The organism is Streptomyces sp. AC512_CC834 (assembly GCF_019049325.1).
Taxonomy (GTDB): Bacteria; Actinomycetota; Actinomycetes; order Streptomycetales; family Streptomycetaceae; genus Streptomyces.
The window spans coordinates 158256-268839 of record NZ_JAGMUO010000128.1; the positions used below are offsets into that span (position 1 = coordinate 158256).

The 110584-nt window shown below is 70.3% G+C and carries 113 protein-coding genes, 2 pseudogenes and 1 riboswitch; of the genes and pseudogenes, 53 read left to right on the plus strand and 62 right to left on the minus strand.

Annotated features, from left to right (window positions below):
• Both KUM40_RS39030 and KUM40_RS39035 read left to right on the plus strand, forming a co-directional pair.
• The coding region (locus tag KUM40_RS39030) for a methylmalonyl-CoA mutase (protein WP_254396329.1) at nucleotides 1–1284 on the plus strand (1284 nt) is incomplete at its 5' end.
• 45 nt (nucleotides 1285–1329) lie between these two features.
• Complete coding sequence (locus tag KUM40_RS39035; protein WP_217171125.1) at nucleotides 1330–1758, plus strand: cobalamin B12-binding domain-containing protein; 429 nt, start codon at nucleotides 1330–1332, stop codon at nucleotides 1756–1758.
• Nucleotides 1759–1894: 136 nt separating this feature from the next.
• Here the strand turns inward: KUM40_RS39035 and trxA are convergent, their stop codons facing one another.
• The 3 genes from trxA to KUM40_RS39050 are packed head-to-tail and all read right to left on the minus strand — an operon-like array spanning nucleotide 1895 to nucleotide 3648.
• Nucleotides 1895–2221 (minus strand): thioredoxin, encoded by a 327-nt coding sequence (gene trxA, locus KUM40_RS39040; RefSeq protein WP_217171126.1) that lies wholly within the window; start codon nucleotides 2219–2221, stop codon nucleotides 1895–1897.
• A 24-nt stretch (nucleotides 2222–2245) separates the two neighbouring features.
• Nucleotides 2246–3229 (minus strand): thioredoxin-disulfide reductase, encoded by a 984-nt coding sequence (gene trxB / locus KUM40_RS39045; RefSeq protein WP_217171127.1) that lies wholly within the window; start codon nucleotides 3227–3229, stop codon nucleotides 2246–2248.
• Nucleotides 3226–3648: an arsenate reductase ArsC gene (locus KUM40_RS39050; RefSeq protein ID WP_217171128.1), complete on the minus strand. Its 423-nt coding sequence runs from the start codon at nucleotides 3646–3648 to the stop codon at nucleotides 3226–3228. The genes trxB and KUM40_RS39050 overlap by 4 nt, the downstream gene beginning before the upstream one ends.
• Nucleotides 3649–3741: 93 nt before the next feature.
• Between KUM40_RS39050 and KUM40_RS39055 the strand changes: the two genes are divergently transcribed.
• The 4 genes from KUM40_RS39055 to KUM40_RS39070 are packed head-to-tail and all read left to right on the plus strand — an operon-like array spanning nucleotide 3742 to nucleotide 6459.
• Nucleotides 3742–4050, plus strand: coding sequence for a helix-turn-helix transcriptional regulator (locus KUM40_RS39055; protein WP_217171129.1), 309 nt, complete (start codon nucleotides 3742–3744; stop codon nucleotides 4048–4050).
• Nucleotides 4047–5171 carry an ACR3 family arsenite efflux transporter gene (gene arsB, locus KUM40_RS39060; RefSeq protein ID WP_217171130.1) on the plus strand — a complete coding sequence of 375 codons (1125 nt, stop codon included), beginning with the start codon at nucleotides 4047–4049 and terminating at the stop codon, nucleotides 5169–5171. Before KUM40_RS39055 ends, arsB begins: the two co-directional genes overlap by 4 nt.
• On the plus strand, nucleotides 5171–5398 hold the full coding sequence (locus KUM40_RS42790) for a DUF2180 family protein (protein ID WP_217171131.1): 228 nt from the start codon (nucleotides 5171–5173) through the stop codon (nucleotides 5396–5398). The genes arsB and KUM40_RS42790 overlap by 1 nt, the downstream gene beginning before the upstream one ends.
• Complete coding sequence (locus tag KUM40_RS39070; RefSeq protein WP_217171132.1) at nucleotides 5395–6459, plus strand: ArsO family NAD(P)H-dependent flavin-containing monooxygenase; 1065 nt, start codon at nucleotides 5395–5397, stop codon at nucleotides 6457–6459. Before KUM40_RS42790 ends, KUM40_RS39070 begins: the two co-directional genes overlap by 4 nt.
• A 263-nt stretch (nucleotides 6460–6722) precedes the next feature.
• Here the strand turns inward: KUM40_RS39070 and KUM40_RS39075 are convergent, their stop codons facing one another.
• From KUM40_RS39075 to KUM40_RS39115, 9 genes are all read right to left on the minus strand, one after another.
• The gene (locus KUM40_RS39075) at nucleotides 6723–7127 is read right to left on the minus strand and encodes a hypothetical protein (protein WP_217171133.1); all 405 of its coding nucleotides are present in this window, start codon (nucleotides 7125–7127) and stop codon (nucleotides 6723–6725) included.
• A 106-nt stretch (nucleotides 7128–7233) separates the two neighbouring features.
• Entirely contained in the window at nucleotides 7234–9000 is a 1767-nt protein-coding gene (locus KUM40_RS39080; protein ID WP_217171134.1) for a relaxase/mobilization nuclease domain-containing protein, read from the minus strand.
• Nucleotides 9000–9665, minus strand: coding sequence for a plasmid mobilization relaxosome protein MobC (gene mobC / locus KUM40_RS42545; RefSeq protein ID WP_217171135.1), 666 nt, complete (start codon nucleotides 9663–9665; stop codon nucleotides 9000–9002). Before mobC ends, KUM40_RS39080 begins: the two co-directional genes overlap by 1 nt.
• Entirely contained in the window at nucleotides 9662–9886 is a 225-nt protein-coding gene (locus tag KUM40_RS39090) for a hypothetical protein (protein WP_217171136.1), read from the minus strand. The genes mobC and KUM40_RS39090 overlap by 4 nt, the downstream gene beginning before the upstream one ends.
• A gap of 101 nt (nucleotides 9887–9987) precedes the next feature.
• The gene (locus KUM40_RS39095) at nucleotides 9988–11037 is read right to left on the minus strand and encodes a DUF2637 domain-containing protein (RefSeq protein WP_217171137.1); all 1050 of its coding nucleotides are present in this window, start codon (nucleotides 11035–11037) and stop codon (nucleotides 9988–9990) included.
• Nucleotides 11034–11600 carry a WhiB family transcriptional regulator gene (locus KUM40_RS39100; RefSeq protein WP_217171138.1) on the minus strand — a complete coding sequence of 189 codons (567 nt, stop codon included), beginning with the start codon at nucleotides 11598–11600 and terminating at the stop codon, nucleotides 11034–11036. The genes KUM40_RS39095 and KUM40_RS39100 overlap by 4 nt, the downstream gene beginning before the upstream one ends.
• A gap of 117 nt (nucleotides 11601–11717) precedes the next feature.
• Nucleotides 11718–12425 carry an ATP-binding protein gene (locus KUM40_RS39105; RefSeq protein ID WP_217171139.1) on the minus strand — a complete coding sequence of 236 codons (708 nt, stop codon included), beginning with the start codon at nucleotides 12423–12425 and terminating at the stop codon, nucleotides 11718–11720.
• Entirely contained in the window at nucleotides 12425–13444 is a 1020-nt protein-coding gene (locus tag KUM40_RS39110; protein WP_217171140.1) for a hypothetical protein, read from the minus strand. The genes KUM40_RS39105 and KUM40_RS39110 overlap by 1 nt, the downstream gene beginning before the upstream one ends.
• A 1-nt stretch (nucleotide 13445) precedes the next feature.
• Nucleotides 13446–13691, minus strand: a complete 246-nt coding sequence (locus KUM40_RS39115; protein WP_308401336.1) for a transcriptional regulator — start codon at nucleotides 13689–13691, stop codon at nucleotides 13446–13448.
• 494 nt (nucleotides 13692–14185) lie between these two features.
• Here KUM40_RS39115 and KUM40_RS39120 point away from each other — a divergent pair, with 494 nt between their 5' ends.
• On the plus strand, nucleotides 14186–14632 hold the full coding sequence (locus KUM40_RS39120) for a helix-turn-helix domain-containing protein (protein ID WP_217171142.1): 447 nt from the start codon (nucleotides 14186–14188) through the stop codon (nucleotides 14630–14632).
• A gap of 39 nt (nucleotides 14633–14671) precedes the next feature.
• Here the strand turns inward: KUM40_RS39120 and KUM40_RS39125 are convergent, their stop codons facing one another.
• Entirely contained in the window at nucleotides 14672–15514 is an 843-nt protein-coding gene (locus KUM40_RS39125) for a helix-turn-helix transcriptional regulator (RefSeq protein ID WP_217171143.1), read from the minus strand.
• A gap of 347 nt (nucleotides 15515–15861) precedes the next feature.
• On the opposite strand from KUM40_RS39125, the gene KUM40_RS39130 reads away from it, so the two are divergent.
• From KUM40_RS39130 to KUM40_RS39140, 3 genes are read left to right on the plus strand one after another with little or no spacing between them, the layout of a single operon-like run.
• Nucleotides 15862–16401 carry a regulator component gene (locus KUM40_RS39130; RefSeq protein ID WP_254396330.1) on the plus strand — a complete coding sequence of 180 codons (540 nt, stop codon included), beginning with the start codon at nucleotides 15862–15864 and terminating at the stop codon, nucleotides 16399–16401.
• Nucleotides 16398–17585 carry an MAB_1171c family putative transporter gene (locus tag KUM40_RS39135; RefSeq protein ID WP_217171144.1) on the plus strand — a complete coding sequence of 396 codons (1188 nt, stop codon included), beginning with the start codon at nucleotides 16398–16400 and terminating at the stop codon, nucleotides 17583–17585. The genes KUM40_RS39130 and KUM40_RS39135 overlap by 4 nt, the downstream gene beginning before the upstream one ends.
• A gap of 4 nt (nucleotides 17586–17589) precedes the next feature.
• The gene (locus tag KUM40_RS39140; protein ID WP_217171145.1) at nucleotides 17590–18777 is read left to right on the plus strand and encodes a cytochrome P450; all 1188 of its coding nucleotides are present in this window, start codon (nucleotides 17590–17592) and stop codon (nucleotides 18775–18777) included.
• 95 nt (nucleotides 18778–18872) lie between these two features.
• Here the strand turns inward: KUM40_RS39140 and KUM40_RS39145 are convergent, their stop codons facing one another.
• The 17 genes from KUM40_RS39145 to KUM40_RS39225 form a co-directional block, all read right to left on the minus strand.
• Nucleotides 18873–19682 carry a 3-deoxy-manno-octulosonate cytidylyltransferase gene (locus tag KUM40_RS39145; protein WP_217171146.1) on the minus strand — a complete coding sequence of 270 codons (810 nt, stop codon included), beginning with the start codon at nucleotides 19680–19682 and terminating at the stop codon, nucleotides 18873–18875.
• A 31-nt stretch (nucleotides 19683–19713) separates the two neighbouring features.
• A complete protein-coding gene (locus KUM40_RS39150) occupies nucleotides 19714–20265 on the minus strand; it encodes an NUDIX hydrolase (protein WP_281907700.1) in 552 nt (183 codons plus the stop codon).
• A gap of 5 nt (nucleotides 20266–20270) precedes the next feature.
• Complete coding sequence (locus tag KUM40_RS39155) at nucleotides 20271–21392, minus strand: adenosylhomocysteinase (protein ID WP_217171148.1); 1122 nt, start codon at nucleotides 21390–21392, stop codon at nucleotides 20271–20273.
• Between the two features lie 31 nt (nucleotides 21393–21423).
• Nucleotides 21424–22422, minus strand: coding sequence for an NAD(P)-dependent oxidoreductase (locus tag KUM40_RS39160; RefSeq protein ID WP_281907702.1), 999 nt, complete (start codon nucleotides 22420–22422; stop codon nucleotides 21424–21426).
• Between the two features lie 34 nt (nucleotides 22423–22456).
• Nucleotides 22457–23293, minus strand: a complete 837-nt coding sequence (locus tag KUM40_RS39165; protein ID WP_217171149.1) for an aminoglycoside phosphotransferase family protein — start codon at nucleotides 23291–23293, stop codon at nucleotides 22457–22459.
• A complete protein-coding gene (locus KUM40_RS39170; RefSeq protein ID WP_217171150.1) occupies nucleotides 23290–23946 on the minus strand; it encodes a histidine phosphatase family protein in 657 nt (218 codons plus the stop codon). The genes KUM40_RS39165 and KUM40_RS39170 overlap by 4 nt, the downstream gene beginning before the upstream one ends.
• Nucleotides 23943–24704 (minus strand): phosphotransferase, encoded by a 762-nt coding sequence (locus tag KUM40_RS39175; RefSeq protein ID WP_217171151.1) that lies wholly within the window; start codon nucleotides 24702–24704, stop codon nucleotides 23943–23945. The genes KUM40_RS39170 and KUM40_RS39175 overlap by 4 nt, the downstream gene beginning before the upstream one ends.
• Nucleotides 24701–25549: a class I SAM-dependent methyltransferase gene (locus KUM40_RS39180; protein ID WP_217171152.1), complete on the minus strand. Its 849-nt coding sequence runs from the start codon at nucleotides 25547–25549 to the stop codon at nucleotides 24701–24703. The genes KUM40_RS39175 and KUM40_RS39180 overlap by 4 nt, the downstream gene beginning before the upstream one ends.
• A gap of 31 nt (nucleotides 25550–25580) precedes the next feature.
• Nucleotides 25581–26090, minus strand: a complete 510-nt coding sequence (locus tag KUM40_RS39185; RefSeq protein WP_217171153.1) for a topology modulation protein — start codon at nucleotides 26088–26090, stop codon at nucleotides 25581–25583.
• 96 nt (nucleotides 26091–26186) lie between these two features.
• Nucleotides 26187–27239 (minus strand): hypothetical protein, encoded by a 1053-nt coding sequence (locus KUM40_RS39190; protein WP_281907710.1) that lies wholly within the window; start codon nucleotides 27237–27239, stop codon nucleotides 26187–26189.
• Nucleotides 27236–28954 carry a carbamoyltransferase C-terminal domain-containing protein gene (locus tag KUM40_RS39195; RefSeq protein WP_217171155.1) on the minus strand — a complete coding sequence of 573 codons (1719 nt, stop codon included), beginning with the start codon at nucleotides 28952–28954 and terminating at the stop codon, nucleotides 27236–27238. The genes KUM40_RS39190 and KUM40_RS39195 overlap by 4 nt, the downstream gene beginning before the upstream one ends.
• 8 nt (nucleotides 28955–28962) lie before the next feature.
• The gene (locus KUM40_RS39200; RefSeq protein WP_217171156.1) at nucleotides 28963–29913 is read right to left on the minus strand and encodes a thymidylate synthase; all 951 of its coding nucleotides are present in this window, start codon (nucleotides 29911–29913) and stop codon (nucleotides 28963–28965) included.
• Nucleotides 29910–31577 (minus strand): hypothetical protein, encoded by a 1668-nt coding sequence (locus tag KUM40_RS39205; protein ID WP_254396331.1) that lies wholly within the window; start codon nucleotides 31575–31577, stop codon nucleotides 29910–29912. Before KUM40_RS39205 ends, KUM40_RS39200 begins: the two co-directional genes overlap by 4 nt.
• A 182-nt stretch (nucleotides 31578–31759) precedes the next feature.
• On the minus strand, nucleotides 31760–32455 hold the full coding sequence (locus KUM40_RS39210) for an HAD family hydrolase (protein WP_217171158.1): 696 nt from the start codon (nucleotides 32453–32455) through the stop codon (nucleotides 31760–31762).
• Nucleotides 32456–32581: 126 nt separating this feature from the next.
• Entirely contained in the window at nucleotides 32582–32836 is a 255-nt protein-coding gene (locus tag KUM40_RS39215) for a hypothetical protein (protein ID WP_217171159.1), read from the minus strand.
• Nucleotides 32837–32967: 131 nt separating this feature from the next.
• Nucleotides 32968–33591 (minus strand): hypothetical protein, encoded by a 624-nt coding sequence (locus KUM40_RS39220; protein WP_217171160.1) that lies wholly within the window; start codon nucleotides 33589–33591, stop codon nucleotides 32968–32970.
• Nucleotides 33549–34064 (minus strand): ATP-binding protein, encoded by a 516-nt coding sequence (locus tag KUM40_RS39225; RefSeq protein ID WP_217171161.1) that lies wholly within the window; start codon nucleotides 34062–34064, stop codon nucleotides 33549–33551. Before KUM40_RS39225 ends, KUM40_RS39220 begins: the two co-directional genes overlap by 43 nt.
• A 131-nt stretch (nucleotides 34065–34195) precedes the next feature.
• Here KUM40_RS39225 and KUM40_RS39230 point away from each other — a divergent pair, with 131 nt between their 5' ends.
• Entirely contained in the window at nucleotides 34196–35443 is a 1248-nt protein-coding gene (locus KUM40_RS39230) for a helix-turn-helix domain-containing protein (RefSeq protein ID WP_217171162.1), read from the plus strand.
• Between the two features lie 50 nt (nucleotides 35444–35493).
• Here the strand turns inward: KUM40_RS39230 and cutA are convergent, their stop codons facing one another.
• Nucleotides 35494–35820, minus strand: coding sequence for a divalent-cation tolerance protein CutA (gene cutA, locus KUM40_RS39235; RefSeq protein WP_217171163.1), 327 nt, complete (start codon nucleotides 35818–35820; stop codon nucleotides 35494–35496).
• A gap of 230 nt (nucleotides 35821–36050) precedes the next feature.
• Between cutA and KUM40_RS39240 the strand changes: the two are divergent.
• Nucleotides 36051–36194 (plus strand): annotated as a pseudogene (locus KUM40_RS39240) (cation transporter); the annotation flags it as partial.
• Between the two features lie 212 nt (nucleotides 36195–36406).
• Here KUM40_RS39240 and KUM40_RS39245 read toward each other — a convergent pair.
• Together KUM40_RS39245 and KUM40_RS39250 are read right to left on the minus strand one after the other, a co-directional pair.
• The gene (locus KUM40_RS39245) at nucleotides 36407–37072 is read right to left on the minus strand and encodes a class I SAM-dependent methyltransferase (protein ID WP_217171164.1); all 666 of its coding nucleotides are present in this window, start codon (nucleotides 37070–37072) and stop codon (nucleotides 36407–36409) included.
• A 50-nt stretch (nucleotides 37073–37122) separates the two neighbouring features.
• On the minus strand, nucleotides 37123–37431 hold the full coding sequence (locus KUM40_RS39250) for a hypothetical protein (protein WP_217171165.1): 309 nt from the start codon (nucleotides 37429–37431) through the stop codon (nucleotides 37123–37125).
• 202 nt (nucleotides 37432–37633) lie between these two features.
• On the opposite strand from KUM40_RS39250, the gene KUM40_RS39255 reads away from it, so the two are divergent.
• Entirely contained in the window at nucleotides 37634–37969 is a 336-nt protein-coding gene (locus KUM40_RS39255; RefSeq protein ID WP_217171166.1) for a helix-turn-helix transcriptional regulator, read from the plus strand.
• Nucleotides 37969–38682, plus strand: a complete 714-nt coding sequence (locus tag KUM40_RS39260) for a cation transporter (RefSeq protein WP_217171167.1) — start codon at nucleotides 37969–37971, stop codon at nucleotides 38680–38682. Before KUM40_RS39255 ends, KUM40_RS39260 begins: the two co-directional genes overlap by 1 nt.
• Nucleotides 38683–38807: 125 nt before the next feature.
• Here KUM40_RS39260 and KUM40_RS39265 read toward each other — a convergent pair.
• Nucleotides 38808–40208, minus strand: a pseudogene (locus tag KUM40_RS39265) (MFS transporter); the annotation flags it as partial.
• Nucleotides 40209–40435: 227 nt separating this feature from the next.
• Between KUM40_RS39265 and KUM40_RS39270 the strand changes: the two are divergent.
• On the plus strand, nucleotides 40436–41710 hold the full coding sequence (locus tag KUM40_RS39270; RefSeq protein WP_217171240.1) for an APC family permease: 1275 nt from the start codon (nucleotides 40436–40438) through the stop codon (nucleotides 41708–41710).
• Nucleotides 41711–41771: 61 nt separating this feature from the next.
• Here the strand turns inward: KUM40_RS39270 and KUM40_RS39275 are convergent, their stop codons facing one another.
• Nucleotides 41772–42434, minus strand: a complete 663-nt coding sequence (locus KUM40_RS39275) for a response regulator transcription factor (protein WP_217171168.1) — start codon at nucleotides 42432–42434, stop codon at nucleotides 41772–41774.
• A complete protein-coding gene (locus KUM40_RS39280) occupies nucleotides 42431–43555 on the minus strand; it encodes a sensor histidine kinase (protein ID WP_217171169.1) in 1125 nt (374 codons plus the stop codon). The genes KUM40_RS39275 and KUM40_RS39280 overlap by 4 nt, the downstream gene beginning before the upstream one ends.
• Before the next feature lie 222 nt (nucleotides 43556–43777).
• On the opposite strand from KUM40_RS39280, the gene KUM40_RS39285 reads away from it, so the two are divergent.
• Complete coding sequence (locus tag KUM40_RS39285) at nucleotides 43778–44245, plus strand: DUF6223 family protein (protein ID WP_254396332.1); 468 nt, start codon at nucleotides 43778–43780, stop codon at nucleotides 44243–44245.
• A 259-nt stretch (nucleotides 44246–44504) separates the two neighbouring features.
• Here KUM40_RS39285 and KUM40_RS39290 read toward each other — a convergent pair whose 3' ends face one another.
• From KUM40_RS39290 to KUM40_RS39310, 5 genes are all read right to left on the minus strand, one after another.
• Complete coding sequence (locus KUM40_RS39290) at nucleotides 44505–44810, minus strand: PadR family transcriptional regulator (protein ID WP_217171170.1); 306 nt, start codon at nucleotides 44808–44810, stop codon at nucleotides 44505–44507.
• A gap of 186 nt (nucleotides 44811–44996) precedes the next feature.
• Nucleotides 44997–45521, minus strand: a complete 525-nt coding sequence (locus KUM40_RS39295) for a DUF4396 domain-containing protein (protein ID WP_374227466.1) — start codon at nucleotides 45519–45521, stop codon at nucleotides 44997–44999.
• A gap of 86 nt (nucleotides 45522–45607) precedes the next feature.
• Nucleotides 45608–46510, minus strand: a complete 903-nt coding sequence (locus KUM40_RS39300) for a F510_1955 family glycosylhydrolase (protein WP_217171172.1) — start codon at nucleotides 46508–46510, stop codon at nucleotides 45608–45610.
• Nucleotides 46511–46604: 94 nt separating this feature from the next.
• Nucleotides 46605–47246: a DUF305 domain-containing protein gene (locus KUM40_RS39305; protein ID WP_217171173.1), complete on the minus strand. Its 642-nt coding sequence runs from the start codon at nucleotides 47244–47246 to the stop codon at nucleotides 46605–46607.
• 122 nt (nucleotides 47247–47368) lie between these two features.
• Nucleotides 47369–47770: a DUF6153 family protein gene (locus KUM40_RS39310; RefSeq protein ID WP_217171174.1), complete on the minus strand. Its 402-nt coding sequence runs from the start codon at nucleotides 47768–47770 to the stop codon at nucleotides 47369–47371.
• Nucleotides 47771–48602: 832 nt separating this feature from the next.
• Here KUM40_RS39310 and KUM40_RS39315 point away from each other — a divergent pair.
• From KUM40_RS39315 to KUM40_RS39365, 11 genes are all read left to right on the plus strand, one after another.
• Nucleotides 48603–49754: a PLP-dependent cysteine synthase family protein gene (locus tag KUM40_RS39315; protein ID WP_217171175.1), complete on the plus strand. Its 1152-nt coding sequence runs from the start codon at nucleotides 48603–48605 to the stop codon at nucleotides 49752–49754.
• On the plus strand, nucleotides 49751–51004 hold the full coding sequence (locus tag KUM40_RS39320; protein WP_217171176.1) for an MFS transporter: 1254 nt from the start codon (nucleotides 49751–49753) through the stop codon (nucleotides 51002–51004). Before KUM40_RS39315 ends, KUM40_RS39320 begins: the two co-directional genes overlap by 4 nt.
• A gap of 314 nt (nucleotides 51005–51318) precedes the next feature.
• A complete protein-coding gene (locus KUM40_RS39325; RefSeq protein ID WP_217171177.1) occupies nucleotides 51319–51669 on the plus strand; it encodes an NADH-quinone oxidoreductase subunit A in 351 nt (116 codons plus the stop codon).
• Nucleotides 51660–52919 carry a hypothetical protein gene (locus tag KUM40_RS39330; protein WP_217171178.1) on the plus strand — a complete coding sequence of 420 codons (1260 nt, stop codon included), beginning with the start codon at nucleotides 51660–51662 and terminating at the stop codon, nucleotides 52917–52919. The genes KUM40_RS39325 and KUM40_RS39330 overlap by 10 nt, the downstream gene beginning before the upstream one ends.
• Nucleotides 52912–53841 (plus strand): NADH-quinone oxidoreductase subunit H, encoded by a 930-nt coding sequence (locus KUM40_RS39335; RefSeq protein ID WP_281907743.1) that lies wholly within the window; start codon nucleotides 52912–52914, stop codon nucleotides 53839–53841. The genes KUM40_RS39330 and KUM40_RS39335 overlap by 8 nt, the downstream gene beginning before the upstream one ends.
• 14 nt (nucleotides 53842–53855) lie before the next feature.
• Complete coding sequence (locus KUM40_RS39340; RefSeq protein ID WP_217171179.1) at nucleotides 53856–54425, plus strand: NADH-quinone oxidoreductase subunit J; 570 nt, start codon at nucleotides 53856–53858, stop codon at nucleotides 54423–54425.
• Entirely contained in the window at nucleotides 54422–54727 is a 306-nt protein-coding gene (locus KUM40_RS39345) for an NADH-quinone oxidoreductase subunit K (protein WP_217171180.1), read from the plus strand. The genes KUM40_RS39340 and KUM40_RS39345 overlap by 4 nt, the downstream gene beginning before the upstream one ends.
• The gene (locus KUM40_RS39350; RefSeq protein ID WP_217171181.1) at nucleotides 54724–56595 is read left to right on the plus strand and encodes a proton-conducting transporter membrane subunit; all 1872 of its coding nucleotides are present in this window, start codon (nucleotides 54724–54726) and stop codon (nucleotides 56593–56595) included. Before KUM40_RS39345 ends, KUM40_RS39350 begins: the two co-directional genes overlap by 4 nt.
• A 5-nt stretch (nucleotides 56596–56600) precedes the next feature.
• Nucleotides 56601–58106 (plus strand): NuoM family protein, encoded by a 1506-nt coding sequence (locus KUM40_RS39355; RefSeq protein ID WP_217171182.1) that lies wholly within the window; start codon nucleotides 56601–56603, stop codon nucleotides 58104–58106.
• Entirely contained in the window at nucleotides 58103–59524 is a 1422-nt protein-coding gene (locus KUM40_RS39360) for an NADH-quinone oxidoreductase subunit N (RefSeq protein ID WP_217171183.1), read from the plus strand. The genes KUM40_RS39355 and KUM40_RS39360 overlap by 4 nt, the downstream gene beginning before the upstream one ends.
• A gap of 527 nt (nucleotides 59525–60051) precedes the next feature.
• Nucleotides 60052–60858, plus strand: coding sequence for an IS5 family transposase (locus KUM40_RS39365; RefSeq protein ID WP_217171184.1), 807 nt, complete (start codon nucleotides 60052–60054; stop codon nucleotides 60856–60858).
• A gap of 135 nt (nucleotides 60859–60993) precedes the next feature.
• On the opposite strand, the gene KUM40_RS39370 is transcribed toward KUM40_RS39365, so the two are convergent.
• A complete protein-coding gene (locus KUM40_RS39370; RefSeq protein WP_217171185.1) occupies nucleotides 60994–61227 on the minus strand; it encodes an AlpA family transcriptional regulator in 234 nt (77 codons plus the stop codon).
• Nucleotides 61228–61961: 734 nt separating this feature from the next.
• On the opposite strand from KUM40_RS39370, the gene KUM40_RS39375 reads away from it, so the two are divergent.
• The gene (locus KUM40_RS39375) at nucleotides 61962–62876 is read left to right on the plus strand and encodes a tyrosine-type recombinase/integrase (RefSeq protein WP_254396334.1); all 915 of its coding nucleotides are present in this window, start codon (nucleotides 61962–61964) and stop codon (nucleotides 62874–62876) included.
• Between the two features lie 219 nt (nucleotides 62877–63095).
• Here KUM40_RS39375 and KUM40_RS42550 read toward each other — a convergent pair whose 3' ends face one another.
• Nucleotides 63096–63725 carry a TetR family transcriptional regulator gene (locus tag KUM40_RS42550; protein ID WP_217171187.1) on the minus strand — a complete coding sequence of 210 codons (630 nt, stop codon included), beginning with the start codon at nucleotides 63723–63725 and terminating at the stop codon, nucleotides 63096–63098.
• Between the two features lie 87 nt (nucleotides 63726–63812).
• Between KUM40_RS42550 and KUM40_RS39385 the strand changes: the two genes are divergently transcribed.
• From KUM40_RS39385 to KUM40_RS39420, 8 genes are all read left to right on the plus strand, one after another.
• Nucleotides 63813–64682, plus strand: coding sequence for a ketopantoate reductase family protein (locus KUM40_RS39385; RefSeq protein ID WP_217171188.1), 870 nt, complete (start codon nucleotides 63813–63815; stop codon nucleotides 64680–64682).
• A gap of 108 nt (nucleotides 64683–64790) precedes the next feature.
• Nucleotides 64791–65378 carry a hypothetical protein gene (locus KUM40_RS39390; RefSeq protein WP_254396335.1) on the plus strand — a complete coding sequence of 196 codons (588 nt, stop codon included), beginning with the start codon at nucleotides 64791–64793 and terminating at the stop codon, nucleotides 65376–65378.
• A 256-nt stretch (nucleotides 65379–65634) separates the two neighbouring features.
• On the plus strand, nucleotides 65635–65940 hold the full coding sequence (locus KUM40_RS39395) for a hypothetical protein (RefSeq protein WP_217171189.1): 306 nt from the start codon (nucleotides 65635–65637) through the stop codon (nucleotides 65938–65940).
• Nucleotides 65941–66163: 223 nt separating this feature from the next.
• Nucleotides 66164–66703 carry a winged helix-turn-helix domain-containing protein gene (locus tag KUM40_RS39400; RefSeq protein ID WP_217171190.1) on the plus strand — a complete coding sequence of 180 codons (540 nt, stop codon included), beginning with the start codon at nucleotides 66164–66166 and terminating at the stop codon, nucleotides 66701–66703.
• Complete coding sequence (locus KUM40_RS39405; protein ID WP_217171191.1) at nucleotides 66700–67281, plus strand: transposase; 582 nt, start codon at nucleotides 66700–66702, stop codon at nucleotides 67279–67281. Before KUM40_RS39400 ends, KUM40_RS39405 begins: the two co-directional genes overlap by 4 nt.
• 254 nt (nucleotides 67282–67535) lie before the next feature.
• Complete coding sequence (locus tag KUM40_RS39410; RefSeq protein WP_217171192.1) at nucleotides 67536–67751, plus strand: hypothetical protein; 216 nt, start codon at nucleotides 67536–67538, stop codon at nucleotides 67749–67751.
• 131 nt (nucleotides 67752–67882) lie between these two features.
• A complete protein-coding gene (locus KUM40_RS39415) occupies nucleotides 67883–68245 on the plus strand; it encodes a hypothetical protein (RefSeq protein WP_217171193.1) in 363 nt (120 codons plus the stop codon).
• A gap of 326 nt (nucleotides 68246–68571) precedes the next feature.
• A complete protein-coding gene (locus KUM40_RS39420; RefSeq protein ID WP_217171194.1) occupies nucleotides 68572–70290 on the plus strand; it encodes an RICIN domain-containing protein in 1719 nt (572 codons plus the stop codon).
• A gap of 498 nt (nucleotides 70291–70788) precedes the next feature.
• Here the strand turns inward: KUM40_RS39420 and KUM40_RS39425 are convergent, their stop codons facing one another.
• Both KUM40_RS39425 and KUM40_RS39430 read right to left on the minus strand, forming a co-directional pair.
• The gene (locus KUM40_RS39425) at nucleotides 70789–70983 is read right to left on the minus strand and encodes a DUF397 domain-containing protein (protein ID WP_217171195.1); all 195 of its coding nucleotides are present in this window, start codon (nucleotides 70981–70983) and stop codon (nucleotides 70789–70791) included.
• On the minus strand, nucleotides 70980–71834 hold the full coding sequence (locus tag KUM40_RS39430) for a helix-turn-helix transcriptional regulator (protein WP_217171196.1): 855 nt from the start codon (nucleotides 71832–71834) through the stop codon (nucleotides 70980–70982). The genes KUM40_RS39425 and KUM40_RS39430 overlap by 4 nt, the downstream gene beginning before the upstream one ends.
• A gap of 449 nt (nucleotides 71835–72283) precedes the next feature.
• Here KUM40_RS39430 and KUM40_RS39435 point away from each other — a divergent pair, with 449 nt between their 5' ends.
• From KUM40_RS39435 to KUM40_RS39450, 3 genes are all read left to right on the plus strand, one after another.
• Nucleotides 72284–73213: a 5-dehydro-4-deoxyglucarate dehydratase gene (locus KUM40_RS39435; RefSeq protein WP_217171197.1), complete on the plus strand. Its 930-nt coding sequence runs from the start codon at nucleotides 72284–72286 to the stop codon at nucleotides 73211–73213.
• 80 nt (nucleotides 73214–73293) lie between these two features.
• Nucleotides 73294–74817 carry a sodium:solute symporter family protein gene (locus tag KUM40_RS39440; RefSeq protein ID WP_217171198.1) on the plus strand — a complete coding sequence of 508 codons (1524 nt, stop codon included), beginning with the start codon at nucleotides 73294–73296 and terminating at the stop codon, nucleotides 74815–74817.
• Between the two features lie 450 nt (nucleotides 74818–75267).
• Nucleotides 75268–76122 (plus strand): hypothetical protein, encoded by an 855-nt coding sequence (locus tag KUM40_RS39450; RefSeq protein WP_217171200.1) that lies wholly within the window; start codon nucleotides 75268–75270, stop codon nucleotides 76120–76122.
• Between the two features lie 156 nt (nucleotides 76123–76278).
• On the opposite strand, the gene KUM40_RS39455 is transcribed toward KUM40_RS39450, so the two are convergent.
• Nucleotides 76279–76728 carry a DUF6299 family protein gene (locus KUM40_RS39455; protein WP_217171201.1) on the minus strand — a complete coding sequence of 150 codons (450 nt, stop codon included), beginning with the start codon at nucleotides 76726–76728 and terminating at the stop codon, nucleotides 76279–76281.
• A 239-nt stretch (nucleotides 76729–76967) separates the two neighbouring features.
• Between KUM40_RS39455 and KUM40_RS39460 the strand changes: the two genes are divergently transcribed.
• The gene (locus tag KUM40_RS39460; protein WP_217171202.1) at nucleotides 76968–77192 is read left to right on the plus strand and encodes a DUF5999 family protein; all 225 of its coding nucleotides are present in this window, start codon (nucleotides 76968–76970) and stop codon (nucleotides 77190–77192) included.
• 95 nt (nucleotides 77193–77287) lie between these two features.
• On the opposite strand, the gene KUM40_RS39465 is transcribed toward KUM40_RS39460, so the two are convergent.
• Complete coding sequence (locus KUM40_RS39465; RefSeq protein ID WP_217171203.1) at nucleotides 77288–77686, minus strand: RidA family protein; 399 nt, start codon at nucleotides 77684–77686, stop codon at nucleotides 77288–77290.
• Entirely contained in the window at nucleotides 77683–78924 is a 1242-nt protein-coding gene (locus tag KUM40_RS39470) for an acyl-CoA dehydrogenase family protein (protein ID WP_217171204.1), read from the minus strand. The genes KUM40_RS39465 and KUM40_RS39470 overlap by 4 nt, the downstream gene beginning before the upstream one ends.
• A gap of 127 nt (nucleotides 78925–79051) precedes the next feature.
• Between KUM40_RS39470 and KUM40_RS39475 the strand changes: the two genes are divergently transcribed.
• The 3 genes from KUM40_RS39475 to KUM40_RS39485 all read left to right on the plus strand — a co-directional run bounded on the left by KUM40_RS39475 (nucleotide 79052) and on the right by KUM40_RS39485 (nucleotide 82638).
• Entirely contained in the window at nucleotides 79052–80791 is a 1740-nt protein-coding gene (locus tag KUM40_RS39475) for an AMP-binding protein (RefSeq protein WP_254396337.1), read from the plus strand.
• 15 nt (nucleotides 80792–80806) lie between these two features.
• On the plus strand, nucleotides 80807–81652 hold the full coding sequence (locus KUM40_RS39480; RefSeq protein WP_217171205.1) for a PaaX family transcriptional regulator C-terminal domain-containing protein: 846 nt from the start codon (nucleotides 80807–80809) through the stop codon (nucleotides 81650–81652).
• Nucleotides 81653–81735: 83 nt separating this feature from the next.
• On the plus strand, nucleotides 81736–82638 hold the full coding sequence (locus KUM40_RS39485) for a sulfotransferase (protein WP_217171206.1): 903 nt from the start codon (nucleotides 81736–81738) through the stop codon (nucleotides 82636–82638).
• Here KUM40_RS39485 and KUM40_RS39490 read toward each other — a convergent pair.
• Nucleotides 82626–85037, minus strand: coding sequence for a bifunctional salicylyl-CoA 5-hydroxylase/oxidoreductase (locus KUM40_RS39490; RefSeq protein ID WP_217171207.1), 2412 nt, complete (start codon nucleotides 85035–85037; stop codon nucleotides 82626–82628). The two genes, KUM40_RS39485 and KUM40_RS39490, sit on opposite strands and share 13 nt — an antisense overlap.
• 4 nt (nucleotides 85038–85041) lie before the next feature.
• Complete coding sequence (locus tag KUM40_RS39495) at nucleotides 85042–85869, minus strand: enoyl-CoA hydratase family protein (protein ID WP_217171208.1); 828 nt, start codon at nucleotides 85867–85869, stop codon at nucleotides 85042–85044.
• Nucleotides 85870–86044: 175 nt separating this feature from the next.
• Here KUM40_RS39495 and KUM40_RS39500 point away from each other — a divergent pair, with 175 nt between their 5' ends.
• The gene (locus KUM40_RS39500) at nucleotides 86045–86482 is read left to right on the plus strand and encodes an ATP-binding protein (protein WP_217171209.1); all 438 of its coding nucleotides are present in this window, start codon (nucleotides 86045–86047) and stop codon (nucleotides 86480–86482) included.
• A 23-nt stretch (nucleotides 86483–86505) separates the two neighbouring features.
• Here the strand turns inward: KUM40_RS39500 and argF are convergent, their stop codons facing one another.
• On the minus strand, nucleotides 86506–87513 hold the full coding sequence (gene argF, locus KUM40_RS39505; protein ID WP_217171210.1) for an ornithine carbamoyltransferase: 1008 nt from the start codon (nucleotides 87511–87513) through the stop codon (nucleotides 86506–86508).
• 102 nt (nucleotides 87514–87615) lie between these two features.
• Nucleotides 87616–88839, minus strand: coding sequence for an arginine deiminase (locus KUM40_RS39510; protein ID WP_217171211.1), 1224 nt, complete (start codon nucleotides 88837–88839; stop codon nucleotides 87616–87618).
• 165 nt (nucleotides 88840–89004) lie between these two features.
• Here KUM40_RS39510 and KUM40_RS39515 point away from each other — a divergent pair, with 165 nt between their 5' ends.
• A complete protein-coding gene (locus KUM40_RS39515; protein WP_217171212.1) occupies nucleotides 89005–90294 on the plus strand; it encodes a cation:proton antiporter in 1290 nt (429 codons plus the stop codon).
• A 51-nt stretch (nucleotides 90295–90345) separates the two neighbouring features.
• On the opposite strand, the gene KUM40_RS39520 is transcribed toward KUM40_RS39515, so the two are convergent.
• The 7 genes from KUM40_RS39520 to KUM40_RS39550 all read right to left on the minus strand — a co-directional run bounded on the left by KUM40_RS39520 (nucleotide 90346) and on the right by KUM40_RS39550 (nucleotide 98294).
• The gene (locus KUM40_RS39520; protein ID WP_254396338.1) at nucleotides 90346–92928 is read right to left on the minus strand and encodes a polynucleotide kinase-phosphatase; all 2583 of its coding nucleotides are present in this window, start codon (nucleotides 92926–92928) and stop codon (nucleotides 90346–90348) included.
• Entirely contained in the window at nucleotides 92925–94424 is a 1500-nt protein-coding gene (locus KUM40_RS39525) for a 3' terminal RNA ribose 2'-O-methyltransferase Hen1 (protein ID WP_217171213.1), read from the minus strand. The genes KUM40_RS39520 and KUM40_RS39525 overlap by 4 nt, the downstream gene beginning before the upstream one ends.
• 156 nt (nucleotides 94425–94580) lie before the next feature.
• Nucleotides 94581–95504, minus strand: coding sequence for an LLM class F420-dependent oxidoreductase (locus KUM40_RS39530; protein ID WP_217171214.1), 924 nt, complete (start codon nucleotides 95502–95504; stop codon nucleotides 94581–94583).
• 92 nt (nucleotides 95505–95596) lie between these two features.
• Complete coding sequence (locus tag KUM40_RS39535) at nucleotides 95597–96067, minus strand: DUF6099 family protein (RefSeq protein WP_217171215.1); 471 nt, start codon at nucleotides 96065–96067, stop codon at nucleotides 95597–95599.
• Between the two features lie 201 nt (nucleotides 96068–96268).
• Nucleotides 96269–96628: a nucleotide pyrophosphohydrolase gene (locus KUM40_RS39540; RefSeq protein WP_217171216.1), complete on the minus strand. Its 360-nt coding sequence runs from the start codon at nucleotides 96626–96628 to the stop codon at nucleotides 96269–96271.
• A complete protein-coding gene (locus tag KUM40_RS39545) occupies nucleotides 96625–97806 on the minus strand; it encodes an ATP-binding protein (RefSeq protein ID WP_217171217.1) in 1182 nt (393 codons plus the stop codon). Before KUM40_RS39545 ends, KUM40_RS39540 begins: the two co-directional genes overlap by 4 nt.
• Nucleotides 97807–97901: 95 nt before the next feature.
• Complete coding sequence (locus KUM40_RS39550; protein WP_217171218.1) at nucleotides 97902–98294, minus strand: cell division protein SepF; 393 nt, start codon at nucleotides 98292–98294, stop codon at nucleotides 97902–97904.
• A gap of 231 nt (nucleotides 98295–98525) precedes the next feature.
• Here KUM40_RS39550 and KUM40_RS39555 point away from each other — a divergent pair, with 231 nt between their 5' ends.
• The gene (locus KUM40_RS39555; protein ID WP_217171219.1) at nucleotides 98526–101705 is read left to right on the plus strand and encodes an FAD-binding and (Fe-S)-binding domain-containing protein; all 3180 of its coding nucleotides are present in this window, start codon (nucleotides 98526–98528) and stop codon (nucleotides 101703–101705) included.
• Nucleotides 101706–101786: 81 nt separating this feature from the next.
• Here KUM40_RS39555 and KUM40_RS39560 read toward each other — a convergent pair whose 3' ends face one another.
• Entirely contained in the window at nucleotides 101787–102251 is a 465-nt protein-coding gene (locus KUM40_RS39560) for a hypothetical protein (RefSeq protein WP_217171220.1), read from the minus strand.
• Nucleotides 102252–102495: 244 nt separating this feature from the next.
• Between KUM40_RS39560 and KUM40_RS39565 the strand changes: the two genes are divergently transcribed.
• The 7 genes from KUM40_RS39565 (at nucleotide 102496) to KUM40_RS39595 (ending at nucleotide 108102) form a co-directional block, all read left to right on the plus strand.
• Nucleotides 102496–103842 carry a chloride channel protein gene (locus KUM40_RS39565; protein ID WP_217171221.1) on the plus strand — a complete coding sequence of 449 codons (1347 nt, stop codon included), beginning with the start codon at nucleotides 102496–102498 and terminating at the stop codon, nucleotides 103840–103842.
• Nucleotides 103839–104432: a potassium channel family protein gene (locus KUM40_RS42555; RefSeq protein ID WP_374227467.1), complete on the plus strand. Its 594-nt coding sequence runs from the start codon at nucleotides 103839–103841 to the stop codon at nucleotides 104430–104432. Before KUM40_RS39565 ends, KUM40_RS42555 begins: the two co-directional genes overlap by 4 nt.
• 75 nt (nucleotides 104433–104507) lie before the next feature.
• On the plus strand, nucleotides 104508–105110 hold the full coding sequence (locus KUM40_RS39575; protein WP_217171222.1) for a MerR family transcriptional regulator: 603 nt from the start codon (nucleotides 104508–104510) through the stop codon (nucleotides 105108–105110).
• A gap of 70 nt (nucleotides 105111–105180) precedes the next feature.
• Nucleotides 105181–105366, plus strand: a riboswitch (cobalamin riboswitch).
• 29 nt (nucleotides 105367–105395) lie between these two features.
• Nucleotides 105396–106103: an energy-coupling factor ABC transporter permease gene (locus KUM40_RS39580; RefSeq protein WP_217171223.1), complete on the plus strand. Its 708-nt coding sequence runs from the start codon at nucleotides 105396–105398 to the stop codon at nucleotides 106101–106103.
• Nucleotides 106100–106489 (plus strand): energy-coupling factor ABC transporter substrate-binding protein, encoded by a 390-nt coding sequence (locus tag KUM40_RS39585; protein ID WP_308401337.1) that lies wholly within the window; start codon nucleotides 106100–106102, stop codon nucleotides 106487–106489. The genes KUM40_RS39580 and KUM40_RS39585 overlap by 4 nt, the downstream gene beginning before the upstream one ends.
• Nucleotides 106490–107239 (plus strand): cobalt ECF transporter T component CbiQ, encoded by a 750-nt coding sequence (gene cbiQ / locus KUM40_RS39590; RefSeq protein WP_217171224.1) that lies wholly within the window; start codon nucleotides 106490–106492, stop codon nucleotides 107237–107239. It abuts the gene before it with no gap.
• A complete protein-coding gene (locus KUM40_RS39595; RefSeq protein ID WP_217171225.1) occupies nucleotides 107236–108102 on the plus strand; it encodes an ATP-binding cassette domain-containing protein in 867 nt (288 codons plus the stop codon). The genes cbiQ and KUM40_RS39595 overlap by 4 nt, the downstream gene beginning before the upstream one ends.
• Before the next feature lie 4 nt (nucleotides 108103–108106).
• On the opposite strand, the gene KUM40_RS39600 is transcribed toward KUM40_RS39595, so the two are convergent.
• The gene (locus KUM40_RS39600) at nucleotides 108107–109723 is read right to left on the minus strand and encodes an MFS transporter (protein ID WP_217171226.1); all 1617 of its coding nucleotides are present in this window, start codon (nucleotides 109721–109723) and stop codon (nucleotides 108107–108109) included.
• A gap of 179 nt (nucleotides 109724–109902) precedes the next feature.
• Nucleotides 109903–110550, minus strand: coding sequence for a TetR/AcrR family transcriptional regulator (locus KUM40_RS39605; RefSeq protein ID WP_217171227.1), 648 nt, complete (start codon nucleotides 110548–110550; stop codon nucleotides 109903–109905).
• Between the last annotated feature and the right edge of the window lie 34 nt (nucleotides 110551–110584).

The window sequence follows — 110584 nt, forward strand, 5'->3', positions numbered from 1 at the left end:
GCCGGCGGCGAGGTCGGCAAGGTCGGCGTGGCCATCGACTCCGTCGACGACATGCGCGTGCTGTTCGGCGGGATCCCGCTGGACAAGGTCTCCACGTCGATGACGATCAACGCCCCGGCCTCGCTGCTGCTCCTGCTGTACCAACTGGTCGCGGAGGAGCAGGGCGTGAGCGCCGACCAGCTCACCGGCACGATCCAGAACGACGTGCTGAAGGAGTACATCGCGCGCGGGACGTACATCTTCCCGCCCAAGCCGTCGCTGCGGCTGATCGCGGACATCTTCAAGTACTGCCGGGCCGAGATCCCGAAGTGGAACACCATCTCGATCTCCGGCTACCACATGGCCGAGGCGGGCGCGTCTCCCGCGCAGGAGATCGCGTTCACGCTCGCGGACGGCATCGAGTACGTGCGCACCGCGGTCGCGGCCGGCATGGACGTCGACGACTTCGCACCGCGTCTCTCCTTCTTCTTCGTGGCCCGTACGACGATCCTGGAGGAGATCGCCAAGTTCCGCGCGGCCCGCAGGATCTGGGCGCGGGTGATGCGCGAGGAGTTCGGCGCGAAGAACCCCAAGTCGCTGATGCTGCGCTTCCACACCCAGACCGCCGGCGTGCAGCTCACCGCCCAGCAGCCCGAGGTCAACCTCGTCCGCGTCGCCGTCCAGGGCCTGGGCGCGGTCCTCGGCGGCACGCAGTCGCTGCACACCAACTCCTTCGACGAGGCCATCGCGCTGCCCACCGACAAGAGCGCGCGCCTCGCCCTGCGCACCCAGCAGGTCCTCGCCTACGAGACGGACGTGACGGCGACCGTCGACCCCTTCGCCGGCTCCTATGTCGTCGAGAAGATGACCGACGACGTCGAGGCGGCGGCGCTGGATCTGATGCGGAAGGTCGAGGACCTCGGCGGCGCGGTCAACGCCATCGAGCACGGCTTCCAGAAGAACGAGATCGAGCGCAGCGCCTACCGCATCGCCCAGGAGACCGACTCCGGCGAGCGCGTCGTGGTCGGCGTCAACCGCTACCAGCTCGACGCTGAGGAGCCCTACGAACCGCTGCGCGTCGACCCGGCCATCGAGGCCCAGCAGGCCGAGCGGCTGGCCACGCTCCGCGCGGAGCGCGACCAGCCCGCGGTCGACGCCGCGCTGGCGGCCCTGAAGAAGGCCGCCGAGGGCGAGGACAACGTCCTGTACCCGATGAAAGACGCCCTGCGCGCCCGCGCGACGGTGGGCGAGGTCTGCAACGCCCTGCGGGAGGTCTGGGGAGCCTACGTCCCGTTGGACGTCTAGAGATGGCCCAATGTCGTACTTGCGAACACGAGGAGTCGAGCGTTTATGCAATCGTCCCCCCTGCGCGTCGTCGTGGCCAAGCCCGGCCTCGACGGCCATGATCGTGGCGCGAAGGTTGTCGCACGAGCACTGCGAGACGCTGGCGTGGAAGTCATCTACACGGGGCTGCACCAGACACCGGCGCAGATCGTTGCCACTGCTGTCCAAGAAGATGCTGATGGCATCGGACTTTCTGTGCTGTCCGGCGCTCATATGACCGCCTTCGCGGAAGTCATGAAGCTACTGCGGCACGAGGAAGCGTCCAACATTGTCGTGTTCGGGGGCGGCATCATTCCCTTGGACGACGTCGAAAACCTCCTGGAAGAGGGAGTCGCCGCACTGTTCACACCAGGGACCTCGATGGCAACGGTCGTGGACTGGGTGACGACTCATGTGGGCTCGAGCAAGGAATCCCTCGGGTCCGTGCCTTCGTAGTGCCCCCGCGCGACGAGACTGTGGACGCCGGCCGCAGCCGACATCCAAGGCAGCCCATTCGACACTGGTTGGCAGACCGCATCGGCTCCCGGCGCAATAGGCGCTGTCTGCGCTCTGCAGCACCTCTCTGCGACCATCACGCGTCGAGGTATGCACCAAGTTCGCGTTCGAGCGCCGCCTTCGGCTTGGCGCCGACGATGGTCTGGGCGACTTCGCCGCCGACGTAGAGGTTCATCGTTGGAATGGACATCACGCCGTACTTGGCGGCGGTGTCCGGGTTCTCGTCGATGTTGAGCTTGACGATCTCGATTTTGTCTCCGTGTTCGGCCGCGATCGCCTCCAGGGAGGGAGTCAGATGTCGGCAGGGGCCACACCAGGCGGCCCAGAAGTCGACGAGGACGGGCTTGTCGCCGGTCAGGACGTCTTGGTCGAAGGTGGCGTCTGTGGTGCTTTTCAGTGCCATTGCGGCTTCCCTTAAGTCAGAGAGTCAGGCGGTGACGGCCGCGGACGCCTTGTCCGGTTCGGCCTGCTCGCCGTGTCCTTGAGCAGCGAGGTAGCGCTCGGCGTCCAGAGCTGCAGCGCAGCCGGAGCCGGCGGCGGTGATGGCCTGTCGGTAGGTGTGGTCGACCACGTCGCCCGCGCCGAACACGCCGGGGATGTTCGTCTTCGTGGAGGAGGCGGCGACCTTGAGGTAGCCCTCGCTGTCGAGGTCGAGCTGGCCGGCGAAGATCTCGGTGCGCGGGTCGTGGCCGATGGCGATGAACAGCCCGGTCACGTCCAGGTCGCGCGTGTCGCCGGTGAAGGTGTCTCGCAGGACGACACCGGAGAGCATGCCGTCCTTCTCCTTGATCTCGGCGATCTCGCTGTCGAACGCGAAGGAGATCTTGTCATCGGAAAAGGCCCGGTTCTGCATCACCTGGGAAGCCCGCAGGGCCGAGCGCCGGTGGATGACGGTGACCGAGCGAGCGAAGCGCGTCAAGAAGGTGGCCTCCTCCATTGCGGTGTCGCCGCCGCCGACCACGACGATGTCGCGGTCGCGGAAGAAGAAGCCGTCGCAGGTGGCGCACCAGGACACACCCCGCCCGGACAGCCTTTCCTCGTTCGGCTGGCCCAGCTTTCGATAGCCGGAGCCGGTGGCCACGATCACGGCGCGGGCCCGGTGGACGGTGCCGGCGGAGTCGGTGACTTCCTTGATACGGCCGAACAGGTCGACGGAGACGATGTCGTCCTCGATGATGTCGGCGCCAAACCGCGCGGCCTGGGCCCGCATGTTCTCCATCAGGACCGGCCCGTCGATACCCTCGGGGAAGCCGGGAAAGTTCTCGACCTCGGTCGTGGTGGTCAGGGAGCCGCCGACGAAGACGGCCCCGCCGAAGACGAGCGGCTTGAGCTGGGCGCGGGCTGCGTAGAGGGCGGCGGTGTACCCGGCCGGGCCGGAGCCGATGACGATGACGTCGCGTATCTCGCTCATGCGGTCTTCTCCGGCGCGATCTCGGCGATCAGACCCTCGACGAGCTTCTTGATCTCGTCCCGGATGGGCCGGACGGCCTCGACGCCCTGTCCGGCCGGGTCCTCCAGCTTCCAGTCCAGGTAGCGCTTGCCGGGGAAGACCGGGCAGGCGTCGCCGCAGCCCATCGTGATGCACACGTCCGACTCCTTGACCGCGTCCACGGTCAGGACCTTCGGCGTCTCGGCGGAGATGTCGATGCCGACCTCGGCCATCGCCTCGACCGCGGCCGGGTTCACGGCGTTGCCGGGGTTGGAGCCGGCGGAGCGGACTTCTACGCGGTCGCCGGCCAGGTGAGTCAGCCACGCGGCGGCCATCTGGGAGCGGCCGGCGTTGTGGACGCAGACGAACAGGACGGACGGCTTGCCGGAAGACTCGGCCATGGTGATCGTTCTCTCTCGTCGCATGACGGACCAGCCGCCAATGACTTCAGCCTCCGCTGGTATCAGCGGTCATCGATGTGAGAGTATCAGTGCATGCTGACTTCAGTCGAACCTGATGTGATCCGGGTGCTGGGCGATCCACTCCGCCTAAAAATTGTGACCCTGCTGGCCAGCGAGACGCTCTGCACGACACACCTGGTCGAGGAGACCGGAGCCAAGCAGACCAACCTCTCCAACCACATGAAGGTGCTGCGCGAGGCCGGGATCGTGGAGACCGAGCCCTGCGGCCGCTACACCTACTACAAGCTCAAGCCCGAGGTCCTGACCGGACTCTCCGAGCAGTTCGCCGCGCTCGCCGACTCCGCCCGTATTGCCGCCGAGAACAAGAGGGCCTGCCCGTGACCTCCACCGAACGCGCTGCCGCCCCCGCCACGCCGGGAGCCGGCGGTGACGACTCGATCGTCAGGAAGCTCTCCACCCTTGACCGCTTCCTCGCGGTCTGGATCCTTCTCGCCATGGCCGTCGGCCTCGGCCTGGGACGTCTCATTCCGGGCATGAACGACGCGCTCGCGAAGATCGAGGTCGGCGGGGTCTCCCTGCCGATCGCGCTCGGCCTTCTGGTCATGATGTACCCGGTGCTCGCCAAGGTCCGCTACGACCGGCTCGACACCGTCACCGGCGACAAGAAGCTGATGGTTTCCTCGCTGGTCATCAACTGGATCGTCGGCCCGGCGGTGATGTTCGCGCTGGCCTGGATCTTCCTGCCCGACCTGCCCGAGTACCGCACCGGACTGATCATCGTCGGCCTCGCCCGCTGCATCGCCATGGTCATCATCTGGAACGACCTGGCCTGCGGCGACCGGGAAGCCGCCGCCGTCCTCGTAGCGCTCAACTCCGTCTTCCAGGTCATCGCGTTCGGCGTCCTGGGCTGGTTCTACCTCGACCTACTGCCGCAATGGCTCGGCCTCGGCGACGGCCAGGGCCTGGACGTACCCGTCTGGCACATCGCCCTCAACGTCATCGTCTTCCTCGGCATCCCCCTGCTCGCCGGGTTCCTCACCCGCCGCATCGGCGAGAAGAAGATGGGCCGCGAACCCTACGAGCAGCGCTTCCTGCCGAAGATCGGCCCCTGGGCCCTGTACGGACTGCTGTTCACCATCGTCATCCTCTTCGCCCTGCAGGGAAAGACGATCACCTCGCAGCCGCTGGACGTCGTCCGTATCGCGCTGCCGCTACTGGTCTACTTCGCGATCATGTTCTTCGGCACCTTCCTCCTAGGCAAGGCCCTCGGTCTCGCCTACGACCGCACCAGCACGCTCGCCTTCACCGCCGCGGGCAACAACTTCGAACTGGCCATCGCCGTCGCCATCGCCACCTTCGGCGTCACCTCCGGCCAGGCCCTCTCCGGCGTCGTCGGTCCGCTCATCGAAGTACCAGTGCTGATCGGCCTGGTCTACGTCGCGCTCGCCTGGCGCAAGAAGTTCGCGCCCGCCGCCCTCACCACACCGGGAAGGGACATCTGATGCACTGCCTCGACTGCCGGGCCGCAGGAAGCAACAGCCCATGCGTCGGCGTCTGCCGGCGCTGCGGCGCCGGAGTATGCGCCCAGCACGCCCGGATCGCGGCCCATAGCGTGCGCCTGGGTCCTGTGCTCGGAACACCTGCCGGGGCCGAGGCCCGCACGGTGCTGTGCCCTCTCTGCGCGACAGCCTGGGCGCCCACCGCAGCAGCCCCGACTCCAGCTCCGTGACCCGCACCACGGATGTCGTCGTGGTCGGCGGCGGCCAGGCAGGGCTCGCCGCCGGCTACCACCTGCGCCGCCAGGGCCTGGACTTCGTCATCCTGGACGCCGAACCCGGCCCGGGCGGGGCCTGGCAGCACATGTGGGACTCCCTGCACCTGTTCTCCCCGGCCGACCACTCCTCCCTGCCGGGCCGCCTCATGCCCACCCAGCCCGGTAACACCTACCCGGACGCCGGCCACGTCGTGGAATACCTCGCGGACTACGAGAAGCGCTACGACCTGCCTGTCCAGCGCGGAACCCGGGCGGAAGCCGTCCACCGCGACGGCGACCGGCTCCTGGTCGAGGCGGATTCCGGCACCTGGCGGGCGAAGGCGGTCGTCAGCGCGACCGGCACCTGGTCGCGTCCCTTCGTTCCCACCATTCCCGGCCGCGGCATCTTCGCCGGGCGGCAGTTGCACACGGTGAACTACCGCAGTCCGGTCGACTTCGCCGGGCAGCGCGTGATCGTGGTCGGCGGCGGGAACTCCGGCGCGCAGATCGCCGCCGACCTTGCCCTGGACGGTGACGTCGACGTCACGTGGACGACTCAGCGCACGCCGCGCTTCCTGGCCGACGACATCGACGGCCGTGCCCTGTTCGACGCGGCCACGGCCCGCCGCCGCGCCCTGGACGCCGGCCGCGGTGACACCGGCGGGGTGGCCTCGCTCGGTGACATCGTCGCGGTGCCACCGATCCGCACCGCGCGCGACGCTGGACTCCTGCAAGCCCGCCTGATGTTCAGCCGGCACACCGCCACCGGCGTCCAGTGGGCCGACGACAGCCGGTCGGACGTGGACGCGATCATCTGGTGCACCGGCTTCCGGCCGGCCCTGGCGTACCTCGCCCCGCTCGGGCTGCGCGGCCCGCGAGGCCACGTCGCTACCTCCGGTACTCAGGCCGTCGGTGAAGCCCGCCTGCACCTGCTCGGTTACGGCGACTGGACCGGCCCGGCTTCCGCCACCCTGATCGGCGTGGGCCGCCCTGCCCGGGAGGCCGCCCACCAGATTGCGCGCCGGGTGAGCCGCTGACCCGCGACCGACCGTACGGTGCGCCAGGGGCCGACTGCTGAGCGTGCTGCCGCCGGCAGTGACGGCCAATGATTCCGTCCCTTCTGTTCCCCTCGTCCCACAACGCTGTGCTCGGGACGATCGTCGCCAACTCCTCGAGTGCCTTGGGTGGGACCTCCGAGGCGCATTGCCGACGAACAGCAAGCGCGGCTGACCACACCTGCAACGCCGAGGAGCGCCACCGACTCGTCGGTGGCGCTCCTCGGCGTTTGGTCCTTACTCGCCTACTCCAGGTAGATGCCGGCGAAGGCGCCGTCGAAGCCGAGCGCGACGAGACACTGCTCGACGCCGGGGTAGGTCGTGACGTCCGGGCTGTCGATCAGGGCGTCGAAGTAGGCGCGGCTGATCTCGGGTTCGAGCCACTGGTTGCTGCACCGGCAGCGGATCCAGACACGGCGGCCGTGGTTGATGAGCAGCCAGTCGCGCCGGGCCCGGCAGGCCGAGCACGTCGTGGGGATGCCGCCGAAGGCCAGCTCGTGTGGGTGGCTGAGGCAGCGGGTCGCGCCGGGACCGGTGGCGGGCTGCGTCTCGTACTGAAGTTGCAGCAGAGGATCGGTGCCGGCGGGGAGGACGGGCAGCACCGGTGTCGGCTCTGCGGTGCGGTCGGTGGTTCTGAGCACGAGCGTCATCTCCCGATCGTGGGCTTTCTGTTTCCATCCGTAACAGCCGGTGGAATCAGCTGTCCAGGCAATTCGTGGAGGCCGGCCGGTCGGTGGGCGGCCTTCTGGACTCTGCTCAGCGGCGTGGTGGGCGGCTACGCGGTTCCGAGGCGGCAGGGCGAACCGCCGCCGTGAGGGCGTTGCGTTCGCTGACGCGGTTGGCTGAGGTCTTGGTCGGACGGGCGCCAGCCTGCGGGCGACGGAGAGCTTCGCCGGGGTGGGCGGAGAGCTGGGCGATCCGGCGCAGGCGCCAGACAAGGACGTCATTCACGTCCGCGGCTGTGTCGAGTTCCCGCATGTCGATGGCATGCTGCAGGAGTGTGTCGGGGTCGTGGCCCGCCTGCTCGGCCTGAGCAAGGGTGGCGATCAAGGCGTCGTTCTTAGTGGACGGGCTGTCTGCTCGCGGTCCCTGCTCCGGCAGAACTGCGCGGATGGTGGCCTCGTGTGTCCGGCGTTCGGCGTCGGGGAGGGCACGGCCTTGGTCATGCAGCACTCGCATCGGCGTGGCGGCGACCTGCCGGTAGGCAGCTCGCAGGTGCTCGGCGGCCTGACGGGAGGCGTGGGCCTGCTGGGCGTGGCCGCGGGCGGAGTGCCAGCGGGCGGCGGCGAGGGTGACCAGGACCAGTGTGGAGACGAGCATGGCGGTGGTGCCGCCGTCCTCGCCACGGCCGAGAGCGCCGCCGGCCTGGACGATTCCCCGTGCGGCCGAGCGGAGAGCCCGGGTGTCGGCACGTTCTGCTCGGACATGGCTGCGGGTCGCCCGCTCGAAGGCTCGGGCGGCTGCCCCCAGCTCGGCGCGGGTGGTGGCCGGGGAGGTCTGGGCGACCGCGTCGAGGAGTTCTCCGACTCCGACGAGCTGGGCGGCGGCTTCGTCGTCGCTGTCGAGGAGGACGGCAGCACGCTCGGCGACCCCGGTGGCGCTCCGTCGCTCTCGGGCGGGCGGGGACCAATCCGCCCGGCCACCGGCGGCCGGAGGCGTTGCCCGCTCGGCAACGCCTCCGGCCAGCCGGAGACGGATCTTCGGAAGGGACAGGTCGGGGGCCAGCTTGGAGCCGGGATACCAGATCGGCTCGCCGTGGCGGTTGCGGTCACCGGGGAGCGCGATGTTGTAGCCGATGGCGTCGCCGGACGGGGCGGTCCGCATCTTGACGCGGAGGCCCGCCTCGCGCAGCCGGGTGAAGAACTCCTCTTCGGTGGCCGCTCCGGCGAGGGCCTGGCGGACGGCTTCGCGGAGCGTCTCGCGTGGGGCTTCGGGTCGGCCGGTGCGCTCGGCCTTGAAGCGTTCGGCGCTGGTGGGGGTCTTGGCTCCGGTGCCGTCGCCGGGCTTGAGCCGACGCAGGCCCATCTCCTTTTCGATGCGCCGGCATTCGGCCTGGGCCTTCTTGAAGTCGTAGTTCATCCGGGGACGGCGCAGGTCGCCTCGGACCATAGTGGCCAGGATGTGGATGTGGTCGTCGGCGTGGCGCACGGCGATCCAGCGGCAACCGTCCGGGTCGCCTTCGGGGGCGAGGTTGACTGCGTGGAGCAGGCGGCGGGCGACCGTGTTCCACTCGGCGTCGGTCAGGGTCCGGTCGCCGGGATCGGTGCGGACCGAGCAGTGCCAGACGTGCTCGGCCGGTGCCTTGGTGCCGGCTTGCTTGACGCGCAGGTCCAGCGCGGCAGCGAGTCGAGCGAGGGTGACCTTCGGATCAGGGCCCGGGCTGGTGTCGCGTCCGGGGTCGGGGGCGAAGCCGTCCCAGCTCCCGACGAGATGGGGGTCGATGTGCTCGTCGCGCTTGCCGGGGCCGTACAGGTAGGCGAGCAGGCCGTGGGTTCGGGAGCCGCGCCGGATCTTGGGGACCATCAAAGCCGCTTCTTCACCAGAGCGTCAGCGGTGTCGTCGACGCGGGCCAGGAGCCGCGTCAGGACCGTGAGCACGCGGTCGAGTTCGCCGGGGCGGGGCTGTCCGCCGGCGTTGAGGACGTAGGCGATCTGGTTGATGTTGTTGCCGATCCGGGCCAGGGCGGTGCGCAGGGCGGCCAGCTCGTCGATGGCGGCGTCGAGTCGTTCGTTGGTGTGCAGGGTGGTCGAACCGCGGGCGGCTGCGAGGCCGACGGCGGCGAGGAAGCGTGCGACGGTGATGCCGCGCTGCGCGGCGGCGGCGACGATCTCGGCCTTCTCGGTGTCGGAGAGGCGGGTGGTCGTCTTGCGGGTGCGCTCGTTCGGGTTGCGGCTGCGGCGGCGCGGTTTGCGGTCGGGGAAGGCGGGCGTGCTCGGGCTCGGCTGCTCGCGGTGGTCGTCGCGGTCGGCTTCTCCCCCAGTGACCGGCGCCCCCTGGTGCCGGTCGCCCGGCTGGCCCCCGAGCGCCCTCGCTCGGGGACCAGCCGGGCTTCCTCCGCCCTCCTGGGCGGGGGCAAGTGCGTACGACGGGCCGTAGGACCGTCGTACGCGACAACTTGCTCCGCCAGGAGCCGTCGTGGGGTCACGCTGCTGTCCGGCGGTGGTCGCCGCCGGGTCGTCGGTGGTCACCGGCTTGTCTCCGGATCCTGCTGCTGGATTTCGCGGACGAGTTCCTCGATCCAGTCCATGGCCAGGATCGGGTGGTGCAGGGTCCAGGGGCGACTGTGCTGCTCTCGTTGCACGATCCAGGTGTTGTCGGGGCCGGACTGCGCGCGATGGAGGTGGCCGCGCCGGTACAGAACGGTCAGCCAGGAGTCGACTTCGGCAGGAGTGGCCGGGCGGGTGCGCATCGGGTGTTCTCCGCTTCTGCTCTGGAGGGTTGTGTGGCGGGTGCCCGGAGCGGGTGACCGGCCGAGGTGACCGGCTCGGTCACCCGCTCCGTGGTGTCCGGTCAGCTCCGGACGGAGGTGACCGGCTGTCCGTGCTGGGCGCGGAGCTGGGCCATCAGGGCGGTCAGGGTGTCGCTGGACAGCGGGATCTGCTGACCGCGGATCGCCTGGGCAACCACCTTGCGGGTCAGCTTGTCCTCGGCCCTGACCGCTGACCGGGCGATCTTCAGCAGTTCCTCGGTGTCCGGGTCGGGCCGCCGGTCACCGGGTGTCCGGACACCCCGGTCAGTGACCGGCGGAGGAGCGACCGGCCGGCCGGTGACCGGCGCCGGGCTGTCCTGGTCGCCGGTGTCCGGGGCGGTGTTGTCGGGGCGGACAGTGACCGGCCGCGTTGCGTCCGACTGTCCGGGCAGGTGAGTGACCTCGTGCGGCTGACCCAGGCCACCGTTGACCGGCCTGCTGTTGTCCGCTGGGGCACTGTTCCGGGTCAGTGACCGGGGGGCGGGGGTCGCCTTGTCCGGGGACAGCGGCGGCCGGTCGGACAGGGCGGTGACCGGCTGACCGGCCTCCGGCTGCTGACCGACCTGGTCGGCCCGGGTACCCTCGACACCGTCGCGCCGTTCGGTCTGACCGAGGTGACCGGCCTGACCGAGGGCCTCACGGTCACTGCTCTTGACCGGCCCCCGGGCGATGAGGATGTAGAGGTGGACCGCTCCGGCCAGGGCGAGCGGGGCGATGGTGGACAGCACCGCGACCACCGTGTCCCCGAGCCGGAGGCCGGTGCCTGCGACCGCGTCCTCGTTGAGTCGTACCGCGTGGAGCGCGTTGGCCCAGATGCTGGCGGCGGTGGCGGTTCCGAAGAGCGTCCAGACGTAGAGCCGGCCGCGCAGGGGCGCGTGGCGGAGGACCAGGAGTGCCCGGATGCCGTAAGCGATGAACCCGTCGATCACCAGGGGGAAGAGGTAGGTGAGGAAGCCTCGGACGTGGATGGCGACGGCCATCTGCTGGAGGGCGTCGTACGACAGCGCGCATCCCGCACCGCCCAGGGCGACGACGACCGCGCGGTCCCAGCCGGAGACGTGCGCCGTCTTCGGAGCGCTCGTGGTGGTCATGCCGCCGTTCCGAAGTCGTCGCGACCCAGGCGTCCTCCGCCGGCCTCGGGTGGCGCGGTGGTCGTCGCGGGCTGGTTCAGGTCGCGGTTGCGCAGGGCGCGGCGGGTCTCGCGGTACAGCTTCTGGGCGTGCTCCTCGGTGACCTTCAACAGCCAGGCCAGACGCTGCTCGGTCACCCCGTGGCGGAAGGCGGCGTAGACAACCGCGCGGCGCTCGGCCTTGGTGAGGTGGACGTCGCGTCCCGCGATCGTGTCGTTGACGCGGCTGTAGTCGAGACGGTGGGCGATCTTCTCGTGCAGCGGCCCGCGCTCCTCCTCGGTCAGTCCCCCGCGGATGCCGTCGGTGTCACCGCCTTCCAGCGCGGCGTCCAGGCAGGCTCGGCGGACCGGGCACTGGCCGCAACGCGACTTTGCGGCGGCGATCTTCCCTGTCTCGTCGGGCTCCGGGAAGAAGGTCTCGGGGTCCACCGGGTTGTACTGGGTGCTCTGACAGACGGCATCGTCCTGCCAGGTCTGGTCGCCGAGCGACCGGTGACGGGCAGGGTTGATCGTCGTGTGGGTCATGCGGGTTGCTCCGATCGCCCTCCGCGCGCAGAGGCGTCGGCGGAGGGGTGCGGTGGGTCGGGAAGGTATGGGGCAGCGCTGCGGCCGCGCGGCCATGGGGTGCCGGCGTGCCGGGCGTCAGGCAGCGGCCCGATGGCGTCTGCGGTCCACCGGCTCGAACTCGACCCGGTCGGTCATCTGGGCGAGCCTGCTGGTGACACGGTCACCGAGGCAGGCCCGGAGGTCCTTGATCGCCAGGTTGGTGGTCACCAGGGTCGGCAGCATGAGGTTGTAGCGGCGGTTGATCAGCCGGTACGTCACTTCCTCGACCCACTCGGACGTCTTGGCCGCCCCGAGGTCGTCGATGAGCAGCACCGGGCAGCGGCTGACGGCCGCCAGCTCGCGCTCGCTGTCGACGCCGGGCCGGGGGCGCAGGTCCGCGTACAGGTCAGCGGCGGTGGTCGCGCGCCAGCGGACCCCGAGGCCCATCCGGACGAGCAGCCGGATCGCGCCGTACGCCTGGTGCGTCTTGCCCGCGCCGACCACCCCGGCCATCAGCAGGCTCGGACCGGTCGTGACCTGCCTGCGCGCTCCGAGGCTGGGGGCGACGGCCAGCGCGGCTACGTCCCGGGCCCAGGCCAGGACTTGCGGGTGGTCGGCCAGGGCCTCCCTGTAACGCGGGGGCATCCCGGCGGACAGGGCTTCCAGTGGCGAGAACGGCTCGGGCTCGTCGGCCAGGTCTTCGAGGGAGGCCGGGTTGATGTTGCGAGCGGCCAGGATGCGGGCCATCCGGTCGAGGGTTCCTGCGCTGCCGAGGGTCTGGAGGTCGCGGGTACGGGCGGTCATCACAGCTCCTCGGCGTAGGCGGCGGCAGCATCGACCGGGTTGGTCCACGCCTGGTGAGCGGGCACGTTAGGGCCGGATCCCGGCCCCGCCAAACCGCCGGGTCGTGCGTTCATGGCCTCGTTGACCATGCTGGTCAGCACGCTCGGGTGCTTGGGGTTAGCGGCGAACCTCGCCAGCCCGGCCCGGATGTCCTGCGGGTCGATGCCCTCGGCCAGGAGCTTCTTGGTGATCCGCCCGAGGTGTCCGATCACGTCGCCCGGCGGGCGCTTCTCGCAGGCGCTGACGTACTCGCCGACGAGTTGGTTGGCCGAGACCTGGGCGGCGGGCGCAACGCGCCCCGTAGGGAAGGGAGATCCAGGATCCAAGATCCTAGATCCAGGCGCCGAGCCCTCTCCGAGGTTTCGGGGAGGCTTCGGGCAGTCTTCGGCGAGTGTCGCTTGACCTGCGGCTTTCGCCTCTCCCTTGTCAGGTTCGGCGTCGGGGTCGACGAGGGTGCCCTGCTGGACGGTCGGGGCCGTGCCTCGATGCACGGCGGCGGTCGGTGAGGGCGATGCGAGTCCATCGAGGTCTCGGGAAGGGTTCGGCGAAGCCTCGGCGAGCCCTCGGACATGGGTGGGCGACGCCTCGGTCCTGCCGTTGCAAGTCCCCTTGCAGGGGCCGCACCGGTCCGCCGCATGGTGCTGCGGGCAGGCGGGCAGCCGGGACTGGCTCGGCTTGTCGATCTTCTGGTGGTCGGACCAGGTGACGATGTGCAGGTACCGTCTGCCGTCGCAGCCGGAGTAGCGGCAGACGAGGCCCGCGTTGGCGAGTTGCTGGAGGTCGTCCTCGACGTGGACGCTGGTGTGCTCGGCGCGCAGGGGCCAGAGAAGTCCCGCGATGATCGCGGCGTTGTCCCGGTGACGACCGTGGTCGTCGGCCTGGGTGAGGAGGCCGAAGAAAGTACGCTCGGCCGCGACGGTCACCTCGGCGAGGGACTCGGAGGTGAAAGCCTCCGGCTTGATGGTTCGGATCCGCGCCATGTCAGCGGCGCCGAGCTGCGGCGAGGTCGCTGCGGGTGAGCGCCGCCGTGTCGAGGTTGAAGATGTGGGCTCGGTTCCAGTCCAGGGCGGGCCAGACCCGCAGGATCCAGCGGGCCGCCACCCTGCTCGTGGTCCGGTTCAGGTCGATCGTCTTCCCAGCCGCGTCCCTCGCGATGAGGTGCGGGTGTGGCCAGGACTGCCTCGGGTCGTTGAGGCTGACGCGGATGGTGGCCGCGCCAGGGATCATGTCAGCGAGCTGAGCCGCGAGACGCTGTTGCCGGGCCGTATCCAGGCAGGCCAAGCTTCCGCCGTCGGCGGTGTGCATGCGATACTCCGTTGCTCGTAGGAGCGCGTGCGGCGTTCTCGTGCGAAGAAGCGCGCCGCCCGCGAGATGTGAATCGGTGCCCCCTCGGGGCGCCGGCCCGGCGCTTGGGAGTTGATAGCTCCCGGGCGCCGGTTTTGCGCCCCCTGGGATTCACGGGCCCCGCGTCTGCATCGCTTCTCCTCCTTGCCTCGCGGTCCGTGCTCCGCTTACGCGGGGACCAGGACCATATGGCGACCCCGGACACAAGTCCATCGCTTACCCCGCCTGAGCAGGTGCGGAACATCGCAATGTGGTCGAGCGGGAGTCAACGTACACTGCAGTGACGCTCATTCGTCAACTGCAATGGCGAAGCTCAGCTCACCAAAGTTCGCAATCACCACTGGAGTGGATAGCATGGGGGTAACGGAGGGCTGGAGATGACCAACGAGACCGAGCGAACCTTCGCGGAGCTGCTCGACTACCTGTTCCGCGCGGTACACCCAAAGAGCCGGGGCCCTTACACGTACGCCGAGGTGTCGAACGGGATCCGGGAGAAGTCCGGGGTAGCCATCTCGGCAAGCGCCATCCAGCAGCTACGGACGGGCACCAACACCAACCCGAAGATGCAGACCATCGCAGCACTCGCCGGGTTCTTCGGGGTGTCGCCCGCGTACTTCTTCGAGGAGGAAGCAGCCGAACGGACGCTGGCCGAAATCGGTGTGGTCGCCGCGATGCGCGATACGAACGTGCGCAGAGTCGCGCTGCGTGCGAACGGACTGAGCACCAGCAGTCTCCAAATGGTGACCGCCGTGATCGACCAGGCCCGGCGGCTGGAAGGGATCCCGGAAGACTCAGCCGACTCCGGCCTGCTCGACGACGACTGAGCAGGTTGCCATGCAGCCTGCTGCTGCCGCCAGTTCAGATCAACGACCGATCGCCTCTTGGCCGTCTTCCATGAGCACCGTAACGCGAAGCATGTCGCTACGCGCGGGCCGGAGAGCGACAGTACGGACGGCGACCTCCCCGCCTCGGTGGTACCGGACTCTCAGCCTGCGGAGAGCCCCGTCGCCGTGATCAACCATTTCCCGTCGGTCCCAGATCCTCCGCGCAGCCGGCGAGCCCTCGAGGATGTCGTGCTCCAGACGCTGCAGGGCCTCGTCCTTCGGGTGATTGGCTCGCTCGTACCGGATCTGTCCCAGATAGGGACGCGCCCAGTCCCGTTCCCAGCACACCAGCTGCTCACGCGCCTCGGAGCTGAGGAACGTCCATCGCATCTGATTGCCCATCTGCACCGCTCCGGGGAGCCATAGCTCGGCTGCCTTGTTGTGCCCGACCATGTTCCACGCCAGGTCCGTGACCACGGCTGGATCCGGCGCCTGGTTGTCGATGAAGTGCTGGAGCGTCGCGTCCATCTCCGCAGCCGCGTCCGCCGCCGGCACAGCGGCAAGCGCCGGCGGACGCCCCACGGCTTTCAGGTACAGCGCTTGACGCTCCGCGCGGCTCAGCCGCAGCGCGGCCGAGACACGGTCCAGGAAGTCCCCGGAGTAGCCGGCCTCCCGGCCCTGCTCCAGCGCGCCGTACCACCGCGCGCTAACGCCGGCCAAACGAGCTACATCACTGTGCGTCAGACCTTTGCTGCGCCGACCGTGCACCGGCAGGCCCGGGATCGCGCGGGGATCCGCGCGTCTGCGCCAGGACCGCAGCAGCTCAGACAGGGACTCCCCGAAGGGATCGCCGACGTCATCCTGCCCGTCCCGGAAGTCCATAGCGCCAAACCCTAGGTCTCGCTGTCGGGTGATCTGAGACACGAAACGCGCCGAGGCTTCCCGAAATCGTCATTCAGAGTAGTCGGCTCTCACGTGCGCCATTCATTCGGCCGACCGGTTGCGGCGACCTCAACTCCAAGGAACAGAGCCGAACCCACCGCCCAACTCGGCGGTAGGCCGCTCAGAGTACTCACCCAGCCCTGGCGCTTACACCAGCGATTGATCACTGCATGTAGTCGGAACCGGCCCTTCCTGGAACCACGGGTTCCAGCTAGGTTCTGCCATTCTCCCGTCATCGCCGCGACAAGTCGGCGCACAACCCAGGCTGTGGGGGGATTGGTTTGCCCATGCCGAAGACCGACGGGAGTCGGCGGCGCGAATGGTGTGAGGAGCAGGTCGACCGTCTGCGCCTTCCCTACCGCTTCAGCACACGCGATTTGCGAGAATCCATATCAGCGCTTCGCGGTAAAGCCATTGTGCTGAAACCTCTGAAAACGCTCGGCACTGCCGATGCTCCATGCGGCATCAGACTGGAGACGCCGACGGCAGACCTTCTGTTCTACGAGGAGGGCACCTCAGTCCATCACCAGCGCCACATCCTCACTCATGAGCTGTGCCACGTCTTCTTCGACCACCCCGGCAGTCTCACAGTCGACACGGACACCGCGCACGTGCTCGAGGTCAACCCCACGCTGGTGATGCGAATGTCCGGACGGACTAGCTATTCGACCGCCGATGAGCGCGAAGCGGAGACGATGGCGAGCGTAATTCGCCAGCGCATCTACCGCGAAAGGGAGCGCCCACCATTGGCCCCTGAAAAGGGCACAGACAGCTGGGACGCACTGTTTTCCCAACCAGCCCTGAAAGGTCGGTTTCGCTTCCGATGAATACAGTCTTCCTCGGCATGGCTTGCATTCTCGCGACGGCTGCCGGCTACTGGGTCTTCGGCCGGGGCACGCCCAGGCCCGCTGGCACCTGGGCCATGGGGGCGCTCTTGGCATCGTTCGCCGCCGCTTTCGCCTCGTACTCTCCACCGGTTGAGGACGCGGTCGAGGCGGTCATCCCGCATGTGGCTCGTCTCCTGAGTAACAGCGCCTCTCTAGCCGCAGCCACTGCGGTCCTGGCCGTTTCCCACCAGGTGAACCTTGCGCGCGAGGAGGCCCGCCGCCGCACGAAATCCCGCGCCAGCCTTCTGACCGTCGTCGTGTTCGGCATGACGCTGCTATTCGGCGTGGAGCAGATGACGCACAGGTCCCCGCAGGCCCATGCCCTGTATCTGCTCCTGTTCATCTCATACCTCGGCTTCGCCGTCATCGACTTCCTGGTGCAGGCCGTACGCCAGTCGAACGCGACACGGCGAGGCAGCGTCCGGGCCGGGCTTCGGACAGCAGCGGCGGGCTGTGTCCTCGCTCTGGTCTACGTCGCCTACAAACTGATCCGACTCGTCGACCTGGGCCTGGGTCTGGGTCTCATCAACGGCGATTCGGAGTGCTCCTCGCTCGGCGGCAGGTGTGCCTTCAGCGTGACGGCGCCTGCGCTCGCCGTCCTGCTGATCTGCGCCGGCCTGACCTTCCCCGCCGTGGCCTACCCGATCAGCCAGGCCCACCGCCGACGCTGGGAGGTGCGGTCCTTCGAGGCGCTCGGCCCACTGTGGCAGGACCTGTCATCCGCGATGCCGTATATCGTCCTCTCGTCCGTGGACGCCGAGAGCCCGTTGACCGAGGAATCCGACTTCCTTCTGCAACGACGAGTGATCGAGATCAGCGACGGGATACTCGCACTCCGCCCGTACCGCTCACAGCAGGTGGAGGACGCCGCGAGGATGGCTTCGCCCGACCACGGCGTGAAGGGCGCGGCCTTCGTGGAGGCGGCCATAGACAAGGCCGCCTTGGCAGCGATACGAGCAGGCAGGCTCCCCGAGGTCGTTGCTGCCCCGGCGACGACGGACGCCTCCGTCAGGAAGAACCTCCGAGACGACACGGAGTGGTTCCTTCTGGTGGCCGACGCCTACTCCCGTTACGGGCCCGTGCGTGTCGCCGACGATGTCCCGCCCGAGCCGATTGGAGCCTGATGGCATGAGCGAACCGACGGCAGACCCTGCCTTTCTGCATGACCCCTACCCCACCTACGCCGCGCTGCGATTGCAGTGCCCGGTGCAGCATGTGCCGACGGGCTCGGGCGGGCACAGCAACTACCTCGTCACCGGATTCGAGGAGGCCCGACAAGCCCTCGCGGACCCGCGGCTCTCGAAGAACACCGCGGCGTTCTTCGCGGGCAAGGAGTCGCGTCGTCGTCTCCATCCGGCTGTCGCGCACAACATGCTGGCCACCGATCCCCCGGAGCACACCCGCCTGCGCAGGTTGGTGACGGGCTCGTTCACCACGGGCGCGGTGGAAGATCTTCGGCCGTTCATTGCCCGGACCGCAGACGCGCTGCTGGACCGGTGGCCGACCGACAGCCCCGTCGACCTCGTCGCCGAGCTGGCGGTGCCACTCCCCGTCATCGTGATCTGCGAGTTGCTCGGTGTCCCGGAGCCGGACCGCGCAGACGTCCGGCGTTGGTCCGGTGAGTTGTTCACCTCCGGGGCACCCGCCGTCATCGACGCCGCCTCGCACTCCTTGGCGGACTACATGACGGGGTTGATCGCCGAGAAGCGTACTCAGCCAGGGCAGGCGCTGCTCGACCGCCTCATCTCGGCCCGCGACGGGGACGACCGGCTCTCCGAGGAAGAGATGGTGTCCCTGGGTGTACTGCTGCTGGTCGCCGGCCACGAGACGACGACCAACCTTCTTGGAAACGCGGTCCTGGCCCTTCTCCAACATCCCTCGGAGCTTCACCGCCTCCGCCGGCGCCCCGCCGAGATCACTTCGTCGCTCGACGAGTTGCTCCGGTACGACTCGCCCATCAGCACCGCGACGTTTCGGTTCACCACCGAGGCGGTCACCCTGGGCGGCGTCGAAATCCCGGCGGGCAATCCGGTACTCGTTGCCATCGGCGCCGCCAACCGCGACCCGGCGCGCTGGCCGGAGCCGGACGACCTCGATCTCAGCAGAGGCGCTGCCGGTCACCTGACCTTCGGACACGGGATCCACAGGTGCGTCGGAGCACCCCTGGCAAAAGCCGAGGCGGACATCGCGCTTCGGAAGCTGCTCACACGGTTCCCCGACATGAAGCTCGCGGTACCGGCTGAACAGCTCACTTGGCGAAGGACACGCCTGGTCCGAGGCCTTACGACGCTGCCGGTGTCTGTTTCGCCTGCATAGTGGGACCAGTGACTTGGTCACGTGCATTCCGCCGCACCATGATCCGAGCGACGACCAACGGGCGGGACAAAGTAGCGGCTCCTCCAACCGCTGCTTCACTGGTCGGCGGGCCGCTCTGCCGCGCCATGCGTAGCGCATGCTTCTGCTCGCTTGGGGAGCAGGCTCTCGGCTCGAGCGAGATCCTCCGGGGTGTCGACCGCCACACCGCCGTCCACGACAGGGATCATCTGCACCGCGTGCCCGTGCTCGACGAAGCGCAGCATCTCCACTCCCTCGGCGCGCTCCAAGGGGCCCTGCCGGAGCTGTCGGAAGCGCCGCAAGGCCGTGCCGGTGAAGCCGTAGAGACCCAGTTGGCGCAGGTACCTGGGCCGGTCACCCTTCGGGTAGGGGATGGGCTGGCGCGAGAACATCAGGGCATCGCCTCGGGCCGCGACGACGACCTTGACGACGTTGTGGTCCAGGACCGCGCCGACGTCGGCCAGTTCGGTATACGCGTTGACGGCGACCGTTCCCGACGGCAGGTGCTCCAGGGCCTCGGAGATGTCGTCGATGGCGGTCGGCGAGATGAACGGCTCGTCACCCTGAACGTTGATGTATGCATCAGCCGGCAGTCGCTCGGCGACCTCTGCGACCCGGTCGGTGCCGGTGAGGTGTTCTCCGGTGCGGATGCACTCGATACCCAGTTCGTGGCATGCCGCTTCGATGCGTTCGTCGTCGGTCGCCACGACGGCTCCGTCGAGGCGTTTGGCCTCCAGGCAGCGCTGGTGGACGTGCCAGAGCAGCGGCTGATCGCCGAGTCGGGCCAACGGTTTGCCAGGGAAGCGTGAGGCGCCCCAGCGGCAGGGTATGACGGCGATGTGCCGTCGCGGTTTGGTGCCGGTCGTTGCGGCTGTGGTGGCGGCCACGGCGTTCTCCTGATGGTCGGGGGCGGTGCGCTCAGGGCAGCAGGGCGAGCTTGGAGCGGACGGTGGGCGAAGCAGCGCTGGTGAACGGCCGCCATTCGTAGCCGTCGACCTCTTCTTCCTGGAGCGTCACCGGGTGCTCGGCGGTGAGATGGAAACCCCATCGGAAGTCCACGTGATGGTGGGCCGACTCGTCCTTCCAGGGGTTCGCGTCGATGGGGTGCACGTCTATGTCGAGGGGCACGTCCTCGTGGCCCGGGAGGGGAACGACTGCGCTGGGCGGGACACCCGCCTCCTCGTGCAGTTCACGTAGGGCAGCGGCCCGAAGGTCGCGGTCCTCCGGTTCGTTGTGCCCGCCGGGTGCCAGCAGTTTCCCGGACGCCCTGTGCACGATGTGGAGCACGCGCCGGTCGGTGGCGATGACGATGGCGCTGCACGTCACGTGGGCGGGGAACGTCTTCCGGTGCGTGGGATCGTCCGAGGTGGCCAGCGCTGAGAACAGCGGTGCGAGAGAGTCGCGTTCGTGTGGATGGCGGGCGAGGTACGCCTCGGTGACGGAACGGATGTGGTCGGCGGAGGGCGGCACGGGGTTCACCTTTCGAAGTGGTTGAGCCAGGTTCTAGCGATGGCGTCGCGGTCGGCCGCCGGCATCTCGTGCAGTCCGGGCCGGAAGCGGGTGTGGCTGAGTGCTGCCGTGGCGGCGAGTATCTCGGCCTGCACGAGGTGGATGTACGCGCCGACGGCTGCGCCGTGCACGAAATTGACGGCGCCGCCGTCGGCGAGCACGTAGAAGTAGTGGCCGGTGACCTCGTATCGCGTCAGCTGAGCGCCGACTGATGTGCGTTCGTATAGGTCGTGAAGGCTGCTGAGTTCGAGTTCGTCCTCGGAAGAGGTCACTGATCCGAGATACGCGCCGTTCCGCAGGGCGGCGAAGTCCTCATACCGAAGGGCGAGATTGCCGGTGGCGCACAGGACCAGTTCCGCGTCGCACACGGCCTCGGTGGTGGACACGCTGGTGCGGAAGCCGAGGGAGTGCGCCTGTACCCGCTTGACCGGATTGCTGTCGTACACGGTGACGCGCAGGTCCTGGGCCCGCAGGGCCTGGGCGATGGCGCGGCCGATCTTGCCGAAGCCGATGACGCAGGCGTTGCGGCTGGTCAGGATGTCCCCGCGGGCCCGGACGAGGGCGTCGGTGGAGAACACGATCGACCGGCCGACGAGGTGGTCCTCGCAGTCCTTGAGCGGGGAGCGGGCCACGGACACAACCGGGCACGGCAGGGAGTCGATGGCCGCGTACCGCTGGTGACCGTTCTCGGTGTCCTCGACGACGCCGAGGATGCGGCCGGAGAATTTACTCACGAGCGTGTCGAGGCTCGCCGCGAAGTACCCGCCGATGTCCACCAGGACGACGTCCTGGCCGCCGGCCGTGTCCTCCAGGTAGTCCAGCGCTTGAGTCTCGTCGGTGAACCGCTCCCGGGTCAGGTCGTGGACCGGCAGGGTGCGGCGGACGGCGTCGAGGGTCGGCTGGTGGATCGACCGGGGCTTGGGGAGCACGGCGCCGATCGTGGACACCGCGGTCATGGCACGCAGGAACGCCGGCCTTTCCGGGAGCACGTGCGTGATGACCAGCGTCGTGATCGTCCCGCCGGCGGGGAACTGCGCGGTGATCCGTCGGAAGAAGGCGTCCAGCCGCGCTCGCTCGCGAGTTTCCATTACCACTCCTCTCGGGCTCCGAGGCGTAGGGCTACGCGGCCCGGCTGTAGTCCGGAACCTGCGCAGCCAGCGCCTGCATGTGGGCGCGCAGTCCGCTGTGGAGGTCGACTCGCGGCTGCCAGCCGAGGAGTTCTCGGGCGCGTCTGGGGTCGGCACGGGTGAGGAGGACGTCACCATTGCGCGCGTGGTCGTGGTGGAGCTGGATGTCGCGACCGGTGAGGCTGGTGGCGACGTTGATCACGTCCAGCAGCGATGCGTTCGATCCGCCGCCGACGTTGATGGCGCCGTGAGCGGTCGGGACGACGGCGGCGGCGATCGTGGCGGCGACCACGTCGTCGATGTAGGTGAAGTCGCGGCGCTGGTGGCCGTCTCCGTACAGACACAGGGGCTGTCCGGTCAGGGCGGCGAAGAGGGCGCGGTGGGTGAACATGTCGGCGCGCTGCCGGGGGCCGTAGACGGTGAAGTACCGCAGGGCGACAACGCTGGGACCGATGGCGCGCTCGGCGTAGGCGAGGCAGAGCTGCTCCTCGGCCAACTTGGTCACGGCGTACGGGGAGGCGGGATTCGGGCGGTCGGCCTCGAGGCTCGCGCCACCGTCGGTCGGACCGTAGACGCTGGAGGAGGAGGCGACGACCAATCGGAGGACACCGATGCGGGTGGAGGCTTCCAGGACGCGGTGGGTGGCCAGCACGTTGGACGCGAGGTAGTCGCCGAACTGCGGTCCCCAGGAGGGCCGTACACCGGGAATCCCGGCGAGGTGGAACACCGCGTCCGCGTCGATGAGGAGAGGGTCGATCGCGCAGTGGAGGAGGTCGGCCGTGACGTGGTGGTATCCCGTGACCCCCCGCAGTGCAGCGAGGTTGGCGGCGGCCGTGGGGTCGGTGGACGGGTCCCGGCAGTCCACGCCGATCACGGTGGTACCGGCCTGGACGAGGGCGTGTGCGAGGTGGGAGCCGATGAATCCGGCGGAGCCGGTCACCACGGCCCGTCGGGGGGCAGCGATGGTCGGTGGCTGCTCGTGCTGCGGCACGGGAAACTCCAGAGAGGTTCGTCGAAGAGGAAGGTCAGGTGAGCCGGGACAGGACGGTTCGGCCGTGCGCGCTCAGGGCGAGATCGTTCTCCTGGTGGCCCTTGACCAGGGCCGTGGCCGCCTCGATGGCGCCGAAGGACTCCAGAAGGCGACGCTCGGAGTCGTTCGGCGGACGCCCGTATCCGTCGAAGAAGGCCGTGCGGAGGTGGGGCGCGGCTTGCCAGCGTCGGAATTCGAGCCGTGCGAAGTCGCGGACCCGGGCGTCGTGTCGCATGTGCTCGAAGTCGCAGATACCGAAGGTGTCGCCGATCAGCCAGTTGCGCGGCTGGTAGTCGAGATGGCAGACGGCGCTGTCCATGCGGCTGGCGCCCAGGATCGCCGCGTGGTGCTTCAGCAGGTTCTCCTCGGCCGGGTCGATCAGGTCGGTGTGGACGGCCCGGTCGATCCAGCTCTGGAAGCGCTCGGCGAGCGCTGCCCCGACGGCGCCGCCCTGCGGCATGGAGGTGGCCCGGTGAAGCTTGCCGAGGACATGGCCGGCCTCGTGATGGGCCAGTTCCTCCTCGGGTGAGCCCGGGGCCGCAGTGTCCGCCCGATCGCCTGTGAGCGCGGTCAACAGCAGGGTGAGGGTGGCGTCGTCGTGGCCGACCAGCTTCGGCGCGTGGCTGGTCAGGTGGGTGCCCCATGCACCGTAGGCGTGGAGTTCCCCGGCGTACCGGTCGCGCTCTGCGTGCTGCTTGGCGATGAAGTGACGCCCGTCGCCGGCGACCAGACGCACGATCCGGGGCGGAAGCACGGGCTCGCGTGCGATCTCGACTGCGCCGAGGAAGTGATACGCCAGTCGGATCCGGGGATCGTCCGATGTCGTGATCACGGGGTCGGCTCCGGCGTGAGGAGACTGAGGTGCTCGGTGTCGTTGTGCCGATCGAGCATCCAGCGGGTCTGGCCCAGGCGGTTGCGGTGGTGCTGCCAGCGGGTGATGGAGGCGTGGTTGTGGGTGAAGCCGGCCGGCGAGTCGATCGGGATACCGAGCAGCAGAGTGTGTGCGGTGATCACCGTCTCCCCATGGGCCGCGAAGACGATGCGCTTCCCCTGGTTCTCCTCGATGAGCTGGCTCAGGTTCCCGCTGGCACGCTTCAGGAACCCGTTCCAGGTGTCGGAGCCAGCGGCCCAGGGGGTGTCGGGATGCGCATGCGGTCCGCCGTCGGCGGCCGTCTTCACCGCATCCCAAGCTTTGCCGTCAGCGTCGCCGTGGACCGGGCCGTCGAGACGATCGTCGTGGTGCAGTGGGATCTGCAGCGTCTGGGCGATGATCTCGCCGGTCTGGACGAGACGGATCCGCGGGCCCGCGTAGACCACGTCGAAGGGCTTCTTCAGGTGTTCGGTAGCCAGGCGGCGGGCTGCCTGCTCGGCCTGGGCGTATCCGAGGTTGGTCAGGCCGGTGCAGGTGCGCGGTCCCCCGACGAGGCCGTCGGCGTTGCACTGAGCCTGACCGTGCCGTACGAAGACGAGTTCGGTGGTGATCACGAGGCTCCTCGGTGGTGGAAACGGAGGGACAGGGCGTAGCGGTAGCCGTTACGGCCGACGTACGGGGCGGTGAGCACTGCGTGCAGGCCCAGGAAGCTGTCGAGCCGTCCTCGGTCCGTCGTGCCCAGCCGGGCGTCGTGACTTCGGGCTGCCGTGTTGTACGCGAGCAGGGCGGCGTTGACGGCCTGGTCCCTGAGCGGTCCGTACGTCAGATGGAGTGTCGCGATGAGCTTGGCGAGGTCGTAACCCATCGGGGCAAGCGACAGGTCGTCGGTGTCGACGGCGACGATGTCCTGCGTGCTGGTGATGATGAAGTTCCGCGGGTTGCTGTCCTTGTAGAAGGCGCATGGTCCCTGGGCGGTCGCTTCCAGCAGGCCGAGCATCGCGTACAGGGCCGCCTTGTTCGGCAGGTAGCCCTGTTCGTGGCGTCGCCGTAGGGCTTTCTCCCGAAGACCGAGGTAGTCGCCGAACGCCGTGCCGTCCTGGAAACGGTGCGGGGTGTCCAGCGACGCGGACCGCAGGTCGCTGGCCCAGGCGGCACCGTGGGCGTGGCCCAGCAGTTCCGCCATGCGCGGGAGGTCCCCGGGGCGCACGGAGCGGCCCTCGATCCGTTCGAACGTCAGACTGTCAGGTCCGATGGTGCGGAGGGCCGGCTGCCGCAGCGGCTTTGCGTGCTCGTTGATCCACCGGTAGTGGCGCACAGCCCCCGCCGCGCGTTCCGGTGTCGGGTAGTGCTTGGTGAACGGCGCGAGGTTCATGCCGGCCGCCCCTCGTTCGCCTGCGCGACGACGAAGGTGACGCGGGACCGGGTGATGAGCGGCCGGTCGGGAAGGAACTCGTGCAGGGTCGCGGCCAGGGCCCCGGGGTTGCCGTACAGGCCGGGCGCGAGATCGTACTTGGGGTTGGTGGCCAGGTACTGCGCCGTGTGGTCGTGGCCGTCGAAGGTGAAGACGTGCTCCTCGTCCAGGAGGGCGATCACGTCCAGCGAGGAAGCGGCCAGGTCGGCGAGGTTGCCGCTGTGGGCTGCGGTGTAGAGGCTCTCGTGCTGGTGGGCCCGCGGGTCAAGGCCCGCGGAGGCGACCAGGTGATCCATCTCTTGGTAGCTGTCGACGCCCTTGGTGACGAGTACGGCCAGACCCTCGGGGGCGAGCACCCTGGCGATCTGCGCGATGACGTCCTTGGGGCTCGGCGAGTGGTAGAGGCAGAACGCGGCGATGGCGACGTCGCACGATCCGGCTGGCATCGGGACGTCATGGAAGTCGCCTTCGACGAAGTCCACTGTGGTGTCGTGCAGTTCCTTGGCGCGCTCGCGGGCCCGGGCGAGCAGGGAGGGAGCGGCGTCCAGGCCGACGACGCGCTGCGGCCGGAGTTGCTCGGCGATGACGAGGCTGCTTGTGCCGCGACCGCAGCCGATGTCGAGCACCACGCCAAGTCGGTCCGGCTGCCCGTGGTGGGTCTGCACCAGGCTGACGATCGTCTCGGGTACGGGGCGGCCGGAGGTCTTCGCACGCATCAGGGCGCTGGTCCGCCCGGCCAGCCGCGAGGCACGGCCGTACAGCTCCTGCTGCCTGGCGGGGTCCAGGAACGGGTTGGGCTCGTTCATGCCGCACCCCCTGCCCGGGAGCGCGGGCCGTTCAGGACTGCTCGGCGGCCACCTTCCGCAGCCAGCGGCGCGTCTGGCGCCGGTTGGCCAGCAGCACCACATCGGCGCCGGAGCCGAACTCCTCGATCTTCGCCATCACCCGCGGCCGCATCTTGCGCCGGTACGTGGCGACGTACTTGATCACGCCCCAGTGGATGCGGTTGTGCACCCCGTTGCCCTTGTGCCCGGCCCCGTGTCGGATCTGCCGGGAGAAGATCCCGTACAGCGCCGCCACGGTCGACACGTCCATCAAGACCACCGTGTCGCAGGCCTCGAGCCGCACCTGCATCGTCGAGTTGTAGTTGCCGTCGATCACCCACCGCGGCTGCGCGACCAGCTCGCGCTGCACGTCGGTGAACTTGTCCATGGCCAGCGCGTTCCACTCGTCGTCGTAGAACGCGGCGTCCAGGTGCGTCACCGGGGCGCCGAGGATCGTGCCCAGTTCGCGGGCCACGTGGGATTTGCCGCTGCCTGCGCAGCCGACGATGGCGACCTTCTTCATGGTGCTCCAGCGTAGAGAGGTTCGGGCGTCCGGCGGACCCACCTGCCGGGACGCGATCGGATGATCCAGATGCCTTGGCCTGTCGAGCGGTCTGCATCAGGCAGCTCCCCGCTCGGTCGCAGAAGTCCCGGCGAGCGCGTGCAGGGCCGATTCCATGGTGTCGACCTGCCTGCTCAGGCCGAACAGGTGCAGGCGGTCCACACACGCGGCGATCAGGTCGGCGTGCTGCTGGGTGCCGGCGATCTCGCGGAGGTAGGAGAGGCGTTCCAGTACGTCTCGACCGGAGCGCACGACCAGCTCCTGCGGAACGAAGCGGTCGGCGAAGCGGATGTCCGCCGGGGCCAGCGGCAGGCACCCGGCGAGCACGGCCTCGAAAATGCGCTGGGTCATCTGCCCGACGCGGGCATACCGCTCGGGCAGCATGAGCACCGTGGCCAGGGCCCGGCCGTAGACGCCTGCAGCGGCCTCGAACGGGATCCGGCCCACGAAGCGGACGTGCGGCCAGCGGTCGGTCTTCGTCCATTTTCCGGCGACCAGGTGATCGACGCGGGCGGCAGCCGGAGCGAAGAAGCGGTCGAAGGGTTCGTCGCGGTCGTACTGGTTGCCCACGTAGCCGAGCACGAGGTCCCGCCGCCGTGCCGCGAGGGCCACGGGGTCCGCCTGAGCGATGAGGTCCTTGGCAACGGGGAAGAGCAGGGAGCGCGCGCCGTGGGTCGGCGCGAGCGCGGCCTCGAAGACGAGGGTGTGGGCCGTACGTCGCCACACGCTCTCGGCCCGCAGGGTGCGGTCCTTGTCCCAGATCACGGTGGGCGTACGGTGCCGGACCGTGTAGTGGTTGATGAGCTGGGCCTGACGGTGCAGGTCGCAGGTGTGTCCCTCGCTCCCGCATACGGTGGTGTTGCGGCCGGTGATCGCCCAGCGCCATTCCAGGAACAGGACGTCGAGGCCCGGCAGGCTGTGATCGAAGGTGTACGCGCCACCGAGGTCGTCGCCGGCCTCGAGGCGGTCGCGGTCGGTCTGTAGGAAGACGATGTCGTGACCGCGGGCGAGGAGGGCGTCGATGAAGGGGCGGCGGTGGCTGCGGCCCCCGTCCGGGGTGTCGGTGACGCCGTTGCCGAGGAAGCCCCAGAAGCTATATCCGATCTTCACTTGGTGATCCACCGCCCTTCGAGGAGCAGGGCGTCGAGTCCGGAGTTGGCCAGGCAGTCCAGTGCCATCTCGGGTGTCCCGCAGATCGGCTTGCCCTTGATGTTGAGGGAGGTGTTGATCAGCACGGGTACGCCGGTCCTGCGGCCGAAGGCGGTCAGGACCGCGTGCATGAACGGGTTTTGCGACCGGGTCACGGTCTGCAGGCGCGAGGTGCCGTTCTCGTGCACGATTGCGGGCACGCGCTCGCGCGTCTGGTCGGTCACGCCGGAGGCCATGGACATGTACGGCGCCGGCTGGCCGAGCGTGAAGAACTCGTCAGCGCGCTCGCCCGGGACCATCGGGGCGAAGGGCCGAAATGGTTCGCGAAACTTCACGGTGGCGTTCAGGCGCTCCACGACGCCGGGTTCCAGCGGGGAGGCGAGGATCGAGCGGTTGCCCAGGGCGCGCGGCCCGGCTTCGACGGCGCCCTGGAACAGTCCGGCGATCGTGCCGTGGGCCAGTTGGTCGGCGAGGAACTCGGCGGTCTCGACGCCCAGGGTTTTCTGGCGGAGGCCGGGCCAGGGGGTCAGGTCGAGGGACTGGTCCTCGTAGGAGGGGCCGAGGTAGCAGGTGCGGGCGATGCCGGCGACCGGGCAAGGGTTGTGCCGGTCGACGTGCACGGCGAGGGCGGCTCCGATCGCGGTTCCGGCGTCACCCGGCGCCGGCGGCACGAACACCTCGTCGAAGATGCCGGACTCGATGATCTTCCCGATGCTCACACAGTTCGTGGCGACACCGCCTCCCACGCACAGGCGCCGGGAGCCAGTGAGCACACGGGTGCGGCGGGCGAGGTGCACCATCACCTGCTCGGTCCGCTCCTGGAGGGCAGCCGCCAGATCTCGGTGGACGTCCGTGAGCGGCTCGCTAGGGTGCCGCTCGGAGCATGTCTCGGCGACGAACCGCCGCGATGTCCTCGGGTATCCCGATGTGAGGGTGCGCGTGGGGAAGTAGCCGGGGTCGATGTGGAAGCCCGTAGCGGTCGTGCGGACAGCCCTCGCGAACAGGTGGCGGAAGCGGGAAGGGTCGCCGAGGGCGGCCAGCGCCATGACGGTGCCTTCCTCGTCGCCCCGTCGCCAGCCCAGGTGCTCGGTGACAGCGCCGTACACGTATCCCAGGGAGGCCGGGTCGTTGATCACTTCCAGTGTTCGGGCGCGGGGGTGATGAGTGCCCTGGCCGCGGGCGATGGTGGTGGTCTGCCGCTCGCCGAGGCTGTCGACCACGAGCACGGCGGCTTCCTGCCAGCCCGAGGCCGCGAAGGCGGTGAGCTGATGGGCGCGGTGGTGCAGGACCGGCGTGACATGGGCAGAGGGGAACTGGCTGCCGAGGACACCCAGCCGCCGCTGGGTGCGCACGGCCACCTTGGCGAACCCGTGGGCACGCGCCAGGCTCCGGTCGCGCGTCGTCGGCGAGAGCGCCATGCGCAGGGCGGCGGGCGACTCGGCGAGGTAGCGAGCGGGCTGGAAGTTGTAGGCGACGGCGTCCACGTCGGCGGCGCTCAGCTTGGCCTGGTCGAGCAGCCACCCGATGGCGTGGGCCGGGTAAAGCTTGGTGTGCTTCTGCTCGGAGAGGCGCTCCTCCTCGACGAAGCCGACGAGTTCACCGTCTACGAGAAGGGCGGCCGACGAGTCGTGGGTGTACGAGCACAGGCCGAGGACGACGGAAGGTGTGCGCTTCATGGCCGCGATCACCTTGCCTCGGCCGTTGTCGCGCGCCTGGCCGAGCGGCGCTTCAGCTCTCCGTACCAGGCGATGAGGGCCTGGCCGAGGGGTCCGTCGATCATGTCGGCTGCCCGCCATGCCCGTTCGTGCTTGCCGTCCTTCCACAGCCGGTAGCTGCGCAGCGTCTCGGCCATCGCGTCCCAGCCGGGGTGGCCGGTCGCGACGCGGGCCTCGACCTGGTCGAGCAGGCCGGTGAAGCCCGTCCAGGGCGTTCGCAAATCGGGCATGTGCGGGCTCGCCGAAAGCGAGGTCAGCGCGTCGGCCTGCTCCGCGTGTTCGTCGTAGATGTGCAGCGAGCCGACGTGCAGATGGAACTCGCCCAGTTCCTCGTCGAGCCACCCGGCGACCAGTTCGTGCAGCACGGTGTAGAAGAACACGTCGTACGGCATGCCGATCCACACGTCCTGGCCGCGCATCATGGTCGCCATGTGCAGGCGGCCGTCGCGCAGGTGGAACCGGAAGCCGAGGGTGCAAGGCACGTCCTTGTGGCCGGCGGCGTCCTGGGCCGGGTCGTAGAGCTGGATCAGGGCCCGCCGGGAGTCGGGGTCCTCCTTGAGGACCTCCACGACACGGGCCAGCTGGTCCACCTTGCCGGCCCAGTTCCGCATCCTGGGCCCGTACGCACCGAGGAGGACGCCGTCGTCGGCGTACTGCCGCAGCCGTTCGTTGTAGTCGAAGATCCACGAAGCGTCGGATCCGGACAGGTGCCAGACCGTCTCGGCGACCGCGAAGGCCGGGTTGACGATCCGGGCCGGCGGTGCGTAGAGCATGCGGGCGCGCGGCTGGGTGAGCAACAGGTGCACGTCACGGACTTCGCGGGTGGCCATGCCCCGGGGGCTGACCTTCTCGCCGGACTTCGCCAGCGTGACGGCGCCGGAGAACAGCTCGGCCATGCTGTCGGCGGTGAGGCGTGTCATCGGACGGATGCTCCTTCGTCCTGGGGCGACGCAGAGTCGCCCGCATCTTGGCGGATGGAACTGCGCGGCCCGGTGGCGGATGCGGCGCGATCGGTGATGAGGCGAGCGATCCGAGAGGCGCTGTCGCCGCGCCACCGGCACACCGTGTCCAGGGCCGTCTGCGGGATGGGCGTGAGCGGCTCGCGCAGTGCGGAAAGCGCTTCGGTGACGCCACCGGCGTCGTGGCACCGGGTTGCGAGACCTTGACCGGCCAGGTCCAGCGTGCGTTCACCCGGCGGGCCGATTTCGAGGACCGGGACCGCGAGCAGCGCGGCTTCGATCCCGCACGTCGAGTACGCGCTCGCCAGGGCGTCAGCGCCGGCGAGGCAGCCTCGCGCACCGACCCGGGGATCGGCCACGGCAACGAGCGGTCCGCCAGCCCGTTTCAAAAGAGAGGTGAAGGCATCGTCGCCCTGCGCCGGGTGTGGAGCGATGACGAGACCCCAGTCGCCCTCCGCCTTACCGAGTCCGTCCAGGAGAAGGTCCGCATGGGACTTGAGGTGATCGGGGCTGAACGGCTGGCAGGCCCACACCGCTATCCGGGCGGGCGCGCGGCGGCCATCCGTAGCCAGCAACTTCTCCAGGTACCGCCGCTGCGCCTCGCGGCCCAGGTCGGCAAGTGCGTCGAAGCGGGGCTGTCCGAGTACGTGTACCTCAGCGTCGGGGTGGCGCACCCACGCTCGTCCCAGAGCGAGGTCCCGTTCGCCCATGACGATGATGTCGCGGCTGTGCAGGGCCGGCCAGGCGGCCGATTCCGCCGTCCACGCCCCGTGCTGGACGTGGACCGAATTCGCGCCGTGTCGCTCGGCGGCGTGCGCGGCCAGCACGCCGAGAGGGCTGGTGTCGTTGCTCAGGAGGACGGTGTGCGGCCTGGTCGTCGACAGCATGTCGTCGAGCCAGCACTCCGCCCGCACCAGGGTCCGCCACGACGGCTGCGTGCAGCCCCCGCTGGTTTCCAGCAGCACGGACAAGAGCCGTACCAACCTCGCGAGTTGAACACCGTGGCCTGCAACGTGGACGACGTACTCGTCGTCGGGCAGGTGTAGGCCCTCGGCGGTGCCGGAGAGGGTGAAGAGGTCACTCGGCGCCGAGCGCAGTTCGATGCCTGTGACCGATCCCGCGGTGCACCGCTCTGCGGGATCGGTCGCGAGATCTAGCAGAAGACTCATCTGTCCGTCGCGCGCCAGTTCGGTGAGAACCGGCCTCAGCGTGGCAGCGTGGCGGGAGGTCCAGGACAGCGCCAGGACGTCCTGCCGTCCGAGGTCTGCGGGGAGTAGGCTCGGCTCCTTGTTCACCGTGCCTGTCCGGGCTTGGTTGCGTAGCTGGGCGGAGCGGGTCGGGTTGTGCGGTGCCGCAGCCCCGAGCAGGTACGCGATGCCGGACCAGGTCACGGTGTAGGCCAGGTACTCTCGCGAGCTGCTCGAACGCAGTCCCACGAGTCCCTCGTACGGGGCCAGAGCGAGGGGTCCCGGCGCCGAAGCGAACGGCTCCCAGGCGTTCAGCGCCAGGAGCTTGCGCACGATCTCGGCAACGAAGCGCCGCACGGGAACATGCTGGACGTGGAGCCAGCCGGCTCCGCCCGGAGTGGAGGCGAGCGAGGCGCCATAGCGGTCGAGGGAGGCCATGGCGCCTTCAACGCAGGCGCGCAGCTCCTGCCGGTCGACGGCCGTGGCTTCCAGCTCCGTGGTGTGGACGTGGTCGGTTCTCGCGTGCGCCAGGGCGCCGCTACCGACGAGAGCCCATGCCGGCTTCCCGGCGAAGGCGGAGGCGGAGCGGACCAGGCCCAGACCACCGGTCGTGCGGGGACTCACACCATGCTCCCCTCGACGAGCTGCTCGGCGGGGCGGAGAAGGCGCAGCAGTTCCTTGGGCGAGGCGACCGTCTCGGGTTCGGGGGCGGTGGGCTGCCCGTATCCCCACCCAGCGTGGATGTAGGCGACCCCTGCCCGTGCGGCCGATTCCTGATCGACCGCCATGTCCCCCACATACACGGCTGCGGCGGGATCAACTTCCAGATCGACCAGGGCGAGGAGGAGCGGGTCTGGGGCCGGCTTCGTCCGGCCCGCTCCCGCCGGGGTGCGGACGGTCGCGAAGGGACATCCGAGACGCGCGAGGAGAGGGGCCGCGCGGTCGACGTGCTTGGACGTCACCACACCCAGCCGCCAGCCGGCGGCCACGAAGGCGTGGAGCATCTCGACGATGCCGGTGAAGTCCTGCGCGAGATGCGCGGCGCCAACGGACTCCGCTTCGTACGTCCGGCGGACTGCCTCGGCGTCGGCCACGCCTAGTCGCTGCATGATGTCGCCGAATTCGCGCCCCAGGTGGCGCTCGTAGGCGTGGAACGGAAGGGTGACGCCATGCAGCTCTTGGACCCTCCGCCACGCCGTCCGCATCACCGGACGGGTGTCGAGCAGGACGCCGTCGAGGTCAAGGAGAAGAGCGTGCGACGTGTTGTCGCTCGGCGTGGGCGGAGCTGATGGCGATTCCGGCGCGGGAACGGTCATGGTCGTCCTTCTCGTCAGGGGTGGCTGTCGCGCTTCAGAGAGCCGAAGCCGTTTTGAGTTCGCACTCGGGGTCCTGATCCGGGCCGTCGGCCTCCGCGAAGGCCGCGTTCCAGTGCGACAGGGTCTCTACGCCGCGTCCGGCGGTCCGTCACTCGACGACGAGGGCGACCCGTTCTCCGAGGCCGGCAGGCGGGAGAGCCGTTGGAAACGAGAGAGGTCGAAGCCGCTCCCCTGCACCTCGCCGGCCGGAACAGCGAAGAGGTCGACCCCAACCTCGCTGGGCGGCCTCGGGACGGCCTCCTGGATGGAGAGGAGCGCTTCGCCCTGCGCACGGTGCGGCAGGAGCTGCGGCGCCCGGTCGGTGTGTCCCTCGAATGTCATGGTGAGCCCCCTGGTCAGGTGTATGTGAAGGTGATGGCGAGCACGGCACCCACGGTGGTGACGAGGAGGATCTGGGCGCTGATCTGCCTCCAGCCCCAGCCCTTCTTGTCCATCCAGCGCAGCGGACGCCTTCAAGTCGGGGCGCTGGGCTCCTCGGAGATCACGAGGTGCACCAAAGCCTGGTACCGCTCGCCCAGGTGCTTGATCACGGCGTGGTATTCGTCGTCATCGGAACTGATGTTGTGCCGGTCGAGGACGATCACGCCCTCCGCAAACCCGTCGCGGATCTGTCGCTCGACTTCCCTCCAGCCAGGGCGCTGCCAAGGGGGCGTGTAGACGCTCCGGCCCGTACGGGAGCCAGGGAAGTACGTCGCGGGCACGGGGACCGCAACGTCGTGGAGCCGTGCGCCTATCGCGTAACCGTGCTGCTCGGCCTCGGCCTGTAGGGTGCCCCAGTCCTCGTCCGGGTGGGCGCCCGGGCTCGGCACCAGGCTGTACGCCAGCAAGCGCAGCGGCTGGTCGGCGTTCCGACGAGTCCGCGTGCCGACGACCTCGCGATAGAAGTGCTGGCGGATCTTGTGAAGCTGGCCGTGGTGGGACTGGCGCTTCGAGCGGTGTGGGGCGCGGGGCCGCCTCGGGCGGCCCTTAGTGGCAACCAGCCAGTCGCCGTCCGCCTGCGTCTCCCGATCCAGGCCGCGGGCAGCCACGGGGCTCAACACGTCGGGGCCGAGCTTGGGGGCGTCGTGCGACGACATGGGGATGCCTCCGTAAGAGTGGGAATCACCGCATATGTGGTCCGGCCGCCGTCCGCCACGCCCCACCGAAGCGACACACGAGCGACGAGATGCAGCCCTCGTCCACCGTGGTCGTCGGCACCTGTGCGTCGTCGCCTGGCCGGGACGATGCTGTAGTCGGTGACCGAGATACGCAGCTCGTGGTTGTCGTGCCGCAGTCGCAGCCGGACGTCCCCAGAGCCGTGGGTGATCGCGTTGGTCACCAACTCCGAGACAACGAGCCGGGCGTCTTCTGCCGGGGCGTCCGGCAACGACCACTGCCTCAGCACGGTGGTCGTGGTTCGTCTGGCTTGAGCAACGTGAACACCCGCCGGCTCCATGACCATCTCGAAGACACGAGACGTCAGCGGGCACGCAGCAGGCGTGGGGCCGGCGGTGGTCCCGGCGTCATCACTCCTGGATCGGGGTGGCGTTGCTGCCCGGTGCGTGGTCATGTGCCCATCGCACCGCGCCTCCGTGATCCGGAACAGGGGAAACCCGAGGGGGAAAACCTTTGTCAAGGGGGGAAAATCAGAGGGAAGTTGGGGCCAGGATTGGATGACCCCCACCGATAGAGGTCAGACTCATGGCAGTAGATCCGTTTGCCGAGCTGCTCCGTCGCCTGCGGCTTGACGCGAACCGGACGCAGGACGAGCAGGCACATGCGATCAACGCCGCCTCCGGCCGGGCAACGATGACTCGCCGAGAGGTCGGTCGGTACGAAAGAGGTGACAATGTCCCCACGGACCACACACTGGGGAACATCGCTTTGGCCTGCGGCGTCCCGCTGGATCCGCTGCTGCGCGAGGCGAAAGCCGCCCGAGCCAGGCGGCGGGAGAAGCACAGGGCTGAAGGGGAGGATCTGGACGACGTGAAGCGCCGAACGCTGCTGGGAGGCGCCGTCGTCGGCGCAGCTACGGCCGCTGAGCCGTGGGGCCGACTCGCCTACGCACTCAGCAGGGGTGCCAAGATCGACCCTGAGTCGGCGGGCGTCCTCATTGATCATGCGGCCCGGTTGCATGTGGACGAACTGAGTGAAAGCGCACGCAGTCTGCAGGCTCGGGTCGAGTCACACCTGGACGCAATCACCGCGGCCCTCCCCCGTGCCGGCACCCATGAGCGAGCACTGACCATCGCGGCGGGAGAAACCGCAGCTCTTGCCGGGTGGGTTGCCTGGGATCTTGGGGAGCACGACAAGGCAGCCGCCTATTACGGGGTGACCTCGGAGTGCGCGAAGAAGGCCGGGCACCCCCCTCTGCGCGCCCTGGCACTGGGCTACGCGAGCTACGGCGCCCCCAGCCCTGCGAAGGCGCTGGAGATGCTGTCACAGGCAGCTCAGGATGTGCGCGGGCGTGGCAACGCAACCGCTGCAGCGTGGGCCCTGGGGCGGTACGCGGAGGAAGCGGCCCAGTCAGGGGATGACGCCGGCGCTCTCCGAGCCCTGGAGCAGGCGATATTCGCTTACGACTTCGCCGACCACAGGAGTGAGCAGGCGTGGGTCCGTTTCGTGACGCCGTACCGGATGGACTCACTGGCGCTCTCGGTATACGGCGAACTCAAGCGCCAAGAGCTGACGGCCACAGCCGACTCCGCGGTCGAGCGCCTCGGTGAAGAACTGCCCGACTCCGGAGTGGTGGTCCTCGGGGACCTGGCGTCGGCACTTCTACGGGGCGGCGACGTAGACCGCGGAGCCTACGTCGCGCACCAGTTCGCAGCAGCAGCGGAGTCCAAGCCCAACACCATGGGACGTCAGCGGGCGCAGGCCATCGCTGCCGGGCTCCCTGACACGGAGCACGATCTGGCCGGCCACCTGCTGACATTCGCGTCGTCGTGAACCGCAGCAGTGTGGGGCTCGCTTGACGGCGAGGCATTGGGTGGCGCGCCCTACTGCGGGCGCGTCTCGTCGACCACCCAGGTCAGGTACGCCTCCGACCCTCCGGTCACGGGCAGCGTGACCCACTGGGGGACGTCATACGGGTGTTGCTCGTGCAGCCACGCCTCCAGTGCGGGGAGGCGGTCAGACGACGTCATGTACGAGATGCGCCACTCCTGAGCCGCTTCGACCTTCCCCTTCCACCAGTAGAAGGCGGTGATGGGCGCATCGATGTGAACGCCCGCCGCCAGTTTGCTCTCAACCGCGCCTCGGGCGAGAGCCTTCGCCTGACCTTCGTCGTCACTGGTCGTCTGCGCGATCACGATCTCGTGGTCCATGCGGCTACCTCTCCAGCTCGGGTACGGCGACCCTATCCAGACGTCCGAGGCAGACCGGCGGTGGTAGTCGCCGGGAGAGCTGGGCGAAATCATCGTCCGCACCGGTCATCTCTACAGCGCTCCGTGATCGCGTGAGAGGAGCGCCGTTTTGGCATGACGGTGAAGGTGCGCTCGCCCAACGGCTTCGTGTGCTGCGTAGGCCTGAACCGGTCCCTCGCGGAGGAGTAGTGATGGCCACCACGGTCCCCGACACAGCCGAGGTGGAACTCGCCATCGGCGGCATGACCTGCGCCTCGTGCGCCGCCCGGATCGAGAAGAAGCTCAACCGGATGGACGGGGTCACCGCGACCGTCAACTACGCCACGGAGAAGGCCTCGTCGTCGGCAAATCCCTGCGACTGCGAGGCTTCAAGGCCGCGAGCTGAGCACACCGCCGAAGAGGGTGGGGCGGGCCTGACGGCCCGCACCACGTCCCGCACGAGGTGCCGGATGATGGCCTGGCCGCCAACTGAGCGATGCCCTTCACTGCCATACGAACTTCCATACCCCCGTCCCGTATACTCAGTCGCCGTGGCAGCCGTCCTTGGTCATCGGGGCAGGGTCTGTGTGACGCGCCAAAGACGGCGGGGCAAGCCGCCCTCGTCGAAGGCGTGGACCTCGTCCAGCACCCAGCCGTCGGCGAGAGCGTCGACCAGATCGCGGTCGAAGAAGTGCACGGCGAAGCCGCTGTGCTCGAAAATGTCGTCGCCGTGCGCGGTGCCGTCGCCGTAGTGGGCGTCGCCGGCGTGCCGGACGGTGTAGACGAAGGCTCCGCCCGGTCGCAGGACGCGGCGGATCTCGCCGACCAAGGCGTGGATCTCCTTGGTGGACAGCGCCATGCACAGCAGCATGTGCGCGAAGACGGCGTCCATGGAGGCGTCCGGCAGGGACAGTGGATCGCGGACATCGTGCACGGCGGTGGCGACCCGCTCGGCGACGCCCTGCGCTCGAGCCGACTCGTGCAGCTGCTCAAGGCCGGCGGCGGAGAAGTCGGCGGCCTGGACCGTGAACCCTTCGCGAGCGAAGTACAGGGCATCGCGGCCGTGCCCGGCGCCGAGTTCCAGCACGTCCCTGGCTCCGGCCGTACGGAACACCGAGGCGGCGTGGACGGCCGGGTTGGAGGCCTGCTCGCCGTACATGCCGGGGTGGGCGGTGTAGGTGCTCTGCCAGTGCCGTCGTTGCGCGTCCGCCAGTTCCTGTTCGCTACTCGCCATGGTGCTCCGCTCCCCTCATCCGGCGCCGGTGTCGTAACACCCCGCTCAGCTTAGGGAGTGCCGGTCAGGGCCTGGCGCAGCTGGTCGGTGGTGGGGAGACCGGCCGGCCCGGCCGGGGTGCAGTACACCCGGCAGGTCAGGCCGGCCGGGCGGTCGGGTTCGGCGAAGGGGTCTCGGCCGTCGATGAGGATGCTCGGGGATCCGGTGAAGCCGGTCCGCTCGGCCTCCGCCTGGTCTGCGACGGTCCGGATCGTGAACGTCGTGTCGTACAGCCCGAGGTCGTCGAGCACGGCCCTGAGCCGCTCGGCGGCGGGAGTCTCATGGGGGCAGTCGGGCACGACCGCGATCTCAATCTCCATGACTCCAGGGTCACGCGTCCCGCCGCAGCCCCGCAACGCTTGGCCCGGGGCTCTCCCCCGCCAGGGCTGGGACACGATGTGTGGCCGCTCCGCGGCCCGCCAACGGGCTGCGGCCTGACCCGGGCAGCGCGCGGTGGCCATCGTATAGCCCATAGATAGTTCAGACTTCTGTGAATTCAAGAATATGTGTATCGTCGAGCGCATGCTGACCCTCGCGACCGACCTCGACGCCCTGACCCGCTTCGGCAGGGCACTGGCCGACCCGATCCGCTGTCGCCTGCTGCTCGCGCTGCGCGAGGCGCCGGCCTATCCCTCCGACCTCGCCGAGGCCCTCGGCATCTCCCGCACCCGGCTGTCCAACCAGTTGGCCTGCCTGCGCGACTGTGGCCTTGTCGTCGCCGTTCCCGAAGGCCGCCGCAGCCGCTACGAACTCGCCGACCCCCGCCTCGGCCACGCACTGGACGACCTGCGCACCGCCGTGCTCGCCGTGGAGAGCGACCGCACGTGCCCGGACGCCGACGACGAGGGCTGCTGCTGATGACCGCGATAGCCCTCGGCCCCTCCCCGGCCCGCCGCGACGCCCTCGCCAGGCGCATACGCCTGCTGGTCGCCGCCACGATCACCTACAACGTCATCGAGGCGATCGTCGCCATCACCGCAGGCACCCTCGCCTCCTCCACCGCCCTGATCGGCTTCGGCCTCGACTCCGTCATCGAGGTCTCCTCCGCAGCGGCGGTCGCCTGGCAGTTCTCCGCCCGCGACCACACCGTCCGGGAGGCCCGCGAGCAGCGCACCCTGCGGATCATCGCCATCTCCTTCTTCGCGCTCGCCGCCTACGTCGCCATCGACGCCGTCCGCGCCCTGCTCGGCACGGGCGAGGCCGAACGCTCCATCCCCGGCATCGTCATCGCCGCGCTCTCCCTCGCGATCATGCCGTTCCTGTCGGCCGCCCAGCGCAAGGCCGGCCGCGAACTCGGCTCCGCCTCCGCGGTCGCCGACTCCAAGCAGACGCTCCTGTGCACATACCTGTCGGCCGTCCTCCTGGTCGGTCTCGTCCTCAACGCCACCCTCGGCTGGTCCTGGGCCGATCCGATCGCCGCCCTCGTCATCGCCGCCATCGCCGTCAAGGAGGGCCGCGACGCCTGGCAGGGCAAGGGCTGCTGCGCGCCGTCCGCGAGCCTGTCGGCCCCGGCCGCTGACGCCGAGGCCGATGCCTGCGGCTGCCGCCCCGGCTGCGACTGCTGCAACTGACCGCCCACGAGCGGCGAGCGGGAGTACAGGACGGGACCGTTTCGCACCGGCATCGTCAGTGCGAAACGGTCCCGTCGGCTGCTACGGCACACCCAGCAGTCCATGGGGCAGGCGTTGACGGATTCGCTGCCGGCGACCGCTGAGGGCTGCTCGGTGCCGGGCGCCGGGCGGCCGCGCATCAGCACGGCCGTCAGCAGGCCACCCGCGGCGGCGATGGCCGCGGCGCCGATGAAGGCGGAGCTGAAGCCGTCGGTCAGCGCGGGCAGGTTGCCGATCTGATCCGCTCCCTGGGAGGTGGCCAGGGCGGTCAGTGCGGCGAGTCCGAGCGCCGAACCGACCTGGTACGTGGTGTTGACGATGCCGGAGGCCAGGCCGGCCTGCTCCTGCGGTACCCCCGAGATCGCCGACATCATGGCGGGGATGTAGGCCAGTGACATGCCGGTCGCGGCGACCAGTGAGGCCGGCAGGACATCGACGACGAAGGTGCCGGTCGGCTCGACCGCCGCCAGCCAGACCAGGCCCGCCGCCAGGACGAACAGGCCGCCCGAGATCAGCGGCTTGGCGCCGAAGCGGCCCAGCAGGCGGGCGGTGATGAGGGTCATGAAGAGCATGAGCAGGCCGGTCATCGGCAGCAGGGCGGCGCCGCTGGCGAAGGCGCCGTAGCCCAGGACCTGCTGCAGGTAGAGGTTGAGGAAGTACCACATGGGGATCCAGGCGGCGCCCAGCAGCGTCATCGCCAGGTTGGAGACGCCCAAGCCCGGTGTGCGCCACACCTGCAGCGGCATCAGCGGCGCTTCGACCGACTTCTGCACGACGAGGAACAGGGTCAGCAGTACGGCGGCGCCGAGGAGTTCCAGCACCGTCTGGGTGGCGCCCCAGCCGACCTCGGGTGCCCGGACCACGGCGAACACCGCGAGCGCCAGGCCGGCGGTGACGGACGCGGCGCCGAGGACGTCGACCGAGCCGCGGCTGCGCGCTACGGCGGGCAGGAGCCCGGTGGCGGCCAGCGTCGTGATGCCGATGGGGACGTAGATGATGAAGACCCAGGGCCAGCTCGCCCACTCGGTGAACACGCCACCCAGGAAGACCCCCGCGGTGCCTCCGGCGGGGGCGGCGGCGCCGTAGAGGGCCAGCGCCTTGCCGAGTTCCTTCGGGTTGTGGCCGAAGAGCATCATCAGCAGCGTCATGGAAGCGGGTGCGCTCAGCGCTCCGCCCACGCCCTGCACGGCGCGGCCCACGACCTCCACCCAGGCGGTGTTCGCGGCGGCCGCGACGACGGAGCCGGCGATCAGCACGACCCATCCGCCCGCGAACACCCGTCGCGCTCCCAGCAGGTCCGACAGCCGACCGCCGAAGGCGATGACGTAGGCGTTGAAGACCCACTGCAGGTCGCCCTGGGAGAAGCCCAGGTCGCGCTGCATCTCCGGCAGGGCCACCCCGATGATCGAGGTGTCCATGATGACCATGAACTGTGCGGTGGCCAGCACGACAAGTGCCCACCAGCGCCGTGGATTGACGGTTGACATCGCTCGTTCCCTCTCGAGGAGTAGATACCCCCAGGGGGTATCTCTGTCATGCGGCAGAACGATATACCCCCAGGGGGTATTCCGGAAGAAGGAAGTGAGTAGTGGTTGCGCACACCGAGCGTGCCCACCCGTTCGCGGGACCCGTTCGGGACTCCGATATCGTTATTCGATATCGGAGTCCGTAGGAAGCGGGCCCCGGCCGCCGAGGAGTGAGCCCCATGAGCCCCATGAGCAAGCCACCGACCGCCGCGGGTGTCCCCGATGAATTGCGGCGCAGGCTCGGCGTGCCCGACGCCGTGGTAATCGGTCTCGGGGCGATGATCGGCGCGGGGATCTTCGCCGCGCTCGCCCCGGCGGCAGACGCGGCCGGCTCCGGGCTGCCGCTCGGGCTGGCCCTGGCCGCCGTGGTGGCGTACTGCAACGCGACGTCATCCGCCCGCCTGGCCTCCCGCTGCCCGGCCTCCGGAGGCACCTACGTCTACGGCCGTGAGCGCCTGGGCGACTTCTGGGGCTACCTGGCCGGCTGGGCGTTCGTGGTCGGCAAGACCGCCTCCTGCGCGGCGATGGCACTCACGGTCGGCTCATACGTATGGCCCGGCCAAGCGCATGCGGTCGCGGTCGCGGCGGTGGTGGGGCTGACGGCCGTGAACTACGCGGGGGTGCAGAAGTCCGCACTCGTCACCCGCGTGATCGTCACGGTCGTCCTCGCCGTCCTTGCCGCCGTGGCCGTCGCCGCCCTCACCTCCGGACAGTCGGACGCCGCGCGGTTGGACGTCGGCTCGGACGCCTCCGTCGGCGGAGTACTCCAGGCAGCGGGCCTGCTGTTCTTCGCCTTCGCCGGGTACGCCCGCATCGCCACCCTCGGGGAAGAGGTCCGCGACCCCGCCCGCACCATCCCCAGGGCGATCCCGCTCGCGCTCGGCATCACCCTCGTCGTCTACGCCGTCGTCGCCGTCGCCGTGCTGACCGTACTCGGCCCGAAGGGGTTGGCGGACACAGCGCTGCCCATGTCCGACGCGGCGAAGGCCGCGGGCGCCGACTGGCTCACGCCGGTCGTACGGGGCGGCGCCGCTGTCGCCGCGCTCGGCTCGCTGCTGGCGCTGCTACTCGGAGTGTCCCGCACCACCTTGGCCATGGCCCGCGACCGGCACCTGCCGCACGCGCTCGCTGTGGTCCACCCGAGGTTCAAGGTGCCGCACCGGGCCGAACTGGCCGTGGGCGCCGTGGTGGCCGTGGTCGCGGCGACGGTGGACGTGCGCGGCGCGATCGGGTTCTCGTCCTTCGGCGTCCTGGTCTACTACGCCATCGCCAACGCCTCTGCCTGGACCCTCGGCCCCGACGAGGGACGACCCCCTCGCCTCATTCCCGCTGTCGGGTTGGCCGGCTGCCTGGTGCTGGCCTTCGCCCTGCCGTCGACCTCGGTCGTCTCCGGAGCCGCGGTACTGACCGTAGGAGGCGCCGCCTACGGCCTACGCCGATCGATCGCCGCGCGCAGGCCGTAGGAGAGGAGCGATCATGCAAGCATGCGAACGGAGAGTTCTGCGTGGCGTGTACGGGGGGATGTCAGCGGCTGCGTGGAGTGACCAGGCCGGATTCGTAGGCGAGGATCACGAGTTGGGCCCGGTCGCGGGCATGGGCCTTCATCATGGCCCGGTTGATATGGGTCTTCGCGGTCAGGGGGCTGATCACCAGACGGTCCGCGATCTCGTCGTTGGACAGCCCTTGCGCGACCAGCGCGACGGCCTCTCGTTCGCGTCTGGTCAGCTGTTCGAGCCGTGTGTCGGCATCGGTGGTGAGCGGCTGGGTGACGTACTGGTTGATCAGCCTGCGGGTGATTGACGGCGCCAGCAGCGCGTCGCCGCGGGCAGCAACGCGCACGGCGTGCAGGAAGTCGTCCGGCAGGATGTCCTTGACGAGGAAGCCTGCGGCGCCGGCGCGCAGCGCGTGGAAGACGTACTCGTCCATGCCGTAGTTGGTCAGGATGACGACGTGCACCCCGGTCAGGGCCGGGTCGACGGCGATGCGCCGGGTGGTCTGGATGCCGTCGAGCACCGGCATCTGAATATCGATGAGCGCGACGTCGGGCAGGTGAGCCTTGACCAGCTCCAGGCCCTCCGCGCCGTCTCCGGCTTCGGCGACCACCTCGATGTCGTCTTCGAGGTCGAGCAGCGCGCGGAAGCCGCTGCGCACGAGCGGCTGGTCGTCGACCAGCAGGACACGGATCACGATATTGACTCCAGGGGGAGTACGGCTCGGACGGTGAAGCCGCGCTCGCTGCGCGGTTCGGCACACATGCGGCCACCGAGGGCGGTGACGCGCTCCCGCATGCCGAGCAGCCCCATGCCGGGCACCGGGGCGGTGCCCGGCACGGCACTGCCGTCGTCGTCGATGCGGATCACGAGCGAGTCGGGGCGGTAGTCGATGCGGACCGAGGCGGTGGCGGCGCAGGCGTGCCGGGCGATGTTGGTCAGCGACTCCTGCACGATCCGGTAGGCGGTCCGGCCCACAGCTGCCGGCACGTCGGGCCGCTGTCCCTTGATCACGAGGTTCGTCGCCAGGCCGCTCCGGCCGGCCCGCTCCACCAGCTCCGGAATGTGGTCGAGCCCGCGCGGCGGGGTGGTGTCGTCGTCGCGCAGGGCCCGCAAAGTGGCGCGTAGCTCCCGGGTCGCCTCCCGGCCTGCCTCCTGGATCGCCAGGAGCGCCTCCGGGACCTGCTCGCCCCGTCGTCGTGCGACGTGGACGGCGACTTCGGACTGCACCTTGATGATCGAGATCTGATGGGTGAGCGAATCATGCAACTCCCGTGCGATGTGCAGACGTTCCTCGTCCGCGCGGCGCCGTGCCGTCTCCTCCCGGGTGCGCACGGCCTCGTCCGCCCTTCGCTCGGCCTGCCGCAGCGCCTCCCCGGCGGCGCCGGCCGCGACCAGCCACGCGATCTCCAGGGCACCGCGGGCCTGCGCGTACGCCTCCCGCATGTCGTGCAGGGAGACCAGGGCGGCGAGCGGCAGTGCGGCCACCATGGCCACAGACGCGATCACCGTGACGGTGCGGTGTCCGGCCCGCACCGCGGCGTAAACCGCGAACAGGAACGCGACGACCGGCACGTCGAACCCAGCCGCCTGATACGCCACCGCGCACAGTCCGGTGGCGGCCAGTACCAGGACGGGAGCGTGGCGGCGGGCGGCCAGCGCCAGGCCGCTCGCCACCAACAGCGCCTGGCCCAGCAGGTCGAGGCCCGCGTCGGGGTGCTGTCCGGACCGCGCGGCGAGCAGCAGCGCCACCGCCACGCCGACGGCTGTCGCCCAGTCCATGACCCCGGCCGGGACACCGAACCGTCCTTTTTCCATGCGCGCACCCTAGCCACGCGCCGGCGCCGAGAAATCCCGCCGGCGCACGAACAGCCGTCTACCGCAGGCGCGGTACCGGCGAACCTGCCTGCCGCGTCGGCAGTAGCCGGGTGCGTCATCGGCGGCAGCGTGGAGTGCCTGCCGCTGTGGGACGACCGGAGGTGCTCCGGCAGCCACCATCAGGGGGCATCCCGATACGAGACGCACGAGCAGGAGACGGACATGCGCACATCAGGAGCCATGAAGGCGGTCCGACGGGTGGCAGCGGTGACCGCGGCCGCCCTGCTCGGCGGGTTCGTGCTCGCCGCACCGGCGGCCGCACACACCGCTGTCCAGTCGTCCGCCGCCAGCGTCTACGCCATCAGCGCCGGGCGGCTCGGGGCCACCACGGCAGGCGTACTCGCCCTGATCGGCGTGGCCGTCGGTGGGCTGGCTCTGGCCCGTCCCACCGGCCGTTTCGGCACCGACACCGGGCGACGCGGCGCCATCGCGGCCCTGACGACGGGGCTGGTTGCCATGGCCCTCGGTGGTCTGGTGGCGGCTACCGCCGACGGCGGACTCGGCACCGGCAACGGGTTGGGCGGGGCCTTCGTGGCCCTGATCGTGGGACTCATCGCCACGGCCGTCGGCTGGCTGGCGCTGGCCCGGGCCCAGGGGCACCGTGCCGAGCAGCACGTGGCCGGCCGCTGACACCGCCCCCCACCAGGCACCCGAGACGACACCTCTCACGGCCACTCGAAGCAGGACGGATCTTCTTCCATCGATCTCGAAGTCCCTCCGGCCGGAAACACAGGACTTGAGCGATACGAGGACAGTCGCGCGGCTGCCTCTTGCTCGTCATCGCTGGCGCGGGCGCCTGTTGCCCGAACGTCTACCTTCGCCACACCGTCGCCCGGCCGAGCAGCCGACGCAGCCGAGGACGCGCGCCGCCGGTGTTCCGACGGAGCGACTACGGGGCCTCGTCGCCGAGGACTTCACGGGCCAGCTCTGCCAGTGCCTTGCGGTCCTCGGCAAGGGCCTGCCTCCCGGCCTCGGTGGCCCGGTAGACCCGCCGGGCCCGCCCCTCGACGACGCGTTGCTCGGACTCCAGTAGTCCGTCGGCCTCCAGACGGTGCAGCGTCGGGTACAACGTGCCGGGACTGATCCGGTAGCCGTGGCGGGCCAGTTCGTCGGTCATCCAGGCGCCGTGGATATCCTCCACGGCCGCGTGATGCAGGATGTGCAGCCGCACCGCGCCTCGCTGGAACTCCCGCACTCTGGCCCACCTCCGGCAGTGACGAAACCGATATCGGGAGCCGATCCTACGCCGGGCGTTCAGCGGGCCTCGTCCGGCGTCCCCGCGCCCCTGCTGCTCTCGCACGGCGGGACAAGGACAAGCTGACGAGCGGACCGGGCGGCCCCCGGATTCGAGGGCCGCCCGGCGTCGTAGTGGTGGTGTGGGTCAGTGGTAGGCGTGGACGACGGCGTGGCCTTTGCCGCGGCCGATCATCCACTTGTTGACCGGCGTGGTGATCACGAAGGCCACGGCGAAGCCGCCGAGCAGGGCGTACCAGAACAGTCCGTCCGACAGGTGCGCGTCCATCGCGCCCGGTGTCAGGGCGATGATGCCGTTGTCGACCAGTTCCATCACCGCGATGGAGACGGTGTCGGCGGCCAGCGCGACTTTGATCGCCGCCTTCAGGGACACCCCCGCGCGTACCACCGCGAAGAGGGTGAAGGAGTAACCGAAGACGAAGGCAAGGGTGATCGCGAGGATCATGGTCGGCGCGTTGCCCCACATCAGGGCGGTACCGATCACCATGCCGAGGATCTCGCCGATGGCGCACCCGGTGAGGCAGTGCAGCGTCGCCTTCATCGCCGTCGCCCAGGTCGTGCCGTGCGCTTGATCACCGTGGTGATCGCCGTGGCCGCCCGCGGACGAGGCGGGGGCGTGCGCGGTACCGGTGTGGTGCGTGCTGTGGTCCATGACCCTCATCCCCATTCGATGCCCCGCAAGGCCCCTGCGGCTCTACAACGCAGAACCATATACCCCCTAGGGGTATGTAGCCAGGGTCAGGAGTGATCCGAACCCGTTGCCGGACGATGAAGAAGCACCCACGTGCGCCCACCGTCAACGGACTCGTAGACGACATCGCCACTGTCCGCCGCCAGCAGACGCTGAGAGGTCACCGCCGTCAGCACCCTCCCCTCACCGCCCGCGGGCAGGCGGCCCTGCTCCGTCCATGTCCGCCCGTCGCGGCCGGCGACGACCCGGCCGTCAGCCGTGAGCGCCAGCAACCTGCCGGGTTCCGGTTCCTCCACTGCCACCAGGCCGGGCGACGAAGGGACCGGACGGAAGGTCCGTGCGCCATCGTCACTGCGCGACAGGCCGGTGCCGGTGGCCGCCCACACGGTGGTCGCGCTGTCTGGGTGAGAGGCGAGGTCGAGCGCCGCCACGTCCGCGCGCTTGGCCCACTTGCGGCCCCCGTCGGCGCTGGCCCACACCCGCTCGCTCTGGCTGTCGAACCCGTACAGCACCTCACCGGCGTTCTCCAGCGCGTGGAAGTCAGCCTCGCCTTCGGCGGAGAGGGTCTGCCAGGTGCGGCCGGCGTCCGTGCTCTGGATCAGGCCCAGGTGCGCGGGCCGTGTGCCGGATTCGGCGGGGCCGGGGTGACCGCTGGCCAGGAACGTGGCCGGACCGGTCACGGTGAAGCCCATGGTGTCCTGATAGCGGTCGGCCACCCGGGTGGCAGTGCCGCCATCCAGGCGGAAGACGCCGTGGTGCCCGGCGGCGTAGACCGCGCCGTCGGCTGGATCGACGCCCAGCCCGTGCAGATGGCCGGTCCCAGGGTCGGGTGCGGCGCCATCCCGGCCGGTCTCGGCGGTGGTGTCGGTGGCGGAGCAGGCGGCGAGTAGCAGGCCGGCAGCCGCGAGCAGGATCAGGGCACGCGGGCGGCGCCGCGGTATGCGAGTCATGGTGTGAGGTCCAAGCGGGGAGAAGGGACGACGGGAAGGCAGGTCGGTGTGGGGCGGGCACCGATGGTGCCCGCCCCACACCGACGCGATGGGGTCAGTCCTTGCCGAGCAGTTCGTTCATCTGCTCGATCTCCGCGCTCTGCGAGTCGATGATCTCTCCGGCCATCTTCTTGGCCGGTCCGTAAGTGCCGTCGGCCTGCTCGGTCTTCGCCATGTCGACCGCGCCTTCGTGATGCTTGATCATCATTTCCATGAAGGCGGTGTCGAAGGCCTTGCCCGAGGCGTTCTCGAGCCCGGTCATCTCCTCTGCCGTCATCATGCCGCCCATGTCGTGCATGGAGTGGTCCATGGCACCCTCGGCGGGCACGTCCTCGCCCCACGAGATCAGCCAGCCGGAGAGCGTCTTGATCTCCGGGTCCTGGGCCTTCTTGATGTCGGCGGCGAGCTTCTTCACCTCGGCCGACTGCGCGCGGTCGGGCGCGAGGTCGGCCATCTCGACGGCCTGACGGTGGTGGGGGATCATCCCCTTCGCGAAGGCGACGTCGGCAGCGTTGTGCTGCCCCTGTGACGCGGACGCAGATGCCGGGGCGGACGAGGCGGCGGTAGCGGCGTGGCCGCCGTGTCCGGCCGAGCTGTCATCGTCGCCGTTACCGCCGCAGGCGGCCAGGACGAGTGCTGCCGCGCCTGCGGCGGCTACGGCGGCAGTGCGGCGCATGAGAGAACGCTTGCGGATCATGGTGGTGCAACTCCTTGACGCGCGCCGTCGCGCGGCACGCGGTGGGAACGGATGTAGAGCGTGCGGAAGCACGGCACCCGTCACCGGCAAGGGCCGGGCGCACGGGAGCCGGGCGGGCCGCTCTATATCCGCAGGAGCTGCAGCTCGGAGAGGTCGGGCGGAGCCCGCCCGTCATGCGGCGCCCCCGGAGACGCCGCAGCGGGCGCGGGGGCCGCGGGCGCGTTCAGCAAGGCGCCGGTCAACGCGGGCGGCGTGTACGCCGAACCGACGCCGGCCGCCGCACACGTCCCGTCGGCATGATCGAGATGGCTCGATCCGCCGTCCGTGTGCGTGCAACCCCCGTCCGCGTGCGGAACGCCGTCCGCCGCGGTCATCACCATCTCGTGGCCAGCACCTGCCTGTACCGCCGGTGTCGCACCGGGGGCGAGGCCGTGCATGCCCAGCACGCCGGCCAGTACCGCCAGCACCAGCAGCACGAACAGCCGCCCGGCCGGGCGGCTGCTTGATCGGGTGCTCATGGTCACGCACCCATCGTACGGGCCCTTCGCGAAAGCGCAGATGTGACTGCGCGATCGGCGGCTGTCCCCGCTCGTACGCCTCCGTGCACGTCTCTCGCCCATCTGGTGCTGACGTTCACCCGATCCGGTGTTTAGCGGAACTCGCATTCACGGACAGCCAGGGGCCGCTGCAAGTCGCATTCGTGGACGTCCCAGCCGTCGCCCGGCCCCTGGCGCGCGTCAGCAGAGCCGCAGAGTGACGATCTGCCGCAATGACCTTGCGCGTGTGAGCGATTACATTCCGTCCTGATGTCTGCCTGGTCAGTACTACCGAGCACTCGGCCCGCGAAGCCCACGGCGGCGCCGCTCGTCGTGCTGCTCGCCGTGCTGGTGCACCTGCTGGCCTGTGCGCACGGACCGGTGACGGCCGGGGTGGCAAGCGCAGACGCTGCGCACAGCGCGGGAGCGTTCTGCGGGCATAAGCCGGGACCGGCCGGCGGGGGGATGGCGTCGCTGCAGAGCGCGCCGGCCCATGACCACCAGTCGCACTGCTGTGATCTGGACGGACCCACAGTTCAGCCCTCCCGCGACATCCCCCTTGCCGACGGCCCAGCCCTCCATGTTCTCCGCGTCGAACACGGCGCCCCGCCGTCGCCCACACGGACCGGCGCGCAGGCATCGGCTCCCGACCCGGGTTGCTCGTCCACCGGACATACGCGGTCCCGTCTCGGCGTGTGGCGGACCTGATCGACCAACACTGCGGCCTCGTCACCCGGCCGCGGCCCGGCAGTCGATCACCTCCGCCCCTGTAATCGCGGCCCGTTGCTTGTTCAGGCACCGGCCGCAGGAGAACCACGCCATGAATCGCCTGACCCGCATGTCTGTCCTGGCTGCGTCCGCGCGGCCTCTCCCTGCAACCGAGCGACTGACACACACCCCCGCCGGACTGGTCGGCAACACCCCCGTCCTCCGCATCGGAGCGCCGTTCACCCTCCCGGGACGCGGTTTCTGGGCCAAGATCGAGGGCCACAATCCGGGCGGCATCAAGGACCGCACCGCCCTGCACATGGTCCGCACCGCCCGCGAGCGCGGACAGCTCCTGCCCGGCGCCCGCATCGTCGAGTCCTCCTCCGGCACGCTCGGTCTCGGCCTGGCTCTCGCCGGCGCGACCTACGGCCACCCCGTCACCGTCGTCACCGATCCCGGCATGGAGCCCTTGATGACGGGACTGCTCACGGCGTACGGGGCCGTCGTGGACCTCGTTGACACCCCGCACGTCCGTGGAGGCTGGCAGCGCGCACGCCGGGACCGGGTCGAAGAGCTCCTCGCCGACTGTCCCGGCGCTTGGTGCCCTGATCAGTACAACAACCCGGAGAACGTGGCCGCGTACGCTCCGCTCGCCCACGAACTCGTCGCTCAGCTGGGGCGGATCGACACCCTGGTCGTGTCCGTCGGCACGGGCGGCCACTCCGCCGGGATCGCCTCCGTTCTCCGCGGGTTCTTCCCTCACCTGCGGATCGTGGGGGTGGACACCTGCGGCTCGACCATCTTCGGCCAGCCCGCCGCACCCCGTCTGATGCGGGGCCTGGGCAGCAGCATCCATCCACGCAACGTCGCCTACGACCTGTTCGACGAGGTCCACTGGGTAGCCGCGCCGGAAGCGGTGTGGTCGGCACGCAGGCTGGCCCGTGACCACTACGCCACCGGGGGCTGGAGCGTCGGCGCGGTCGCGCTCGTCGCCCGATGGGCGGCTCGCACCCTGCCCGCGGACAACCGGATCGTCGCAGTCTTCCCCGACGGCCCGCAGCGGTACATCGGCACGGTCTTCGACGATGCCTACTGCGATGAACACGGCCTGCTCGGCGTCCTGCCCGCCGACGGCCCCGAGGAGATCACCCGGCCGGGCGACCGGGTGGTGACCCGCTGGACGCGCTGCACCCACGTCACCGACCCCCTGGCCACCGCCGGTGCCCAGGACGCAGGAGACGAGACCGTAGGGGTCGCACGATGAAGCTCCTGTGGCAGCAGTCCCGCTCGTTCCCGGTCCCGATCCGGCTGTTGATGGCCAACCAGTTCGCCATCAACCTCGCCTTCTACATGCTGATGCCGTACCTGGCGGCCCACCTGGCCGGCGGGCTCGGGCTGGCGGCCTGGGCCGTCGGACTCGTCCTGGGCGTACGCAACTTCTCCCAGCAGGGCATGTTCCTCATCGGAGGCACCATCGCCGACCGCTACGGCTACAAGGCCCCGATCATGGCTGGCTGCCTGCTCCGCACCGTCGGCTTCGGCCTGCTCGGCTGGGTCGACAACCTCCCCGCCCTCATCGCCGCATCGGCGGCCACCGGCTTCGCCGGCGCCCTGTTCAACCCTGCCGTACGCGCCTACCTGGCCGCCGAAGCCGGCGAACGGCGCGTGGACGCCTTCGCTACCTTCAACGTCTACTACCAGGCGGGCATGCTCCTCGGCCCGCTGGTGGGACTGGCTCTGCTGGCTGCGGACTTCCGGCTCGTCTGCACGGTCGCTGCCGCGATCTTCACCCTGCTGACCGTCCTGCAGTGGCGTTCCCTGCCCGCCCGCCGTGGCGAAACCCCCGGCGCGACGCCGGGCAACGTGCTGACGCAGTGGCGCACGGTGGTGGCCAACCGGCCCTTCCTCCTCTTCGCCCTCGCGATGATCGGCGCCTACGTCCTCACCTTCCAGGTCTACCTGGCGCTGCCCCTGGCCGCAGCCGACGTCCTCGGAGACAAGGGCGCCTGGGCGACCAGCGGACTCTTCGTCGTTTCGGCCGCCGTCGCCGTGGTCGGGCAACTCCGGCTCACCGGCTGGGCGAAGCGACGCTGGACGCCCGCCCAGGCCCTCGTCCGCGGGCTGACCGCCATGGGGATGGCCTTCGTGCCGCTCGCACTGGCACCACCCGAAGCCCCCGCCGCCGTACTGACCGCCCTGGTCCTGGCCGTGGCTCTACTGGCCGTCGGCGGTGCCGTCGTTTATCCCTTCGAGATGGACACCGTGGTCACGCTCTCGGGCAATCGGCTCGTGGCGACCCACTACGGGCTGTACAACACCGTTTCGGGCCTTGGCATCACCCTCGGCAACCTCATCACCGGAGCCCTGTGGGACTTCGCCGAACGCGCGGACGCCCTCTGGCTGACGTGGTGTTCCTTGGCCGCGACCGGACTGGCCTGCGCGGCATCCGTCGCTGCCCTGGCACGCAGTGGGCGCCTGATCGCACGGACAGAGGCACCACTCGCCCCCGCCTGAGGCGTGGACTCCCCCACGGGGCACCGATGGACCCGGCCGCCTCGCGCGGTGTGTGGATGTCCGGCACGGTGGCCGTAGCACTCGACGCCGGGTGACCGGGCGTGCCGACTGCCGTTTCCGGGTCCACGCCGCGTTGCGACTCGTGCCCTTCGAGACTGCGTATGCCGCCGGGGGGTACCCCACGCTTCCGGCGCGGCGGGAACGGAGCGGCAGATGTGTACGACGCAGAGTGCGGGCGGCAGAGCGCCCTCCAACGGGCGCTCCGGTGCAGGGGCGACGGGGCGTGAGACGCGCCTCCCTGGTGGTGGCATCCGGTGAGCGGCATCACTGCCGCACTGTCCTTGCTGGGCCTGGCTCTGCTGGCGGTGGCCGGAGCGTACGGAGCGGCCTGGGCGCTTCGGATCCCGTCCGGTCCGCTGCCCGCTCAGCCGTTCGGGTCGGGACTGGAGCCGACGGAACACGCGGTCAGCCGTTTCCACATGCGCTGGTACACGGTGACGATGCTCTTCCTCGCCTTCGACATGGAGATGGTCTTCATGTACCCGTGGACGCTGGTGATCTCCGTGATGGGGCCCAGCGCGGTGATCGAGATGTTCGTCTTCCTCGCCGTCCTGCTCGCAGGGGTGGTCTACGCATGGCGGGAAGGAGCACTGCGGTGGGCCTGACCGCCGTCCTGACCCGCGCAGCGGCCCTCCGGCCACGCGTCCTGCTGGTGACCACGCCGGGCGGTACTCCGGTGAGGCTGGCCGCGGAGAAGGAGTTGCGGTCGCGGGACTGGCCGTCGGCGTCGACCCCGGCTGGAGCCGACCTGATGCTGGTGGCGGGGCCCGACTGCTCACGGTTGGATCCGGCGCTGGATCGGTTGTGGCAGGACATGCCTCGGCCGCGGGTGCGGGTGCGGGCGGTCGCGGCCGACGAGGTGGCATCGGTTCTCGAGGCCGGACGCGCCCGGCTGGGCACGACGAAGCCCGCGTGGCACCACGACGACGGCCCGAAGGGCGGTGGTCATGGCGGGGAGCACGACAGCCACGACAGCACGGGGCCCGGCCGCGGCGACGACGACCACGCTGGTCCCAGCGTCCACGGTCACACCGGTCACGGTCACGATCACGGCGACATGGAGATGCCGGGCGGGCTGGCCATGGCCGAACAGGGGGAGGACCGCGACGGACTGACGCTGGACCGCCTGCATGTCACGTTGGGACCGTTCCTGGCCGACTGGCCCGCCGGACTGACCTTCCGCGTGGTGCTTCAAGGCGACGTAATCCAACGGGCCGACCTCGACGAGACGCCCGCCGACAGGCCGGCCGATCCATTCTGGAGCCGGCCGTGGTTGCGGGCCGTCACGGGCGAGCCGGTGGGCGTGGGGGAGGCCGCCCGGCGGCGGGCAGCGGCGCACCTGGACAGCCTGGGCCGACTGCTGTCGGTGGCGGGCTGGCCCGCCGAGGCGGCGATGGCCCGGCGACTGCGCGACGACCTGCTGGAGGAGGTGCCCGCGTCGGCGGTCCTGCCCCGGGTGGAGCGCTTCGCCCGACGAATCGGGCGGTCACGGACCCTGTACTGGCTGACGCGAGGCGTCGGCCTGCTGAGCGCGGACGACGCCCGAGCCGCCGGTGTCACCGGTCCCGCCATACGGGCGGTCGGCGGGGACGTACCGGCCCGCTACCGGCAGTGGCTCACCGATGTCGTGCACGACGTACGCCAGTTGGACGCGACCGCCGTCCTCGTTCCGACCGCGCAGGAAAGCCCGCGCGGCCGGTGGGACGCGGAGCTCCCGCCGTCGGCCGCCCTGGCGAAGCTGCTTCCCCGCCTGCTGGTGGGAGCCGAACTGGGCGCGGCCCGTCTTGTCGTCGCCAGCCTCGACCCGGACCCGGACGAACTGACCGCGTGTCGGCCGGCGGTGGCCCGTGGCTGAGACGGGGGCGTGGTGGGCGTTGCTGGTCGCCCCGGCGATGCTGCTCGGCTTCGCGGTGCTGGCGGTGGCGGCCGACGCGGCACTGGACGCCCGGAACGCGGGCCGTCGGATCACAGTCGGCAACGCGGTACGGCCGCTGCTCGCCGTGCCGGGGGCGTTGCTGGCGCAGCCCCGGCGGTTGCCCGCGCCGGACCGGCTGCTGTGGCGGGCGGGCGTGATCACCGTACCGGTGGCGGCGGTGCTGTCCACGCTGGTCGTCCCGTTCGGCGACCACGTCGTCGCCGATCTGTCGGTCGGGGTGGTGTGGTTCAACGCCATGGAGGTGCTGACCTGGGCCGGGCTGTGGCTGGCCGGCTGGGGCCCGAACGCCGCGTTCTCCCTGGTCGGCGGCTACCGGTTCCTCGCCCAGGGCCTGGCCTACGAGCTGCCGCTGATGTTCGCGCTGATCTCGGCCGCCACGGGCGCCCAGTCCCTGCGGGTGACCGACATCGCCGACGCCCAGCACGGCCTGTGGTACGCGGTGTGGATGCCGTTCGCCTTCGTCGTCTACCTGACGGGTGTCCTGGCGTTCAGTTTCCTGGGTCCGTTCGCGTACCCGGCAGGGCGGGACGTCGCCGAGGGCGTACTGGGGGAGACGAGCGGGGTGGACCGGCTGCTGCTGCAGGCCGGGCGGTGGCTGTGGCTGGCGGCCGGGGCGGCGATGGCGGTGCCGCTGTTCCTGGGCGGTGGCGCCGGGCCGGGGCTGCCGCCGTGGGCGTGGTCGCTGGTCAAGACGCTGCTGGTGCTGACGGTGCTGGTGTGGGTATTGCGGCGGCTGCCCATGGTCCGCGCCGACCGTTACGTGGAACTGGCCTGGGTGGTGCTCCTGCCGCTGTCCGTCCTTCAGGCCCTGGTGCCGGCCCTGGTCAGTCTCGACCGCTAGGAAAGGAATGCGTCATGGGCACGACGAGCACGGTGCTGCTGTGGGTACTGGGCGTGCTCGCCCTGGCCGGCGCTGTCCTGGTATTCACCTTGAACTCCATGGCCCGGGTCACCTTCGCACTCCTGGCTTCCCTGGTGTGCGTGGGCGGGGTGGTGACCGTGCTGCGGTTGCCGTACCTCGGCGTGGTGATCGTGCTGATGATGGTCATGGAGATGGTGATCATGGCGGTGTTCATGATCGCGTACATGATGAATCCGGCCGGTCTGATGCCGATGTCGATGCTGCACAACAAGCGCGGCTCACTGGTCGTCAGCGGTGTCGTGTTCGCCGCCCTGGTCGTCGGGATCTTCCTGGTGCCGTGGCCAGATCGCACGGGAGCGCGGCCCGGGGACACCACGTTCCAGGTCGGGATGTCGTTGATGGGCGACCAGATGCTGACCATGGTCACGCTCGGGTTCGCGCTCCTGGCCACCATGGTGGGCGCCACCGTCCTCGCCACCCACCGCGGCCGGTACGACCGCTTCGGCGACGACCTCGACCAGCGGCCCCCGAACGACCCGACCGCCGGAGGAGTGGGCCGATGACGTTCGAACTCCTGCTGGTCCTCGCCTCCGGACTCTTCTCGACGGGCCTGTTCGGTGCCCTCTCCCAGCAGTCCATCGTCATGATCATGATGGGGATCGAGCTGATGATCGGCGGCGTCATCGTGGCCGCCGCCGACTTCTGGTACTTCCTCGCCCCCGCCGCCGGCAGCGGCCAGGTGGTGATCGTGGCGGCCGTGGTGGCGATGGCCGTGGAAATGGCCATGGGCTTCGCCGTCACCACTGCCATCTACCGCGCCCGCCAGGTCGACATGACCGACATGGCCGAGGACCTGAAGGGATGAGCGCGCTACTCTGGCTGCTCATCGCCCTCCCCCTGGGCGGCGGATCGGTACTGGCCCTCACGGGACCCCGCCGGGGCAGCCTGGTCCCCGCTATCGGTGTGGCGGTCGCCGTGGCCACGCTCGGTGCGGCGGTCGCCGCCGCGCTGACCCGGCCGGACGCGAGCGCTCCGCTGTTCGCCGGGATGGAGGCGGGGCTGGCGGTGGACGGCCTGTCCGCGGTGATGGTGGTCACCGTCGCCGCGGTCACCACCGCCGTGCTGGCCTTCGCCGCAGGGGAGTTCGCCGCCCACGAGAACAGGGGCCGGTTCTTCGGGCTCATGCTGCTCTTCGCCGGGGCCATGCTGGTCACCGTCACGGCGACCACCCTGCCGCTGTTGCTGATGGCCTGGGAGCTGATGGGTGCCACTAGCTGGGCGCTGATCGGCTACTGGTGGCGGCGGCCGGAGCGGGCGGAGGCCGCCGACGTCGCGTTCCTCACCACCCGCGCCGCCGACCTCGGCCTGTACCTGGCCGCGGGTGCCGCAGTGGCCGGCGGCATCGGCTCGCTGCGCCTGGACGCCCTGCCGCACGCGGATGCGCCCTGGCTGCACGTGGTCACCGCCGGCGTGGTGGTGGCCGCCCTTGGCAAGTCCGCGCAACTGCCGTTCTCGTTCTGGCTGTCGCGCGCCATGCAGGGCCCCAGCTCCGTCTCGGCACTGCTGCACTCGGCGACCATGGTCGCCGCCGGCGCCTACCTGCTGCTGCGACTCGCCCCGTTGCTGGACGCCACGGTCTGGGCGGGGCCCCTGGTCGCCTGGACCGGCGCAGCCACCGCCCTGGTCCTGGGGCTGGTCGCGGTGGCCCAGAGCGACCTCAAGCAGCTCCTCGCGGCCTCCACCTCGGCGCAGCTCGGCTTCATGGTGCTGGCCGCGGGCAGCGGCGGCGTCGCCGCGGGCACCACGCAGCTCGTCGCCCACGCCGCCACCAAGTCGGGTCTGTTCCTCGCCGCGGGCGCCTGGCTGACCGCGCTGGGCACCAAGCAACTGCCCGCCCTGCGCGGCGCGGCCCGCGCCCACCCACTGGTCGGCGTGGCCTTCACGGTGGGCGCCCTCACTCTGGCCGGGCTGCCGCCCCTGTCCCTGTGGGCGGCCAAGGACGAAGTCCTCGCCGCCGCCCACACCGAGTCAACCGCGCTGTACTCGGTGGGCCTCGCGGCGGCGGCCGTCGCCGCCATGTACAGCGTCAAAGCAGTCTGGTACGTCACCCGTCCCCTCCCGCACGACGCGGGATCCGGGTACGACACCGAGGAGCGCGGCACCCGTCGCGTCGCCCCTACGACACCGGCCCCACTCCTCGCCCTCACCCTCGCCGCGGCGGTACTGGGAGTGCTGGCCCTGCCAGGACCGGCGTCCTGGCTGAAACGGCTGGTCGGGGCCCAGGGTGAACCGTCCCCCGAGCCCTGGGAACTCGGATTGTCCGCCGGGGTGGCGCTCGCCGCCGCCGGCCTGGCCTGGAGGTGGGCGTCCCGCCCGGCACCCGCACTACGTGCCGCCGTCCGAGTGGTCCACGGGTGGCTGTACCTGGAGCAGGCGGCGAGGCTCGTCGTGGTCCGCCCGGTGCTGGGCCTCGCGCGCACGCTGGCCGCCTTCGACGACCGCGTCGTCGACGGTGCCGTACGGCAGACCGCCCGCGGCGGCCTCGCGGCGGCCCGGCTCGCACGCCGTCTCGACGACGGCGGCATCGACGCCGGAATCCGTGCCGTCGCGACCGGCGCGCGGAGCCTGGGCCGGTGGGCGCGCCGCCCACAGACCGGACTGCTGCACCAGTACTACGCCCAGGCCGCCGTGGGCTTCGTCGTACTGGTCCTGATCATCCTGTTGGTGAGGTAACTCCTGTGCTGAGCGTCGTCACGTTTCTGCCGCTCCTGGTGTGCGCGGTGCTGCCGCTCCTGCCGCGCACCCTCCCCGAGCGGGCGTACGTGTGGGTGTGGATCGCCACCGCTGCCGTGGACCTGGCCCTGGTCGTCGGCCTGTGGGCCGGCTACGACCCCGACGGCGGGATGCAGTACGAGCAGCGGGCGCGCTGGATCCCCAGCGCAGGAGTCGGGTACCACGTGGGCGTCGACGGCCTGTCCCTGCCCCTGGTCGCTCTGACCTGCCTGCTGTTCCTGGCCGTCGCCGTCCACTCCCTGCGCGAAAGGCGGCGCGTACGCTCCTACGTCTGCCTCTTCCTGTTCCTGCAGACGGTCAGCACCGGTCTGTTCGTCGCCCTCGATCTCATCCTGTTCTTCGTCTTCTTCGACCTCTCGATCGTCGGCATGTTCTTCGTCATCGCGGGCTGGGGCCACGGCGAACGAGCCAGGGCCGCGGCCCTGAAGTTCTTCCTGTACACCTTCGTCGGCTCGCTCGCCCTCCTGCTCGGCTTCATCGGCCTCTACCTGGCGGCCGACCCGCACACCTTCGACATCGTCGACCTCACCCGCGTGAACCCGCTGGCCGGACGTGGCCTGTACGCGGGCCTGGTACTGCTGGCCATCGGCGTCGGCCTCGCGGTCAAAACACCGACCGTGCCCTTCCACACCTGGCTGCCGCCCGCCCACACCGACGCCCCCGCCACCGGCTCGGCCATCCTCGCCGGGGTCCTGCTGAAAATGGGCACCTACGGTTTCGTGCGCATCGCCATGCCGCTACTGCCCGGCAGTTGGCGCCAGTACGCGCTCGTCATCGTGATCGTCGGCGCCGTGTCCGTCGTCTACGGGGCCCTGGTGGCGTTGGCGCAGACGGACTTCAAGCGCATGATCGCCTACACGTCGGTCAACCACATGGGCTACGTCGTCCTGGCCGTCGGCGCCGCAGGGACGCTCGCGGGCAGCGACGCCCAGGCGCGCACCCTGGCGGTGACCGGGGCGGTCACCCAGATGGTCAGCCACGGCCTGATCACGGCTGCTCTCTTCCTGCTCGCCGGTGTCCTCTACGACCGCGGACGCACCTACACGATGGACTCGTACTCCGGCCTGGCCGCGCACGTCCCGCGCTTCGCGGCGGTCACCGTGGTCGCCGCGTTCGCCAGCCTCGGCATTCCCGGCTTCTCCGGCTTCATCGCCGAATTCCAGATCTTCACCGGCAGCCTGGCCTCTCACGCGGTCGCCACTGCCATCGCCGTGACCGGCATTCTGATCACCGCCGCCCTGTTCTTGACCGTACTGCGGCGCATGTTCCTCGGCACCCCGCGCCTTCCCGAGACCATCCCCACCGGCGGCATCCGCGACCTGGGACGGACCGAGGCGCTGTCCACGGTGCCGCTGCTCGCGGTGGCCCTGGTGATCGGCGTCGCGCCGCGGTGGCTGCTGGACGTCATCGAACCGGCCAGCCGTACCCTGACCGGCCTGGTGGCGCGGTGAACGAAAACCTGGCTGCCCTCATCCCCGAGATCGCCCTCCTCGGCGCCGCCGTCATCGGGCTCCTGGCCGGTTCCTGGCTGCCCCGCCGGCGCCAGTGGCTGGTGGCCGTACTCGCGGCTGCCGCCTGCGTGACCGGCCTGGCGGCCACCGCCGTCACCATGACCACCGACCGCGAGCAGACCGTCTTCGCCGCCGCGTTCGCCGTCGACACCGCCACCGACATCGGCCGGCTCATCGTGCTCGCCGCCCTGCTGCTGATCATCGGTATGTCGGTGGAGACCGTGAGGGGCCACAAACGCGAAGCCGAATACTGGGTGCTGCTCCTGATGACCGGTGCCGGCACCCTCGCCCTCATCGGCGCAAACGACCTGCTGATGCTGTTCGCCGCCTACCTGCTGGCCAGCGTCCCCGCCTACACACTCGCCGGTTTCGCGAAGGACGCCCCCGGCACCGAAGCCGCCCTGAAGTACTACCTGATGGGCGCGCTGCTGGGCATCACCATGCTCGCCGGCACCGCGCTCCTCTACAGCGCCGGCCACGCCACCCACTACAGCGACCTCGCCCAAACCCTGCCTTCCGCCCCCTACGGACTCGTCGCCGTCGGACTGGTCGGCGTCCTCGCCGGCCTGCTCTTCAAGGTCGGCGCGGTACCGGCCCACTTCTGGGTGCCCGACGTCACCGACGGGGCTCCGGCACCCGTCGCCGCGTACGTCACCACCCTGCCCAAAGTCGGTGCCCTGATCGCCGGTTACCGACTACTGCACCAGGCAATGGCCGACAGCGACGTCAACTGGCCGCTACTCCTCGCAATCCTGGCCGCGGTCACCATGACCCTGGGCAACCTCGCGGCGTTCTTCCAGACCTCCGTCAAACGCCTGCTCGCCTACTCCACCATCAGCCAGGTCGGCTACCTCCTCATGGCCCTGGCCGTCACCACCCGCAGCGACACCGCCCAGAGGAGCCTGCTGCTCTACCTGGCCGCCTACGCCGCCACCAACCTCGGCGCCTTCGCCGTCGTCACCGCGCTCCCCCGGGCCCGTACCCTCACCGACTACCGCGGCCTCGCCCGCCGCCGCCCCGGCCTCGCAGCCGTACTCGTCGTCTGTCTCCTGGGCCTGGTCGGCACGCCGCCCACCGGCGTCTTCCTCGGCAAGCTGGAAATCTTCAGCGCGACCATCGACGGCGACTACACCTGGCTCGCCGTCCTCGCCGTCGCCAACACCGTCGCCTCGCTCTTCTACTACCTGCGCTGGCTCGGCCCGCTGTTCCTCACCACCGACACGGCACCCTCCGACACACACGCGGGCGCGGGACGCTGGCCCGCCGTCACCGCTCACCTGGCAGCAGCCCTCTCCCTTGCACTCGGCATCGCCGGGCAGGCTGTTCTCACCGTCGCCGAGGGACCGCTGCTGTCGTGAAGTTCCATGCGTCCTCGAGCTGGCCGAGTCGAAGGCCGGGGCAGCGAGGGTGTCGCTGAAGTCGGACGGGTCGACGACGTCGATCTCTAGGAACAGGACGTCGGCCGGGCCGGGCACGGGATCCCTCTTGCTGGCGGAGGTGGCGAAGCGTGTAGGAGGTGGCAGCCCTGCTGACTCCGGGGAGCTCGTGTACGGCCGCTGGGAGGCGGCCTACAACGGCGCGAAGACCGCCAAGGTGCCTGACGTCCTCGCGGTTGCCCTGACCACCGACCCGGCCACGGCGGAGTTCTTCGAGAAGTCCGAGACCCGGGCGTGCCGGATAGAGAAGTACCTAGCGATGCTGGCCAAGGGCGAAAGCTGTACCCGTAGTCCCGAAGCGCAACCGGGTAGTACTCCGGGGGCCCGGCGCGCCTGCGGCCCCGGCCGCAGCCACCAAATGCCTCACTGAACCTCTTTCATCCTGTGCTGGCGGGTGAAATGGGCTGGTCAGCGGACGTGGTGACGAGGCAGGGCCCCTCGTCGTTGGCGTGGTGATTCCACTCAGCACACCGGCGACCGAAGGGGCCCTGTTGGTTCCGTATCGAGCCACGCTCGACGTCCCGCACGAGCTCGTCGAGCATGTTGCCTGGCTGCTCTACGAGCACCGCCGCGCACGCAACACCCGCTGGCGGAAGCTCGGCTGCTTCGACCAGGCACTGCTCACGCTGGTCCACCTGCGCAAGAACGAGACGTTCGCCCAGCTCGGCGCAGGGTTCGCGATATCGCAGGCCACCGCCTGGCGCTACGTGGACGAGGCCCTGGAGGTGCTGGCCTCCTGGGCCCCAGGCCTCCACGAAGCCCTCACCGGCCTCGGTGAGGGCGACCACGTCATCGTTGACGGCACACTGATCCCCACCGACCGCGTCCGCGCCGATCAGCCGTACTACTCGCAGAAACACAAGAAGCACGGCATGAACGTGCAGGTCATCGCCCGTCCGGACGGCACACCCCTGTGGTTCTCCCGCGCGACGCCGGGCCGCACACACGACCTGACCTCGGCCCGCGCCCACGGCATCGTCCAGGCCTGCCTGACCCGGCAGATCCTTGTGCTGGCAGACCGCGCCTACCAGGGTGCCGGCGCCATCTTCCGCACCCCGTACTACCACCACAGCGAACAACCCGAGCACTACCAGCAGTTCAACCGCGACCACGCCCGACTCCGAGCCCCCGGTGAACGTGCCTTCGCCCGACTCAAGTCCTGGCGCATCATGCGCAGAGCACGCTCCTCCACCCGCCGCGTCAGCCGCACCGTCCAAGCCATCCACGTACTACTGACCTGCGACTATTCAGGATGAAAGAGGTTCACTGAACGTAACGAAACGTCAGAGGACCTTTCCAAGGAGAGGCCGCAGGTGGCGGCAGACGAGTCGGGCTGTACGCCGGGTTCTGTCGCCCTACCAAGAACATGGGCACCAGCCGCTCTTGGCCGATCATGTCGCGCGATTCACCGCTTGAGCTTCCAGCCATGCCTCTACCTCCGTCCAGCGGTAGCGCAGATAGCGGCCGACCTTGTGGGCTCGCGGACCCTGGTGTCGGTGATTCCATATGTAGACCGTGTTCAGCGGTACGCCCAGGAAGTCGGCCAGTTCCTCCGCGCTCATCAACGGGCAGCGGTCTCCCGCGCCACTGGCGGCTTCTTCGGCACGGGCAGTGGTTCGACGCATGGGCACTCCAGAACGGTTCGGCATAGGCAGGAAAGAACCACGTGAGCAGTAGTCCGCAGTGGTGACGCACGGAACGTTTGCATGAAATTCCAGCCGGACCAAATAGAAGAACTTGCGAAGAGATTCCTACGACCCTTGCGAACTCTCGAAGGACACAAGCGAATCTTCGCTGAGGGTTCGGCGAGCCCTCGTCGAACCCTCAGCGAGAATTCGCCTAGGTGAGATCTTCCTCCCTACCACTCTGCGGCCTTGCCGCGAAGACCCCAAGAATGCGTTTGACATTTTCAGCTTGCTTGGATCAACATCCCACTCACCTGATACGAGAGAACCCACAAAGAAGCTTCAAGGCCCGCTGCAAACTAGGAGTTGAGTCCATGCCGTACGACCGTTGGCACAAGTCACGCCCGAAAGCCGGGGAGTCGACCTGCAGGGAACACGGTAAGGTTCCAACGAGGGATCACGGGACCGGGAAGCGGTGGCAGGCCCGCTGGCGTAACCGGGAAGATGTCCAGCAGACTGAGCTGTTCCGCACCGAGGCCGAAGCTCGCAGGCACGAGACCAAGATGCGGTCCGGAGTGGACGACGGGTCATATATCAACCCTCGCGCCGGAGAGGTCAGGGTCGGTGAACTCGCCCTCACGTGGCTCAAGAGGCATGAACACAAGAATCCGCGCACGTACCGACGCCACAAGGAGCGGATTCTCCTACACGTCGCTCCTACCGAAGTTGGGAAGATGCGCGTAAAGGACGTGAACGCGTCGTCTTTGCTGGACTGGTTGCACGACCGTCGTCGGCTGCTCGAAAGTTCCACGCTGCGCCTGGTATTCGACAATCTTCGGGCTGTCTTTGATCTGGCCGTGGACGACAGCCTGATACACAAAAATCCATGCCTCGCCAAATCGGTGCAGGACGCCAAGCCGAAACGAGGAGACGGCGGCCGGGCAGAGCTGACCCTGACGTGGGAGGACACCGATAAGATCCGTGCCGAACTTCCAGAGCGCTACAAGGCACTCGTCGACTGCGGTCGCGGCCTCGGTCTTCGCCAGGGAGAAATTTTCGGCCTGTCGCCAGACGACATCGACTGGGCCCATCCCGACGGCCCGCTTGTGCACGTGCAACGGCAAGTGGTCCACGACGGGTCGTTCCTGGTGTACGCCCTTCCCAAGGGCGGAGACGACGAGAACCCGAAGGACCGGTGGGTCGAACTGACCGATGATGTGGCCGTCCCCCTGCGCGAGCACATGGAGACATACCCGCCTGCCCAGGTGACCCGACCATGGGGCAGCCAAGACGGCGCCCCGGTCACGGTGCGGCTGATCTTTTACACCCGAGAGAAAACGGCCATCCAGTCGAATTGGTTCAACTCCTACCGCTGGAAGCCCGCTTTGGCAGCGGCCGGCCTCATCAAGCCCCTCGACCCCGAAGAGAAGGGACGGCGTTGGGAGAATTCCCGCGACAAGATGATGCACGCCCTTCGGCACCTGTACGCGTCGATGATGATCAACGGCGGGGTAGACGTGTACACGCTCGCGGATCGGCTCGGCCACGCCGATCCTGCGTTCACTCTGCGTAAGTACGTGCATCGGATCACGGGAGCCGGTTCCAAGATCCGCGTCGCGGTCCAAAGCGCCTACACACGAGCCACCTGACTCCGCAGCGTTCGGCTTGTGCAACGCTCGTGCAAGATGATCATCGAACGGGTCTGTCTGCACTGGTCAGGCGGATGGTATAGGAGTTCCGGGACATCTGAAAGCTCTGAGAAAAGGTAACGCGAAGCCCCTCCTGACCTGCACGTATGTCAGCCGGGCCCTGCACGTGATGAGTCACGGGCGGGGCGTCGGCATGACCGACTCACCTGCCTTGGGTCGTCAGGTCCGGGTCGGTGGCGCACTCATCGCTGCCGTCAGGAACGTGATCGCCCATCGCCGGGCCGCCTCGCCCGCTACCGGGGACACGCAGCCAGGGGTGGGTTGCTGGTAGACCTCGAGGCGGTCGACGGCCGTCACGGCAAGGATCCCCCGCATCCGGAACCACAGCTCCTCCGGGGACAGGCCGGGCAGTGCGCGCGCGAAGGCTGCGAGGTAGCGCTCGCGGACCGAGATCTCGGCCGGGCCGGTCCAACTGCGTGCCTCCTCGGCCGGGTCGCTGAGGATCGTCACGATCAGCCGGGACGTCCGGGCTCCGCCCTCGTCGCCGGCCGGCATCTCGTCGAACAGCGGCCCCGCGAATGCCTCCACCAGTTCGCTGACCGGTGGGTCCGGGGTCCGGGCGAACAGTTCGTCGAGCCCGGCGCACTGGGCAGCGTTGATGGGCTCGACCACGCGGCGGACGACTGCCGCCATCAGCTCCGCCTTCGAGCCGAAGTGGTAGCCGACGGCGGCCACGTTCGCTCCGGCGAGTTTGGTGATCGCGCGGACCGAGGTGCCGCTGTATCCGTGCTCGGCGAAGAGGTGCTCGGCCGCGTCGAGGATCTGGGTGCGGGTGTCTGTGGTCGCCACACGAATGACTCTACATATGTTTGAATAAAACGAACGCTTGAGTCAAACAGGCGCTTGAGTCAAACAGACGTATGAAAGAGGGCTGTCATGAAGCTGCTCGTGTACGGCGCCGGGGTTTGCGGCAGCCTGTTCGCCGCCCGCATGCATGAGGCCGGCCACGACGTCTCGCTCCTCGCCCGGGGCGCCCGCCTGACCGCCCTGCGCCGGCAGGGAGTGCAGCTCGCCGAGGAAGACGACCCTGTCAGGCGGGTGCCGGTACCGGTGACAGAGCAGCCGGACGGCGGGTACGACCTGATCACCGTCTTCGTCCGCTCCCACCAGGTGGACGCAGTGCTGGAATCACTCGCCGGTGTCCAAGGTGACGTGCTGTTCCTGCTCAACTGGGCAGCCGGCCCGGAGACGCTGGGTGCGGTGATCGGCCACGAGCGGGTGCTGCTCGGCTTCCCCGCGACCGGCGGCACGATGGACGGCGACGTGGTCCGCTACCGCAGGACCAATTTCATCACCCGCCGGGTCGCGATGCCGATCGGCGAGCCCGACGGCCGTACCACCCCGCGACTGGAACGGATCGTGGAGACGTTCCGTACCGCCGGGATCAACGCCAAGGCCGAGCCGCAGATGGATGCCTGGCTCAGGACGCACGCCGCGTTCGAGGTCCCGCTCGGTCAGGCGGTACACACGGCGGGCGGCCCGGTAGCGCTGGCCGACACCCCGGACGCGGTAAGCGGCATGCTCCACCTCATGCGGCAAAACCTCGCCGCGATGGAGACACCACCGGTACCTCGCGCGTTCGCCGCGTTGCGGGCTCTGCCGCAAGGGCTCCTTGTGGCCGTGCTCCGGCGCTTCCTGAAGAGCCCGACGGCCGTGCACAGCGGACTCAGCGACCGCTCGCCTGCCACGACGGCCGAACTCGAGCGGCTGGCCGAACAGCTCGGCGCCCGTGCGGGAGCACACTGAGCGACCCAGGACGGCGAAAACTTCACCACGCACACCACCGCCAGTCCACCGCCGGACCTGTCGACGCCGCACGTCTCCGCGTACGCGCACGCGCACAACGTGCCCAGCGTGCTCACCGACCTCAGCGGTCCGACCCCCGACGACCCGAACAACGACCAGGTCGACAGCCTCGGCGAGGCGCTCGGCATCTTCGGCGACGCCTTCGTCCACGTCGCCAAGTCACCCTTCGTGTTTTTCGGGGACCTGGAGGACGCGTTCACCGGTGAGAACGGGGGCGCGGGCGCGTTCGTCGACAAGCACCTCCCCGTCCGCCCCGCCTACCGGCTCTACCGCGCCGAGTACATGCTCCGGCAACAGGGCTGCGACGCGCTCGCCGATCTGTACGCGGAGGCCGCCGACGAACTCGCCCAGCAACTGGTCCTCACCGGGGTCGGCAGGCTGACGGGATGGCGGCGGGTCGTGGTGGCCACGGAGCGGGAGTTGCAGTCCGGCGGCTCGTCCTTCCGGCGGCCGAGCAGCGAGATGGACTTCGAGCTGGAATGGGAGGACGACGCCTGTAACGCGATCCGCGCCGACGCCCAGCTCGACCGGGTGGCGCAGACCGCGGCATCGAGCGGCTGTTCCGCGGCTGACGTCAATCAGATCTACAACCACCTGTTCATCGAAACGCATCAGCTCGACGTGGGAATGCGGTGATCCGGTGCCAACCCGCTTATCGCCAGGGCCTGGGAACGCCTCCAGAACGGAAATCCACACCCCAGCGATTTCGATCTGATCGGACATGAACTGTACGAGTCGAACTGGATGCGTCAGCACGGCGACCAGCACTATCGTCGTGCCCACCAGGCGATCCTGGATGCCGACCACACCTGGGACGAGCGTGCGCCCGCGGCGGACAGTATAGGGTTCAGGTGATCAAATCCCTGGCGCGAGCGAACTGGTGAAAATCCCCGTGACAGCATCACTGACATGCAGGAAGATCCACTCTCTCGAAGCGGGATCCGTCTACGCCTGGGAAACCGCAGAGGGGGGCACCGGAAACATCCTGATCGACCCGGAAGGATCAGTCGCCCGCCTCTGCACACCGGAGGGAATAGCCCTCGGCGACATGCTCATCGACAAAGAAGTCGGGCATATGGAAAACCCCGACCCGGATCCGGAACTCCGCCGCTCTTTCCTGATTGCGGCGTCGGTGATCTTCCAGGAAGGGGAGCGGCAGGGGCGACTGCCTGACAAGATCACCCGTACCTACTGGTAGGCGCCACGTCACCATCCGAGAGGCCGTGCTCTCCCAGAGCGGGCCTCTCAGCATGCCACTGGGAAATGTGCTTCGGCTCATGAGAGCGGCGCGGCGGCCCGTGTAGCGGGCCCCGGCAACGCCCCAAACCCGCACGCGCAGGGCCCTGCGACTACTGAACTTGATTGGGTGATGTCGGACCGTTCGCCTGACGGTGGTCGGTCCGTTCCGGTAGCCCTGAACTGTGAGATACGCGCAGGGCGGCGGGTTGACCGACGTCGGGAGGGCCGCGAGGGAGCGGGTCCGGTCGCAGGCCGTGACACGCTTCCAAGGCGGGCAGAAGAACAGGGAGATCGCTGCGACGCTGCGGGTCAGTGAGCGGTCCGTGGAACGGTGGCGCGGTCAGTGGCGCGAGCGCGGTGAAGCGGGGGTCCTGTCGAAGGGATCGCCGGGGCGGCCGAGGCTCAGCGAAGCACAGATCGCGAGGCTGGAACGGGAACTGGAGCGTGGGCCGCTGGTTCACGGCTGGGCCGACCAGCGGTGGACACTGGCCCGGATCAAGACGCTGATCGGCCGCCTGTTCCACGTGAGCTACACCGTGGAGGGCACGTGGCTGCTGCTGAAGCGGCACGGCTGGTCCTGGCAGCAGCCGGCTCGGCGGGCTATCGAGCGTGACGACGCGGCGGTCGAGGTCTGGAAGAAGGAGACCTGGCCGCGGGTAAGAGCACCGCGGCGGCATGTGACGGCTGGATCGTCTTCGAGGACGAAGCCGGGCAGTCGATGACGCCGCCGCGAGGGAGAAGCTGGGGACGCAAGGGCTCCACGCCAGTGGTCCGGGTCCGTGGCCGGGGCTCTGGCCGGGTGTCCATAGCCGGGTTGACCTGCTACAAGCCGGGGAAGCGGTCCCGGACGTTCTACTCGGTCCGCGAGTACCGGGGCCGCAAGGGCGAGCCGAAGGGCATCGGCTGGCGCGACCTGTGCGACCTGCTGGTCAGAGCGCACATCCAGCTCGGCGGCCCGATCGTGCTGGTCTGGGACAACCTGCGCATGCACCTGGTCGAGGCGATGCGCCGATTCATCGCCGACCACGCGGACTGGCTCATCGTCTTCCAACTTCCGAGTTACGCACCGGACTTGAACCCGCAAGAGGGCATCTGGTCACTGGTCAAACGTGACATCGGCAACCTCGCCGCAGCCGACCTCGGCCAGATCACTCGCGCCGTCAAGCGCAGGCTCAAGCAGATCCAGTACCGTCCGGACCTGGTCGACGGCTGCCTGACCAGCACCGGCCTGATCACGGACGACTGGCCGACATCACGCATTCAAGCTCAGGCAGTAGCTTCGAGCGTTTCTAGACAGTGACTAAAATTCGCCCTTGAATGACAGTGTGGCGGTCAGTAAATTCAGCTGCCCGCCGGACTGCTGTCCGGCGTCGTAGGTCGATATGCAGGGAGACAGGGATGCGCAGCAGGTTTCGAACCTGCCGCTGACTCGTGAAACGCGGGCCAGCGGGGTTCTTCATTAGCTTGGTTGCCCTGACAAGGCACCGTCCGAGGGAGACGTATGCCCTCAGTCGGACACCAGGTGACCCCGCTCGCGTATCCGAGGAGTGCACCTTGCTGGACCGTTTGATCGACCTCCTGTCTCAGACCCGGACCCTCCGCGCCCTGCTGGACTTCTGCACCATCGTGGTCCGTCTGCTGCCCGCGTTGGTCGTGATCGTGGCGCTCATCCCCTCGTTCGTCGTCTTCGCGTTCATCTCCGCCGGGGCACGCAGGTCGGTTCTCGACATCGTGGACCGCCTCACGAACTGGACCCTCGCCCGCTACTGAACTCGATTGAGTGATGTCGGTGCCGTTCGCCTGACATCTGGCCGGCGGCACCGACCGGGCCCTGTGAGCGTCGGGTCGACGGACCCGAAATTGGTCGAAGCCCGAAGCTGCTGGTCAGCTACGGTGGCGGCATGCCTGAAAGTCTGCCCGAGGATGTAGCTGACGTGCTTGGCCTCGTCCTGAACCCGGACGAGCCGATTCACGTCGCCCTCCGACGGCAGGTGCCCCAACTCAGGGTGCAATCCCGCTGCAAGTGTGGGTGCGGCACTGCCTACTTCGACCTTGACGCCGACGCGTTGGAGCCCGCGCCAACGGGCCCCGGCACCGTCGTGGCTGCCGACGTACAGATGTTCACCGAAACCGGCGAATGCCCTGGTGAGGTCTTGGTCTTCGCGCAAGGCGGCTACCTCTCATGGCTGGAGGTCTGTTCTTGGAGCGATGACGTCGAGGTGAACCTCTCCGCGGCGCGGCGCTGGCTACAGCCGTCGTCCTGAACCCGAGCCGGTAACAGCCGACATCTCGGACCCTGACGCCGCCACCACGAATCGACCGACATCACGAGTTCAAGTTCAGTAGCGCCAGCGCGCCACGGCCGAAGCCACCCTCACCCGCAGCCGTCGTGCGACCTCCGACGGTTTGATCTCTTGCTCGAACAGTTCAGCCACCTGCATCCGTGCCGACACCCAGCGCCGGCGTCCGCAGAAGTCAGCCCGCGCCCATCAGGAACTTCCCAACGATTCACCCCAACGAGCTGAAGTCAGTAATGTCTTGCGACATGATGCCGAAGCTACGAGGTCGCCACAGGGGACGGAACACGGCGATGCTGGTCGTTCTGTCCTCGTTGGCAGCATTGATATGGGGCGGCCCGCCGGCAGTGGCTGCCGACAGCCCGACCATCAACGACACGGGCAAATTGTTCACGAGCAAGGATGCGTCCGACTTCGTCCTTCATCCGCGTGAGATGCCTGGCGTTGACGAGGGGCAGACGGCACGGTCAGTGATCGAGGGTGCCGAGGCACAGGGGGTTGTGACTCGAGTTTCCCCGCTGAACGTCGCGCAGTCCAAGCAGCACATCGGCCGAGCCCTGTGCCATACGACCGGCATCAACGGCACATTCAAGTACAACGGGTTCTGCTGGAACGAGGCGGACGACAACACCAGCGCCTGGTCCAACGGCTGGCACCCGCAGGGCTTCACCGCCTCCCACGACGCGGATCCGAGTGGCACGATCGGCGGTCACCACCTGTACATGGCGACCTGGTACTACGGCGTCTCGGGAGACGACCGCAACAAGAAGGCGCGCGTCACCATCCTCGAATCGACCGGCACGGAGTGGACCTACGGACACGTACTGCTCGTCAAGCCGACCGGCAGCCGGACCAATCCCCAGTTCACCTCGGTCGGTGACGTCCACGCCGACGGGATGGTCTGGTACGGGAACAGGCTGTTCGTGGCCAACGGTGGGGAGTTGCAGATCTACGATCTCAACCACCTGTGGAAGGTGAACTCGATCTCCGGAGGGTCGGGTATCTCGGACAGCACGTCGACGGCCGAGTACCACCAGTGGGCCCTTCCCATGGTCGCCCGCTACTCGAACCGCACCAAGGCCCAGCAGGACGCGGCTGCACCGAACAAGCGCTCCAACATGAACTGCGACGGAGCCGTGGCATGCCTGAGTTCCCTGAGCCTGGACCGCAGTGTGTCACCGCCGCGCTTGGTGTCCGGACGCTATGGGAATGCCGAACGTACCGAGCCGCTGGACGTGATCCGCTGGCCACTCGAATACATCGGTGAAGGCGGCACGTCCCCCATCACGGCGACAGCCGCGTACTCCGCTCCCGTCCACGGTTTGCAGGGCGTGGCCACAGATGGCACGTACTACTATCTGTCAGCGATGTGCGACACGGGCTACATGGGAGTTGTCGACCCCACGAACAGCGACGCCTACTACTGCATCTGGCAGGCCAAGCCGGGGGGACCTGTCTCGATCCTCACCCGTGTTTCGCCCCTCACCCAGAACCTGTCCTACTCGTTCTCCTCGGGCCGCCTGTGGGGTATGAACGAACGCAACGGCAAGCGCGTCGTCTTTTCCCTGCTGCCGCGGGAGGCCGACAACTTTCAGTACCTGTACAACGACTACAGCAAGCTGTGCGCGGGCGCCGGAAGCGAGATCGACAACAGCACACCAGTCATCCAGTGGGGTTGCAACAACGCGCAGGACGAGCGCTGGCTGTTCGAGGAGACCAAGGACAACAACGACAACCTCGCCTACTTCATCCGCAACACCTACTCCGGCAAGTGCATGGGTACCGGCAACAGCCTCGCCGACGGCGCCGGCGTGATCCAGTACACCTGCAACGGCGCGGTGGACGAGAAGTGGTGGTACGACTCGACCACCCACGAGGTGCGCAACGTCTACTCGGGCAAGTGTCTGGGCCTGGGCGCGGCCGCCACCAAGGGCAGCCAGCTCATTCAATGGCCCTGCAACGGCGCACAGGACGAACGCTGGACCATCTCCAGGACCGCACCCGAAGTGTGACCTGAACGCCCGTCTCCGATGGCCCGCCGACCAAACGATGCTGTTGGCCAATCGGTCGGACAATAATCGCACCCACGGCCCGGATCCCACGATTGGACAGATTGTCCCGGCAACACGCCAGCAAAGTGGTGTCTTTGCTGGGACAGACTGTCCAGTCAATGACCTCTACGGAATTGGACTCGGCCCAAGGCCCGCCTGGCTCCTACTCTTCCCGGACACCTTCCCTGCCGTCCAGCCCGGCTGGTAGATCCCCGCACAGCTTCAAGGACGGGACACCGGCATCATCAATAACCTCAAGGCAGAGCTGAAGCACAGGCTCGGTACCCCGGCCTTCCGCGAGAGCGACGGCCCCAAGGTGGCCGAGCATGCTTGGTCGTTGGGTCTGCCGGTCTCAGCCCCGACCGGCACCTCTGCTCGTACAAGGACTTCGTCCAGCCGTCAACGGCCGTGCCTTGCGCCTTCGTTCGAAGCCTCAGGGCACGGCCGTACGACGTCTGCTCAGCGGATCTCCTCAACGGCGTACCCGACGAACATCCCCCAGGCATCCGATCCAACAGCCAGCCCGGGACGGGCAGTGTCCTTGGAGTCCCGTACCTGGACAGCGTGAGAGCAGGCGGCCACCTCGACGCAATCGCCGCCCTCACCGCTGCTGTAGGTGCTCTTGACCCAAGTCAGTTCCGTTACGCCTCTCATAGCTCTCCCAGTAACCCCTCGACGAAGGCCGTCGACTCCCTCGGAGTGAGAGCCTGAGCCCGGATGATCCCATACTGCGCCTCAAGCTCTCGTACGGGTGTCCGCTCGGTGTAGAGAGAGCTGCTCTTCTGGACCTCTGCGTACGCGATGCGCTGCCCCGCTTTGGTCTCGATCAGAGTGAACGGCCCGGCGAGCCCCGCGTGGTCCTCCCGCTGCAACGGCATGACCTGGATCTCGACGTTGCGGTTCTGCCCCGTGAGCAGGATCTGCTCAAGTTGCCCGCGATGGATCGCCGCCCCACCGATGGGACGGCGCAGCGCAGCTTCTTCGATGACGAAGCTCATCAGTGGCGCGGGCCATCGCGAGAAGATCGCCTGCCTGAGCATTCGAGCGCTTACACGTTGCTCGATCGTCTCCTCGTCAAGAAGCGGACGCCGCATCGCAAAGACCGCCCGCGCGTACTCCTCCGTCTGCAACAGCCCTTTGATCACGTGGGTGTCGTAGGCGTGCAGCTCAACCGCCTCCGCCTCCAACCGAGCCGCGTCCCGGAAGAACGCCGGATACTGCGCCCGCGCCACCTCCTCCTTCATCTCCTGGAGGACCCCGCCCGCGTCCAGCAACTCGTCCGCCGCGTCGATGAACCGGGGCGGCGGCACCCGCCTCCCCTGTTCGTACGACGCGATCGTGGACGGCGAGTACCCGGCCCGTGCCCCGAAGTCGACCCGCTCCAGGCCCGCCCGCAACCGGAACCGTTTCAACTGCCGCCCGAACACCCGCAGGATGCCCGTCCCCGGCTCCGGGGAAGACCCCGGTACCACTTCCTCCCCCGGCTCTCGCACCAGCTCACTCATTGCCTGTCGCCTCCGTCGCTCACCGGCCGGTCCGGCCGACTTCCTGACCCGGCGTCAACGCTAGAACTGGATGCGTTGATAGACAGAATAAGTACGAAAGTTCATTCAATAAGGTGTGACAGCTATGGATGAGTGACCGAGGCGTTTTCTTCCTCGTCTCGGCCGTCCGGCTGAACCGCGCCGCCGCCCGATGCATCCGATGAACCCCACTCGGTGTTCCTCGTGATCCCTTCAGAGATTCGAAAGTTTCGGACTTGCTTCGGTCCACTGTGATTGACCTCGGCGAACGAGCCTAGTCACGTGTGTGGCGGCCAGTGAGCGTCGCGGAACCTGAGCCGGTCGCACTGTCCGCATGCCTTGACGCGTTGAACAGGCAGATTTACATTCACCGAGCGGTTCGCACTCGTGGGACTTGTTCATGTATGTAAACGTAGTGAGATTGAGGGCGCATGCTTGAGGGCATCCTGTTCTTCCCCGTCACGCCATTCACCTCGGATGATGCGATCGATCTTCGAAATCTTTCGGATCACATCGACGCAGGTGTCCGGGCCGGCGCGGGCGGCGTCTTCGTCGCCTGCGGGACGGGCGAGTTCCACGCACTCGACGTGCGGGAGTTCACGTCGGTGGTGCGGACGGCGGTGGAGACGGTCGGCGGACGGGTGCCGGTCTTCGCCGGCGCCGGAGGTGCCCTGCCGCTGGCCCGGCAGTATGCGCGGGCGGCCGAACAGAGCGGTGCCGACGGGCTGTTGCTGATGCCGCCCTACCTGGTGAGGGGGCCGGCTGCCGGACTGGTCGCCTATGTGCGCCAGGTGGTGGCCGCCACGTCGCTGCCGGCGGTCGTCTACCAGCGGGGTACTGCCCGCTTCGATGTGCCCTCGGCCCTCGAAGTCGCCCGGCTGCCGGGGGTGGTGGGGCTCAAGGACGGCACCGGGGACCTGGACCTGCTCTCCAGGATCGTCACCGCGGTGCGTGCCGACCCGGCGGCCGGTGGCCGGGAGTTCCTGTTCTTCAACGGCATGCCCACCGCCGAGGTGACCGCGCTCGCCTACCGGGGCATCGGTGTCGACCTCTACTCCTCGGCGGCCTTCTGCTTCGCCCCGGAGATCGCCCTCGCCTTCCACCGGGCCCTCACCACCGGGGACGACAGCACCGTCCAGCGGCTGCTCGCCGGCTTCTTCCACCCGTTCGTCACGTTGCGCGAGCGCGTCCCCGGGTATGCCGTCGGCCTCGTCAAGGCCGCCGTTCGGCTGCGCGGGCTCGACGTGGGCGGCGTACGCCCGCCGTTGACCGACCCGGCGCCCGAGGACCTGGCCCGCCTGGAGCGGATCGTCGCCGAGGGCCGTGCCCTCCTCGATCCCGTCGGTGTCCACCTGCCCTGAGGGGCCGCGGTGCCAGCCATCGTTCCTGGGCCGTCCCTCCCATCCCGTCTCCCCCGTATCAAGACAAAGAAGGTCTCCCCATGCACTGGCTCGACTGGGTCGCCGTCGGCGGCTACTTCCTGGTGATGGTCCTGATCGGTCTGTGGTCGCACCGGCGCGTCACCGACGTGTCCGACTACTTCACCGGCGGCGGCCGGATGCCCTGGTGGCTGACCGGCATCTCGCACCACATGTCCGGGTACAGCGCCGCCGTGTTCGTCGCGTACGCCGCGGTCGCCTACAGCTACGGCATCACCATCTACGTGTGGGCGTTCCTGCCGCTCGCCGTGGGCACCGCCGTCGGAGCCTGGCTCTTCGCGCCCAGGTGGAACCGGCTGCGCCGGCACTACCGGGTGGCCTCTCCGCTGGAGTACCTCGCGCGCCGCTACAACGTCCCGGCCCAGCAGGCGCTGGCCTGGAGCGGCGCCCTGCTCAAGGTCTTCGACGTCGCCGCCAAGTGGGCGTCGGTGGCCGTGCTCCTCAAGGTCTTCACCGGGATGTCGATGACTTCCGGCATCCTGCTGACCGGTGTCGTCACGCTCCTGTACTGCACCGTCGGCGGTCTCTGGGCGGACGCCCTCACCGAGCTGGGGCAGTTCGTGATCCAGGGCGTGGCCGCGCTGGCGATGATGTGGGTGGTCCTCGACCGGCTGGGCGGCATCTCCGGTCTCGGCACCCTGTGGCACGACCTGCCGGCCGGGCACACCGATCCCCTCGTCGGTCCCTACACGGCCGGCTTCCTCACCGCGTACGTCGTCGTGAAACTGTTCGAGTACAACGGCGGCATGTGGAACCTGGCCCAGCGCTACATGGCCACCGACTCCCCGCAGGCCGCCCGCCGTTCGGCGGGACTGTCGGCCGCCCTCTACCTCATATGGCCCGCCATACTGCTGCTGCCCGCGGTCGCCGCGCCGGTGCTCATGCCGGACATCGCCAACCCGGAGCAGACGTACGCGCTGATGGCGCAGTCCTACCTGCCCATGGGCCTGGTGGGCCTCACCCTGTCCGGGATGTTCTCCCACACCATGGCCATGGCCTCCTCCGACGCGAACGCCATCTCGGCGGTCGTCACCCGCGACATCCTGCCCGCCCTCTCCCGCCGTTTCCGCGGTGTGAGCACGCGGACGGGACTGCTGACCGCGCGGGTGGTCACGGTCGTCTTCATCGCGCTGTCCATGATCGTGGCCATCGAGGCCGACCACTTCGGCGGCGTTCTCGGGATCATCGTCGGCATGGTCGCGGCCGTCATGGGGCCGATCTCCATCCCGATGCTGCTGGGGCTGCTGCCCGCCTTCCGCCGGTGCGGGCCAAGGGCGGCCCTCACCTCCTGGGCGCTCGGTCTCGGCGGCTACTTCTTCGTCAAGTACGGCCTGGACGGGGCCACCCAGACCACGGTGGTGGCCACCCCGCTGGTCACCTCCCTCGTGGTGTACATCGGCCTGGGCCTGCTGCTTCCGGAGCCGGACGCGGAGGCCGACGCGGTCGTCGCGGCCGTCTCCGGCCGGCCGCAGCCGGACACCGACGCGGTGGCGGTCCCCGTACCGCCGGCGGTGGAGCGGACCTGACGACATTCTCACCGAGGGTGATCATTTGATCAATGGTCCCCCATTCGCGCGCCCTTTGCCGCTTTTCGTACAAGGGGCTGCGCGAACCGGTGTGAATTCTGGATTGGGTAAGTATCGCAGAAATCGTTCACTCGACTGCCGCGCATCCGACGGAGTAGGCAGACGTTACTTCGGATATGACCGAGGAACACGGGGAATTGACGGCGCTTGGCCCGTACACCTACAGGCCCGGCAGAAATCACTGTCCGTCACCGAGCGACGGAACTCTGACCAGAGGCGGCCACCCCGTCCCTCTCCGGGTGACCGAGCCAGTTCTGCAACGGTTCCTGGACGTCATGACCGAGTTGGAGACCGGCCTCGCCGAGCGGTGGGGCCGGGCTCAGGGCTCCCTGACGTACACCCGGGCGGAGTGACCCGCGCGTCGTGCACGAAGAACACACTTACCCCCACATGCCGTACGGCGAAGGTTCGTTCCGCCCCACGGGCAGCGGTCGGCACCGGGCCCCAGAGGAAGCCTTCCGGGAGACCCTGGTGCCGCCCGAACCCGGTTGGGACCCGGCCGAGGAGCTGGCGTTCCTGCTCCAGGACGCGATGGAGCAGCAGACCGGCGTTCCGCACGCTACGGACACCTCGGCGCTCACCCCCACCCCGGGCACACCGCTGAGCAATCTTCAGGAAATCACGGCGGAACTGCCCCCGTTGAGGGAGTCGCCGACCAGTCACCGCAGGATCCGCAGAGGGAGAAAGGTGAGCCGGCTGCGCGCCGCGAGCCTGTTCGTCGCGGCTCTCGCCGCGGTCATCGCGGCCTCGGTGAGCCTGTTCGGCGGCATGGTGGCCTACGAACCGCTGCGCCTGGCCGCCGTGACCCGCACCCGCGGCAGCGTCGTGTCCTGGTGGCCGCTGCTGGTCTACGGGCCCTGGCTGGTGGCCTCGCTGGCGGTGCTGCGGGCCGCGTTGCACCAGCGCCGCGCGGTTCACTCCTGGGCCGTCGTCCTGCTGTTCTCGGCCATCGCGATGCTGCTGTGCATCGCGGAGGCGCCCAGAACACTCAGCGACGGTGCGGCCGCCGCCCTGCCGGGGCTGGCCTCGCTGCTCTGCTTCCAACAGATCGTCCGCCAGATCACACTCACCCGTCCGCCCCGGCGGGCGGTGCCGCGCCACCGGCAACGCGCCGCGGCCGCCGCGGCCGCTTCGGGCGAGGGGCCGTCGGGCCCGGCCGCCCCGGACCCGGTGTCCCTTCCGCAGCAGCGGCAGAACGTCCCGCGTTCACCGCGGCCCGGCCCGGGACCCCGAAAGCGATCCTGACTCGCGCGACAACGCGGTCGGAATAGCGCCCGGTTCCTTCGAGGCCATGCAAAGGAACGGAATGCAGAAGTAGTTGCAGAGCAGTTGCAGTGGAAAGATGATTTTCCGGCAGACGGTTAATGAATGGGCGCCATTGAGGCGCGCGGCCTCGGGTGCTCAGGACGCGATCAGTGTGACGTCCTGGCCGTGGCGGGCGTGGAAACTCGGGAGCGGCAGGCCGCCCATGGGGCGCAGCTCCATCAGCGTGGCCTCGACGTGGGCCGCGCCGGGCTTGAGGGCGTCCGCGGAGGGAGTGCCCGTGTTGGCCCAGCGGTGCTCGATGCCGTCGCACACCGCGCGGGTGCCGCCGATGCCGTACCGGACGGACTGGTCGCCCTGGCTCACGGAGGAACTGACGAAGACGGCGCCGGTGCCGGAGGTGCAGCGGTAGGTGCCGGTGAGGGTGACCGTGCCATCGGCGGCGATGCGGCCGGTCGGGTCGACCGTCACCGACTCCGTGACGTGGCGGGCGTCGTGCGGCGCCGCCGTCGCGGCGGGAGCGGCCAGCAGGAGCAGGGCGGCGCCTGCGGCCGTGGCCGTGGCGAGAGCAGCGGATCGTACGGACATGGGGGACCTCCCGGTCGGTCGGAATGGGGGTTCCACTGGTACCGGGCGGACGGGCCGACGGCGGTGACCGTCACCCCTTCGGTGGCGAGTCCGCGCCGGCCGTCGTGGAACCGTCGCCGGGTTGTCCGGGTGTTGTCACGCTTGCCGCCCGGGTCTTGGCGACGACTTCCCGGCGGGCGCACGGTCGGTACATGCGACGGTCCCGACGACGGGACGGTCTCCCGACGTGGAGGTGCGCCATGTGTACCCACCGGCCTTCCTGCCCCGCAGCCGACTCTCCCGCGTCCGGAGCGCCCGCGGCGCGGGTCGTCACCGCGCACGTCGTCGCCGCCCACCCCGAGCAGGGGTGGAACCTGCTGTGCGACGGCACGATCGTCTTCGACGACACCGGCGAGCTGCGGTCCGACGGCCGGGTCGTCGCGCCGCACCGGGTGCCGGGCGGACGCCTGGCGATGGCTGCCTGACCGCCGCCCCCTCCTTGGTCTCCGGCCAGGGTCTGTCCGGCGGATCAGGTCGCAGGAAAGCCCGGCGCCTCGTCGGCGCCGGTGAGCGGGGTCTGCTACGGCAGTACGGCGAACCCGTCGAGTTCCACCAGTGCCCGCTCGTCCCACAGGCGTACGACCTCCACGACCGCCATCGCCGGGTACTCGCGGCCGGCCAGCTCGCGCCAGGTGCGGCCGAGTTCGGCGGCGTGGGTGCGGTAGGCGGCGACGTCCGTGGCGTAGACCGTGACGCGGGCGAGGTCGGCGGGGGTGCCACCGGAGGCGCGCAGGGCGGTGAGGAGGTTGGTGAGGGCCTGCTCGAACTGGGCGGGGAGGGTGTCTCCGGTGATCTTGCCGTCGGTGTCGAGGGCGGTCTGGCCGGCCAGGAAGACCACGCGGGTACCGGTGGCGACGACGGCGTGGGAGAAGCCCGTGGGCGGGGACAGTTCGGGCGGGTTCACCCGTTCGGCGGTCATGCTCCGGCCTCCTTGGTCGTCGTGTCCTGCGTCCGGTAGAGCTCCTTGGCGATGATGCCGCGCTGGACCTCGCTCGCGCCCTCGTAGATCCGGGGGGCGCGGACCTCGCGGTAGAGGTGTTCGAGGAGGTGGCCGCGGCGCAGGGCGCGGGCGCCGTGCAACTGGACGGCCTGGTCGACGACGTACTGGGCGGTCTCGGTGGCGAGGAGTTTCGCCATCGCCGCGCGCATCGGGACGTCCGGCGCGCCCGCGTCGTACGCCGTCGCCGCCGCGTAGACCGTCAGGCGGGCCGCCTCGGTGCGCAGCGCCATCTCGGCGACCTGGTGGGAGACGGCCTGGAGGTCGCGCAGCTTGCCGCCGAACGCGTCGCGGGCCGTGGTGTGGGCGAGGGTGGCGTCCAGGGCGGCCCGCGCCATGCCGACGGCGAAGGCGCCGACGCTGGGGCGGAACAGGTTCAGGGTGTCCATGGCGACCCGGAAGCCGCGGTCCGGCTCGCCCAGCACGTCCTCCGCGGTGACCGGCACGGCGTCGAAGCCGAGGGCGCCGATGGGGTGCGGCGAGAGCATGTCGAGCGGGGTGCCGGTGAGGCCGGGGCGGTCGGCGGGCACGAGGAACGCGGTGACGCCGCGGGCGCCGGCACCTGGGGTGGTGCGGGCGAACACGGTGTAGAAGTCGGCCTCGGGGGCGTTGGAGATCCAGCACTTCTCCCCGGTGAGCCGCCAGCCGGACGGCCCGTCGGGCTCGGTGGCCAGCACGCTCTGCTCCGGGGTGGACCGCCCCGGGTCCGCGTCCAGGTCCGGGTCCGCGTCCGCGTCCGTGTCCGTGTCCGTGTCCGTGTCCGCCCGCAGCGACAGGGCCGCCGCGTCGGAGCCCGCGTCGGGCTCGCTGAGGGCGAAGGCGGCGATCGCGGTGCCTGCGCTCACGCCGGGGAGCCAGCGGGCGCGCTGGGACTCGGTGCCGTGGGCGTGCAAGGGGTGGGCGCCGAGACCCTGGAGGGCGAGGGCGGTCTCGGCCTCCGTCGAGGCGTGGGCGAGGGACTCGCGCATCAGGCACAGATCGAGCGCGCCCGAGGTGAACAGGCGGGGCAGCAGGCCGAGGGCGCCGAGTTCGGCGACGAGGGCGCGGTTGACGCGGCCCGGCTCGCCCTTCTCCGCGAGCGGGCGCAGCCGTTCGGCGGCGAGGGCGCGCAGCTCTTCGCACCAGGTGACTTGTGCCGGTTCGAGCGAGAATGCGGTCATCGCCGGTCCCTTCCCCTGCTCCCCTGTGCGCTGGGTGACACCCGAGGTTATCGCGCCCCGTTGACTGTCGTCACCAACACGATACGCTCGTTGCGCGAGCCCACCACGACAAAGGGGGCGAACCGCCATGGCCGATCCGCGCCCCGCGGAACCGCACCGCTCCGCCCACGTCGACACCTTCGCGCGCGACCACCTGCCGCCCCCCGAGCAGTGGCCGGAGCTCCTCTTCGACCTGCCACGACTGCGCTACCCGGCCCGGCTGAACTGCGCCGCCGAGCTGCTGGCCGGGCCGCCCGACGACCGCCCGGTCTTCCGCACCGCGTCCGGGGACACCTGGACCTACGGCCTGTTGCGGGCCCGCGTCGACCGGATCGCCCGGCTGCTCACCGGCGACCTCGGTGTCGTCCCGGGCAACCGGGTGCTGCTGCGCGGCCCGACCACCCCGTGGCTGGCCGCCTGCTGGCTGGCGGTGCTGAAGGCGGGCGCGGTGGCGGTCACCGTGCTGGCCCAGCAGCGCCCGCACGAACTGCGCGCGATCTGCGACATCGCCCAGGTGCGGCACGCCCTGTGCGACGTCCGGGCCGTCGACGACCTCGCCAAGGCGGAGGTTGACGGCCTGCGGATCACGGCGTACGGCGGGGACGCGCCGGACGACCTGCAACGCCGAGCGACGGCCGACGAGACGGTCGGCGCGCTGCCCGGTGCCATGCCCGGTGCCGTGCCCGGTGCGGCGTACGACGCGGTCGACACCGCCGCCGACGACGTGGCGCTGATCGCGTTCACCTCCGGCACCACCGGGCGCCCCAAGGGCTGCATGCACTTCCACCGCGATGTGCTGGCGATCGCCGACACCTTCTCGGAGCACGTGCTCAGGCCGCGCCCCGACGACGTCTTCGCGGGCAGCCCGCCGCTCGGCTTCACCTTCGGGCTCGGCGGTCTCGTGGTCTTCCCGATGCGGGCCGGGGCGAGCGCCCTGCTGCTCGAACAGGCCGGCCCCAGACAGCTTTTGCCTGCCGTCGCCGAGCACCGGGTGTCGGTGCTGTTCACCGCGCCGACGGCGTACCGCGCGATGCTCGACGAGCTCGACACGCACGACGTGACGAGCCTGAGGCGCTGTGTCTCGGCGGGCGAGAACCTGCCCGCCGCCACCTGGCGGTCCTGGCACGAGCGCACCGGCCTGCGCATCATCAACGGCATCGGCGCCACCGAGCTGCTGCACATCTTCGTGTCCGCTGCGGACGACGACATCAGGCCCGGCACGACGGGCGTTCCGGTGCCGGGGTGGCACGCGCGCGTGCAGGACGAGCACGGCACGCCCGTGCCCGACGGGGAGCCCGGGCTGCTGGCGGTGCGTGGACCGGTGGGCTGCCGGTACCTCGCCGATCCGCGCCAGTCGGAGTACGTGCGCGGCGGCTGGAACGTCACCGGGGACACCTACGTCCGCGATCCCGACGGATACTTCCGGTACGTGGCACGCGCCGACGACATGATCATCTCCGCCGGGTACAACATCGCCGGGCCGGAGGTGGAGGACGCCTTGCTGCGGCATCCGGACGTCGTGGAGGCGGCGGTGGTGGGCCGGCCCGACCAGCGTCGGGGGCAGGCGGTGGTGGCCCACGCGGTGCTGAAGGAGGGGGCCGCGCGGGACGCCGACGCGCTGCGCGAGTTCCTCCGGTCGGAGCTGGCGCCGTACAAGTGTCCACGCGAGATCGTCTTCCTGGACGCGCTGCCGCGCACGGCGACCGGCAAGCTCCAGCGCTACCGCCTCCTGAACCCGCCAGGCCCCGGCCCAGGCCCAGGCCCCGGCCCCGGCCCCGGCCTCGGTCGCCCCGAGGCCCGTCCGGATCCCCGGGGCGACCGCGCCTGACGCCGACGACATAAGATGATCAACGTGTCCGACCAGCACGCGCAGCACGCCCCGAGGTCCCTCATCGTCACGCTCTACGGCGCGTACGGCCGGTACGCGCCGGGCCCGGTGCCCGTCGCCGAGCTGATCCGGCTGCTGTCCGCGGTCGGGGTGGACGCGCCCTCCGTGCGCTCGTCGGTGTCCCGGCTGAAGCGGCGCGGGCTGCTGTCGCCCGCCCGTACGGCCGGGGGCGCGGCGGGCTACGCGCTCTCCGCCGAGGCCCGTCAGTTGCTGGACGACGGGGACCGGCGCATCTACGGCACGGCGCCCCAGGGCGACGAGAGCTGGGTGCTCGCCGTGTTCTCGGTGCCCGAGTCGGAGCGGCAGAAGCGGCACGTGCTGCGCTCGAGGCTGGCCGGTCTCGGCTTCGGCACCGCGGCCCCCGGCGTGTGGATCGCCCCCGCCCGCCTGTACGCGGAGACCCGGCACGCGCTGGGCCGGCTGGGCCTGGACTCCTACGTGGACTTCTTCCGCGGCGAGCACCTGGGCTTCACGCCGACCGCCGAGGCGGCGGCCCGCTGGTGGGACCTGGCCGCGATCGCCAAGGAGCACGAGGCGTTCCTCGACCGCCACGCGCGCGTGCTGCACGACTGGGAGCGCCGGGCGGACACCCCGCCCGAGGAGGCCTACCGCGACTACCTCCTCGCCCTGGACTCCTGGCGCCACCTGCCCTACACGGACCCGGGACTGCCCGCCCGGCTGCTGCCCGAGGGCTGGCCCGGCACGCGCTCGGCGGCCGTCTTCCGCGCGCTGCACGAGCGGCTGCGCGACGCGGGCGCCCACTATGCGGCCCTGGGAGAAACCACACCTTCCGGACAGTGACTCCCGTCACATTTTCCCCGGATCAGGGAACCCTCAGCGTTCTCAGATCCTCTTCTCAGGTTTCTCACCTACCGTGCGGAACCATGAGTCTCGCGCGCAATTTGAACCGGGCCCTCACCGTCACCACCGGCCTCCAGGTACGGAGAGCTCCTGGGGTGGCGAAGGGGAAGAAGTCCGACGCCGCGAAACCCGCTGCGAAACCCGCGGCGCGGCCGGCGGCCGGGTACCGATGTCCGTCGGCCGAGGAACTGCCGACCGAGCGGCTGCTGCGGCGGCCCGTCTTCATCATCTCCTCCATCCGTTCCGGCTCCACCCTGCTGCGCATGATGATGGGCGCCCACCCGCGGCTGCACGCCCCGCACGAACTGCACATCGGCCGGCTGGAGGTCACCTGCACCAACTGGTTCTCCGAGCGCGCGATGGGCGCCCTGGACCTCAAGCCCGGCGACCTGGAGCACCTGCTGTGGGACCGCGTCCTGCACCGTGAACTCACCAGGTCCGGCAAGGACTTCGTGGTCGAGAAGACACCGGCCAACGTGTACATGTACCAGCGCCTGAAGGACTGCTGGCCCGATGTGCGCTTCGTCTTCCTCCTGCGCCACCCCGAGTCGATCGCCCGCTCCTGGCACGAGACCGACCCCGTCAAACGGCCGTACGACACGGCCGTCACGGACGTGATGCGCTACATGACGGCCGTCGAGGAGGCCCGTACGGCGGACGCCGACGGCTTCACCGTGCGCTACGAGGACATCACCGAGGACCCCGAGCGCGAGATGCGCCGCCTGTGCGCGTTCCTCGACGTCGAGTACGCGCCGGCCATGCTGAACTACGGCAAGAAGAGCGGCCGCGAGCTGGTCAGGGGCCTGGGCGACTGGCGCGAGAACATCCGCACCGGCACCGTGCAGCCGGGGCGCGAGCTGCCCGGCGAGAACGAGATCCCCGAGCGGCTGCGCGCCATGTGCGCGGCCTGGGGCTACACGTCCTGAGACCGGCCGTGCAGCGTGAGCCTCGGCTTGGGGGCGTCGGTGCGGCCGGTGCGCGGTGGGCGGCTGCCCGCCCGGTACGGCGTCGGCCAGACGGCGCCCGGACCGTCGTAGCCCTGCTCGGCGGCGGCGTGCAGGGTCCAGTGCGGGTCGTAGAGGTGGGGGCGGGCGAGGGCGCACAGGTCGGTGCGTCCGGCCAGGATGAGCGAGTTGACGTCGTCCCAGGAGGAGATCGCGCCGACGGCGATCACCGGGACGCCCGCCTCGTGACGGATTCGGTCCGCGTACGGCGTCTGGTACGACCGTCCGAACTCCGGCCGCTCACCGGCGACGACCTGGCCCGTGGACACGTCGATGGCGTCGGCGCCGTGCGCGGCGAAGGCACGGGCGATCGCCACCGCCTCGTCGGCGCTCGTGCCGCCCTCGGCCCAGTCGGTGGCGGAGACGCGTACGGTCATGGGCCGGTCGTCCGGCCACACCTCGCGTACGGCATCGAAGACCTCCAGCGGGAAACGCAGCCGGTTCTGCGGTGAACCGCCGTAGGCGTCGGTGCGGTGGTTGGTGAGCGGGGAAAGGAAGCCGGAGAGCAGATAACCGTGGGCGCAGTGCAGTTCGAGCAGGTCGAACCCGGCCTCGGCGGCCCGCACCGCGGCGGCCGTGAACTGCTCGCGTACGTCGGCCAGTTGTGTCCGGGATAGCTCGCGCGGGGTCTGGCTGTCGGGCCGGTAGGGCAGCGGGGAGGGTGCCACCAGGGGCCAGTTGCCCTCGGGCAGCGGTTCGTCCATGCCCTCCCACATCAGCCGGGTCGAGCCCTTGCGCCCGCTGTGCCCGAGCTGCACGCCGATGGCGGTGCCGGGTGCCTCGGCGTGCACGAAGTCCGTGATCCGCCGCCATGCCGCGCCCTGCGGGCCGGTGTAGAGGCCCGCGCAGCCGGGGGTGATGCGGCCCTCCGCGCTGACGCACACCATCTCGGTCATCACCAGTGCGGCGCCACCGAGGGCGCGGGCGCCGAGGTGGACGAGGTGGAAGTCGCCGGGGACGCCGTCGGTGGCGGAGTACATGTCCATCGGGGAGACGACGACGCGGTTGCGCAGGGTGAGATCGCGCAGCCGGAACGGGGTGAACATCGGGGGCGTGCCGGGCGGGCAGCCGAACTCCCGTTCCACGGCGCCGGTGAAGTCGGCGTCGCGCAGCCGCAGGTTCTCGTGGGTGACCCGGCGGCTGCGGGTGAGCAGGTTGAAGGCGAACTGGCGCGGCGGCTGACCGAGGTACCGGTCCAGGTCCTCGAACCACTCCAGGCTGGCCTTGGCCGCCCGCTGCGTGGAGGCGACGACGGGGCGCCGTTCCGCCTCGTACGCGCTCAGCGCCGCCTGGAGGGTGGGCTGCTCCTCCAGGCAGGCGGCGAGCGCGAGGGCGTCCTCCACGGCGAGCTTGGTGCCGGAGCCGATGGAGAAGTGGGCGGTGTGGGCGGCGTCGCCGAGCAGGACGACGTTGCCGTGGGACCAGTGTTCGTTGACGACCGTGCGGAAGGTGGTCCAGGCCGACTTGTTCGACCTGAGCGGCCGGCCGCCGAGTGCGTCGGCGAAGATCTTGGCGCAGCGGGCGGTGGATTCCGGTTCGTCCAGTTCGTCGAAGCCGGCCGCCCGCCAGACCTCCTCGCGCATCTCGACGATCACGGTCGACGCGTCGGGCGCGTAGGGGTAGCCGTGCAGTTGCATCACGCCGTGCTCGGTCTCGGCGACCTCGAAGCGGAAGGCGTCGAAGGCGAAGTCGGCGGCGAGCCAGATGTAGCGGCAGCGGTGGCCGGTGACGTGCGGCCGGAAGACTTCGCGGTGGGCCTCGCGGGTGGTGCTGTGCACTCCGTCGGCGGCGACGACGAGGTCGTACGTCTGCGCGAGCCGGTCCGGGGGCGGTGCCTCGGTGCCGAAGCGCAGCTCCACGCCGAGGTCGCGGCAGCGGGTGTGCAGGATCTCCAGGAGGCGGCGGCGGCCGAGGGCGGCGAAGCGGTGTCCTCCGGAGGTGTGGCGGGTGCCTCGGTGGACGATGTCGATGTCGTCCCAGCGGACGAAGTGCGCCTTCAGGGCCTCGTAGACGACCGGGTCGGCGTGTTCGATGCCGCCGAGGGTCTCGTCGGAGAGGACCACGCCGAAGCCGAAGGTGTCGTCGGGGGCGTTGCGTTCGTAGACGGTGATCTCGCGGGCGGGGGCGAGGCGTTTGAGGAGGGCGGCGGTGTAGAGGCCGCCGGGGCCTCCTCCGACGATCGCCGCGTGTAGGGGGTGGTCTTTCGTCGCGGGCGGCTGCGGCTGCGGGTGCGTTGTGGCTGGTCGCGCACTGCGGCGGAGCCGCTGATCGACACAGCCCCGCGCCCCTGAAGTTGGCATGCTCCCCTGCGTCGACAACATCGCCCTACTTTCCTTGCCATTTCGGCGGGCGTTTCTCCGTGAAGGCCGCGTGGAACTCGGCGTAGTCCTCGCCCGTCATCAGGAGGGCCTGGGTCGACGCGTCCAGTTCCACCGCTGCCGCCAGCGGCATGTCCAGCTCCGCCGTGAGCAGGGCCTTCGTCTGGGCGTACGCCAGGGCCGGGCCGTCGGCCAGGCGGTGGGCGAGGGTGTGGGCGGCCTCGTCGGCGCGGCCCTCGTCGGTCAGGTCGCTGATCAGGCCGATGCGCTCGGCCTCGGGGGCCCGCACCGGTTCCCCGAGCATGAGCAGGCGGGTGGCGTGGCCGAGGCCGACCACCCTCGGGAGCAGGTAGGCGGCGCCCATGTCGCCGCCGGAGAGGCCCACGCGGGTGAAGAGGAAGGCGAAGCGGGCGGACGGGTCGGCGACGCGGAAGTCGGCGGCCAGGGCGAGGACCGCGCCCGCCCCGGCGGCGACCCCGTGCAGCGCGGCGATCACCGGGAACGGGCACTCCCGTACGGCCCGCACCACCTGGCCCGTCATGCGGTTGAAGTCCAGGAGCCGGGCGGTGTCCATGGACAGGGTCGCGCCGATGATCTCGTCCACGTCGCCGCCGGAGCAGAAGCCGCGCCCCTCGCCGGCCAGCACCAGCGCCCGCACGGACCGCTCCCGGGACAGTTCCGCGAGCAGGTCGCGCAGGTCGGCGTAGGCCTCGAAGGTGAGCGCGTTCAGCTTGTCGGGGCGGGCGAGGGTGACGGTGGCGACGCCGTCGGTGATCTCGACACGCAGGTGCCGCCAGTCGGGGGTGGGGGCGGCCGAGCCGGTGAAGGGACTCATGACACTCGAAGTTATCACTCATTCGTGACTGTCGTCACGAGTGCACGATAAAGCCGTGGCGCCATGGGCCGAAGGTCCCGGACGGTGCCCGTCGAACGGCACTGCCGGGCGGCGCCGTACCATTCATAAGGTTGAAAGCAGGACAGGACGCCCTGCTCCACGAAACGGACCAGCCGTGCACGAACACTCCAAAGCACCCGCCTCCTGGCGCGTCGCGCTGCCGCACTCGGCCGCGGCCGTGCCGGTGGCCCGTGCCCTGGTGCGTACGGCGCTGGCCGAGCTGGAGCACACGGCCGACGGCGACACCGCGGAGCTGCTCACGGCGGAACTGGTCGCCAACGCCGTGGAGCACACCTCGGGCGAGACGCCGATCGAGCTGGTGGTGGAGCTGATGCCGACCGGATGCCAGGTCGAGGTGCACGACCCGGACCCGGACCCGCCCGCCGACCTCACCCGCCCCGGCGTGGAGCCGCCCGACCCCTGGCGCGAGGACGGGCGCGGCCTGCTCCTGATCCGCGCCCTCAGCTCGTCCTGCGGTCACCGGCCCACCGGCTCCGGCAAGGCGGTCTGGTTCAGGCTGCCCGCGGTACCCGCTCAGCGCCGTCCGCACTGACGGGCGCCTGGTCGGCCGCCTGGTCAGGCCAGCGTGGCGACCAGGACCGCCTTGATGGTGTGCAGCCGGTTCTCCGCCTCGTCGAAGACGACGGAGTGCGCGGACTCGAAGACCTCGTCGGTGACCTCCAGGGACTCCAGACCGTGGACCTCGAAGATCTCCTGGCCGACCTTGGTGCCCAGGTCGTGGAAGGCGGGCAGGCAGTGCAGGAACTTGACGTCCGCGTTGCCGGTGGCACGCAGGACGTCCATGGTCACGGCGTACGGGGCGAGGGCCTTGATCCGCTCGGCCCAGACCTCCTTGGGCTCGCCCATGGAGACCCAGACGTCGGTGACCACGAAGTCGGCGCCGCGCACGCCCTCCTCCACGGCCTCGGTGAGGGTGATGCGCGCCCCGCTCGACTCGGCGAGCCTCCTCGCCCGGTCGACGACCTCCTGGGCGGGCCAGTAGGACCTCGGGGCGACGATGCGCACGTCCATGCCGAGCAGGGCGCCGGTGACCAGGTAGGAGTTGCCCATGTTGAAGCGGGCGTCACCCAGGTAGGCGAAGGCGGTCTCCCGCAGGGGCCGGTCGCTGTGCTCGGTCATCGTGAGCACGTCGGCGAGCATCTGGGTGGGGTGCCAGTCGTCGGTCAGGCCGTTGTAGACGGGGACGCCCGCGAAGGCCGCCAGCTCCTCGACCTTCCGCTGGCTGTCGCCCCGGTACTCGATCCCGTCGTACATGCGGCCCAGCACGCGCGCGGTGTCCTTCACGGACTCCTTGTGCCCGATCTGTGAGCCGGCCGGGTCGAGGTACGTGGTCGAGGCGCCCTGGTCGGCGGCGGCGACCTCGAACGCGCAGCGGGTGCGCGTCGAGGTCTTCTCGAAGATCAGGGCGATGTTCCTGCCGCGGAGATACGGGGTCTCGGTCCCGGCCCGCTTGGCGGCCTTCAGCTCGGCGGCCAGCTCGACCAGGCCGCGGAACTCCTCCTCGGTGAAATCCAGCTCCTTGAGAAAGTGGCGGCCGGCGAGGGCGGTCGGGGCTGTCGCCATGGGGGCGCTCCAGAAGTACAGGGTCGGGGACCGTCGGGGACTGACTACTGGAAGTCTATACGAAGTTCTGAATTTCTATACAGGCCTCCTTGTGCCGGCCCCTTATACCGGCCCCCGCTCCACCGGGCAGCTCATGCAGCGCGGCCCGCCCCTGCCCCGGCCCAGTTCGCTGCCCGGGATCTCGATCACCTCGATGCCCTGTTTGCGCAGGTGGGTGTTGGTGGTGGCGTTGCGTTCGTAGGCGACGACGACGCCCGGCTCGACGGCCAGGACGTTGCAGCCGTCGTCCCACTGCTCGCGCTCGGCGGCGTGGACGTCCTGGGTCGCGGTCAGGACCCGGATCTCGCCAAGGCCGAGGGCGGCGGCCATCGCGCGGTGCATGTGCTCCGGCGGGTGGTCGGTGACCTTCAGGTCCTTGTCCCCGGCGCCCGGCTCGATGGTGTAGGAGCGGAGCATGCCGAGCCCGGCGTACTGGGTGAAGGTGTCGCCGTCGACCATCGTCATCACCGTGTCGAGGTGCATGAAGGCGCGGCGCTTGGGCATGTCGAGGGCCACGATGGTGCGCGCGGAACCCGCGGCGAACAGCTTGTGGGCGAGCATCTCGACGGCCTGGGGCGTGGTGCGCTCGCTCATGCCGATGAGCACGGCTCCGTTGCCGATGACGAGGACGTCGCCGCCCTCGATGGTGGAGGGGTAGTCGGCCTGCCCCTCGGACCACAGGTGGAACGTCTCGTCGCGGAACAGCGGATGGTGGCGGTAGATCGCCTCGAAGTGGACCGTCTCGCGCTGCCGGGCGGGCCAGCGCATGGCGTTGATGGAGACGCCGTCGTAGATCCAGGCCGAGGTGTCCCGGGTGAAGATGTGGTTGGGCAGCGGTCCGAGCAGGAAGTCGTCCAGTTCCATGGCGTGGAAGCGCACGGAGGTCGGTTCCGGGTGCGCGTCCAGGAACTCCCGCTTGGTCATGCCGCCGACCAGGACCTCGGCCAGTTCGTGGGCGGGCAGGGTCTCGAAGGCGGCCCGGAGATGGTCCGTGGCCAGCACTCCGTACTCCTTCTCGTCGAAGACCCGGTCCAGGACGAGCCGCCGCGCGGCCGGGACGTCCAGGGTCTCGGTGAGCAGGTCGCCGAAGAGGTGCACCGCCACCCCGCGGTCGCGGAGCACGTCGGCGAACCCGTCGTGCTCGGCGCGCGCCCGGCGCACCCACAGCACGTCGTCGAAGAGAAGGGCGTCCTTGTTGCTGGGGGTGAGCCTTTTGAGCTCGAGATCCGGCCGGTGCAGGATGACGCGGGTGAGCCGCCCGGCTTCGGAGTCGACTTGGAATCCCATGTCTCCATCCTGACCACTCGGGCGCGTGTTCACCCCCTGCTTTCGCGTGCCCGTGACCACAGTGCGCCCTGCCTGTGCCTCTGTGCGACTCCGGGTGCCGGGGCTGTGCCGCGTAAACCGTGGCGAGGGCCGGAGTGCCCGGCCGTCCGTCAGGGGGGAGACCTGTTGAGTCCCGATACGATGATCACCCATTTCGTGGGTGCCTCGGCTCTGGTCCTGGTGGCCGCCCACAGTGGCGGATGGCTGGCCCGGCGGCTGGGCCAGCCGTACATCGTGGGCCAGTTGGCGACGGGCATCGCGCTCGGTCCCTCGCTGCTCGGCAGCGCGGCCCCGGGGGTGTACGCGACCCTGTTCCCGGCGGCGATCGGCCCGGCGCTGACCGGTCTCGCGCAGTTCTCGCTGGTGGTGTTCCTGTTCGCGGTGGGCTACGAACTGGACCTGAAGGTCCTCGGTGTCCGCGCGCGCAGTTCGGTGACGGTGGCGCTGGCCTCGTTCGCGGTGCCGATGGCCGTGGGCAGCGGGTGCGCGCTGCTGTTCCGGGACGCGTTGCACGATCTGGGCATGCCGCCGGACCCCTCCCCCGCCGTGGTGGTCTTCGCCGGTGTCGCCCTGGCGACGACGGCGGTACCGGTGCTGACGGCCATCGTGCGGGAGAACGGCCTGTCCCGCACGGTGCCCGGGGTGGTGGCCGTCTCCGCCGCCGGGGTGCTGGACGCGGTCTGCTGGACGGTACTGGCGGGTGCGCTGCTGAACGCCGGCGGCGACGCCGCAGCGGGCCTCGACTGGCCGTGGCGGGTGGGGCTCACGCTCGGCTTCGTGGCCGCGATGGCGTGCGCGGCGCGTCCGCTGCTGCGCCGGCTGCTGTGGCGGACGCGGCTCGAGCCCTCTCTCCGGACGGCGCTGCTCATCGGTTTCGCCCTCGGCTCGGCGTGGGTCACGCACGCCCTGGGGCTGCATGTGATCTTCGGTGCGTTGCTCGCCGGCGTGGTCGTCCCGCGCGAGGAGGGCGGCACCCTCGACCCCGACCTGTTGCGGCCGCTGCTTTCGGTGGCCTCGCTGCTGCTGCCGTTCTTCTTCGTGCTCTCGGGCCAGTCCGTGGCCCTGAACAGCATGACGGGCACCGGCTGGGCGGCCCTGCTGGTGGTGACGCTGCTCGCGGTCACGACGAAGGTCGGCAGCGGGGCGGCGGCGGCCCGGCTGGGCGGCCTTGCCCGGCACGACGCGCGGACCGTGGGCATCCTGCTCAACACCCGGGGGCTGACCGAGCTGATCGTCCTCAACGCGGGTCTGGAAGCGGGCCTGCTGAGTGCCCCGCTCTACACGGTCCTCGTCTTCATGGCCCTCGCCACGACGCTCCTCACCCAGCCGCTCCTGCTGCTGAACGCCCGTCTCGCCGTCCGCGACCGCCGGCCGGAGTCGGCCCGGGGCACGGCGGTGAAGCCGTACGCCGGGTGACACCGGACCGCTGCCGCCGGCGGTCCGGCGGCAGCGGTCAGGAGCGCCGGTTCACAGGCGGGGGTCGACCGGCTCCGACTCCAGGGCCAGCACCCCGAACACCGCCTCGTGCACCCGCCACAGCGGCTCGCCGTCCGCGAGGCGGTCCAGGGCCTCCAGTCCGAGGGCGTACTCGCGGATCGCCAGGGACCGCTTGTGGTTCAGGAACCGGTGGCGCAGCCGGGCGAGGTTGTCGGGGCGCGTGTACTCGGGACCGTAGATGATCCGCAGGTACTCGCGGCCCCGGCACTTGATGCCGGGCTGCACCAGGCGGCCCTTGTCGTCGCGCACCAACGCGCCGATCGGCTTGACGACCATGCCCTCGCCGCCGCGGCCGGTCATTTCCAGCCACCAGTCGACGCCCGCCGCCACCGACTCGGGGTCGCCGGTGTCGACGTACAGCCGCCGGGTGGTCTGGAGCAGGCCGCTGCCGTCGTGCTCGACGAGGCGGTCGATGAGGGCGAGCTGCTCGTCGTGCGGCAGTGCGGCCAGGCTGCGGCCCTGGGCGGCGAGGATCTGGAAGGGGGCCAGGCGGACCCCGTCCAGGCCGTCGGTGGTCCAGCAGTAGCGGCGGTAGGCGTCGGTGAACGCGGCGGCGTCGGCGGACCGTTCGCGCTGCCGGTCGAGGAGGTCCCCGACCTCGACACCGCGCGCCGCGGCGCCCTCCAGTGCGGCCAGTGCGCCCGGGAAGACCGCGCCGGAGGCGGCGCCCACGGCGGCGTACTGGGAGCGCAGCAGCCCTGCGGCCTTGAGCGACCACGGCATCAGCTCGGCGTCCAGGAGCAGCCAGTCGGTGGCCAGTTCGTCCCACAGGCCGGCCTCGCCGACGGCGGTGCGTAGCCGGTCGAGGATCTCGTCGGTGGCGGACGCGTCGTCGAGGAAGGGGCGGCCGGTACGGGTGTAGAGCGCCCCGGTGGGGCCCCCGTCGACGCCGAAGCGGGTGCGGGCGGCGTCCGCGTCGCGGCAGACCAGGGCGACCGCCCGCGAGCCCATGTGCTTCTCCTCGCACACGACCCGTGCCACGCCGTCGGCCGCGTACTGCGCGAAGGCCTCCTTCGGGTGCTCCAGGTAGCCGTCCACGCCCGAGGTGGCGGTCGGTGCCATGGTCGGCGGGAGGTACGGCAGCAGCCGGGGGTCGGTGGCGAAGCGGCTCATGACCTCCAGGGCCGCCGCCCCGTTCTCCTCGCGCACGGTGATCCGCCCGGCGTGCCGGGTCTCCACGACCCGGCGGCCCTGGACGTCCGCCAGGTCCAGCGGGCGGCCGTCGTGCCCGCCGGGCGCCTCGGTGCGCAGCGGCTTGGCCGGCTCGTACCAGACCCGCTCGGCCGGTACGTCGACCAGCTCGCGCTCCGGCCAGCGCAGCGCGGTGAGCTTGCCGCCGAAGACGGCGCCGGTGTCCAGGCAGATGGTGTTGTTGAGCCAGGTGGCCTCCGGGACCGGGGTGTGGCCGTAGACGACGGCCGCGCGGCCCCGGTAGTCCTCGGCCCACGGGTAGCGCACCGGCAGGCCGAACTCGTCGGTCTCGCCGGTGGTGTCGCCGTACAGCGCGTGGCTGCGGACGCGGCCGGAGGTGCGGCCGTGGTACTTCTCCGGCAGACCCGCGTGGCAGACCACCAGCCTGCCGCCGTCGAGGACGTAGTGGCTGACCAGGCCGTCGATGAACTCCCGTACCTCGGTGCGGAACTCGTCGCTCTCGCCGTCCATCTGCTCGACGGTCTCGGCGAGTCCGTGGGTGTGCTGGACCTTGCGGCCCCTGAGGTGGCGGCCGTACTTGTTCTCGTGGTTGCCGGGGACGCACAGGGCGTTGCCCGACTTCACCATGGACATCACGCGGCGCAGCACGCCGGGGCTGTCCGGGCCGCGGTCGACCAGGTCGCCGACGAAGACGGCGGTGCGGCCGTCGGGGTGGACGCCGTCGGTGTAGCCCAGCTTGCCGAGCAGGGCGTCCAGTTCGGCGGCGCAGCCGTGGATGTCGCCGACGATGTCGAAGGGTCCGGTGAGGTGGGTGAGGTCGTTGAACCGCTTCTCGGTGACGACGCCGGCGTGCTCGGCCTCCTCGACTCCGCGCAGGACGTGCACCTTGCGGAAGCCCTCGCGCTCCAGGTGGCGCAGGGAGCGGCGGAGTTCGCGGGTGTGGCGCTGGATGACGCGGCGGGGCATGTCGGCGCGGTCGGTGCGGGTGGCGTTGCGCTCGGCGCAGACCTGCTCGGGCACGTCGAGGACGATGGCGATGGGCAGCACGTCGTGCTTCCTGGCCAGGTCGACGAGCTGGCGGCGGGCGTCCTGCTGCACGTTGGTCGCGTCGACGACGGTGCGGCGGCCGGCGGCGAGCCGCTTGCCCGCGATGTAGTGCAGGACGTCGAAGGCGTCGCGGCTGGCGCTCTGGTCGTTCTCGTCGTCGGCGACCAGGCCCCGGCAGAAGTCGGAGGAGATGACCTCGGTGGGCTTGAAGTGGCGCCGCGCGAAGGTGGACTTGCCGGAGCCGGAGGCGCCGATCAGCACGACGAGGGAGAGGTCGGTGACGGGCAGGGCGCGGGCCCGCACGGTGGTGCCTTCGGTGGTTCCGGTGGTGCCGGTGGCGTCGTTGGTGGTCATGCGGCCTTCGCCTCCTTCTCGGTACCGGTCGCGTTCTCGGGCTCGGAAGTGGTAGGGGTCTTGAGGGTGAACAGGGCGAGCTGGGTGGGCGGGCCCACCTCGGGGTCGTCGGGGCCGACGGGGCGGAACTCCACGTCGTAGCCGTGCCGTTCGGCGACCGTCCCCGCCCAGGCGCGGAACTCCTCGCGAGTCCACTCGAAGCGGTGGTCGCGGTGGCGGACGTGGCCGGCCGGGAGGGTCTCCCAGCGCACGTTGTACTCGACGTTCGGGGTGGTGACGACGACGGTGCGGGGGCGTGCCGAGCCGAAGACCGCGTACTCCAGGGCGGGCAGCCTCGGCAGGTCGAGGTGCTCGATCACCTCGCTGAGCACGGCGGCGTCGTAGCCCTTCAGTCGCTTGTCGGTGTAGGCGAGGGAGCCCTGGAAGAGGTTGACGCGCGCGGCCTGCCGCTCGCCCATGCGGTCCAGCTTGAGCCGCCGGGAGGCGATGGTGAGCGCCCGCACCGACACGTCCACGCCGACGATCTCGGTGAACCGCGGCTCCTTGAGCAGCTCGCGCACCAGGTGCCCCTCGCCGCAGCCGAGGTCGAGGACGCGGGCGGCGGCGCGGTCGCGCAGCGCGGTGAGGATCGCCTCGCGGCGGTGCACGGCGAGCGGAGTCGGCTTCGCCTCCTGCTCGGTCTCGGCCCCGACCGCGTTGTCGATCTCCTCGACCTCGCTGTCGTCGGTCTCGGCCAGCCGGATCAGCTCCAGCCGGTCCATCGCCTCGCGGGTCAGGGACCAGCGGCGGGACAGGTAGCGGCTGGTGATCAGCTTCTGCTCGGGGTGGCCGGGCAGCCAGCCCTCACCGGCCCGCAGCAGCTTGTCGACCTCGTCCGGGGCGACCCAGTAGTGCTTGGCGTCGTCGAGCACCGGGAGGAGGACGTACAGGTGGCGCAGGGCCTCCGAGAGGGTCAGGGTCTCCGACTCCAGCACGAGGCGGACGTAGCGCGAGTCGCCCCACTCGGGGAACTCGGTGTCCAGCGGGACGGCCTCGACGGTGACCGCCCATCCGAGCGGCTCGAAGAGGCGCCGTACGAGGTCGGGGCCGCCGCGGGCGGGCAGTGCGGGAACCTCGACGCGCAGCGGCAGCGGCTCGGCCGCGCGCTCGGGGCGGGCCTTGCACACGCCGCGCAGCGCGCTGGAGAAGACGTTGCTCAGCGCGACCGCGAGGAGGGACGAGGCCGCGTACGGGCGGTCGTTGACGTACTGCGCGAGTGCCGCGTCGGGGGCGCCGCCGCGGCCCTTGCCCTTGCCGCGCCTCACCAGCGCCACCGCGTCGACCTCCAGCAGCAGCGCCGCCGTGCAGCGCTGTTCCTCCGCCTCCGGGTAGAGCACGTGGGCCGTGCCGAAGGAGGTGGAGAACGCCTGCGCGTTGTCGGGATGCTTGTGCAGCAGGAAACCGAGGTCGGTCGCGGGCTGCTCGGGGGTACCGGTGGTGGTGATGGTCAGGAACATGCGGAGGGCCTCTCCGGCTGGGTGGACGTGACGGGGCGCCGTACGCGCGGGAGCCCCCGGGGCGGTTCCCCGAGGGCTCCGGCAGGACGACGGTCACACCATCGCACAGGGCGGGTGACCGGCGCCTTCGGATATGCGGCTGTTCGACGGGTGGTCTCAGGACAGTTGCGACTGGACCTGGGAGGAGATCAGCTCCAGGTGGTCCAGGTCGTCGAGGTCCAGGATCTGGAAGTAGATCCGCTGGGCGCCGGCCTCGGCGTACCGGCCGATCTTCTCGACGACCTCGGCCGGGGAGCCCGCGAGGCCGTTGACCTTCAGCTCCTCGACCTCGCGGCCGATCACGGCGGCGCGCCGGGCGACTTCGGCGTCGTCCTTGCCGACGCAGGCGACGAGGGCGTTGGAGTAGGTGAGGGCGTCGGCGCCGCGGCCGGCCTCCTCGGCGGCGGCCCGCACCCGCCCGAACTGCCGCTCGGTGTCCTCGATCGAGGCGAACGGCATGTTGAACTCGTCGGCGTACTGGCCGGCCAGTCGTGGCGTGCGGGTGGCGCCGTGGCCGCCGATGAGCACGGGCACCTTCGCCTGCGCGGGCTTGGGCAGCGCGGGCGAGTCGGTGAGGTCGTAGTACGTGCCGTGGAAGTCGAAGGTCTTGCCGGTCTCGGTGGCCCACAGACCGGTGACGATCGCCAGTTGCTCCTCCAGGCGGCCGAGCTTCTCCTTCGGGAAGGGGATGCCGTACGCCTTGTGCTCCTCCTCGAACCAGCCGGACCCCAGGCCCAGTTCGATGCGACCGCCCGACATCTGGTCGACCTGTGCGACCTGGATGGCGAGGACGCCGGGCAGCCGGAAGGTGCCGGCGGTCATGAGGGTGCCGAGGCGGATGCGCTTCGTCTCGCGGGCGAGACCCGCGAGGGTGATCCAGGCGTCGGTGGGGCCGGGGAGGCCGTCCACGGAGCCCATGCGGAGATAGTGGTCGCTGCGGAAGAAGGCGTCGAAGCCGAGATCCTCGGTGGCCTTGGCCACGGTGAGCAGAGTGTCGTAGGTGGCCCCCTGCTGGGGCTCGGTGAAGATACGGAGATCCATGTCTTCCATCCTGCCTGTTCGGCGCGGGTGTGCGGCACAGGCTCCCGCCGCGGCGCGCGGAGCGGGAGCGCGGAGCAGGAGCGCGGGCCGGCCTAGCCCGCCTCCCGCTCGGGTAACTCCGCGTCGCGGTCCGCCAGTTTGCGCAGCATCTCCAGGACGCGGTCCCGTGACTCGTCCGACGCGTCGATGACCTCCATGCACTGCCAGTACGTGGCCTCGTCGTCCGCGGCGCAGGCGACGCCCACGAGCGCGATGCCGGTCTCGCCGAGCAGGGTGCCCAGGCGCATCAGGGCCTGGCGGGCGTCGCCCAGTTCGGTGAGCTGGGCGGCGCGCAGTTCACCCGGGGCCAGGTCCGGGGTGTGCAGCAGGCCGCAGCCCCGGCCGGCCAGCTCGGTCAACCCGATGGCCTCGCCGCGCAGTTCGGGTGGCCCGTGGACCGCCAGCCGGCTGCCGATCGCCTGCGCCAGGGCCTGCACCTGCCACACCTCGGTCAGCACGTCCGGCACCTCGCCGCCGGCGGCCAGGGCACGCCCACTCGTCACGATGAGCCGCACAGCGTCCATGCGCTGCCCCCGTCTGTTTCCGACGCACCTGCGGCGCGTCCGCCCGAACTCCGTTGTCCACTACCCAGAGTGAAGGCGTGTGGGACGAAAAGCCAGAGGAAGGCGGAAATCTTCGGACAACAAACTGATATCTGGCCGGAATTTGACTGCGGAGAGTGATAGTGGAGTCGTTGACTCCTCCGTTCCCGGCTCCTCCGGTGCTCAGCCCTCCGGTGCTCGGCCCTCCGGTTCGCCCGGCACGGGGAATCTGGACTCGTTGCGCTCGATCTTCGCCTCCAGCGCGGCCGCCGGGTCGACGTCGAGCACCTCGCAGAACTGGAGCAGATACGCCAGGACGTCGGCGACCTCGTCCCGTACCCGGTGGGCGGTGTCCGGGTCGGTCATGACGCGGGCCGACTGCTCGGGAGTCAACCACTGGAAGATCTCGAGGAGTTCGGAGGCCTCCACACTGAGCGCGGCGGCCAGGTTCTTGGGGGTGTGGTACGGCTGCCAGTGCCGCGCGGCGGCGAACTCGGCGAGCCTGCGCCGCAGCGGGGCGAGGTCCTGGGGATGATCGGTCACGGGTTCAGGTGTACCACCGTGACGCCGGCCGCCCCGGCCGCCTCGGCCGTCCACGAGGCGTCAGCGACCGCTCCGACGAAGCGGATGTGCCCGCGGTCGCACATCCACGCCGCCAGCCGCAGCAGTTCGGCGCGCTGGCGCACGTCAAGCCCGCGGTCGAAGCCGTCGGCGAGCACGGTGAGCGTCTGGAGCGCCGCGGGCACCTCACCGGCCGGGTCGACCTCCAGCACCCCGGGTCCGGTGAACAGCACCAGGGCGAGGGCCAGGTAGCGCAGCTCGCCGTAGCCGAGGCGGTCGAAGCCGGTGCGGATGCCGTCGCCCCGGTCGAGGAGCGCGCGGACCACGCCGCCGACGTCGGGCTCGGCCAGGACGTCCTCGACCGGACCCGCGCATCCGGTGCGTACCGCCGCGACGAACTGCGCGTGCCGCCGACCGCACTCGGCGCGGGTGCGCCACAGGACGTCGGCGAGGTTGTCGCACCCGCCGAGCAGGCGCCCGGAGCCGGTGCGGACGGGTTCGCGCATCCGGCCGGGCCGCGGATCGCAGGCGAAGACGGAGCGCAGGGCCACCACCATCTGCTCGGCGGCGGCCAGCACCCTGCGCTGCCCGTCCGTCTTGCCGGCCACCCGCAGCGGGAGCAGCGGCGTGCCGAGCCGGTCGTCCGGCAGCGGGGCGCGGGTCACGGGCGCCGAACCGGCCGTGTGCCAGGCCGCCTGCACGGCGCGGCGGCCGGGGTCGCGCAGAGCCGTCTCCAGCAGGACGACGCCGTCCGCCGTCAGCCGCTCCCCCACGATGCGCAGTTCGGGCTCGGCCTGCACGGCGACGTCCAGGTGCACCGGTCCCCCGGCCCCGTCGGCCGTACAGCCGATGCGGAAACCCCGGCGGTGCTGGGCGTCGGGCCGGGCACGGTCGGGCACGCAGGCGACCGGGTCGGGGAAGACCGCGCCGAGTTCCGCGCCGCCGCCGAGCCGGGCCAGGGCGTCGTACGCCATGAGCGCACTGGTCTTGCCGCAGCCGCTGGGGCCGGCGAGCACGGTCAGCGGCCCGAGCCGCAGCACCGCGCGCCGGTGCCCGGCGAAGGCGGACAGCCTCAGCTCCGTGACACGGGGACGGTCCGGGAGCGGCATGCCGGACCCCGGTGACGGTGGTGACGGCGGTGACGCAGGTGACGCTGCCATATGCGGACCGTAGGACCCCGCGGGGCGGCGAACCGTTTTGCCCCGTCGGCTTTCCTACGATCGGGGGACCGCGCCGTCAGGGCCGGTGGGGACCGTCACACTCCGGGCACCCCCGCCGCGCCCTCCATCAGACCGTTCACCTCGGTGCCCGCCGGGGTGAGCAGGAAGACGTTCCGTTCCACCCGGTGCATCCCGCTGGCCAGGCCGAAGACCACGCCTGTACTGAAGTCCAGGACCCGCTTGGCGACATCGCCCTCGGCGCTGGTCAGGTCCAGGAGGACCGGAATGCCCGCCATCAGGATCTCGGCGACCTCGCGGGCGTCCGCGAACACGTTGACCCTCAGGACGACGAAACGGCGGCGCTGCTCCGTCTCCGCCTCCGGCATCGCCCGGTGGCCGACCGCCGACGGCCAGGCGTCGCGCCCGCGCAACGGAACGACCTGGGCGAGCCCTTCCCACTGTTCATCGGTGACGTCGTACCTGTTCACCGGCTCCCCCGTTTTCACTCGCCTTCATTGCCTGCACCAGCCAATTCTTACGCCAAGTCACCCGTTCGGCCCAACTGCGACACGGTTGGCGACGCTCCGTGTCCGGTGATTGTCCCGGCGGGGACCGGGTACTCAGCGACGGCTGCCGCGCCCGCGCGGGCGCCGTTGTCGCGCCGACGGACGTACGCCGACGCACGAGGTCACTGGGGCACGAGGACACGAAGGAGAGCCATGGGTGCGCTGGATCTGCCCGAGCCCGTCACGCGCGAAGGGGCGGCGCCGCCGGTCGACACCGCCGCGCTGCGGGCCGCGCTGCGCGAGCGGGTGGACGGTGAGGTCAGGTTCGACGCCGGGAGCCGGGCCGCGTACTCCACGGACGCGTCGAACTTCCGGCAGACGCCCCTCGGCGTGGTCGTCCCGTACACCCCGGAGGCCGGCGCGGAGGCGGTGGCCGTGGCACGGGAGTTCGGCGCACCCGTGCTGTCGCGGGGCGGCGGGACGAGCCTGGCCGGGCAGTGCACGGGCGCCGGTGTGGTCCTCGACTGGTCGAAGTACTGCACCCGGGTGGAGTCGTTGGACGCGGACGCGCGTACGTGTGTCGTGCAGCCCGGGATCGTGCTCGACGACCTGAACCGGCAGCTCGCACCGCAGGGTCTGCGCTACGGACCCGAGCCCGCCACGCACGCCAACTGCACGCTCGGCGGCATGATCGGCAACAACTCCTGCGGCGCCACCGCGCAGGCGCACGGGAAGGTCGTCGACAACATCGCCCGCCTGGAGGTGCTGCTCTACGACGGCACCCGCTTCTGGTGCGGGGAGACGGGCGACGAGGAGTACGCGGAGATCGAACGGCAGGGCGATCTGCGGGCGACCGTCTACCGGCGGCTGCGGGCGCTGCGCGACACCTACGCGGACGAGATCCGCCGCCGCTTCCCGGATATCCCGCGCCGGGTCTCCGGCTACAACCTGGACTCGCTGCTTCCGGAGTACGGCTTCGACGTGGCCGGGCTGCTGGTGGGCAGCGAGTCGACGCTGGTCACCGTCCTGCGGGCGGAGCTGGAGCTGGTGCCGGTGGTGAAGGAACGCTCCCTGCTGGTGCTGGGGTTCGACACCATCGACCAGGCCGCCGACACGGTGCCCGACATCCTGCCGCACGAGCCGATCGCGCTGGAGGGCGTCGACGCCCGCCTGGTCCGCGACGAGCGGATCAAGCACCTGAACCCGAAGGCGCTGGCCGAGATGCCCGAGGGCAACGCCTACCTGATGGTGCAGTTCGGCGGTGACACCGTCGAGGAGGCGGACACCCGGGCGCACCGGATGCTGGAGGCCCTGCACCGCTCCGAGCAGGACACCGACTGCGCGTTCCTGGACGATCCGGCGCACGAACAGGACCTGTGGCAGGTCCGCGAGTCCGGGCTCGGCGCCACCGCGCACATCCCCGGCAAGCCGGACACCTTCGAGGGCTGGGAGGACTCCGCGGTCTCCCCGCACAAGCTGGGCGACTATCTGCGGCGGCTGCGCGCGCTGTTCGAGGAGTTCGGCTACCTCAGCGACACCGGGCCCAGCCTGTACGGCCACTTCGGGCAGGGCTGTGTGCACACCCGGATCCCGTTCGACCTGTACACCGCGGACGGGGTGGCGGCGTACCGGAGGTTCATGGAGCGGGCGGCGGATCTCGTCGTCGAGTTCGGCGGCTCGCTCTCCGGTGAGCACGGGGACGGGCAGAGCCGGGGTGAGCTGCTGTCGCGGATGTTCGGGGACCGGCTCGTCGAGGCGTTCGGGCGGCTGAAGGCCGTATTCGACCCGCTGGACCGGATGAACCCGGGCAAGGTCGTCGCGCCGTACGGGCTGGACGACAACCTGCGCCTCGGCGGCGACTGGGCCCCGTTCGAGCCCCGTGACCTGCACTTCCGCTTCCCGCTCGACGAGGGCTCGTTCTCCAGGGCGGCCAACCGGTGCGTCGGCGTGGGCAAGTGCCGCCAGCACACCAGCGACGGCACGGTGATGTGTCCGTCGTACCAGGTGACGCGGGAGGAGGAGCACTCGACGCGGGGCCGGGCCAGGCTGCTGTTCGAGATGCTCGACGGGCACGGCGACGGCGCGATCCGGGACGGCTGGCGCTCGGAGGCGGTCAAGGACGCCCTCGATCTGTGCCTGGCCTGCAAGGGGTGCAAGAAGGACTGTCCGGCGGACGTGGACATGGCCACGTACAAGGCGGAGTTCCTGTCCCACCACTACGAGGGGCGGCCGTGGCGCAAGCCGCGCTCCGACTGGTCGATGGGCTGGCTGCCCGTGCTCGCCCGCGTCGTGGGCCGCACCCGGCTCGCGCCCGTCGTCAACGCGCTCAGTCACGCCCCGCTGCTGTCGAAGGCCGCGGTGCTGGTGGCGGGGGTGGCGGACCGGGAGGTGCCGCTGTTCGCGGAGCGGACCTTCGAGCAGTGGTTCGCGGACCACGAACCGGAGGGCGACGGACGGCGCGGCTCCGTGCTGCTGTGGCCGGACACCTTCACCAACCACTTCCACCCGCATGTCGGGCGGGCGGCGGTACGGGTGCTGGAGCACGCCGGCTGGCGGGTGGAGCTGCCGGAGGAGCCGTTGTGCTGCGGGCTGACCTGGATCTCCACCGGGCAGCTCGGCACGGCGGAGAAGGTCCTCGCCCGGACGGTGCGCGGCCTGGCCGCCCATGTGCGGGCGGGTGGCCTGGTCGTGGCGCTGGAGCCGAGCTGTACGGCGGTGTTCCGGTCGGACGCGGCGGAGCTGTTCCCCGGCGACCAGGACGTACTCCGGCTGGCCGAGCAGACGGTGACGCTGTCGGAGCTGCTCACCGGGCACTCCCCCGGCTACGAGCCGCCGCAGGTGCCCGAGCGGTCGGCGCGGGCGCTGGCCCAGGTGCACTGCCACCAGCACGCGGTGCTCGGCTGGGACGCCGACCGGGATCTGCTGCGCCGGGCCGGGGTGGACGCCGAGCGGCTGGACTCCGGCTGCTGCGGACTGGCCGGCAACTTCGGCTTCGAGCGCGGTCATCTGGACGTCAGCGAGGCGTGCGCGGAACGGGTGCTGCTGCCGCGGCTGCGGGACGAGGACGAGTCGACCGTCGTCCTCGCGGACGGCTTCAGTTGCCGCACCCAGATCCACGAGTTCGACAGCGGCGGCCACGAGGGCGTGCATCTGGCGGAGCTGCTGGCCTCGGCCCTGCCCGGCGCCACCGGCACCACTGGCACCACCGGCACCACCGGCACCACCGACGTGCCGGGCAGCGCGTACGGCACCGCGCCGGGCGCCCGGCCGGGCACTCCCGGGCGCGGGGCGCGGGCCCTGGCCCTGGCGGGCGCGGCGGTGGCCGCCGTCGGCATGTCGCTGGCCGCCGTCAGCGCGGCGGCGACGCTGGCGCGGAGCCTGCGCCGCCGCTGACGGGGCCCGTGATCGGACAGTTTGTCCCGGCGACACGCCGCCGAAGTGGCGATTCTGCCGGGACAGAGTGTCCAAACGCCTTCAGGTCCGTGCCGAGCTGTCCTGGCGGCTGGCCAGGGCCCAGATCACGAACACGTCGATCGCCATCATGATCACTGACCAGACGGGCGAGTACGGCAGGAACAGGAACTGGGCGATCAGGCTCAGCGAGGCGAGGACGATGCCCGCCATGCGCGCCCAGGTCATGTCCTTGAGCAGGCCGTATCCGGTGACGAACACGAGGGCGCCGAGGACGACGTGGACGATCCCCCAGCCGGTGAGGCTCATCTCGTAGACGTAGGTGCCGATACGGGCGTACACGTCGTCCTCGGCGATCGCCGCGATGCCCTGCAGGACGGCGAGGGCGCCGCTCAGCAGCAGCAGTACGCCCGCGAAGACGACACCGCTGGTCACCCAGCCGCTCGTGCGGTCGCCCGGGCGCTGGGCCCGTGGGCCGTCGCCGCCGTGGGACGGCCGGCCGGGAGTGGGTTCGGCGTGCTGGCTCATGAGCGGAGTCCTTTCTGTGTCCAGGTCGTTCCGAGCCTGCGGGTGGCCGCGCGCCCCGGCCACGCGGGCCCGCCGTACGGGTGAAAGGCGCCCTCGGCGTGCACATGCGGCCGGTCGCGGCCTCGCGTTGACTGAACCGGACCCGCGACCGCGCGCGACGGATCGCGGGAGGGAGTGGAGTGGACGAAGGAGGGCACGTGAGGAGTCGGCCGCCGCCCCGGCGAGGACCGCGCGGGCGGATTTCGTGACCGCGCCGGCGAACGCCGTCCCGGCCCGTGCCGAGCGGTCCCTGCGGCAGACCCTGCTCAGCCCCGGCTACCGGCGGCTGTTGCTGCTGTGCGTGCTCCTCGGCGTGCCCATCGCGCTGGCCTGCTTCTTCTTCGTCGGGCTCCAGCACGAGTTGCAGCACTGGGTGTGGACCTCGCTGCCCGAGGCGGCCGGCTACGACACTCCGCCCTGGTGGTGGCCGCTGCCCGCGCTGGTGCTGGCCGGGCTGATCCTGGCGCCGATCGTGACCCGGATGCCGGGCGGCGGCGGCCATCTGCCGGTGAACGGGCTCGGCGGAGCGCCCGTCGGACCCCGTGCGCTGCCTGGCGCGGTCCTCGCCGCGCTGGCCACGCTGCCGCTCGGCGTGGTACTGGGCCCCGAGGCGCCGCTGATGGCCGTCGGCAGCGGGCTCGCCCTGCTGGCGGTGCGGCGGGCGGGCGCGGGCGCGGACCAGCGGGCGGGCGCGATCCTCGCCACGGCCGGCTCCACCGCCGCGATCTCCACGATCCTCGGCGGTCCGGTGGTGGCGGCGGTGCTGCTCATCGAGGGGGCGGGGCTGGCAGGGGCCCAGATGGTCGCCCTGCTGCTGCCCTGTCTGCTGGCCAGCGCGACGGGCGCCCTGGTCTTCACCGGCTTCGGACAGTGGACCGGCCTCAAGATCGGCGCGCTCTCCCTCCAGGACGTGCCCCCGGCCGCCAACCCGGACGTGGGCGACTTCCTGTGGGGCCTGCCCACGGCCGCCCTGATCGCCGTACTGGTCACACTGGCCCGCGCGCTGGGCCGGCGCACCGTCACCTGGACGCGGCACCGCACGGCCGTCCGCACCGTCGTCTGCGCCACCGCGGTCGGCGTCTGCATCGCCGCGTACGCGCTGATCACCGGCCGCTCCCCGGCCGAGGCGGCGCTGTCCGGCCAGGCCACCCTCGCCCAGCTCGCCGCCCACCCGCACGCCTGGTCCGTGGGGGCGCTGGTCGCGCTCGTCGCGTGCAAAGGGCTGGCCTGGGGCATCGCGCTGGGCGGCCTGCGCGGCGGCCCGATCTTCCCGGCCGTGCTGCTGGGCGCGGCGACGGCCCTGGCCTGCTCGGGGCTGCCCGGCTTCGGCACGACCCCGGCCCTCGCCCTCGGCATCTCCGCCGCGGCGGCCGCGGTGACGGGGCTGCCGCTGGCCAGCGCGGTGCTGGCGGTGCTGCTGATGGGGCGGGACGCCCACGACCAGATGCCGCTGATCGTCATGGCGTCGGTCGTCGCCTTCGTCGTCGCCCAGTTGGTGCGCAGGCCCGACCCGGATGCGGGCCGGGCGTCGACGGAGGAGGCGGCGCGGTGACGGAGCGTCGGACCGCCGGATCCCGTACCGCCCGGAACACCCCCCGGAACACCGCCTGGAGCACCGCCTGGAACACCACCTGGAACACCGTCCGGCCCTGGATCCTCAGGACCGGGATCGCGGCGGCGGTGGTCGTGGCCTACTTCCTCCTCCCCCTCGACCACCTGGGTCCGCAACGCCCCGCACTGAGCTGGGTGCTGTTCGCCCTGCTGCTGACCGTCGTGGCCGTGCTGCTGCTCCGGCAGATCCGGCACGTGCTCCTCGACCGGCCGGACACCCGGCCCGGTGTGGTCATCTCCCTGCTGATCGTCCTGTCCGTGCACGTCTTCTCGGCGACGTACTACGCCCTCGCCAAGCAGCCGGGCGAGTTCGACGGCCTGCACACCCGCGTCGACGCGCTGTACTTCACCGTGGTCACGCTCGCCACCGTCGGGTACGGGGACATCACCCCGCGGGGCCAGGCCGCCCGGGTCGTGACCGTGCTGCAGATCACGTACAGCTTCGTGTTCCTCACGGCCGCCGCCACGGCGCTGACCACGCGGATGCGCGACAGGGTGGTCCGCAGGACCGAGCGGGGCCGGCGCCGCTGAGGCCGGGCCGACCGGGGCTTGAAGGTGCCGCCGCGTCACCTTCTAGCCTCGGTCGCAGACCCGTGGAGGAGCCCCATGACGCACGCGAACGACGGCACCCGGCGCATCGGCGAACTCGCCCGGGAGACCGGGCTGAGCATCCGCGCCCTGCGCCACTACGACCGGCTCGGCCTGCTCACCCCGTCCGCCCGCACCTGCGGCGGGCACCGCTGCTACGACGCCGCCGACGTCCGGCGCCTGCACCGCGTCCTGGCACTGCGCAGCTTCGGGCTCCCCCTGGCGCAGATCCGCGCGGTGCTGGACACCGAGCCGGACCACGACCCGGCGGAGCTGATCCGGCGGCAACTGGACGTGGTCGAGGAGCGGCTGCGGCAGACCGCGGAGCTGCGGCTGCGGCTGCTCGGGGTGCTGGACGCGCTCGACGCGCTCGATGCCCCGGCCGGGACCACGACCGAGGCCTACCTGGAAGTGATCGAGGAGATGACCGCCGTGGAACGACCCCTGACCCCCGAAGAGGTGGCCCGCCTGAGCGAGGCGCGGCGCCGCTACGCCGAGACCCTCACCGACGAGGAGTGCCGAGCCCTGCACCGCCGCCGCGCGGAGACCTTCGCCGCGCTGAGCGAGGACGACAGGCGGCGGCTGACGGAGCGGCGCCGGCGGCTGTTTCCGCAGCCCTGAGGCCTGTCCGGCGGACGGGCGGGGCGTCCGCCGGACCGGAGGCCCGCTTGTCACCACCCCCGTGGGAGCACTACTGTCGCCACGCCTTGGTGAACGGGAAATCCGGTGTGATGCCGGTGCGGCCCTCGCCACTGTGAATCGGGAAGTCCGGCTCCGGCCCTCACGGGCAGCCACTGGGTCCTTGTGACCCGGGAAGGCGGAGCACGGGCGGTGGTACCCGTAAGCCAGGAGACCGGCCAAGGCGCGTCGTCCATCCACGAGGTGCTGGAGAGGGTCTGCTGAGCCATGCACATTGCCGAGGGCTTTCTGCCACCGGCGCACGCGATCGCCTGGGGTGTCGCGTCCGCGCCGTTCGTCGTCCACGGAGTACGGTCACTCACCCGTGAGGTCAGGGAGCACCCGGAGAGCACGTTGCTCCTCGGCGCCTCCGGAGCCTTCACGTTCGTGCTGTCGGCCCTGAAACTGCCTTCCGTCACCGGGAGTTGTTCGCATCCCACCGGCACCGGTCTGGGTGCCATCCTCTTCCGGCCGCCGATCATGGCGGTACTGGGCACCATCACCCTGCTCTTCCAGGCGCTGCTGCTCGCGCACGGCGGGCTGACCACGCTCGGCGCCAACGTCTTCTCGATGGCGATCGTCGGCCCCTGGGCCGGATACGGGGTCTACAGACTGCTGCGCCGCTACGACGTGCCGCTCATGGTCACCGTGTTCTTCGGCGCGTTCGTCGCCGACCTGTCCACCTACTGCGTCACCAGCGTGCAGTTGGCGCTGGCCTTCCCGGACCCGAGCAGCGGTTTCCTGGGCGCGCTCGGCAAGTTCGGGTCCATCTTCGCGGTCACGCAGATCCCGCTCGCGGTGAGCGAGGGCCTGCTCACGGTGGTCGTGATGCGACTCCTCGTGCAGTCCAGCAAGGGGGAACTGACCCGGCTGGGCATCCTGTTGACCAAGGCGGGCAAGGCCACGTCCGACGAGCGGGAGGCGGTGGCCCGGTGAAGCGCAACACGAAGATCAACGCCCTGCTGCTCCTCCTCGTGGCCGCGCTGGCGGTGCTGCCGCTGGCGCTGGGACTCGGCGACCACAAGGAGGAGCCGTTCGCCGGTGCCGACGCCGAGGCGGAGACGGCGATCACCGAGATCGAGCCGGACTACGAGCCGTGGTTCTCGCCACTGTACGAACCGCCGTCCGGGGAGATCGAGTCGGCGCTGTTCGCCCTTCAGGCCGCGCTCGGCGCCGGGGTGCTGGCCTACTACTTCGGCCTGCGCCGGGGCCGACGCCAGGGCGAGGAACGGGCGTTGACGACAGCACGGCGGGAAGCTCCCGCGGCAGCACGGCGGGAGGCTCCCGCGGCAACCCTGCGGGACGCCCCCGAAGGCGACTGAGTGCTGCCGATCGACGCGGCGGCGCACAGCAGTCGCTGGCGCCGCCGCCATCCCGTGGACAAGGCGGTGCTCGGGCTCGGCCTGACCGTGCTCGCGATCTCGCTGCCGCCCTGGCCTGGTGCGGCGCTGGTGCTGGTGACGGCGCTCACGGTGCTGCTCGGCCCGGCGGGCGTGCCCCGGCGCCGGCTGTGGCGGGCGTACCGGGTGCCGCTGGGGTTCTGCGTGACGGGGGCGCTGCCGCTGTTGGTGCAGGTGGGCGGCCCGGACGGATTCCTCTCGGTGGCCGACGGCGGTGCGGTGCGCGCCGGTGAGCTGCTGCTGCGTACCTCGGCGGCCTCGCTCGGGGTGCTGTTGTTCGCGTTCACCACGCCGATGTCCGACCTGCTGCCCCGGCTGGTGCGGGCCGGGGTGCCCGCGCCGGTCGTGGACGTGGCGCTGGTGACGTACCGGATGAGTTTCCTGCTGCTGGACTCGGTGCGCCGGATCCGTCAGGCGCAGGCCGCGCGGCTCGGGCACACCACCCGGGCGGCCACCTGGCGTTCGCTCGGCGGTCTCGGCGCCACGGCGTTCGTGCGGGCCTTCGACCGGGCGGCGCGGCTCCAGTCGGGGCTCGCCGGGCGCGGTTACGACGGCACCCTGCGGGTCCTGGTGCCCGAGGCCCGCGTCTCGGTGCCCTTCGCCGCGGCGAGCGTCGCGCTGCTGGCGGCGCTGGCCGCCCTCACCCTCGTACTGAAAGGACCGCTGTCGTGAGCGGACCGGCGCAGTCACCGGAACCGGCCCTGGTCGCCCTGCGGGGCGCGTCGTTCGCGTACGAGGAGGGTCCGGACGTGCTGGTGGGCCTGGACTTCGAGGTGCGCGAGGGACGCGCGCTGGCACTCCTCGGCCGCAACGGCAGTGGCAAGACCACGCTGATGCGGCTGCTCAGCGGCGGACTCAGGCCGCGCGCGGGGACGTTGACGCTCGGCGGGGAGCCGGTGACGTACGACCGCAAGGGGCTGACCCGGCTGCGAACCACGGTGCAACTGGTCGTGCAGGACCCGGACGACCAGCTCTTCGCGGCCTCGGTCGGCCAGGACGTGTCCTTCGGGCCGCTGAACCTGGGCCTGCCCGACGCGGAGGTCCGCTCCCGGGTCGGGGAGGCGCTCGCCGCGCTGGACATCGCCGCGCTGGCGGACCGGCCCACCCACATGCTGTCGTACGGGCAGCGCAAGCGGACGGCGATCGCCGGGGCCGTCGCGATGCGGCCGAGGGTGCTGATCCTCGACGAGCCGACCGCCGGGCTCGACCCGGACGGCCAGGAGCGGCTGCTCACCACCCTGGACGGGCTGCGCGCGGGCGGCACCACGGTGGTGATGGCCACCCATGACGTCGACCTCGCGCTGCGCTGGTCGGACGACGCGGCACTGCTCACCCCGGACGGTGTGCGCACCGGTCCGACCGCCCCGACGCTGGCCCGCACGGAGCTGCTGCGGCAGGCGGGGCTGCGGCTGCCCTGGGGTGTCGCGGCGGCCGGACTGCTCCGTACGCGGGGGCTGTTGGCGGACTCGGCGCCGGGCCCGCGCACGGCGGAGGAACTGGCGGCGCTGGCGGCGATGGCCACGCCGACCGACTGACGGGTCAGTTCACCGAGTCGCTGTACTCCGCGTCCCGGACCTCGGTCGCGTTCTCCTCGTCGTTCCGCTGGGTGCGGGTGCGGCGGCCCGGCAGGACGGCGAGGACGATCAGGGTGCCGGCGGCCATGATGATGCCGCCGACGAGGCTGGTCGTCGAGACGCCGTGGGCGAAGGCCTGGTGGACGGCGTCGGCGAGGGCCTGGGCCTGCCGGGGTCCGGCGTCCGGGCTGGTCGCGAGCCGCTCGGCGACGGCCAGCCCGCCGCCCACGGAGTCCTGGGCGGTGTCCAGCGCGGCGGCCGGAAGCCGGTCGCCCACCAAGCCGGCGAGTTCGTCGCGGTAGGCGGTGCCGAGCAGCGAGCCCAGTACGGCGATGCCCAGCGAGCCGCCGAGTTCCAGCGCGGTGTCGTTGGCGCCGCCGCCGACGCCGAGTTCGTTCTCCGGGAAGGAGCCCATGATGGTGTCGGTGGCCGGGGAGACGCTGAGGCCGATGGCGAGGCCGAGCAGCAGCATCGGGGCCAGGAAGTCGGCGTACGTGGAGTCCTTCTCGATGAGGACCAGCAGGAAGACACCGACGGTGCCGATCGCCATGCCGGAGCCGACCATGGCCTTCACGCCCAGCTTCGGGGTGAGCCGCCCGGTCACCGCGGCGCCGACGAACACGGCCCCGGCCAGCGGCAGCAGTCGTACGCCGGTCTCCAGCGCGCCGTAGCCGAGCACGAACTGCAGGAACTGCGTGGCGTAGTAGATGGCGCCGTAGGTGCCGAAGAAGAAGAACAGCACCGCCAGCATCGAGCCGCTGAAGGGCCGCAGCAGGAACCTGCGCACGTTCAGCATGGGGTGCGGGTGGCGCAACTCCCAGACGACGAAGGCGACGAGCCCGGCCGCGGCGACGACGGCGGCGACGACCGGCCCGGCACCCCAGCCGAAGTGCGGGCCCTCGATGGTCGCGTAGACCAGGCTGCCGACGGAGACGATGGAGAGCAGGCCGCCGACGTAGTCGATGCGGCCCATGCCGGAAGCCTTGGACGGCGGTACGAGGAGCAGTGCGCCGATGACGGCGACGACCGCGACGGGGACGTTGACCAGGAAGGTCGACCCCCAGGCGTGGTCTTCGAGGAGCCAGCCGGCGACCAGCGGCCCGACGGCGATGGCGAGTCCTGAGGTGGCGGTCCAGGCCGTGATCGCACGGGCCCGCTCACCCTTCGGGAAGACCGCGACCAGCAGGGACAGCGTGGCCGGCATGACGACGGCGGCACCGACGCCCATGACCGCCCGCGCCGCGATGACCAGCCCCGTCTCGTGGACCAGGCTGCCCATCACCGAACCGCCCGCGAAGATCACCAGGCCGGTGACCAGGGCGCCGCGGCGGCTGTACTTGTCGCCGATCGCGCCGAGCACCAGCATCAGCGCGGCGTACGGGACGGTGTAGCCGTCGATGACCCACTGCAGGTCGCTGCTGCTCAGGCCCAGGTCGGCGGTCATGACCGGGGCGGCCACGATCAGGGACGTGTTCGCCATGACGACGATCAGCAGGCTCAGGCAGAGCACGAGGAGAGCCCACCAGCGCCGGGCGTAGGGCCCGGACATCTTGTCGACGGGGGTGGTGGCCAGTAGGGGCATGGAGGCTCCCGGGGAAACGAGCGCGGGCAGGTTAATTGCCCATAGATGAGCAGACAAGTGTCAGAGTAATTTGTTGCACAGCGGTGTGCAAATACGACGCACCGGGGGAGGAAACCCAGAGGTGGGAGGGGTGACGAGGCGGGGAGTCGGCGAGGCGGAACGAACCGCGAGCGGGTCGCCTACTCGCTCGGGACGGACTCCGCGGCCGCGGCGGGACGGACGTCCCCGACCACCGCGCGGGCCCGCCGCTCCGGTACGCCGGCCGCGATGAGCGCGGCAACGGCGGTGCGGGTGCCGTCGTCTGCCAGCGCAGCGGTGTTGACCTGCTCCAGCAGCGCGACGATCATCGCCTCGAGCCCGGCGCTCAGCACGGCGGGCGGCAGATGGGCGGGGAAGACCCCGTCCCGCTGGCCACGCTCCAGGATGGCGGTGACCTCGGCGCGGGCAGGGGCCAGGATCTCGGCGACGCGCTCCACGCCCAGATCGTGCCGGGCCAGGGCCAGCAGCATCCGGTAGCGGTCACCCACGGGCCACATCAGCAGCGTGAAGTGCGCGAGCGCCCGGTCGGCCGGTTCACCCGGCGCCGCCGCGTCGGCCATCGCGCCGCGCAGCACCTCGGACGCCTCCTCCGCGAGGGCCTCGAGCAACGCCGCGCGCCCCGGGAAGTGACCGAAAAGGGTACGCCGTACGACGCCCGCCGCCCTGGCCAGTTCCTCCAGCGTGGTGTCCGGGTTCCGCCCCAGCTCCCGGCGGGCGGTGGCCAGGATCCGCGCCCGGTTGGACCGCGCGTTGCGTCGCTGCGGCTCACGGGCGACGGGCTTGGTCACGGGAACCTCAAGGGCGGGACAGTGCGGAGCGGGT

Excerpts from the sequence above, each read along its gene's own strand:
- KUM40_RS39035 (WP_217171125.1), top strand. The coding sequence starts at position 1,330 with ATGCAATCGTCCCCCCTGCGCGTCGTCGTGGCCAAGCCCGGCCTCGAC.
- trxA (WP_217171126.1), bottom strand. The coding sequence starts at position 2,221 with ATGGCACTGAAAAGCACCACAGACGCCACCTTCGACCAAGACGTCCTG.
- trxB (WP_217171127.1), bottom strand. The coding sequence starts at position 3,229 with ATGAGCGAGATACGCGACGTCATCGTCATCGGCTCCGGCCCGGCCGGG.
- KUM40_RS39050 (WP_217171128.1), bottom strand. The coding sequence starts at position 3,648 with ATGGCCGAGTCTTCCGGCAAGCCGTCCGTCCTGTTCGTCTGCGTCCAC.
- KUM40_RS39055 (WP_217171129.1), top strand. The coding sequence starts at position 3,742 with ATGCTGACTTCAGTCGAACCTGATGTGATCCGGGTGCTGGGCGATCCA.
- KUM40_RS42790 (WP_217171131.1), top strand. The coding sequence starts at position 5,171 with ATGCACTGCCTCGACTGCCGGGCCGCAGGAAGCAACAGCCCATGCGTC.
- KUM40_RS39075 (WP_217171133.1), bottom strand. The coding sequence starts at position 7,127 with ATGACGCTCGTGCTCAGAACCACCGACCGCACCGCAGAGCCGACACCG.
- KUM40_RS39080 (WP_217171134.1), bottom strand. The coding sequence starts at position 9,000 with ATGGTCCCCAAGATCCGGCGCGGCTCCCGAACCCACGGCCTGCTCGCC.
- KUM40_RS39090 (WP_217171136.1), bottom strand. The coding sequence starts at position 9,886 with ATGCGCACCCGCCCGGCCACTCCTGCCGAAGTCGACTCCTGGCTGACC.
- KUM40_RS39095 (WP_217171137.1), bottom strand. The coding sequence starts at position 11,037 with ATGACCACCACGAGCGCTCCGAAGACGGCGCACGTCTCCGGCTGGGAC.
- KUM40_RS39100 (WP_217171138.1), bottom strand. The coding sequence starts at position 11,600 with ATGACCCACACGACGATCAACCCTGCCCGTCACCGGTCGCTCGGCGAC.
- KUM40_RS39105 (WP_217171139.1), bottom strand. The coding sequence starts at position 12,425 with ATGACCGCCCGTACCCGCGACCTCCAGACCCTCGGCAGCGCAGGAACC.
- KUM40_RS39110 (WP_217171140.1), bottom strand. The coding sequence starts at position 13,444 with ATGGCGCGGATCCGAACCATCAAGCCGGAGGCTTTCACCTCCGAGTCC.
- KUM40_RS39115 (WP_308401336.1), bottom strand. The coding sequence starts at position 13,691 with ATGATCCCTGGCGCGGCCACCATCCGCGTCAGCCTCAACGACCCGAGG.
- KUM40_RS39120 (WP_217171142.1), top strand. The coding sequence starts at position 14,186 with ATGACCAACGAGACCGAGCGAACCTTCGCGGAGCTGCTCGACTACCTG.
- KUM40_RS39125 (WP_217171143.1), bottom strand. The coding sequence starts at position 15,514 with ATGGACTTCCGGGACGGGCAGGATGACGTCGGCGATCCCTTCGGGGAG.
- KUM40_RS39130 (WP_254396330.1), top strand. The coding sequence starts at position 15,862 with ATGCCGAAGACCGACGGGAGTCGGCGGCGCGAATGGTGTGAGGAGCAG.
- KUM40_RS39135 (WP_217171144.1), top strand. The coding sequence starts at position 16,398 with ATGAATACAGTCTTCCTCGGCATGGCTTGCATTCTCGCGACGGCTGCC.
- KUM40_RS39140 (WP_217171145.1), top strand. The coding sequence starts at position 17,590 with ATGAGCGAACCGACGGCAGACCCTGCCTTTCTGCATGACCCCTACCCC.
- KUM40_RS39155 (WP_217171148.1), bottom strand. The coding sequence starts at position 21,392 with ATGGAAACTCGCGAGCGAGCGCGGCTGGACGCCTTCTTCCGACGGATC.
- KUM40_RS39175 (WP_217171151.1), bottom strand. The coding sequence starts at position 24,704 with ATGAACCTCGCGCCGTTCACCAAGCACTACCCGACACCGGAACGCGCG.
- KUM40_RS39180 (WP_217171152.1), bottom strand. The coding sequence starts at position 25,549 with ATGAACGAGCCCAACCCGTTCCTGGACCCCGCCAGGCAGCAGGAGCTG.
- KUM40_RS39185 (WP_217171153.1), bottom strand. The coding sequence starts at position 26,090 with ATGAAGAAGGTCGCCATCGTCGGCTGCGCAGGCAGCGGCAAATCCCAC.
- KUM40_RS39195 (WP_217171155.1), bottom strand. The coding sequence starts at position 28,954 with ATGAAGCGCACACCTTCCGTCGTCCTCGGCCTGTGCTCGTACACCCAC.
- KUM40_RS39200 (WP_217171156.1), bottom strand. The coding sequence starts at position 29,913 with ATGACACGCCTCACCGCCGACAGCATGGCCGAGCTGTTCTCCGGCGCC.
- KUM40_RS39205 (WP_254396331.1), bottom strand. The coding sequence starts at position 31,577 with ATGGCCTCCCTCGACCGCTATGGCGCCTCGCTCGCCTCCACTCCGGGC.
- KUM40_RS39210 (WP_217171158.1), bottom strand. The coding sequence starts at position 32,455 with ATGACCGTTCCCGCGCCGGAATCGCCATCAGCTCCGCCCACGCCGAGC.
- KUM40_RS39215 (WP_217171159.1), bottom strand. The coding sequence starts at position 32,836 with ATGACATTCGAGGGACACACCGACCGGGCGCCGCAGCTCCTGCCGCAC.
- KUM40_RS39220 (WP_217171160.1), bottom strand. The coding sequence starts at position 33,591 with ATGTCGTCGCACGACGCCCCCAAGCTCGGCCCCGACGTGTTGAGCCCC.
- KUM40_RS39225 (WP_217171161.1), bottom strand. The coding sequence starts at position 34,064 with ATGACCACGCACCGGGCAGCAACGCCACCCCGATCCAGGAGTGATGAC.
- KUM40_RS39230 (WP_217171162.1), top strand. The coding sequence starts at position 34,196 with ATGGCAGTAGATCCGTTTGCCGAGCTGCTCCGTCGCCTGCGGCTTGAC.
- cutA (WP_217171163.1), bottom strand. The coding sequence starts at position 35,820 with ATGGACCACGAGATCGTGATCGCGCAGACGACCAGTGACGACGAAGGT.
- KUM40_RS39245 (WP_217171164.1), bottom strand. The coding sequence starts at position 37,072 with ATGGCGAGTAGCGAACAGGAACTGGCGGACGCGCAACGACGGCACTGG.
- KUM40_RS39250 (WP_217171165.1), bottom strand. The coding sequence starts at position 37,431 with ATGGAGATTGAGATCGCGGTCGTGCCCGACTGCCCCCATGAGACTCCC.
- KUM40_RS39255 (WP_217171166.1), top strand. The coding sequence starts at position 37,634 with ATGCTGACCCTCGCGACCGACCTCGACGCCCTGACCCGCTTCGGCAGG.
- KUM40_RS39260 (WP_217171167.1), top strand. The coding sequence starts at position 37,969 with ATGACCGCGATAGCCCTCGGCCCCTCCCCGGCCCGCCGCGACGCCCTC.
- KUM40_RS39270 (WP_217171240.1), top strand. The coding sequence starts at position 40,436 with ATGAGCAAGCCACCGACCGCCGCGGGTGTCCCCGATGAATTGCGGCGC.
- KUM40_RS39280 (WP_217171169.1), bottom strand. The coding sequence starts at position 43,555 with ATGGAAAAAGGACGGTTCGGTGTCCCGGCCGGGGTCATGGACTGGGCG.
- KUM40_RS39285 (WP_254396332.1), top strand. The coding sequence starts at position 43,778 with ATGCGCACATCAGGAGCCATGAAGGCGGTCCGACGGGTGGCAGCGGTG.
- KUM40_RS39295 (WP_374227466.1), bottom strand. The coding sequence starts at position 45,521 with ATGGACCACAGCACGCACCACACCGGTACCGCGCACGCCCCCGCCTCG.
- KUM40_RS39300 (WP_217171172.1), bottom strand. The coding sequence starts at position 46,510 with ATGACTCGCATACCGCGGCGCCGCCCGCGTGCCCTGATCCTGCTCGCG.
- KUM40_RS39305 (WP_217171173.1), bottom strand. The coding sequence starts at position 47,246 with ATGATCCGCAAGCGTTCTCTCATGCGCCGCACTGCCGCCGTAGCCGCC.
- KUM40_RS39315 (WP_217171175.1), top strand. The coding sequence starts at position 48,603 with ATGAATCGCCTGACCCGCATGTCTGTCCTGGCTGCGTCCGCGCGGCCT.
- KUM40_RS39320 (WP_217171176.1), top strand. The coding sequence starts at position 49,751 with ATGAAGCTCCTGTGGCAGCAGTCCCGCTCGTTCCCGGTCCCGATCCGG.
- KUM40_RS39340 (WP_217171179.1), top strand. The coding sequence starts at position 53,856 with ATGGGCACGACGAGCACGGTGCTGCTGTGGGTACTGGGCGTGCTCGCC.
- KUM40_RS39345 (WP_217171180.1), top strand. The coding sequence starts at position 54,422 with ATGACGTTCGAACTCCTGCTGGTCCTCGCCTCCGGACTCTTCTCGACG.
- KUM40_RS39350 (WP_217171181.1), top strand. The coding sequence starts at position 54,724 with ATGAGCGCGCTACTCTGGCTGCTCATCGCCCTCCCCCTGGGCGGCGGA.
- KUM40_RS39370 (WP_217171185.1), bottom strand. The coding sequence starts at position 61,227 with ATGCGTCGAACCACTGCCCGTGCCGAAGAAGCCGCCAGTGGCGCGGGA.
- KUM40_RS39375 (WP_254396334.1), top strand. The coding sequence starts at position 61,962 with ATGCGCGTAAAGGACGTGAACGCGTCGTCTTTGCTGGACTGGTTGCAC.
- KUM40_RS39385 (WP_217171188.1), top strand. The coding sequence starts at position 63,813 with ATGAAGCTGCTCGTGTACGGCGCCGGGGTTTGCGGCAGCCTGTTCGCC.
- KUM40_RS39405 (WP_217171191.1), top strand. The coding sequence starts at position 66,700 with ATGACGCCGCCGCGAGGGAGAAGCTGGGGACGCAAGGGCTCCACGCCA.
- KUM40_RS39415 (WP_217171193.1), top strand. The coding sequence starts at position 67,883 with ATGCCTGAAAGTCTGCCCGAGGATGTAGCTGACGTGCTTGGCCTCGTC.
- KUM40_RS39420 (WP_217171194.1), top strand. The coding sequence starts at position 68,572 with ATGCTGGTCGTTCTGTCCTCGTTGGCAGCATTGATATGGGGCGGCCCG.
- KUM40_RS39425 (WP_217171195.1), bottom strand. The coding sequence starts at position 70,983 with ATGAGAGGCGTAACGGAACTGACTTGGGTCAAGAGCACCTACAGCAGC.
- KUM40_RS39430 (WP_217171196.1), bottom strand. The coding sequence starts at position 71,834 with ATGAGTGAGCTGGTGCGAGAGCCGGGGGAGGAAGTGGTACCGGGGTCT.
- KUM40_RS39435 (WP_217171197.1), top strand. The coding sequence starts at position 72,284 with ATGCTTGAGGGCATCCTGTTCTTCCCCGTCACGCCATTCACCTCGGAT.
- KUM40_RS39440 (WP_217171198.1), top strand. The coding sequence starts at position 73,294 with ATGCACTGGCTCGACTGGGTCGCCGTCGGCGGCTACTTCCTGGTGATG.
- KUM40_RS39450 (WP_217171200.1), top strand. The coding sequence starts at position 75,268 with ATGCCGTACGGCGAAGGTTCGTTCCGCCCCACGGGCAGCGGTCGGCAC.
- KUM40_RS39455 (WP_217171201.1), bottom strand. The coding sequence starts at position 76,728 with ATGTCCGTACGATCCGCTGCTCTCGCCACGGCCACGGCCGCAGGCGCC.
- KUM40_RS39460 (WP_217171202.1), top strand. The coding sequence starts at position 76,968 with ATGTGTACCCACCGGCCTTCCTGCCCCGCAGCCGACTCTCCCGCGTCC.
- KUM40_RS39465 (WP_217171203.1), bottom strand. The coding sequence starts at position 77,686 with ATGACCGCCGAACGGGTGAACCCGCCCGAACTGTCCCCGCCCACGGGC.
- KUM40_RS39470 (WP_217171204.1), bottom strand. The coding sequence starts at position 78,924 with ATGACCGCATTCTCGCTCGAACCGGCACAAGTCACCTGGTGCGAAGAG.
- KUM40_RS39475 (WP_254396337.1), top strand. The coding sequence starts at position 79,052 with ATGGCCGATCCGCGCCCCGCGGAACCGCACCGCTCCGCCCACGTCGAC.
- KUM40_RS39480 (WP_217171205.1), top strand. The coding sequence starts at position 80,807 with ATGATCAACGTGTCCGACCAGCACGCGCAGCACGCCCCGAGGTCCCTC.
- KUM40_RS39485 (WP_217171206.1), top strand. The coding sequence starts at position 81,736 with ATGAGTCTCGCGCGCAATTTGAACCGGGCCCTCACCGTCACCACCGGC.
- KUM40_RS39490 (WP_217171207.1), bottom strand. The coding sequence starts at position 85,037 with ATGTTGTCGACGCAGGGGAGCATGCCAACTTCAGGGGCGCGGGGCTGT.
- KUM40_RS39495 (WP_217171208.1), bottom strand. The coding sequence starts at position 85,869 with ATGAGTCCCTTCACCGGCTCGGCCGCCCCCACCCCCGACTGGCGGCAC.
- argF (WP_217171210.1), bottom strand. The coding sequence starts at position 87,513 with ATGGCGACAGCCCCGACCGCCCTCGCCGGCCGCCACTTTCTCAAGGAG.
- KUM40_RS39510 (WP_217171211.1), bottom strand. The coding sequence starts at position 88,839 with ATGGGATTCCAAGTCGACTCCGAAGCCGGGCGGCTCACCCGCGTCATC.
- KUM40_RS39520 (WP_254396338.1), bottom strand. The coding sequence starts at position 92,928 with ATGACCACCAACGACGCCACCGGCACCACCGGAACCACCGAAGGCACC.
- KUM40_RS39525 (WP_217171213.1), bottom strand. The coding sequence starts at position 94,424 with ATGTTCCTGACCATCACCACCACCGGTACCCCCGAGCAGCCCGCGACC.
- KUM40_RS39530 (WP_217171214.1), bottom strand. The coding sequence starts at position 95,504 with ATGGATCTCCGTATCTTCACCGAGCCCCAGCAGGGGGCCACCTACGAC.
- KUM40_RS39535 (WP_217171215.1), bottom strand. The coding sequence starts at position 96,067 with ATGGACGCTGTGCGGCTCATCGTGACGAGTGGGCGTGCCCTGGCCGCC.
- KUM40_RS39545 (WP_217171217.1), bottom strand. The coding sequence starts at position 97,806 with ATGGCAGCGTCACCTGCGTCACCGCCGTCACCACCGTCACCGGGGTCC.
- KUM40_RS39555 (WP_217171219.1), top strand. The coding sequence starts at position 98,526 with ATGGGTGCGCTGGATCTGCCCGAGCCCGTCACGCGCGAAGGGGCGGCG.
- KUM40_RS39560 (WP_217171220.1), bottom strand. The coding sequence starts at position 102,251 with ATGAGCCAGCACGCCGAACCCACTCCCGGCCGGCCGTCCCACGGCGGC.
- KUM40_RS39575 (WP_217171222.1), top strand. The coding sequence starts at position 104,508 with ATGACGCACGCGAACGACGGCACCCGGCGCATCGGCGAACTCGCCCGG.
- KUM40_RS39580 (WP_217171223.1), top strand. The coding sequence starts at position 105,396 with ATGCACATTGCCGAGGGCTTTCTGCCACCGGCGCACGCGATCGCCTGG.
- KUM40_RS39600 (WP_217171226.1), bottom strand. The coding sequence starts at position 109,723 with ATGCCCCTACTGGCCACCACCCCCGTCGACAAGATGTCCGGGCCCTAC.